69 protein-coding genes and 7 pseudogenes are annotated in these 83,492 nt (G+C 67.6%); 44 read left to right on the top strand and 32 right to left on the bottom strand.

From position 1 onward, the window contains the following. Positions 1–192: pseudogene (locus IE198_RS30000) on the top strand (IS982 family transposase); the annotation flags it as partial. 220 nt (positions 193–412) lie between these two features. Here the strand turns inward: IE198_RS30000 and IE198_RS29995 are convergent. Next, on the bottom strand, positions 413–979 hold the full coding sequence (locus IE198_RS29995; protein WP_189892269.1) for a histidine phosphatase family protein: 567 nt from the start codon (positions 977–979) through the stop codon (positions 413–415). Between the two features lie 295 nt (positions 980–1,274). Between IE198_RS29995 and IE198_RS29990 the strand changes: the two genes are divergently transcribed. Beyond that, a complete protein-coding gene (locus tag IE198_RS29990; protein WP_189892267.1) occupies positions 1,275–1,502 on the top strand; it encodes a CbtB domain-containing protein in 228 nt (75 codons plus the stop codon). 12 nt (positions 1,503–1,514) lie between these two features. Next, complete coding sequence (locus IE198_RS29985; RefSeq protein WP_189892265.1) at positions 1,515–2,306, top strand: CbtA family protein; 792 nt, start codon at positions 1,515–1,517, stop codon at positions 2,304–2,306. Between the two features lie 202 nt (positions 2,307–2,508). Here IE198_RS29985 and IE198_RS36430 read toward each other — a convergent pair whose 3' ends face one another. Beyond that, positions 2,509–2,640, bottom strand: a complete 132-nt coding sequence (locus IE198_RS36430) for a hypothetical protein (RefSeq protein WP_308426874.1) — start codon at positions 2,638–2,640, stop codon at positions 2,509–2,511. A 393-nt stretch (positions 2,641–3,033) separates the two neighbouring features. Here IE198_RS36430 and IE198_RS29975 point away from each other — a divergent pair, with 393 nt between their 5' ends. Continuing rightward, positions 3,034–3,393 (top strand): hypothetical protein, encoded by a 360-nt coding sequence (locus IE198_RS29975; protein WP_189892263.1) that lies wholly within the window; start codon positions 3,034–3,036, stop codon positions 3,391–3,393. Positions 3,394–3,628: 235 nt separating this feature from the next. Here IE198_RS29975 and kilB read toward each other — a convergent pair whose 3' ends face one another. Both kilB and IE198_RS29965 read right to left on the bottom strand, forming a co-directional pair. Continuing rightward, entirely contained in the window at positions 3,629–4,096 is a 468-nt protein-coding gene (kilB, locus tag IE198_RS29970) for a plasmid transfer protein KilB (RefSeq protein WP_189892261.1), read from the bottom strand. Positions 4,097–4,156: 60 nt separating this feature from the next. After that, positions 4,157–4,897 carry a class I SAM-dependent methyltransferase gene (locus tag IE198_RS29965; protein ID WP_189892259.1) on the bottom strand — a complete coding sequence of 247 codons (741 nt, stop codon included), beginning with the start codon at positions 4,895–4,897 and terminating at the stop codon, positions 4,157–4,159. Positions 4,898–5,644: 747 nt separating this feature from the next. On the opposite strand from IE198_RS29965, the gene IE198_RS29960 reads away from it, so the two are divergent. Beyond that, positions 5,645–8,077: an FG-GAP-like repeat-containing protein gene (locus IE198_RS29960; protein WP_189892257.1), complete on the top strand. Its 2,433-nt coding sequence runs from the start codon at positions 5,645–5,647 to the stop codon at positions 8,075–8,077. Positions 8,078–8,152: 75 nt separating this feature from the next. Here IE198_RS29960 and IE198_RS36760 read toward each other — a convergent pair. After that, positions 8,153–8,282: pseudogene (locus tag IE198_RS36760) on the bottom strand (winged helix-turn-helix transcriptional regulator); the annotation flags it as partial. A gap of 137 nt (positions 8,283–8,419) precedes the next feature. On the opposite strand from IE198_RS36760, the gene IE198_RS29955 reads away from it, so the two are divergent. The 12 genes from IE198_RS29955 to IE198_RS29905 all read left to right on the top strand — a co-directional run bounded on the left by IE198_RS29955 (position 8,420) and on the right by IE198_RS29905 (position 29,452). After that, entirely contained in the window at positions 8,420–9,286 is an 867-nt protein-coding gene (locus tag IE198_RS29955) for an alpha/beta fold hydrolase (RefSeq protein WP_229834477.1), read from the top strand. A gap of 324 nt (positions 9,287–9,610) precedes the next feature. Beyond that, on the top strand, positions 9,611–12,421 hold the full coding sequence (locus IE198_RS29950) for a helix-turn-helix transcriptional regulator (protein WP_229834476.1): 2,811 nt from the start codon (positions 9,611–9,613) through the stop codon (positions 12,419–12,421). A gap of 917 nt (positions 12,422–13,338) precedes the next feature. Further along, positions 13,339–17,931 (top strand): ATP-binding protein, encoded by a 4,593-nt coding sequence (locus tag IE198_RS29945; protein ID WP_189892250.1) that lies wholly within the window; start codon positions 13,339–13,341, stop codon positions 17,929–17,931. Positions 17,932–18,146: 215 nt separating this feature from the next. Further along, positions 18,147–19,391 (top strand): alpha/beta fold hydrolase, encoded by a 1,245-nt coding sequence (locus tag IE198_RS29940; protein ID WP_189892248.1) that lies wholly within the window; start codon positions 18,147–18,149, stop codon positions 19,389–19,391. A gap of 1,053 nt (positions 19,392–20,444) precedes the next feature. Further along, positions 20,445–21,314 carry a HalD/BesD family halogenase gene (locus IE198_RS29935; RefSeq protein ID WP_189892246.1) on the top strand — a complete coding sequence of 290 codons (870 nt, stop codon included), beginning with the start codon at positions 20,445–20,447 and terminating at the stop codon, positions 21,312–21,314. Positions 21,315–21,367: 53 nt separating this feature from the next. Continuing rightward, entirely contained in the window at positions 21,368–22,219 is an 852-nt protein-coding gene (locus IE198_RS29930) for a class I SAM-dependent methyltransferase (protein WP_189892243.1), read from the top strand. Positions 22,220–22,242: 23 nt separating this feature from the next. Beyond that, a complete protein-coding gene (locus IE198_RS29925) occupies positions 22,243–24,030 on the top strand; it encodes a choline/carnitine O-acyltransferase (protein WP_189892241.1) in 1,788 nt (595 codons plus the stop codon). A 301-nt stretch (positions 24,031–24,331) separates the two neighbouring features. Further along, complete coding sequence (locus tag IE198_RS36755) at positions 24,332–24,688, top strand: DUF6368 family protein (protein ID WP_506417283.1); 357 nt, start codon at positions 24,332–24,334, stop codon at positions 24,686–24,688. Beyond that, positions 24,607–24,873, top strand: a complete 267-nt coding sequence (locus tag IE198_RS37025; protein WP_506417285.1) for a DUF6368 family protein — start codon at positions 24,607–24,609, stop codon at positions 24,871–24,873. Before IE198_RS36755 ends, IE198_RS37025 begins: the two co-directional genes overlap by 82 nt. Before the next feature lie 327 nt (positions 24,874–25,200). Beyond that, entirely contained in the window at positions 25,201–25,848 is a 648-nt protein-coding gene (locus tag IE198_RS29915) for a DUF6518 family protein (RefSeq protein WP_189892237.1), read from the top strand. Positions 25,849–26,436: 588 nt separating this feature from the next. Further along, a complete protein-coding gene (locus IE198_RS29910) occupies positions 26,437–27,039 on the top strand; it encodes a gamma carbonic anhydrase family protein (protein ID WP_189892234.1) in 603 nt (200 codons plus the stop codon). Positions 27,040–27,727: 688 nt separating this feature from the next. Next, complete coding sequence (locus IE198_RS29905) at positions 27,728–29,452, top strand: serine/threonine-protein kinase (RefSeq protein WP_229834472.1); 1,725 nt, start codon at positions 27,728–27,730, stop codon at positions 29,450–29,452. A 113-nt stretch (positions 29,453–29,565) separates the two neighbouring features. Here IE198_RS29905 and IE198_RS29900 read toward each other — a convergent pair whose 3' ends face one another. Further along, positions 29,566–30,666, bottom strand: a complete 1,101-nt coding sequence (locus IE198_RS29900) for a beta propeller repeat protein (RefSeq protein WP_189892232.1) — start codon at positions 30,664–30,666, stop codon at positions 29,566–29,568. 2 nt (positions 30,667–30,668) lie between these two features. Further along, positions 30,669–31,718 carry a hypothetical protein gene (locus IE198_RS29895; RefSeq protein ID WP_189892230.1) on the bottom strand — a complete coding sequence of 350 codons (1,050 nt, stop codon included), beginning with the start codon at positions 31,716–31,718 and terminating at the stop codon, positions 30,669–30,671. 619 nt (positions 31,719–32,337) lie between these two features. Here IE198_RS29895 and IE198_RS36200 point away from each other — a divergent pair. Beyond that, positions 32,338–32,691 carry a transposase gene (locus IE198_RS36200; RefSeq protein WP_268246512.1) on the top strand — a complete coding sequence of 118 codons (354 nt, stop codon included), beginning with the start codon at positions 32,338–32,340 and terminating at the stop codon, positions 32,689–32,691. Here the strand turns inward: IE198_RS36200 and IE198_RS29885 are convergent. Then, positions 32,594–33,310 carry an NAD(P)-dependent oxidoreductase gene (locus IE198_RS29885; protein ID WP_189892226.1) on the bottom strand — a complete coding sequence of 239 codons (717 nt, stop codon included), beginning with the start codon at positions 33,308–33,310 and terminating at the stop codon, positions 32,594–32,596. The genes IE198_RS36200 and IE198_RS29885 overlap by 98 nt on opposite strands. A 91-nt stretch (positions 33,311–33,401) precedes the next feature. Between IE198_RS29885 and IE198_RS29880 the strand changes: the two genes are divergently transcribed. Then, the gene (locus IE198_RS29880; RefSeq protein ID WP_189892224.1) at positions 33,402–34,085 is read left to right on the top strand and encodes a TetR/AcrR family transcriptional regulator; all 684 of its coding nucleotides are present in this window, start codon (positions 33,402–33,404) and stop codon (positions 34,083–34,085) included. Positions 34,086–34,456: 371 nt separating this feature from the next. Here IE198_RS29880 and IE198_RS29875 read toward each other — a convergent pair whose 3' ends face one another. Then, positions 34,457–35,110: a TetR/AcrR family transcriptional regulator gene (locus IE198_RS29875; protein ID WP_189892222.1), complete on the bottom strand. Its 654-nt coding sequence runs from the start codon at positions 35,108–35,110 to the stop codon at positions 34,457–34,459. A 127-nt stretch (positions 35,111–35,237) separates the two neighbouring features. Between IE198_RS29875 and IE198_RS29870 the strand changes: the two genes are divergently transcribed. The 3 genes from IE198_RS29870 to IE198_RS36195 all read left to right on the top strand — a co-directional run bounded on the left by IE198_RS29870 (position 35,238) and on the right by IE198_RS36195 (position 37,256). After that, positions 35,238–36,185: an oxidoreductase gene (locus IE198_RS29870; RefSeq protein ID WP_189892220.1), complete on the top strand. Its 948-nt coding sequence runs from the start codon at positions 35,238–35,240 to the stop codon at positions 36,183–36,185. A gap of 94 nt (positions 36,186–36,279) precedes the next feature. Next, positions 36,280–36,801, top strand: coding sequence for a hypothetical protein (locus IE198_RS29865; RefSeq protein WP_189892218.1), 522 nt, complete (start codon positions 36,280–36,282; stop codon positions 36,799–36,801). Between the two features lie 323 nt (positions 36,802–37,124). Next, entirely contained in the window at positions 37,125–37,256 is a 132-nt protein-coding gene (locus IE198_RS36195; protein ID WP_268246511.1) for a hypothetical protein, read from the top strand. A gap of 183 nt (positions 37,257–37,439) precedes the next feature. Here IE198_RS36195 and IE198_RS29860 read toward each other — a convergent pair whose 3' ends face one another. Both IE198_RS29860 and IE198_RS29855 read right to left on the bottom strand, forming a co-directional pair. Beyond that, on the bottom strand, positions 37,440–38,657 hold the full coding sequence (locus tag IE198_RS29860) for a PQQ-binding-like beta-propeller repeat protein (RefSeq protein ID WP_189892216.1): 1,218 nt from the start codon (positions 38,655–38,657) through the stop codon (positions 37,440–37,442). A gap of 799 nt (positions 38,658–39,456) precedes the next feature. Beyond that, positions 39,457–39,750 carry an Atu4866 domain-containing protein gene (locus tag IE198_RS29855; RefSeq protein ID WP_189892213.1) on the bottom strand — a complete coding sequence of 98 codons (294 nt, stop codon included), beginning with the start codon at positions 39,748–39,750 and terminating at the stop codon, positions 39,457–39,459. A gap of 126 nt (positions 39,751–39,876) precedes the next feature. On the opposite strand from IE198_RS29855, the gene IE198_RS29850 reads away from it, so the two are divergent. Continuing rightward, positions 39,877–40,719, top strand: a complete 843-nt coding sequence (locus tag IE198_RS29850; RefSeq protein ID WP_189892211.1) for a helix-turn-helix transcriptional regulator — start codon at positions 39,877–39,879, stop codon at positions 40,717–40,719. 271 nt (positions 40,720–40,990) lie between these two features. On the opposite strand, the gene IE198_RS29845 is transcribed toward IE198_RS29850, so the two are convergent. Both IE198_RS29845 and IE198_RS29840 read right to left on the bottom strand, forming a co-directional pair. Beyond that, the gene (locus tag IE198_RS29845) at positions 40,991–42,385 is read right to left on the bottom strand and encodes an amidohydrolase family protein (protein WP_189892209.1); all 1,395 of its coding nucleotides are present in this window, start codon (positions 42,383–42,385) and stop codon (positions 40,991–40,993) included. A 310-nt stretch (positions 42,386–42,695) separates the two neighbouring features. Next, positions 42,696–45,158 carry an FG-GAP-like repeat-containing protein gene (locus tag IE198_RS29840; protein WP_189892206.1) on the bottom strand — a complete coding sequence of 821 codons (2,463 nt, stop codon included), beginning with the start codon at positions 45,156–45,158 and terminating at the stop codon, positions 42,696–42,698. 406 nt (positions 45,159–45,564) lie between these two features. Between IE198_RS29840 and IE198_RS29835 the strand changes: the two genes are divergently transcribed. Both IE198_RS29835 and IE198_RS36750 read left to right on the top strand, forming a co-directional pair. Beyond that, on the top strand, positions 45,565–46,557 hold the full coding sequence (locus IE198_RS29835; protein ID WP_189892204.1) for an AraC-like ligand-binding domain-containing protein: 993 nt from the start codon (positions 45,565–45,567) through the stop codon (positions 46,555–46,557). A 116-nt stretch (positions 46,558–46,673) separates the two neighbouring features. Continuing rightward, positions 46,674–47,037 (top strand): annotated as a pseudogene (locus tag IE198_RS36750) (transposase); the annotation flags it as partial. Positions 47,038–47,444: 407 nt separating this feature from the next. Here the strand turns inward: IE198_RS36750 and IE198_RS29820 are convergent. Beyond that, the gene (locus IE198_RS29820; protein ID WP_189892281.1) at positions 47,445–47,969 is read right to left on the bottom strand and encodes an AAA family ATPase; all 525 of its coding nucleotides are present in this window, start codon (positions 47,967–47,969) and stop codon (positions 47,445–47,447) included. Between the two features lie 548 nt (positions 47,970–48,517). Beyond that, complete coding sequence (locus IE198_RS29815) at positions 48,518–48,703, bottom strand: hypothetical protein (protein ID WP_189892202.1); 186 nt, start codon at positions 48,701–48,703, stop codon at positions 48,518–48,520. Positions 48,704–49,025: 322 nt separating this feature from the next. On the opposite strand from IE198_RS29815, the gene IE198_RS29810 reads away from it, so the two are divergent. Together IE198_RS29810 and IE198_RS29805 are read left to right on the top strand one after the other, a co-directional pair. Next, positions 49,026–49,325 (top strand): hypothetical protein, encoded by a 300-nt coding sequence (locus IE198_RS29810; RefSeq protein WP_189892200.1) that lies wholly within the window; start codon positions 49,026–49,028, stop codon positions 49,323–49,325. Next, a complete protein-coding gene (locus tag IE198_RS29805) occupies positions 49,322–49,498 on the top strand; it encodes a YrhB domain-containing protein (protein WP_189892276.1) in 177 nt (58 codons plus the stop codon). Before IE198_RS29810 ends, IE198_RS29805 begins: the two co-directional genes overlap by 4 nt. Before the next feature lie 323 nt (positions 49,499–49,821). Here IE198_RS29805 and IE198_RS29800 read toward each other — a convergent pair whose 3' ends face one another. The 3 genes from IE198_RS29800 to IE198_RS29790 form a co-directional block, all read right to left on the bottom strand. Further along, positions 49,822–51,441 carry a sodium/solute symporter gene (locus IE198_RS29800; protein WP_189892198.1) on the bottom strand — a complete coding sequence of 540 codons (1,620 nt, stop codon included), beginning with the start codon at positions 51,439–51,441 and terminating at the stop codon, positions 49,822–49,824. Continuing rightward, positions 51,441–51,722: a hypothetical protein gene (locus IE198_RS29795; protein WP_189892196.1), complete on the bottom strand. Its 282-nt coding sequence runs from the start codon at positions 51,720–51,722 to the stop codon at positions 51,441–51,443. The genes IE198_RS29800 and IE198_RS29795 overlap by 1 nt, the downstream gene beginning before the upstream one ends. A 333-nt stretch (positions 51,723–52,055) precedes the next feature. Further along, a complete protein-coding gene (locus IE198_RS29790; protein WP_189892193.1) occupies positions 52,056–53,348 on the bottom strand; it encodes a PucR family transcriptional regulator in 1,293 nt (430 codons plus the stop codon). A gap of 174 nt (positions 53,349–53,522) precedes the next feature. On the opposite strand from IE198_RS29790, the pseudogene IE198_RS29785 reads away from it, so the two are divergent. Next, positions 53,523–54,377: pseudogene (locus IE198_RS29785) on the top strand (IS5 family transposase). Between the two features lie 345 nt (positions 54,378–54,722). Here the strand turns inward: IE198_RS29785 and IE198_RS29780 are convergent. Together IE198_RS29780 and IE198_RS29775 are read right to left on the bottom strand one after the other, a co-directional pair. Further along, positions 54,723–56,081, bottom strand: coding sequence for an alkaline phosphatase PhoX (locus IE198_RS29780; protein ID WP_189892191.1), 1,359 nt, complete (start codon positions 56,079–56,081; stop codon positions 54,723–54,725). A 256-nt stretch (positions 56,082–56,337) separates the two neighbouring features. Then, positions 56,338–57,633 carry a phytase gene (locus IE198_RS29775; protein ID WP_373300018.1) on the bottom strand — a complete coding sequence of 432 codons (1,296 nt, stop codon included), beginning with the start codon at positions 57,631–57,633 and terminating at the stop codon, positions 56,338–56,340. 463 nt (positions 57,634–58,096) lie between these two features. Between IE198_RS29775 and IE198_RS29770 the strand changes: the two genes are divergently transcribed. Next, positions 58,097–58,255, top strand: coding sequence for a hypothetical protein (locus IE198_RS29770; RefSeq protein ID WP_189892186.1), 159 nt, complete (start codon positions 58,097–58,099; stop codon positions 58,253–58,255). Here IE198_RS29770 and IE198_RS36955 read toward each other — a convergent pair. Then, positions 58,195–58,403, bottom strand: a pseudogene (locus IE198_RS36955) (IS256 family transposase); the annotation flags it as partial. The gene IE198_RS29770 and the pseudogene IE198_RS36955 sit on opposite strands and share 61 nt — an antisense overlap. Here IE198_RS36955 and IE198_RS37020 point away from each other — a divergent pair. Then, on the top strand, positions 58,364–58,753 hold the full coding sequence (locus IE198_RS37020) for a hypothetical protein (RefSeq protein WP_506417284.1): 390 nt from the start codon (positions 58,364–58,366) through the stop codon (positions 58,751–58,753). The pseudogene IE198_RS36955 and the gene IE198_RS37020 sit on opposite strands and share 40 nt — an antisense overlap. Here IE198_RS37020 and IE198_RS36745 read toward each other — a convergent pair. The 3 genes and pseudogenes from IE198_RS36745 to IE198_RS35695 form a co-directional block, all read right to left on the bottom strand. Beyond that, positions 58,746–59,066 (bottom strand): hypothetical protein, encoded by a 321-nt coding sequence (locus tag IE198_RS36745; RefSeq protein ID WP_189892184.1) that lies wholly within the window; start codon positions 59,064–59,066, stop codon positions 58,746–58,748. The genes IE198_RS37020 and IE198_RS36745 overlap by 8 nt on opposite strands. A gap of 43 nt (positions 59,067–59,109) precedes the next feature. After that, positions 59,110–59,712 (bottom strand): hypothetical protein, encoded by a 603-nt coding sequence (locus IE198_RS29760; RefSeq protein ID WP_189892182.1) that lies wholly within the window; start codon positions 59,710–59,712, stop codon positions 59,110–59,112. Positions 59,713–60,036: 324 nt separating this feature from the next. Beyond that, positions 60,037–60,326: pseudogene (locus IE198_RS35695) on the bottom strand (IS1380 family transposase); the annotation flags it as partial. A gap of 183 nt (positions 60,327–60,509) precedes the next feature. Here IE198_RS35695 and IE198_RS29755 point away from each other — a divergent pair. Next, positions 60,510–60,947 carry a PaaI family thioesterase gene (locus IE198_RS29755; RefSeq protein WP_229834469.1) on the top strand — a complete coding sequence of 146 codons (438 nt, stop codon included), beginning with the start codon at positions 60,510–60,512 and terminating at the stop codon, positions 60,945–60,947. A gap of 27 nt (positions 60,948–60,974) precedes the next feature. On the opposite strand, the pseudogene IE198_RS29750 reads toward IE198_RS29755, so the two are convergent. From IE198_RS29750 to IE198_RS29725, 6 genes and pseudogenes are all read right to left on the bottom strand, one after another. Continuing rightward, positions 60,975–61,782: pseudogene (locus IE198_RS29750) on the bottom strand (IS701 family transposase); the annotation flags it as partial. Continuing rightward, positions 61,713–62,708: an aminoglycoside phosphotransferase family protein gene (locus IE198_RS29745; protein ID WP_229834468.1), complete on the bottom strand. Its 996-nt coding sequence runs from the start codon at positions 62,706–62,708 to the stop codon at positions 61,713–61,715. The gene IE198_RS29745 and the pseudogene IE198_RS29750, both read right to left, overlap by 70 nt. Positions 62,709–62,882: 174 nt before the next feature. Beyond that, entirely contained in the window at positions 62,883–63,314 is a 432-nt protein-coding gene (locus IE198_RS29740) for a tellurite resistance TerB family protein (RefSeq protein ID WP_189892180.1), read from the bottom strand. A gap of 27 nt (positions 63,315–63,341) precedes the next feature. Beyond that, positions 63,342–65,123 carry a hybrid sensor histidine kinase/response regulator gene (locus tag IE198_RS29735; RefSeq protein ID WP_189892178.1) on the bottom strand — a complete coding sequence of 594 codons (1,782 nt, stop codon included), beginning with the start codon at positions 65,121–65,123 and terminating at the stop codon, positions 63,342–63,344. A gap of 23 nt (positions 65,124–65,146) precedes the next feature. Continuing rightward, complete coding sequence (locus IE198_RS29730) at positions 65,147–65,716, bottom strand: response regulator (RefSeq protein ID WP_189892176.1); 570 nt, start codon at positions 65,714–65,716, stop codon at positions 65,147–65,149. A gap of 25 nt (positions 65,717–65,741) precedes the next feature. After that, complete coding sequence (locus IE198_RS29725; RefSeq protein ID WP_189892174.1) at positions 65,742–66,647, bottom strand: class I SAM-dependent methyltransferase; 906 nt, start codon at positions 66,645–66,647, stop codon at positions 65,742–65,744. Positions 66,648–67,492: 845 nt separating this feature from the next. On the opposite strand from IE198_RS29725, the gene IE198_RS29720 reads away from it, so the two are divergent. From IE198_RS29720 to IE198_RS29705, 4 genes are all read left to right on the top strand, one after another. After that, positions 67,493–67,828 (top strand): hypothetical protein, encoded by a 336-nt coding sequence (locus IE198_RS29720; RefSeq protein WP_189892172.1) that lies wholly within the window; start codon positions 67,493–67,495, stop codon positions 67,826–67,828. A gap of 686 nt (positions 67,829–68,514) precedes the next feature. Beyond that, positions 68,515–69,195, top strand: a complete 681-nt coding sequence (locus tag IE198_RS29715; RefSeq protein WP_229834466.1) for a hypothetical protein — start codon at positions 68,515–68,517, stop codon at positions 69,193–69,195. Positions 69,196–69,570: 375 nt separating this feature from the next. Further along, entirely contained in the window at positions 69,571–70,875 is a 1,305-nt protein-coding gene (locus IE198_RS29710) for a glycosyltransferase family 4 protein (RefSeq protein WP_189892168.1), read from the top strand. A 58-nt stretch (positions 70,876–70,933) separates the two neighbouring features. Beyond that, positions 70,934–72,199 (top strand): glycosyltransferase family 4 protein, encoded by a 1,266-nt coding sequence (locus IE198_RS29705; protein ID WP_189892166.1) that lies wholly within the window; start codon positions 70,934–70,936, stop codon positions 72,197–72,199. A gap of 328 nt (positions 72,200–72,527) precedes the next feature. Here the strand turns inward: IE198_RS29705 and IE198_RS29700 are convergent, their stop codons facing one another. Then, entirely contained in the window at positions 72,528–73,010 is a 483-nt protein-coding gene (locus IE198_RS29700) for a MarR family winged helix-turn-helix transcriptional regulator (protein ID WP_189892164.1), read from the bottom strand. Positions 73,011–73,060: 50 nt separating this feature from the next. On the opposite strand from IE198_RS29700, the gene IE198_RS29695 reads away from it, so the two are divergent. Continuing rightward, a complete protein-coding gene (locus tag IE198_RS29695; RefSeq protein ID WP_229834464.1) occupies positions 73,061–73,477 on the top strand; it encodes a nuclear transport factor 2 family protein in 417 nt (138 codons plus the stop codon). A gap of 475 nt (positions 73,478–73,952) precedes the next feature. On the opposite strand, the gene IE198_RS29690 is transcribed toward IE198_RS29695, so the two are convergent. Further along, positions 73,953–74,459: a hypothetical protein gene (locus IE198_RS29690; protein ID WP_189892160.1), complete on the bottom strand. Its 507-nt coding sequence runs from the start codon at positions 74,457–74,459 to the stop codon at positions 73,953–73,955. 84 nt (positions 74,460–74,543) lie between these two features. Here IE198_RS29690 and IE198_RS29685 point away from each other — a divergent pair, with 84 nt between their 5' ends. The 8 genes from IE198_RS29685 (at position 74,544) to IE198_RS29645 (ending at position 83,336) form a co-directional block, all read left to right on the top strand. Continuing rightward, a complete protein-coding gene (locus IE198_RS29685; protein ID WP_189892158.1) occupies positions 74,544–75,239 on the top strand; it encodes a hypothetical protein in 696 nt (231 codons plus the stop codon). Positions 75,240–75,298: 59 nt separating this feature from the next. After that, positions 75,299–75,748: a hypothetical protein gene (locus IE198_RS29680; RefSeq protein WP_189892156.1), complete on the top strand. Its 450-nt coding sequence runs from the start codon at positions 75,299–75,301 to the stop codon at positions 75,746–75,748. Between the two features lie 52 nt (positions 75,749–75,800). Next, complete coding sequence (locus IE198_RS29675) at positions 75,801–76,571, top strand: hypothetical protein (protein WP_189892154.1); 771 nt, start codon at positions 75,801–75,803, stop codon at positions 76,569–76,571. Between the two features lie 339 nt (positions 76,572–76,910). Then, entirely contained in the window at positions 76,911–77,414 is a 504-nt protein-coding gene (locus IE198_RS29670) for a GNAT family N-acetyltransferase (protein WP_189892151.1), read from the top strand. 268 nt (positions 77,415–77,682) lie between these two features. Further along, on the top strand, positions 77,683–79,173 hold the full coding sequence (locus IE198_RS29660) for an alpha/beta hydrolase family protein (protein WP_189892149.1): 1,491 nt from the start codon (positions 77,683–77,685) through the stop codon (positions 79,171–79,173). A 119-nt stretch (positions 79,174–79,292) separates the two neighbouring features. Continuing rightward, positions 79,293–81,971 carry a LuxR C-terminal-related transcriptional regulator gene (locus IE198_RS29655; protein WP_308426870.1) on the top strand — a complete coding sequence of 893 codons (2,679 nt, stop codon included), beginning with the start codon at positions 79,293–79,295 and terminating at the stop codon, positions 81,969–81,971. A gap of 334 nt (positions 81,972–82,305) precedes the next feature. Further along, entirely contained in the window at positions 82,306–82,896 is a 591-nt protein-coding gene (locus IE198_RS29650) for a CGNR zinc finger domain-containing protein (protein WP_189892147.1), read from the top strand. After that, positions 82,893–83,336 carry a phosphatase domain-containing protein gene (locus tag IE198_RS29645; protein WP_189892145.1) on the top strand — a complete coding sequence of 148 codons (444 nt, stop codon included), beginning with the start codon at positions 82,893–82,895 and terminating at the stop codon, positions 83,334–83,336. The genes IE198_RS29650 and IE198_RS29645 overlap by 4 nt, the downstream gene beginning before the upstream one ends. Positions 83,337–83,492 lie beyond the last annotated feature (156 nt).

Below are 83,492 nucleotides of genomic sequence, written 5' to 3'. Positions count from 1 at the left end.
GTCCGCCAGTGGATCGAAGCCGTCATCGACACCCTCAAGGGCCAGCTCAGCCTGGAACAGCACGGCGTCAGAACCCCAGCCGGAGTTTTCGCCCGCACCGCTCAACGCCTCCTCGCCCTCGCCACCGGCATCTGGCACAACTGGACCACCGGCGCCACAGTCAAACGATCACTGATCGCCTACGACCACTGAAGACATCGGACTCATTCATCTAGGACGGGGGCAAAATCGTCAACGCCCCGAGACCCTGATCGAACGTGGCCGGGCCAGACCTTGAAGGTCGACCTGAGGACCCTGCGGCCAGCGGTGGTGAGGGGGTCGACGACGCAAGGATTGTCGTGCTGCCGGCCGCCGGGCACATGGCATGGGTGCCGGTGCCATCGAGCGGTCGCGGAGATCGTTCCCTTACGGCTCAAAGGGTGTGGCCGCTTCGGAGGTTCCATCGCCGGTCGCGCCCGCTGAGTTCGGTGGCGGTGAGCGGGCGGACGTCCAGGCGCCAGAATGCCTGGTCGGGTGCTGACAGAGTGTGGATCAGGGCTGCGCGGATCACGTCCGGTTCTGCGACGGCGATGATGTGTCCGGTCCGGCTGTCCAGGGTGTCGAGCCAGGCTGCGACGCGGTTGCGCACGTCCTGCAGTGATTCTCCGTCATGGGGTGCGGCGGTCGGATCACTCAGCCAGAGAGCGACGGCTTCCTTTTCGGTCCCGGCCACGGCCTCGAGTGTTTGCCCCCGCCAGCGACCCATGTTGCAGGCGGCGAGGGCGGCCAGTGGTTCGGCGGCGGTCAGCCCGAGGGCCTGGGCGGTCCGGCGGCAGCGCAGGGACGGTGAGGTGTAGGTGGCGGCGGCCGGGGCGAGTGTGCCCGCAGCGGCCTCGGCGCGTGCGGTCCCCGCCGGGTCGAGAGGGCTGTCGTCGTCGAACCGGAACTCCCGCAGAGCTTCACTCGTGGCGGGGGATACCAGCGTCAGCCGTACGGTCATCGATTCCTCCGGGGGGCCTTCGCACGGCCGTTGTCGCGCGGCACCCTACCTGTGGGGGGCGTGCGGGAGTGATACGGGACTCACCCCCTTGGCGGAGTGACCTGTACGCGGTACGGTCACGGCGACATTTCAATACGCGACGACGGCGAGACGGAAGTCCGGTGCAAGTCCGGCACGGTCGCGCCACTGTGAGCCGCAGCGGAATCCGTCGAGGATGATGCCGCGGCGAGTCAGACCCGTGGACCGTCGTCCTGCACCACCGTATGGGACGCGTGTTCCCCGAGGAGGTTCCACCATGGCCGAGGCCGTTGTCTCCGCTTCCGTTTCCACCCCTTCCGTTCCTGTGCCGGCTGCTCTGCCCGTCCGCACGGTCCTGCCCTGGGCGGTGTTCGTCGGCCTCCTGGCGCTGATCGCGCTGTACTTCGTCGGCGCCGAACAGGGCGCCACGTCCGTGTTCGCCGGCACCGACGTGCACGAGTGGGTCCACGACGGACGTCATCTGCTCGGCTTCCCCTGCCACTGAGAGGCACTGCACGTGTACGCCTCAACTGTCAGAGGTCTGCTGGTCCGTGGCATGCTCGCGGGCCTGATCGCCGGACTCCTCGCCTTCGCCGTGGCCTACGTGGTGGGTGAGCCGCCCGTCGACGGCTCGATCGCGGTGGAGGAGGCCCAGGCCGCCCATGCTGGGCACGGCGCCGTGTCCGAGGAAGCCGCCGAGGAAGAAGCGGTCAGCCGCCCGGTGCAGTCGACCGCTGGTCTGGCCACCGGCGTTCTGGTGTACGGGGTCGCGCTGGGCGGCATCGCGTCCCTGGCGTTCTCCTTCGCCCTGGGCCGTCTCGGCCGGTTCAGCCCACGCGCAACCGCGGCACTCACGGCGGCCGCCGCCTTCACCACCGTCTATCTCGTGCCATTCCTGAAATATCCGGCCACCCCACCGGCGGTCGGCAACCCGGACACCATCGGCAAGCGCACCACGCTCTTCTTCCTGATGATCCTGCTCAGCGTGCTGCTCGGCATCGCCGCAGTCATCGCCGGGCGGCGGCTGGCACCGCGCCTGGGCAACTGGAACGCGACGCTCACCGCCGGGGCGGGTTTCGTCGCAGTGGTGGCCGTCGCATGCCTGTTCCTGCCCACGAACGACGACTCGGTCAAGGCCGGTTTCCCCGCAGCCCTGTTGTGGGAGTTCAGGATCGCTTCACTGGCGATCCAGGCCGTGCTGTGGGCGGTCTTCGGCATCGTCTTCGGCGTCCTGGCCCAGCGGCTCCTCGCACCACGGGCGGCCAACACCCGACCCGCGGTGGAGCAGACGGCACCAGCGACCGGCTGACCCGCGGGCCACGCCAGGCAAGTACCCTCCAGGCCCCGCCACCCCTCGGGGGTTCGGCGGGGCCTGTCGCATCCCCGCACGGCCGCCACGTCGGCGGGCCGCCCTGAAACGCCTGTCGTGCCCGTCCGCGCGGCAGAAGACCCTCCTGCGGCCGGACGGAGGCCACGCCCCGCAGAGGGCCGTGTTCTGCCCGGCGCCGGGGTCAGTCGTGGGCTGCCTGACCGGACACCCGGTCGTCAGCATGGCGGGGTACGACTTCGCGGACGGCGGTGACGTCACGGCCGCGGCGCAGGCTGCGGCAGACATGGTGCTCCTCGCGCCACGTCTCCGCCACGCCCGCGAAGCGTAGTTCGCCAGGTGCGGGCCGACCGCGGCGCGGGAGGCGATGCAGCGTTCGGCAAAGGAGCCGACGTCGGACTCCTTGTGGGCGAGCAGCCACAGCAGGTGCAGCCGGGTCGTGTCGGCCGGCACCGCGAACACGTCCCGGACCTCAGCGAGGCGGGGGCTTTCCGGGCCCCGCAGATGCGCATCAGGTCTCCACCCCGGCCCTGTCGCTGTCGCGCCTTGCCTACGATCCGGAGAGCCTGCTCAGCCCGGCACCGGCCGCCGTGCTTCTGTCAGTGATCACGTACTCGAGAACGCCTGGGAGCCGGAGCCGGCAGTGGGGCTACTTCCAGGGGGTCGTGAGGAGGATGCTCCCCGGCTTCTACAAGGAGGAGGGCGACCAGTGAACGACGCGCAGCAGCACCCGGAGAACGCGGTCAACAGGACTGACCAGGCCAACACGAACGCCGCCATCGCCCCCGGCTGTATTCACCTCCAGCTCGCACACCGCGCTATTCACCTCCGCTGGGCGCCCGGCCGCGACATCGCGATGCGCGCCCGGCGGGCGTCCATCAACCATGCTTGGATCGGCGGCGGCGGCGGGGAGACCGATGCGCGGGCGCCCGTCGACCTGGGTGAGACCGAGAAGGAACACCAGGCGCTCATCGCACGGCTGCTCCGCGACGGTGACGCCCTGCGCAGGGAGTTGGGCCTGCCCGGCTTTCCCGCTCCCGAAGACCCGGCCGCCGACATCGCCGCGTAAGACACGCCCAGAAGCGAAGACGGACACGGCGCGCAGCGCCGACGACAGGACGAAGAGCGCGACTGCGGACGAGAAGCCATGCGCGCGGGTGCCGTCCGCCAGAGCCGGATGATGACGCTGGGGCGCGTGCCTCTCTGAACTGTGCGGGGCTGCCCCTTTGTGCCGTCTCAGGCCAGACCCGTAAGGGCGGTCCTGGGATGCCCATGCCCGGTCAATCGATCAACTCAGGTGGTGGTCAGTGAACGTGCGGTGAGGCGCTGGAAAGAAACTCATCAAGCACGAGACGGGCCTTCTCTCCCCGCCTCGCGCGGTCCTGCTCGTCCTGCGCCACATGAATTTCGGTCGTGGCGTCGAGAGCGTCCTGGGCCAGCTGACTCAGGACGGAATGGCCGCAGATGAGGCGGACTCGGCATAGCGCTGCTGTGGCCTCCGCTCGCCGCTGATAGGACTCTTCACGAGCGCTGATGAATTGAGGGCTGTTCGGTTCGGCCTGCTCCAAGTGCCAACGGTCATTCTGACTCCGGCGGAAGTCGGTGAGAGCAGCAGCGAAGGCACTGTAGGCGGCAACCCGTTCGTGCCAGAGCTGTTGGTTTCGGGTGAATCGTTCGGCCTGCCGGGCGATGTGCCGTTGGAAGACGAAGGTGAGGGTGGACCCGGCCAGCGTCGCGAAGACGGCGACGAGGCTTGTGAGCGCGGCATTCATGTCCTCAGGATTCCCGGGCCCACGCATGCCTGAGCGTGGAGTCGCGTCGCTCGCCTGTTCCTACAGTTCAGCAATGACAAGCCGGTAGCCGATGTCGAGTGTTTCGCGGTTGAGCAGGCCGGCATGGCGTTCGTGCCACATGCCGGAAGACAGGTCGTCGGACAGCCGGGCCAAGCCCGGACGGAGTACCTCCTCGCCAGTCTGGGCGAGCATGGATATGCCAGCACGCACTTCCGGATCAAGGTAGGCCTCGGGTCGGCGCCAGAAGGCGGCGCCGAATCCGTCGGTGCAGTCATGCGGGATCGGGACCGTCTCGATGCGGGCGCCTCCCAGCAGTGCAATCAGCCGGTCGATCGCGACGGCCCGTGTGTCGTCGAACGCGGCTACCTCCGGCAGGTACTCGTCCACCAGCCAGAACCTGCGGAGGATGATCTGGTCCCAGGTGAAGATGACGACGCGCCGCCGGGCGATCCGAAGCAGCTCCCCGATACCGGCTTCCATGTCGGTCCAGTGGTGCACGGTCAGGAGGGCCATCACTGCGTCGGCGGAGTCATCGGCGAGAGGGATCGACTCCGCGGATGCCTGCAGGGCCCGCACGGATCCGGCCGGACGCTGGGCGATCATCACTGAACTGGGTTCCACCGCCAGCACCGTTTGCGGCGGTTCGTAGGAGCCGGTGCCAGCACCTACGTTGATCACCGTCGCAGCATCGCCGAGCGCCGTGTGGATCTTGGCAGCGATACGGGGATCCGGTCGTCGGGTGTGACTATAGGTCGCACCAATGCAGTCATAAGTCGTCACGACGGACAGTATGCCGCTTCCACCCATGACCACCTGCCGCGGCTGGTGGACCCGCCGGGAGGTATTGACGATTCCTCCGCATTGACTGCTAGGGCTTGTCTGATGGGTCAAGTGACCCCGCCCGCGTTCGATCGCTCTGCTTGGCGCGGGAAGGGCCGATCGGTGTGACCGAGAGTGCTCCTGGTGAGAGGGCGCTTGCCGAGGCCCGGCCCGGCCGGACTGCCGCCCGAACGCGGCGCGTCGAGTTCTGTCTCGTCGATAGGTCGGTTGACCGATGCCACCCCAGCGGGCGCTCGCGATCATTGATGCCGCAGCCACCCGGCTCTGCCCGGCCCGGGAGTTCTGCGCGGGGTGAGGGGGTGGCGATGCTCCTCGGCATCAAGGAGTCGGCGATGTCGGGCCTGCCCCCGCTCCACCCGACCAGGGGAGAGGCAGAACGCCATGGCCCGCCCCGTTGCACCGTGGTGATCGACGGTGCACAGCGGTGCGCGGGCGGGGGCGTTCGACCGCCCGGTGCGCCAACCGGCTTGAGCCGGCGCGGACCCGCATCGTCGTGGGCCGCGCGGCACAGGCGGCGCTGCTTTGCACGGCAAGGGCAGGGCAGCCGGGCACCGCTGCGGTGCCCCTGGTGCAGGGCCTGGCAGGCACAAGGGCCTGCCGGTGGACCAAAGACAAGGAAACGATATGTCGTTAGCATCACGACAGCGTCTGCGACAGCCGGCACGGCCCATACGGGCGCGCAGAGCTGTGGGGCGGCTGCTCGCCCCTCTGCTCGCCCTGGTCACCGCGGCGACGAGCCTGGTGGCCGTCACGGGGACGCCAACGCCTGCCCATGCCGCACCCTTGCAGGGCACGACGCTCATCACGTGGAACATGCAAGGAGAGAACGCGGGCCACATCTCCGGCGGCAAGTGGCAGAACACCGTGCGCCCCTACATGCGACAGGTGCCCATCATGCTCTTGCAGGAAGTGGGCGCCGGCCCGCCCAGCAGCATGGAGAATCCCGACACCCGTCAACCGGTGCCTTCTATCGCGCGCACGACGGCCGATGGACACACCTATCGCAACGCCGTCTGGAATCCGGAAGGTCGTTTCCGTCCGCGTCCGTATGAGGTCAACTTCTTGCAGACGGATTCCAATGGCGGAAGCGACACGGGCGGCCGCGTCAACATCGCTGTCATCACCGCACAGGTGCCGGACGAGGTCCGCGTCGTCGACAACCCGATCGCGGCTGGCCGCCGGGCGCTGGGCGTGCGTTTCGACAACGACTGGTACTTCACCTTTCACGGCCTCTCCGGTGGCGGCGGTGACTCCGCCAGGATGCTCGACGCCATCGACGACGCCGTGACAGCATGGGGCTCAGCCGACGGGCGATTCTACGGTTGGACCGTCGGCGGCGACTTCAACACGGACCCCGACACCCTCGGCGGGCGCACAGACTTTCCGCCGAACGCCGCCGTGTACAACACCGGCCAGGCGACCCACCAAGGCGGCGGGGAACTGGACTATGCGGTCTCCGACCACATCATCAACGGCTTGAACGCGCGTCGGCTGAACGGCGCCGGATCGGACCATTACCCCGTTCAGGTCGGCGGTCTGCGGGGGGCTGCGGAGTCGGTGGAGTTGAAGGTGATGCCGACGGGCGACTCCATCACCGGCGGAGTCAACCACTCGACCGGTGACGGCTACCGCGGCGTGCTGTACGCGGACCTGTTGTTGACGTCCCTCGTCGCCAAACGCTCCCTGGACTTCGTTGGCAGCCGGCGATCTGGGGACACGACCGATCGGGACCACGAGGGGCACCCCGGCAAGCGGATCGATGAGATCGCCCGTTTCACCGCCTGCTCGGTCGAGGCGCTGCGGCCCAACGTGGTCTTGCTGCACGCCGGAACGAACGACATGAATCAGAACTATCAGCTGGACACCGCGCCGATGCGGCTTCGTGGGCTGATCAACCAGGTCCTCGCGGACGCCCCCGAGACCACGGTGCTGGTCGCCACGATCATCCCCTCCACCAAGCCGGGCATGCAAGCCAGGATCGATCGCTACAACGCTGCGATTCCCGGGGTGGTGCAGCAACTGCGGGCCGAGGGCAAGCGGGTCCGGCTGGTCGACGCGGCCTCCGCGCTCACCCACGCTGACGTCGACGGATCGCACCCCCACGACGGGGGGTACCGCAAGCTGTCCGACGTCTGGCTGGAGGCCCTGTACGCGGCGGCCGACGAGGGCCTGCTCCAAAAGCCCGTCAAGGGATCCGGACGGGACTGCTCAGACCCGGCGGACCCGGGCGCGGGCAACGGGATCGGCCCCGGCTGGCGGGCGCTGGGCACGATCGCCCCGGGGATGGGCGGCCCGGACGGCAGGATCGACCTCGTCGAGCTCAACGGCGACCAACGCGCCGACTACATAAAGATCTTCCCGAACGGCTCGGTGCGCGCCGCGCTCAACACGAAAGGGAACAACGGTCGGCCGCACTGGGTGGACCAGGGCATCATCGCCCCCGGTGTCGGCCAGCCCGGACATACGGTGCGCTTCGCCGACGTGAACGCCGACGGCCGAGACGACTACCTGGTCGTGGGCGCCCAGGGCTCGGTGTGGTCCTTCTTGAACAACCGCGGCAGCGACGGAAAGTTCCACTGGGAGAAGGAAGGCCGGATCTTCCCCTCCTACGACGGCACCAAGCCGGTCGGCGACGAAAGCGGTATCGAGTCGGGGTGGCAGCGTGAGGACGTGCGCTTCGCCGACGTGGACGGCGACGGCAAGGCCGACTACCTGGTCGTGGGCCCGGCCGGCTCCATGGACGCCTATATACGAGCGGCCCCCGGTCAGGCCAACAACTGGTTCAAGGTCGATACGTTCGCCACCGGAACGAAGGCGGGTCCCCGGGCCCGGATGCGGCTCGGTGACGTCAACGGTGACGGCAAAGCGGACTATCTCATCGTGGGCAGCACCGGCGCGGTACACGCGTACATCAACCACATGGACGGCCTGTCCACCGGCAACTGGATCGAGCACCAGTACTTCGCCGACGAGTCGTTCCACCCCGACACCGCAGTGGCCTTCCGCGACGTAACCGGCGACGGCAAGGCCGACTACCTCGTTGTCGAGGGAGAACGCATCCAGGCCTGGGAAAACCGCGGGGGCAACACCACCCCCTCCTCCGGAGCCTCCGGCTCCTGACCCCTTTCCGGTACCTCGGCTCCACGCGCCGGCCCCGGGCCTCCGCTCCACCCGAAGCCCGGAGCCGGTACGTGCTCGCCTCGACAGTTCGGCGAAGCGGACCTCATCCCGGGGCCCCCTCGGCCAGCACGTTGACCGCCATCGAGGTCCATGTCGTGCCGATGCCGTCCAGCAACTTCCGCCTCGGACACCGCGGACCGAACAGGTCCGCGTGCTGGGCCGTGGTCGCCTGGTGACCTGAAGCTCACCACCTGAGTCAAGGGTGCCATCTCAGAGCGCTCAGAGCAGTTCCGAAATATGCCCATACCGCTATTTGTTACCGCCTATCGCCTGGAGCCACCCATGCCCGAGTTGCGCCGCGTCCCCGTCAACGGCATCGAACTGAACGTGGCCTTGGCCGGATCGGGTCCTGCCGTCCTGCTGCTGCACGGCTTCCCTCACACCTGGCAGCTGTGGACCGACGTCATGGCGGAACTGTCCGGCCGGTTCCGGGTCATCGCGCCGGACCTGCGCGGGTTCGGCGCGAGCAGCCGGGCTGTGGCCGGATATGACGCGGGGTCCCTGGCCGCGGACGCCGCGGCCCTGCTCACAGCGCTTGACGTCCCCTCGGCCGCCGTAGTGGGCATCGACGCCGGCACCCCGCCGGCCTTCCTCCTCGCCTTGCGCCACCCCGAGCGGGTGCGGCGTCTCGTCGTCATGGAGTCGCTGCTGGGCGAGCTGCCCGGCGCCGAGGGCTTCCTCGCCGACGGCCCTCCGTGGTGGTTCGGCTTCCACGCCGTCCCGGGCCTGGCGGAGACGGTCCTGGAAGGTCAGGAAGCCCCCTACATCGACTGGTTCCTGCGCGCCGGCACCCTCGGCGACGGGGTGCGCCCGCCGCTGCGGGACGCCTTCGTCGCCGCCTACACCGGCCGGGAGGCGCTGCGCTGCGCGTTCTCGTACTACCGGGCCCTGCCCGAGAGCACGGCGCAGATCGCGAAGGGGGCGGCCGCCTCGCGGCTGACGGTGCCAACGATGGCGGTGGGCGCGCATCCCGTCGGCGCAGCGCTGGAGCGCCAACTCCGCCCGATCACCGATGACCTGACCGGACACATCATCGAGGCCTGCGGCCACATCATCCCGGTGCACCGGCCGCAAGCGCTGCTCGCCCTGCTGCACCCCTTCCTGGCCGCCGGTCACCCAAGGACGCCGACGCCCCTTGCCCGCGGCTGACTTCAACGTCCACGATTCAATCTCTGGCATGCCCAGGCCAGGGGCACATCGATGGGGTGGCGCGCGTCCCACGTCTCCGCCCCCTGTGGCTCGATGACGCTGGCGAAACATTCGCTCAGATCAGGCAGAGTACGGCTGTATAGGTGCTCTACTGGCCAGCTGAAGCGCTCAGTCTGACGATCGACTCATACATCCTCGGACCGGCCCATGGGCCCCCGCCGACCTGCAAGGCGTCATACCGTGGCGAGTTCACCCTGAGTCTTGTGCCGAATGTGCACGCGGGTTGACGTTCCGACGGGAAGAGGTTCTTGGGGAATGCATCACGTGGGACAAGAACCTTTCGTGTCGCGCCCGGTCCGGCTCCGTGCTCGGGCACGCGAGGCAAAGGCGGTCGAACGGCTCGTGCAGGCGGCACGCTCGGGACAAGGCCGCGCACTCGTCGTGCTCGGCGAGGCCGGTATCGGCAAGACCACGCTGCTCGGCCACGCCCTGGATGTGGCCACGGGCTTCGAGTCGTTGCGCGCGGTCGGCGTCGAGTTCGAGATGGACCTGCCGTTCGCGGCCTTGCATCAGCTCTGCGGGCCGCTCCTGCCCAGGATCGATCGGATTCCCGGCGCTCAGCGAGAGGCGTTGGAGGCGGCGTTCGGCTTGCGCAGCGATGTGGCGGCCGACCCCTTCCGCGTCGGACTCGCCGTCCTCGGTCTGCTGACCGAGTCCTCCCGCGACAGCCCGGTCCTGTGTGTGGTGGATGACTCCCAGTGGCTCGACAGCGCGTCGGCGCGTGTCCTCACGTTTATCGCTCGACGGGTGGAATCCATGGGCGTTGCCTTCGCATTCGGGCTGCGTGACGTGCCGGGCACCGATGAGCTGCGAGGGCTGCCCACACTCACCGTGCCGGGCCTCCCTGAGGGCGAGGCCCGGGCGCTGTTGGCTGCGGAAGTCATGGCGCCACTCGACGGAGCGGTCCGCGAAAGGATCATCGCTGAGGCGCGGGGCAATCCGCTCGCGTTGATGGAACTGGCGCGCAGCGCGGGGCCGGCAGCCATTGCGGGCGGTTTCGCCCTCCCCGACACGGTCGCGGGGAGGATCGAGCGAAGCTTCCACGATCGCGTCGCGGCGTTACCTGACGACACGCGACGGCTGCTTGTGGTCGCCGCGGCGGAGCCGGTCGGTGATCCGGCGCTGCTCCAGCGTGCCTGCGCCTGCCTCGGCACGGACATCGAGGCGGCGGCCCCGGCGGAGGCAGCCGGGCTGCTGGAGCTCGGCGCGCGGGTACGGTTCAGCCACCCGCTCGTACGCTCCGCCGTCTACGGGGCCGCGCCGCTGGCCGAGCGCCGCGCCGCTCACTCGGTACTGGCCAAGGCAACCGACCGGCAGACGGATCCTGATCGACGCGCCTGGCACCGGGCTCAGGCGACGCGAGGCGTGGACGAGGATGTCGCGGCGGAGCTGGAGCAATCGGCGCAGCGCGCACAGACCCGCGGCGGTCTGGCCGCCGCGGCGGCCTTCCTGGAGAAAGCCGCTGCACTGACGCCGGACCGCACCCGCCGCAACGAACGCCTGCTGTCGGCGGCCCAGGCCAAGCACGACGCCGGCGCTCCGGACGAGGCGCTGAACCTGCTCGCCGCGCTGGACGCCGATGGACTCGACGACCTTCAGCAGGCCCGATCGCTGCGTCTGCGCGGCCGGGTCTCGTTCGCGGTGCAGCGGGGAAACGAGGCTCCGCCGCTGCTGCTCGAAGCAGCACGCCTGCTCACCCCCTTCGACGCAGGGCTCGCCCGCGAAACGCTCCTGGAAGTGCTGTGGGCAGCGGCGTGGGCAGGCCGCTTCGGCCATGCCGAGGCGATCGTCCGGGCGGCCGAGGCCGTGCTCACCAGCATCCCTCTGACGCAGCCCCCAGGAGCGGCCGACCTGCTGCTGGACGGCATTCTGAAGCTGTTCACCAGGGGGATGGCGGCAGCCGTGCCGGACATCCAGGCCGCGATCCGCGCCTACCGGCGCTCCGGTGAACTACGAGCCCTCCCGCTCGCCTGCCGTGCGGCCTGGGGCGTATGGGACGACGACGCCCTGGAAGCGCTCAGCACGCGGCTGACCGCGACCGCTCGCGACTCGGGAGCGCTTGCCGTGCTGCCGGTCGGTCTCAATTTCCAGGCATGGCTGAACCTGCACAAGGGGCGCTTCGACAAATCCGCCGCATGCATCCAGGAAGCCGATGCCGTGGCAGAGGCGACCGGTGCGCCGAAGACCAAGTACGGGGCGGCATTCCTGGCCGGATGGCGCGGCGATCCGGACCAGGGTCTGCGGCTGCTGGATGCCAGCGCACGTGAAGCCGCCTCGCGCGGAGAGGCGACCGCAGTCACGATCACCGAGTTGGCCACCTCGGTACTGCACAACGGCGGCGGCCGCTATGACGCCGCGCTCAACGCCGCGCGGAAGGCCGCGGCACAGATTCAGATCTCGGCGTTCGGGGCGTGGGCCCTGCCCGAGGTCGTCGAGGCCGCCACTCGCCTGGGACAGACGGACGTGGCGATCGACGCGGCCGAGGAGCTGTCCGGGAGGACCTTGCCGTGCGGCACCGACTGGGCCCTCGGCGTCGAGGCCGCGACACGCGCCCTGATCGCGGACGACACCGCGGCGGAGGACCTCTACCGCGAGGCGATCGAGCGACTGGGACGGACCCGGATACGCGCAAACCTGGCCCGGGCGCACCTCCTCTACGGCGAATGGCTGCGTCGCCAAAGACGCCGTGTCGACGCTCGCGCGCAGCTGCTCACGGCGCACGAGATGTTCTCCGCCATGGGTGCCGAGGCGTTCACGGCGCGAGCGGAAGGCGAGCTGAGAGCAACGGGCGGGTTCCGTCGCCCGGTTGACGCTCCCGAACGGTCCCCCGTCCGCGGACCCGGAGTCGCACGCCCCGTCGAGCCGCCGTCGGACCTGCCCGCGGGATTGACCGAGCGGGAGGTGCAGGTGCTTCGCTTGGCGGCCCAAGGCCTGCGCAACCGGGAGATCGGCATGCAGCTGTCGATCTCAAGCCGGACGGTCGGGCACCATCTGGCCCACATCTACGACAAGACTGGCCAGCGGACCCGGGCCGGCGTGACGAAGTTCGCCATGGAGCACGGACTGCTTCCCTGACAGCCGCTGGACTCACCCGGTAGCCGTCCAGTGGGCCACTCGCCGCCCGCCCTCATCAGAGAGTTGTAGCCCGGTCGGTCTGAAGAGACGACTGACGCCGCAGAGACCCCGGCACGTTCACTGGATCGGCGGCGGGAATACGACGACGCGCAACTTCTGAAAACTCCGCCAGCGGCCCGCGTTATCCGCGTCTCCGCTGTCGGTCGCCACGTCCGACCACGATGCGCTTGCTACACGTCGTGCAACCGAAGATCCAGGAGACAGGCCTTGCCAACCGACTCAGCGCCCAACTGGCGACGGAGGCGGACACCGACGCGACCGTTTCGGGGTGAGGGCGGTGGGCGACCTCGTTCGAGACTGGGCCCCAGTCCTTCGGTGGTCGGGGCTGTGTTTCTCCGGTCGATTGCGTCGCGAGTGACAGATTGTCGCGATTCGGTAACACGGAGGTGGGTCAGTCGGAGTAGGCAATAGCGTCTTTTACGACTCCCCAACTCTCATTATCCACCCATGTGTTCGAATTTGATGTCGATGTCGGGTCGCCTCCAGGCCGCACCCGAAGCCTTATGACGAACGGAAGACTATATGGCCTGTGCCTTTCTGCTCTTGGTACTGCTTGGCTTGCCCGGGGCATGGGCCTCAGGAGCGCGGGGGTTCCTCGGCACGGCCGGCATCCGCCTCGGTGAGCGAACAAGTAGTGTTCCGGCGGCCAACGGGCTGTCAAACCACCGAGAAAGCGCCTGGCCGCACCGGACAGGACCTTTCCGCTTCGGCCGTCTTTTCGGGACCAAGCGCGGTCTTCGCGGCAGGCGATGGTCAGCAGCTCGCAGCTGCATCGTTTGATCAATCAGGTACCACAAGTACGTCAGCGCTCACACGAGCGCTGCTGCAGATCGCAAGAGTGAACGGGGTTCTTCGTCATGCTTCTGAACAACCTGTCGAAACGAGCCCTGGCCGCCCTCTCGGCTCGTACAGTGGGGGACGACGGACGATTGGGCGGGGGCCTGATGGATCCACTTGTTCTGGCCGCGACGTCAGCGTCGATCGTAGGGGCCCTTGCAACCGACGCCTGGCAGCAGGTCCGGGACCGGACGGTGGAGATCTTCCGTCACGCACGGCCTGATGAAGCTGACAACGTGTCATTGGAGCTTGAGGAAGCTCGTGAACTTATCCTTGCGGCAATCGACGATGATGACGCCCGCGTCGAGCATGAGTTGACCGTTACGCTTCAGCGTCGCCTGCAAGATCTCGTGAAGGACAACTCTTCGGTTGATCAGGACCTGCACCGCCTTCTCAACGAGCTGCTGGTTTCTTCACGAAGCACTGTCTTGTCGCAGCCCACAGCGCTTTCGATCCTGACGGCCTGGGCGACCCAGGGTCTTTCCGGCGTGCCAGTGGTACCGCTGACGGGCCTCGGGAATCCGGCTGCGCCCTTGGCTCTGGCAGCTGGCGACCCGTCGGGTGTCTCGGCCGCGTGCCTGCCGCCTGCGCCTACGGTGTTCGACCGGTTGGGCCCCGCACGGATGCTGCCTCGTGCTGTGCCGACCTTCACCGGCCGCGAGCCGGAGATGGAGCAGTTACTTCGGGCGGCGGATTCCATCGACGAGCCGTCGGTGTGCCTGCTGCACGGTATGCCGGGTGTGGGTAAGACAGCCTTGGCAGTCCACACCGCCCATCGTGTAGCTGATCGCTTCCCTGACGGACAGCTGTTCATCAACCTTCGAGGCCACGACCCGGGGGACGATCCAGCGTCGGCGTTTCAGCTTCTGGGCTCCTTGCTGACAGCGGCGGGCTTCCCCACCGGCGTGCAACCGGAGAGCGTTCATGGACGCGCTGGTATGTGGCGCAGCTGGCTGTCGTCGAAGCGCATGGTGATCATTCTGGATGACGCTGCTGATTTCAGTCAGGTGGAGCCTTTGCTGCCGGGTTACCCCGGCTGCCTGACCGTAGTGACGAGCCGGCTCCGGCTGGAAGCTGCTGAAGTGACCAGGTCCGTTCCCGTGGAAGAGCTGGCACCGGAGCTCTCCGCGCGGCTCTTCGACCGCTTGCTGCGGCATCGCGGCTTCGAAGAGGGCGGGCACGACGCCTACGAGGTCGCCCGCCTGTGCGGGAACCTGCCGCTGGCACTGGTGTTCGCCGCCAGTGTTCTGCTCGCGCACCCCACCTGGCGGGTGCCGCACCTGGTCAATGACCTGTCCAGTACCCAACGGCGTCTTACACGCCTGGCCGGCGGCCGTGCGTCCATTTCTCAGGTTCTCAGTACCTCTGTCCGCACACTCGACGACACCGAGCGGCGATTCCTCCGGCGGCTCGGCATGCACCCGGGGCCGGAGCTGGAGAAGCGCGCAGCGGCCGTGTTGGCCAATACCACGGTGGAGTACGCCGATCAGTGCCTGGACTCCCTGTACCGGCACAGCCTTCTGACCGAGGTCTCTCCGGGTCGCTTCCGCATGCATGTCCTACTTTCGTCGTACCTCAACACGGCTCCTCCTGAGCAGTTCGCCGACACAGCGACGCCGGAGGACATGGGAGACGAGGAGGAAGTCCGACGGCGGCTCGTCGACTACTACCGCCGTACCGCTACAGCCGCTTACCTGCTGGAGACTCAGCAGGAGTCGGCAGACGCTCTGCGCGGCTCCCTGCCGGACCGTGCACCGTCTCTCAGCGGGCCTTCCCAGGCGGCCGCCTGGCTTGCAGCGGAGCTGGAAAATCTCGCGGCCTGCACTCAGAACACCGCGGACCATCCCGAGGTGGTGGCCGACCTTGCCACCGTAGTAATCGCCTATCTGCTGCAACGCGGCGACGAGGGAATCCGCACAGCGCGCGAACTCATTGAGGCGGGCCATCAGCGGATGGTGGCTCGTGGGGATGTGCGTGCACAGGCGCTATTCGCGCACCTCTCGGGCCTGTTGGCCATCGCCGAAGGCGACGTTGCAAGGACCGTGACGGATCTGGACCGAGCGGTCCGGACCAGCCTCGACGCCAGTTGGACTCTCGGGGCAGCGCGGGCCCTCTACGGCTTGTATCTGGCGTTGCGCCTCAGTGGGCGGGACGACGAGGCTCTCTCAGCCCTGGATGAGGCAGCAGAGCTGTTTTCGGAAGCCGGTGATCGTCGCGGCTTGCGCAAGGCCCAAAAGCAGGGTGCTTTACGGGAGATCGACTCACGCGGGTCATCTGAGCAGTATCGACAGGGGCACCGGCTCCTGGCGGCCGGCATCTCGAGCGTCCCCGCCCCGGAGGACTTTCTTACACAGCTGGAAAACCTCAGCTTGGACGTGCACGCGCGACGCGTGGATCAGTCACGTCGGGCAGAGGCCGATGAAGATGATCCGCAGGTGCCTCCCGCAGACGAGGCCCCCTTGGATGAGGATGGGGCGAGCAGCGGTGGAGGCAGTGGCGGGGAGCCCCCCGAGGCTGAAGGATCGGCGGGATTCCCGGACGACGACGACTGGGAAGGCGACTCCACCGCACAACAGCCGGCAGAAGCGACGACGACAGATGTCCTTCCGGTTCATGAGCTGGACGCTGTTGACGCTCAGCACATCAACTTCTGGTTCGCCGACATCGCCTCGGACGACACCCCTTTACGGGTCGCTGAGAGCCACACCGGTTGCTTCCAGGTAGGCCCGGACCATCCGGACAACCTGGTGGCCGGTGATCGTGTCATCCCGACCGACGAGATCCCGGATCCGGGACTGCACACGCGGTGGATCGTGTCGTCCTCCACCTGTGAACTGGCCCTCCCCGACGACGCGGATCCGCAGTTTCGGGCTACCGTCACCGTCGGAGGAGACCGGCCCCAATGGAACATCGACTTCGACTTGCTGATCCCGCCACACGGGCAGTCCGAGGAACGCTTCATTGTCGTCACACCCCAACAGGCAGGCACGGCACGCATCGATGCCATGGTGCTGGTCGACGGTGACCCCTACCGTGAACTGACCATCGAGTTCCCGGTCGACGAACCGCTCGCCGCTGAGCCGCAGGGTGGGCTGAATGCGGACTCGCCGGGCCGGCCACCCGGTACTCGGCCCCCGCGCACCGAGGCTGCCGGCCTGCCTGGCCAGCGCCCGCCCACAACCGTGGTCGCCAGCGACGACAGCAGGCCAGCGGCTGTACAGGTCCCGCGCGCGTTATGCCCTCCGCGGTCCCATCAGCGCCGCCGCGGCCCTGTGCAGGTGCGGGCACGGCAGCGTGTTCCCGCCAGGGAAACCGCCCTCCATGTTCCCCAGGGCTGGCAACGGGCGACCCGCGAACTGTCTCTCTACGTCAACCCGCCAACTGCCTGGTGGGATTTGCGAGTCGCAGGCTCGCGCGACTCGAACATGACCACGTGGGTGCCCACGGCGGCGGCCGGGCAGCGAGTCCGCGACGCGCAAGTAGCCCTGGACACCTATTGGCAGTCCCGCGCTCAGCGGTACAACCTCATCTCCGCCTCCGACATCGCCCAGCGTCTGCGGGACTTCCGCCCTCGTGCCGACTGGTCCCTGCAGGCTGGGCCGGCCGTCAAGGAGGAGGACGAAGAGGCTTGGAGTGCCGACGCGCACAGCGAGGAGATGAGGGCCCTCGCCCTTGCCGGTCGACAGCTGTTCCGGGCCATGTTTCCCGAGAACACCGACCTCAACACGATGATCGAGGCACTTGAGCCCGGAGACCGGCTGACCATCCACTGGAAAGACTGCACGCCCCAGCATGTGCCCTGGCCCCTGCTGTTCCGCGGCACCCTGCCACGCCCGGGCCAACCAATCCAGGCACACGACTTTCTTGGGCTGCGACTTCGGATTTCCCACGTCGTACACCCCGGCGAGTTCACGCGCTCGCTCGACAACGACGCCGTCCGCGCCCATCTGATGTACTGGGGCGGCAACCCGGACGACGAAACCCTGCTGGCAGCGCAGGAGCACGCTGAGGAGCTGTCCACCTGGCAGCCCACAGTTCTGCCATCAGCAAGGGAGAACCCCAAGGCACAGCTGTCACAGTTCCTTTGGGACCCCTCCCCCGTCTCGCTGATCTACGTGTTCTGTGAGGCATCCACCGGAGCCGGCAATAAGCCGAGCCTGCGCTTCGGGAGCACCAGCGACCCGTGTGACGTCCTCCAGCTCACCGACATGGGCGTTGACCCTCTGACTGACAAGCCCCTGATCTTCATGAACGCCTGCGAGACGTCTGCCGCCGAGCACACCTACAGCAACGAACTGCAAAACTCGTTCCTGGAACGCGGCAGCCGGGCCTACATCGGCAGCGAGTGCAAAGTACCCACCAACTTCGCCGCGCGCTTCGCCAGCGTCTTCTTCCACTTCCTCTACACACGCGATGTCAACGGAGCTCCCACCGCCGCCGGCGAAGCTCTCGCACAGACAAGAAAGTTCTTCTGGGACGAATACCGCAGCATCGGCGGCCTGTTCTACAGCTACGTCAACGACGACCAGGTATTCATCGCCAAACCTCACGAAGTCGCAGCCATGCACCGGCCCAGCCCACGGACGTCGCAGACCCGAGCGAGGCAAGCGTGACCTCACCGCACCACCCGCCGGACATCGCCGGCCGGTTCCTCACTGCAGACACACCCGGACGCATGGCCCTCGTACGAGACCCGGCCGCCGCTGACGCTCTGCGGGACCTTCTCGGCACAGCTGCCTACAACGAACTGAGCGAACTGGCAGGCCCTCCACCAGCACAGCACCTCGCCGACGCCAGCCCCACAAACCTCATCTTCGTGCCCGGCGTCATGGGCAGCATCCTCGCCAGCACGGGACTGGGTGGCATCTGGTGGCTCGACATCCGATCCCGCGATCGCATCGACAGCCTGGCACTGGCCTCCGACGGCCAGAGCGATGCCCACCCGTCGTTCAAGATTCAGCCCGTCGCCGTCGACGCCTCTTACGAAGGCTTCCTCTTCGCCGCAGAACGACGAAACGACGTACAGCCCCTCGCCTTCCCCTACGACTGGCGCAAACCGCTTCACACCAGCGCCGACCGCCTACATGAAACCGTGCTGGCTCAACACGCCGAAACGCACCCACGACACCCCATCAACCTTGTCGCTCACAGCATGGGCGGCCTTGTCGTACGCACTGCGCTCATGCGCCACCCCAACCTGTGGAACCACATCGGGAAGATCGTGTTCCTCGGCACACCCCACTACGGAGCACCCGCCATCGGCGGCTACCTGAAGAACCACCTGTGGGGCCGCGACCGCCTCGCCCTGCTCGGCAAGTACCTCTCACGCGACACCTTCCGCTCCCTGGCAGGCGTGCTGAATTTGCTCCCGGCGCCCGTCGGCGTCTATCCCGAAAGCAGTGCCAAGGACGACCCCGATTACGACCACCCCTGCACCAACTTCGACCCGTACGACGTCGCAGCCTGGCACCTCAAGCTGAACCCCGCCCAGCAACTATGCCTGCAGTCCCTCCTCGACGCCGCCGCCCAGCACCACCGTGACCTCCATGCATGGCACCATTCCCTCGACCAGCGCCAGCGCGACCGTATGGCGGTCATCGCCGGGACAGGCTTCAACACCCTCTTCCGCCTCGCCTACAACAAGCGCATGGGCTTTCTGTGGCAGCACATGGACCGCATCACCACTCGCATTCCCCACCACCCTGACAGAGACGGCGACGGACGAGTCCCCCTCGCCTCCGCTCAGCTCCCCTGGGTCGGAGAAACTCGCTACATCAACGGCGAACACGGCAGCCTGCCCAATCTTCCCGCCGTCCAAAATGACGTCTGGCGCTTTCTGGTGGGCAAGCCCATGCAGCTGAGTACCAGCTCGGCGGCAGCGATGGGCAAGCACCTCGCAGGCGACTCACCTTCAACCTCCGCCCTCGCACTCCCCCATCCTTCAGGCCAAAGATCGTCCGAAGATCCCGGCTATCTGAACATCACGGGACCCACGGCAGCCGAGCTCGCCGCGCTCGAGCAGCAGCTTGAATCCGGCCGGCTGCCGGACTTCATACGCACGCGACTGCTGTAGCCGAGTGGTCGGCGTAGGGCGTGTCGGACGGCCGGATCGCTGAGCGCCCTGGTACCGGGAATCTCGGCGCCGGCGCGGGTGCACCAAGTGGGAATCATGGACGCTCTGCATGTCTGTCGTCCGAGAACGACGACCCTCCTGGCTTCCACACGTTGCCGCGGACAGGGGGCCGACCTGGCCCGCTGTCATCATCACTGCCATGTCAGTGTGCGCACGGTCCATCAAGGAGCACCCACCCCGCCTGTAGGGCGGCTATGAATGGCCGCCCTACGGGGGAGCCGCCGCCCAGCAACCGCAAGGCGGCCGCCGCTGAGCCCGTCGCCCACGCCCGCGGCCACTTCGCTGCACACCGGCCGCGGATGAAGCCGCGTTGCCGTCCCGCCCCTGACCCGACGTAGGCCATGAGCCTGTCTGGGCGGGACCGGGCAGCCTGGCGACGATCGTTGCTCGTCCATCCGCGCAGCGGGCCGGGCTCCAGCAGCGGCTGCCGTGCAGGCCCCCTTCCAGACACCTGCGAGCACAGCCGCACGCCCGCCTGATACCAGACCTTCCGGGGGCCGGCCTCAACGAGGCAACTGCGCCGTGACCAGCCTGACTCGCAGGACGACGTTCCAGACCGTCCTGTCCGGGGCGGGCGGGTTGCCGGCACGGGCCGGCGGACCCGACGGCCGCACAACCCGAAGTTCCGCTCCTACGCTGCGATATGACGTGCCCTCAGGCACTCAGGCACATCGTGGCCTCCTCGGTCCGATTCGCCTCACGGCACCGCTCGGAGGCCACGCCCTTCACCCTCCGCGCGGAAGCTTTCTTGGCGTTCTTGGCGTGCGTGACGTTCCGTTGACGCCCTGTAAGTCCTCACTGGTCATCCCAGTGGCCTACCATGTGCGGCCCGAGTATGCCGCCCGGCATCGTGTGACGTGTCACAGACAACGGGGCGGCTCTGTGACAGCTTCGGCGCAAGCTTCAACGCTCTCATTTCTCATCGGAGTTGATGAAGAGCCGCTCCGGGAGCATTCCGCTCGGGACGGTCTGCCCGCACGTGGAGAGGATCGAATGAGCACCTTGGAAGCCGTAACGCTCGACCAGGTGGTCGACACGGCTCGCTATCCCCTGTCGGAACCCGAGAGCGCCGAGGGACAGGCCGTGGTCTCCCGCGCCCGGCGTGAGTTGCTGACTCTCGGCTGCACCGTGCTGCCGGACTTCATCCGTCCGTCGCTCCGCGAAGTCCTGCAGCAGGAGTGCTCGGCCATCGCCCCCCGGGCCCACTACGACGTCGAAACCGTCAACGTCTACAATATTGCGGTGGACTCGGCGCTGCCCGAGGACCACCCCGGCCGGCGCACCTTCCAGCGGGGCAACGCCTTCGTCGCGCGGGACCGCGTCCCCCAGAGCTCCCTCATCAGCAGGCTCTACTCCCATCAGGTGTTCCAGGACTTCATCGCCCGCTGTTTCGGGCTGCCGCAGCTCCACGAGCTGGCGGACCCGCTCTCCGGGCTGGTTCTCAATGTCGTCGCGCCTGGCATGGAGCACCCCTGGCACTTCGACACCAATGAGTTCACCGTCAGCATGCTCACTCAGCAGGCACAGGCCGGCGGCGTCTTCGAGTACTGCCCGAACATCAGGTCCGCGCACGACGAGCACTTCGACGACGTCCGGGACGTACTGGACGGCCGTGGCGAGCGGCTGATCCGGAGCCTGCCCCTGCAACCCGGTGACCTGCAACTGTTCAAGGGCCGCTACTCGCTGCACCGGGTGAGCCCCGTGCGCGGCGAGGTCGCCCGCCACTCAGCGATATTCGCCTACAGCGAGCGCCCCGGCGTCATCGGGAGCGTGGCACGGACCCGGCAGCTCTTCGGCCGCGTCCTGCCCGAGCATCTGGCGGTCGAGGGTCGGGCCGTGCGGGGCGACCTGCTGCTGGACTAGCGGTATCCCCGCTCTGCGATCCCCCACAAGCGATCAATGGAGGAGTAAGCCCTGTGCGTTTCGACGCGACCGGGAAAGTCTCGCTCGACCACATCTACACCCAGCCCGACCCGCGCAGCTATTTCAGCGTGCTGAGCCCGCTCGGCTACTGCATTCCCCAGCAGGCCAAGCCCTACTTCGCCAAACTCATCAAGGAGTACCGCGACTCGCAGCACGTCGCGGTCCCCAAGGTGCTGGACATCGGCTGTTCATACGGAATCAACGCCGCCCTGCTGAAGTACGACACGACCATGGACGAGCTGTACGCGCGCTACGTCGGCCAGGAGCGCGCGGGAGAGAGCCGCGAGGCCCTGCTGGCCCACGACCGGGAGCTGTCCCGGTCGCGCCGCCCCGCGCAGCCCGTCCGCTTCGTCGGCCTCGACACCTCCGGCAGCGCGCTGTCCTACGCGCTCGACGCCGGGTTCCTGGACGACGTGGTCCACGCCGACCTGGAGGAGCGCGAGCCCACACCGCGGCAGCGCGCCCAGTTCGCCGGGACGGACCTGGTGATCTCGACGGGCTGCCTCGGCTACGTCACGGAGCGCACGCTCACCCGAGTCGTCGAGGCACAGGGCACCCGCCGGCCCTGGATGGCGCACTTCGTCCTGCGGATGTTCCCGTTCGACCCCGTCGAGCGCGCGCTGGCCGGGCTGGGATACCGGACCGTCCGTGTCGAAGGGTTCTTCAGACAGCGCAGGTTCGCCTCTTCGCAGGAGCAGGAGCTCGTGCTGGACAGGATGTCGGCCGCAGGGGTGGATGTGCGGGGCCTGGAGGCGGAAGGCTGGCTGTACGCACAGCTCTACCTCTCCCGGCCCGCTGACGGGGAAGCCACAGGTCCCCACGAACTGAATCGAGAGCAGAATTGAAAATCAGTCAGGAAACGGCTGCCATGACGACCTTCTCCCAGGAGGCCGGCCTGCCGCGCGTGCCGCTGCCCACACTCGAGGCGAGCTGCGAGAGGTTCCTCGCCTGGTGCGAGCCGCTGCTGACCGCCGACGAGCTGGCGGCGACGGAGGCCGAGGTGGCCGCCTTCCTCCGGCCGGACGGCCCGGGCCGGGTGCTGCACGCGGCGCTGGAGGAGTACGACGCGGCGGAGGGCGTACACAGCTGGCTCGACACCTTCTGGCCGTACCGCTACCTGGGGCGCCGGGACCGGATCGCGCTCAACGCCAACTTCTTCTTCCTGTTCAAGGACACCGGCCGGCCACAGGTGGAGCGCGCTGCCGGGCTCATCGCCGGGGCCGTCGACTACAAGCGGCAGCTCGACCAGGAGCTCATTCCGCCGGTGGTGCAGCGCGGGCAGCCCCAGTCGATGGAGCAGAACAAGTACCTGTTCTCCGCGACCCGTATCCCCGGCGCGGAACAGGACACCGTGCGCAGCCCCTACACCGACCAGTGGCCGGGCCCGTCCCGGGCCCGGCACATCGTGGTGTTCTTCCGGGGAGGCATGTTCCGCCTGGACGTGCTCGGCGCGGACGGCGTCCCGCACAGCCTCGAAGACCTCGAGGCAGGCCTGCACGCGGTGATGAAGGCCGGCGCCGAACCGGCCGCCGCGGACACCTCGGTGGGGCACCTCACCACCATGGCTCGCGCTCAGTGGGCGGCAGCCCGCGAGTCCCTGCTCGCCTGCCAACCCCGCAACGCGGACGCGCTCGACGTCATCGAGACCGCCCTGTTCTGCGTCTGCCTGGAGGACTTCGCACCCGCGGACACCCAGGAGGCCTGCGACCAGCTGCTGTACGGCGACCGCGGCAACCGCTGGTTCGACAAGGCGGTGTCCTTCATCGTCTTCGCCGACGGCCGTGCGGGCATCAACGTGGAGCACTGCGAGCTGGACGGCACCACCATCCTCAGCTTCACCGACGCCCTGCTGAACACTCCGGCCGAGGAGCACTCCCGCCGGTCCGGCGCCCGCTCCCAGGGGCTGCCGGCGCTGGAGCCGGTCGTCTTCGAACTTGACGACACCCTGCGGGCCCAAGTGCGCTCGGCCGCTGACGCGTTCGCGGCGTACGGAGACAACACCGCCACCCGCATCGTGTCCTTCGACGACTTCGGCAGCAATACCGCCAAGGCTCTGGGCGTCTCGCCGGACGCGTTCGTCCAGGTCGCCTACCAGCTCGCCCACCAGCGCGCCAAGGGACACCTGGGCGCTACGTACGAGTCGATCGCCACCCGCCAGTACCGGCGCGGGCGGACGGAGGCGATGCGCGTCGTCACCCCCGAGATGCACGAGTTCGTCGCGGCTATGACCGATCCGGCGGCCGACGCCGCCACCCGGCTCGCCGCGTTCCGGGCCGCCGTCCAAAAACATGTGACGCGCGCGAAGGAATGCCAGCGCGGAGAGGCACCCGAGCAGCACCTGTGGGAACTGGAACTGATCCAGCGACGGCGCGGGGCCGAGCTCGGAGTGGCCGAGCAGCCCGCGCTCTACCGCACTCCGGGCTGGCTGACGATGCGGGACGACTACCTGAGCACCAGCTCCGCACCCTCCGCCAACATCCAGTACTTCGGCTTCGGGGCGACGAGTGACCGGTGCATCGGCGTCGCGTATGTGCTGCTGCCGGAGCGGTTCAACCTCTACCTGAGCACACCGCTGGGGGTGGCCGACCAGATGCGGGTGTTCGGGGACCGCCTCCGGGAGGCGGTCGGCGAACTGCGGGAGCTGCTGGCGGACTGACCGGCAGGCGGAAGGGCTGCCACCCTCCGTCACCCTTTTCGCGGCTCCGCAATGGGCCTCCGGCCTTCGGGTCCGGCATGACCTCCCCCCTTTGTCGTTCATGATCCGGGGGTGGTGTCACCGGGCCCGGAGGCATCGACTGACCGCTGATGAAGGGCTTGAGCACCAGCTTCACCCGAGCCGGAAGAGCTCTCCGTAGCGTGGATGTGGCAGCTCCGGTGCCCGGCTCACCTTTTGCGGTGGGTGCACGCTGAGTAATGGGGTGGGCGGATGAGAGTCCCGGCCGGCTAGGCTCCGAGCCATGAGTGGACCGGTGTTGGTGATCGAGTTGGCGGAGGCTGTCCCCCGCGCGGCGATCCAGCGGCTCCGCGAGCTTCTGGTTCGCTCCTCGGCACGGTTCGAGGAGAAGCGGGTCGGCGAGTATGACGTGAACATTCACGCGGAGAGCCTCGGCATCTCGGCCACCGGTGGCGTCGACGGACGTCGGCCCGTCCTGTTCTCTCTCATGGGGCCGGCATCGGCGATGAGGCCGTCTTCAAGGCCGAGCACGCCGACGAAGTCGACCAGGAGCCTCTCATCGGCTTCACGCGGACCTACGCCGTCGACGTCATCGCGTTCTGCAACAGTCCAGTCGACCACGTCGTTCCGGCCCTGGTGACCGCCGCCGTTATGGACGTGATCGGTGGAGTCGCCCACGCCGAACTACGGCAAGATCAGGTGCCGATCGTGGCCGGCCTTCCGGGAATCGTCGCAACGATGGCCGATCCGTGGCCTGCCGCGTACGGTTCGGCGGAGTTTCTCGGAGCGTGGGCGCAGCAGCCCGGCTTCCGGCTGCTCACATAGCCGGAGCTCGGCCAGCCGGCTCAGGCGAGTAGTACCCGCTTGCGTAACGGCCCAAAGCCCGCGCGGCCGAACATCCGACGCTTGAACATCTATCCGGTTGACAGTGCGCGGCGTAGCGCTGGAGCAGACCCCCACCCCTTGCTCAGGCGCGGGCCGTACCTGCTCGCCTCATTTCCCCACATTCCGGGAGCCCTGGGCCCTTACCACCTCGGCGGAGCCAGGGCGGAGCAGGTCAAGGGAACGCACCGCTGGCTCCGTGCATCCTTACAACTGCACGAAGGGGTGTGAGCCTCGCAGCCCTTGAAAGAAGCAGAGAGCATCACCACCATGAACGCGTCCCCTGTCACCGCCTCGGTGCCCGACACGAGCGGAAGAGTCCGGGCCTACGCAACGGCGTCGGCATTCGCCGGAGGACTCCTCCTCGGCGTCTTGACCAACCTGGCCCAGGGCCGGCTTCCGGGGGCCTGGAATCAGATCCCCAACTCCGGTGCGGTCTGGTCCGTCGCCGCGTTCGCGGCCGGCGCGCTGGTGGCCCGGCAGGTCAGCCTGCCTGCGGCCGCCGTCGCGGGTCTGTGCGCCGAGTCCGGTCTCGTCATCGGTTACTACGGCTATGCGGAGGTCGCGCGCGACGGCATGGGCGCTTTGCTCGCTCCCCTCGTCTGGCTGGGTATGGCGTTCATCGCAGGCCCCCTGTTCGCGGTGGCGGGCTCCTGGTGGCGGGGCTTCAGCCCGCGCCACCGCGTCATCGGCCTCGCCGCCCTCGCGGGCGTTTTCGGCATGGAGGCCGTCCACTACGCCTGGGTCCTGCACTATGCCCCCCAGGCATGGGCCTGCCTCGCCGTTCTGGTCCTCGTGGCGCTGCTCATGGGCCGCACCCACAAGGAACGCGCACTGACCCTCCTGACCGCCATACCCTTCTCGCTACTGGCCTACCTCATCTTCGAGACACTGATCCTGGGGACGGTCCTCGGCTGATACGTCCTTCGGACCTCCTCTGCCACGGAGGATTCCCGCCCCCTTGGCTGGACGAGCAGCGAAGCGGGGATCAAGAGCGGCACTGGGTATTTTCAAAGATCCCCATCACCGAGGGAGTCCCGGCCAGCGCGCCCTGCATTTGCTCAGCGACGCCGCGTTCGTGCTTTCGTCGCCGCACTACATGACGGCTCAAGCGAGATGGCGGTGTCTTCTCTTCGCGGCGCGATGGAGGGGCTTTTGTTAGTCCAGGGTGACACTTCTCAGCACCCGCACAAGGTCCTGGTCCAGTCCGTGAGGAAGGCGGCCGCCCGGCTGGTTGTCCCGCCGCCCGAGCTGACCGAGCGAACCGTCCCCCGCCACGGGCGAGAACCCGAGGGCACCCTGACCATCGGTTGGTTGGACGCGGCGCGGGGTGCATCAACGCCGCGCTCGACGCGGTCATCACCCTGCACGACGACTGGCGGGTACCAGCTCAACGGTCCGATCGTGCGCATCTGGGACGACCTCAAAACGCAGCGAGGCCCGGCACGGGTCTTGCCTGGTGGAATGGTGCGCGCCGGCGCCCCAGGGCGCGGCATGATCGCGGCCATGCTGATCGCTCACGAGGGTTGTTCGCCGAGGGTTCACCCCACGGCCTATGTTGCTCCGACCGCCACGCTGTGCGGGAACGTGCGCGTGGGGGCCGGGTGCCGGGTGCTGTTCGGTGCGGTGCTCACCGCCGAGGGAGGGCCAGTGGAACTGGGCGAGGGCAGCATCGTGATGGAGAACGCGGTCCTGCGTGGTACCCGGCGGGATCCGCTGATTCTGGGACGGCAGGTCCTGGTGGGCCCCACCTCCTACCTGACCGGCTGCCGGGTCGAGGACGAGGTCTTCCTGGCCACCGGCAGCCGCGTGTTCAACGGAGCACGGATCGGGACTCGCTCCGAGGTGCGGATCAACGGCATCGTGCATCTGCGCACCGTGCTGCCGGCCGACTCGATGGTGCCGATCGGCTGGGTCGCCGTCGGCGACCCGGTGCGCGTCCTTCCGCCGGAGGACCACGACGGGATCTGGGCGGTGCAGAAGAACCTGGACTTCCCCGGCTACGTCTTCGGCCTGGACCGCCCAGCCGATGGCGAGAGCCTGATGCCGGCCATCTCCGAACGCTTCGGGCGCGGCCTCGGCCGCCACAGCAACGACCAGCAGATCTGAGCCCCGCCGGAGGAGCTCGGTCCTGCCATCCACCGCTCGGCTCCTCCAGGCAAGCCGCGATGAGCGCCTACGGTCAGCCTCGGGCCAAGCCACCGACACCGAGCCTCGATCGGGTGATCGCAGCCGGCCGCGGGCCCCGGGCGAGAGCCGAGGCAGGACGTCGGTGTAACCGGTGAGTAGGGCCAGTTGCTGGTGGGTCAGGTGTTCCCACAGGGCGTGCCGTTCGTTCGTCGCCGATAGTTGCCGACGTCTTGCCGTCCGGGCTGACGACGGCAGGCCAGACGATGCCGATGTGGCCACTGAGGGTGCCGAAGCGGCGGCGGGTGCGTACGTCCCACAGTCTCCCTATGGCGTCCCGGCCGCTGCCGGCGACGGTTTTCCCGTCCGGGGTGAAGGCCACCGACTGCGCAGAGCCGGCGTGACCCGGGACCGTCGCCGTGAGGCCGCGAGTACGTCGTGTCGCCGACCGAGCGGGTCCGGGGCGTAGTCGGCGGCAATCTCGTGCACCGGGCAGGGAAGCACGTCCCAGCTCATGGTGGCCTTCCGGGCCTCGGGCCTTCTTGGCGAACGCCTCTGCCGTTTGACAAGTTACTGCGTATCGGGAGTCCTGCGCTCGCGGACGCGTCATGATCCCGGGGTGCCGGTTCGCCGGCGGCAGGCGTAGGTGATCGAAACGGGGAGGCGGACAGTGCGAGACCAGCTTCTGGGAGGCCGTTACCGGTTGGTGCGGCAGCTCGGTGAGGGCGGCATGGGGCAAGTATGGGAGGCACAGGACGAGTCGCTGGGCCGGCCCGTCGCGATCAAGGTGATCTCACTGCTCGCCGGAGGCGGGAGCCATGGCACCGAGGCACGGGCCAGGTTCCTGCGCGAGGCACGGATCACTGCCCGGCTGCAGCACCCCAACATCGTGACCATCCACGACCTCGGTGAGACCGGCACCGGGGACAACCGAACCCCGTTCCTGGTAATGGAGTTGGTCCGAGGCGAGGGCCTGGACGCGATGCTGCGCCGAGGCGCCATCACCTTGCCCGACACTGCCCGATGGGGCGCACAGATCTGCGACGCGCTGGCAGACGCGCACGACGCCGGAATCATGCACCGGGACATCAAGCCGTCCAACATCCTCATCACGCCCTCCGGGGCCGTGAAGGTCCTCGATTTCGGCGTTGCGCGGGCGGCCGACCCCTACGCGACCGCGGACCGCCTCACCCAGACCGGCTTCATCGTGGGCACGCCCCCGTACATGGCACCCGAACAAGCACGTGGCTTCCCGGAGCCGCGCAGCGACCTGTACGCGCTCGGCTGCCTGCTCTTCGAGCTGATTACAGGCCGGCTGCCGTTCCAGGCCCCCGACACCGTGGGCTACCTCTCTGCACACCTCACCCAGGACCCACCCACCCCCAGCTCGGTCTCCACGGGCATCCCAGCCGCCTGGGACGACCTCGTACTCACCCTGCTGCACAAAGACCCCGGCAAGCGGTACCCGAACGCGGCCGGCCTTTCCCAGGCACTGAGACAACTCGACCGCACCCACATCCCCACAACCGCCGGGCCGAGCAGGGTCCCCTCACATCTGGAGTCCCGCGCTGCTCTCCTCGCCCAGCTCGCCACTGCCATGCGGGCCGCGCACGACGTCGCCGCGACCCGTATCCCTCATGCTCCGAGACTTCAGCACCGCGAGGCGTCGGACCGGCGGACCACGGCGGTGCAGCCGCCTCCACCGCGTACGCTCCCACTGGACGGAGCCCAGCCGACCCGCTCCAACGCCCCGTTCACCATTTCATGGACGGGGAAAGAGCCCCCGTCCGCCTACATGACTGGCAAGGGGCGTGGCGTGGTCGTTGGGTTCCTGATCACGTCGGCGGTGGCGCTGGCCGGGTTCCTTGTCTCGCTCGCACTGGCGCCGGACGAACCGTTTGAGTTCGAACCCGGACATGCGCCCGCATGGACAGTCATAGCGATAGTTTTCGGCGCTATCGGAACATTTTGCCTGATTATGTTGCTCCTGGCTGCCATCGTGAACGCCCTCGCGCCGAACGGCAGGTCCGCGTGGTCTCTGGAGATCGGGCCGCAGGGCATCAGAACCGCCACCCGACTCGACAGACATCAATATCGATGGAGTCAGGTGCGGACGTTCGCCGTCGGGGAAGTCATCGGATACCGCGAGGAGTTGCCCAATCGGGTTCTGCACGCCGCCAGAGCCGGACTCCACGTCAAGTTCGCGCAGGGTGAGAAGCCCTCGACTCCGTACCGCCCGCCCGGGTGGCCTTACGAGAGCAAAACCCGCGGCCGCAACGGGATGGCCCCCATCTGCATCCTCGGCCCGATGACGGACGATCAGCGGACCGCCCTGCAGGACGCTCTCTCCCAATACGGGCACGGTAAGAGCGATGATGAAGCGTGGGGCGAATGAACGTCAGATCGGCTACGGCCCGGCCTCGCGAGGACTCTGAGCGAAGGGCATCACGCTTCGTGCCGACGTGAAACGGGGCTCTGTCCACTTCGGACGGGGCCCTGTTCGTCTTCTCAGCCGAATCGCAGGATGCGGGGGGCGAAGGTGCCCTCGGGGCCGTCGGCGCGGCCGACCGACCACACCGTCGCCGTGCCCGGCACCGGCGCCAGCCGCAGCACCCAGGAGTCACCCTCCCCGGCCACCGCCGGTTCGCCGTACTCGGTGAACGACTGTCCGTTCCAGGCAAGGAAGTCCGGCCCCGGGACAAACGGCGGACGGCTGCCCGGCGGGCCCCACTTCTGAGAACGGGCCACCGATACCCAGGCCAGCGCGCCGGACGTGGAGGGCGCCAGTGAGCTGATCGAGCCGAAGTCGGTGGGCACGGTCACCCGGCTCCACGCATGACCGTCCCAGCGGACCAGCAGTGGCGGAACCGGTCGGCCCGGCGGGCCGCCGACGAACCCCGCCGTGCCACCCGCCCACACCTCAGTCGGCGAGACCACCAGCACACTCCTCACGGTCGACCGCGGGAACCCGTCAACGATCGTCTGCTGCCACACCTGCCCGTTCCAGTGCGACACCGCCGCACCCGAGTCGGTGGCGCCCGCCGCCCAGACGTCGTTGGCCGCCAAGATGTGCAGGCCGTACACGGATCCGGGCGGCACCGGCACGTCCCGCCAGCCGCGCCCGTCCCTGCGAAGCAATACCTGCGCGCCGTCCCGCGAACCAATCAGCCAGGTCTCACCGCCGCCGGCGACGACTTTGGTCAACACGACACCGCGCGGCGGCCGGCTCTCGTACCAGGCCATGCCGTCGAAGCGGAGCAGTCGGGCGCCGCCCGCAGAGTCGCGGCCGACCGCCCAGACCGCGGTCGGTGAGGTCGCGGCGACGGACAGCAGCTCTCCCTGCCAGCCGATCCCGGGCAGACTCTGACGCTGCCACGCGGTTCCGTCCCAGCGCAGCACCAGCGGGAAACCGGGCGCCTCGCGTCCGACGGCGTCGGCACCCACCGCCCACGCACGGTCCGGCCCGAACGCCACGGCCTCGTTCAGCCCGGCCTGTGGGCGTACCTGTGCCGGGACCCGAACAGGTTGCCAGGACGGGGTTTCCGCCGCGGCCGAGGGCATGAGGGTCATGGCGACAGCGAGGGCCGCGACGAGAAGTCGGCGTGCCATGGTCAGCCTCCCAGCCACTCGCTCATCAGATTTGGCTTCGAGCCGTAGATCTCGACGGTCCCGAAGGACATCAGTGAGAACCCGGCCTTCGCCAGTGCACGCGGTTTGACATCGATCGCGTTCGTGCGCTTTGGGCCGTAGGAGAAGGTGGTGCGCAAGCCGTCCACCCGTGCGTACTTCGACTGGTACGCGCGGTCGCTGCGCACCGGCAGCCACAGCGCGCCGTCCGGGCCGCGCACCATGGCCTCGGTGTAGGTCTCGCCCAGCGGTGGGTAGCTGGTGCGCCAGGCGTGCCCGTTCCGGGTCATCAGGTAGGTGCGGGCCACGCCGTCGGTGTACTGGCTGCCGCCGATCGTGACCCGGCCGGACGGTTCGAGCGTGATCGTGTGCACGTTGCTGTTCGGCGGCAGCGACACCTTCGCGTCCCGCCACACCGTGCCGTCCCAGCGCAGGACGGTGGTCCCGGTGCTGGTGTCCGCCCAAGCCCAGGCGTCGGTGGCAGTACGCGCGGTGATCCCCATCAGGAACAGCACATCGTCCGGGGTGGACTGTGTGGTCCAGCCGGAACCGTCGTAGTGCAACACCTTCAGCCCGGTGTCGTCCTCACCCACCACCCAGGCGGCACCCGGTACCGCGGTGAAGTCCTGGTAGGTCCACAGGGTTTGCGGCAGCGGGACGGCACTCCACCCTCCCGCCGACCGCCGCAGGATCTCCCCCACCCCCACGCGGTTGTGGAAGATCCACACCTCCTCGCCGACGAACTGCACCTTGCCGAGCAAGCCCGGCCCACCGGCGCCGGGGAAGGTGGTGTCCCGGCTCCACGCGGTGCCGTCCCACCGGTGCAACATCGGCCGCAGTCCATCGGCGGCGTGCTCGTACCCAGTCGCCCACGCCTCGCCCGGCCCGCGGGCGGCTAGATCGGACACGGTCACCGGCGGGTCTGCCGCCGGCACCGGCAGCGCCGACCAGCTCGGCGTCACAGCAGCGGCCGGTGACGCCACCGCGACACACGCGATCACAAGGCAGACGATGACCGCACGGAGACCGTTCACGAGACCCCCCAGAACGCGAAGGTCGCACAGGCTATTGGCGTTCACGCACCCGTGAACAGACGGCATTCGGCCGATCGCGGTTCCTTCTGGAGTCCTACCGTTCCATGGGACTCCTGGAGCCACGAGCGCAGTTCGTGGCTCCAGGTCGGAGCTCCGGCCGCAGTCGGTCCAGCGCCTCGGACACCGACTCGGGTTCTGTCTGACGAATAATCACCAACGACGGGTGGCCCCGTGACTCGGATCAATGGCCTTGCTGCGGTGGCGTCAGGCCAGCGATGCTTGGCTGGTGCCAGGACAGCGGAAGAGGAAACGTCAGCGGCAGGACGCGGGACAACAGGCTGCCCTTCGTACGGGTCCGGGCGCGGGTCGCTGGCAGGTGATCTTCGAGACCCATGACGAGTCCAAGTGGCATGCTCACCTGCGCCGTCTGCGTGCTGGGACGGAGCAAACCGACTGGGCGATGACTCGGATCGACACCCTTTGTGGACGTTTGACCCACCCGACCACCTACCGGTTGAGCCTCTTCATACCGGACCTCTCGCGCGATCCCGGCCGCGACAACTCTGATCATTGATCTTGTGGTGGGTCGCGGTGAGTTGACGGAGAGGGGTGGGATCGGATGGCGCCGCTGTTGCCAGGCACGGATGGGCGGGGTCGCCATGAACTGTCCGACGCCGAATGGAACGTCGTGCGGCCGTTGCTGCCCCGGACGTCGATGGGGCGGCCACGGCTGGATGACCGGACGATGCTCAACGGGATCGTGTGGAGGTTCCGAGCCGGGACGGCCTGGCGGGATGTGCCGGAGCGGTACGGCTCCTGGGCGAGCCCGCACACCGGGTTCCGCCGACGGCACGTTCGACCGGAGGGGGCAGTCCTCAGGCGTGGTCGTGGGGGCCGCCGGTGTGGGCGAGGGCGCTGGGAGTGCGGCAGCCGACGATCGCCGGGGCCTCCTGGACGAGCGCGTCGTCGGTGAGGGCTTCCACCATGAACAGCGCGAAGTCCACCCGGCGCGTCAGGTTGCTGGCCAGTAGCGGGTCGCCCACGTGCCGGCTCCATACGGGCAGGCCCTGGCTCTCGCCCTCCTCCAGGGTGCTGCCGCGCACCACGGTCCACCGGGTGTCGCTGGCGAACACGCGGCGGCACGCCTCCACCTGGTCGTCGATCTCGACGGCGCGCACCAGCTTGGCCAGCACGGCGGCGACCCGGACGGCCGCCAGGAACGTCCGTGAGTACATGTCCTTGCCGTCGCGTGTGATGTGCCAGCCGCAGGAGAAGACCAGGCGTGCGCCCGGCCGGGCGTGGTCTAGCACCGCTTGCGCCGTGCCCGACGCGTACTGCTTGACGCCCCAGGGCGCCAGCACCGTCAGCACCCCGTCGCACCCGGCGACCGCTCGCCGGATCACCTCCGGGTCGTTCGTGTGTCCGGGGACGACCGTCATCCGGCCTTCGAACGCGGCCAGCTTCGGCACGCTGCGCTCCCGGCACACGCCGACCACCTCGTAGCCGCGTTCCAGCGCGTGCCGGACCATGTACTGCCCGAGCTTCCCCGAAGCCCCGACGATGCAGACCTTCCTCACACACTCCGTGCCCATGGCGCGGCCCCTTCGCCGAAGTTTCCACCTTATGCTGTAAGGCAAGCTAGCCTTATCTTGTAAGGTGGTCAAGGAGTGAGAAGGAGGGCAGATGCCCGAGGGAAGCAGAGGTCGGCGCAGGTCTTCGGCGCGTACGCCGCTCAGTCGCGAGCGCGTGATTCGCGCGGCGGTGACGCTGGCGGACGAGAAGGGGTCGGCTGCGCTCACCATGCGGGCCATCGCCGAACCGCTGGGTGTCGAGGCGATGTCCCTCTACCACCATGTCGCGGGCAGGGAGGACATCCTCGACGGCATGGTGGACGCGGTATTCGGTGAGATCGACCTGCCGCCGCACGACACGGACTGGAAGAGCGCCATGCGCCGGCGTGCGGTCTCCGCCCGTGCCGTGCTCAGGCGCCATCCCTGGGCCGTCGCACTGATGGACTCCCGCACCCGGCCCGGCCCGGCGACCCTGGGCCACCACGACGCCGTGATCGGCGCGTTGCGCGCCGGAGGTTTCTCCGTCCCGATGGCCGCGCACGCCTTCTCGCTGATCGACAGTTACCTGTACGGCTTCGTGATCCAGGAGCTGAGCCTGCCGTTCAGCAACTCGGCGGAGCTGGACGAGGTCGCGGGCGCCATCCTGCGCGAGATGCCCGCCGACGCCTACCCCCACCTCACCGAGCTCGCCACCGAGCACGCCCTCAAGCCCGGCTACGACTACGCCGACGAGTTCACGTTCGGCCTCACCCTCATCCTCGACGCCCTCCACCCGGACGAGACCGCGAGCGCCTAGCCAGTTCGCAGAAGCCTGCATCCGCTGCCCGTCGGCCCGGGTTTGGAGTTCGGTGAAGATGCGCTGCCAGGTGCCGTTGCGCTGACAGCGGCGGAACAGGTCGTACGCCCGACCCACGGCCCGTACTCATCCGGCATGTCCCGCCGTGGGATGCCGGTACGGCCCCGGGAACGTATGCCGCTCATCAGCTGCCGCCGGGTCCACATCCGTGGCCGTCCGGCTTCTTGGCCTTCGGCAACAGCAGCTCCGGCACGGCCCATTGTCCGGCTTGCGCTGACCGCGACCCGGCGAAGTGTGCGCGCGTGGGCATGTGCGTGACTACCGGTCCGGACATCCTTCCGGCGGCACTGCAGGGGCAAGCACGCCACGCTTCATGGCTGGTCGGCATCCGCTCCGGCCGCCTTGACGGCTACGGCGGAGCCCTGTACCAGGGCGCCGGCGCGGGCGGCGGCGAGCGTGATCCGCACGGCCTGGTCGGCGGTGGCCTCCTCGATCGGATCGGCGCTGACCAACAACCGGAAGTAGATCGGTGCGGCCAGCGTTTTGAGCAGCTCGACCGGATCAGTCTCCGCCGGGAGTTCGCCTCGCTCGATGGCGCGGGTGATCACGGGCTCGGCCCGCCGGAACCGGTCGGCGAAGACCCGCCGTCGCGCCTCGGCGATCTCCGGCAGCCGACCTGCGTCGGAGTACATCGCGGTCTGCACCGCCCTGCCCACCGGGCCTGTCATGCTTTGCGCCAGCGCCCGCGCGAGCGCCCGCAGGTCGGTCTCGATGGCTCCGGTGTCCGGAGTTGGGATGTCGGCGGCGAAGTGCTCGGCAAGCGCGTCCACGACCAGGCTCGCGCGATCCTTCCAGCGCCGGTAGACCGTCGTTTTGTGCACCCCGGCCCGCTGGGCCACACCCTCGACGGTCAGCTCGGCATATCCCCGGTCCAGCAACTCGGCGAGGGTGGCGGCGCGCACCGCCGCCTGTGCCTTGCGGCCGCGCCCGACCGGGCGGGTGGGTCCGGAGGAACCCGACTCCATTGCAACTCCTAGTTGCGTTAGTGGGCATTCACGTGTCAGGCTCCAGCCTATCGCAACTAGAAGTTGCATTGAGAGGGTTCCCGTCCAGCTGCGCGCCGGACGCCCTCAACCTAGGAGAAGGAAGGCCATGCCCAGCGCTTCCCGTACTTGGACCCTCAACTCCATCCCCGACCAATCCGGCCGCCTGGCAGTGGTGACCGGAGCCAACAGCGGCATCGGACAGGTGACAGCAGAGGCACTCGCTCGCCGGGGCGCCCATGTCGTGCTGGCCTGCCGCAGTCGCCAACGGGGGCAGGCCGCCCTGGATCGGCTGTTCGCCCAGGAACCCGGCGCCCGTGCCGAGGTGCGCCTCCTCGACCTGGCCGATCTTGCCTCCATACGCGCCTTCGCCGACGGCTGGGACCATGACCGGCTCGATCTGCTGGTCAACAACGCCGGCGTGGCGATGGTGCCGTTTGCCCGGACCGCCGATGGCTTCGAGTCGCAGTTCGGGATCAACCACCTGGGCACCTTCGCCCTGACCGGGCTGATGCTGCCCCATCTGCTCGCCTCGCCCGATCCGCGGGTGGTCACCGTCAGCAGCGAAGGCCAACGGTTCGCCCGCTTCGACCTGGACAACCTCAACGCCGAAGGCCGCTATCGCGCCATGTTCGCCTACTTGCAGTCCAAGCGCGCCAACCTCTACTTCGCCACCGAACTGCAACGCCGAGCCGACGCCGCCGGCCTGAGGCTGCGCAGCATGGGCGTCGCCCCCGGCCTCACCCGCACCAACGTTCTCACCGGCGGCGCCAACGGCAACCGAGGTCGACTCTATGGAGCGTTGACCCGGATGCTGGTCCGCGTCGCCTTCCGCCCGACCCCCGAAGGCGCCAAGACCTCCCTGTACGCCGCGACCGTCCCTGACCTGCCCGGCGGAGCGTACGTCGTGCCCGACGGGCCACTCCAGCTACACGGCGAGCCCGTCCTGCGCAACCAGGAGCGCGCCATCCGTGACACCACCACCGCCCGCCGGCTGTGGGAGCTGTCCGAGAAGCTCACCGGCGTTCCCATCCGGCTATCCGACGGTGCCGCATGACGCGTCTGCCCAAGAGTCCTGGATGAGTGGCCGATGCCCTGCAGCGGCTCACCGATTACACTCCGCTGAGAATCAAGATCGAAGGAACACCACAGTGCCCGGCAACGAAGTACGGAGCCTGCTCGCCGCTGCCCGCGACCTTCTCCCCCAGGAGATGGAGTGGGAGATGATGAACCAGGTCCCCCAGGGTCTCGGCGGCAAGATCCCGGCCCCCTCCATTCCCGCCCCCTACCAGGACTTCCTCAGGGACGCCGACGGGGCCAACTTCGGGCTCATCGCCCTGTTCAGCGGAAAGGCGGCCCCGAAGTCGCAGTTCTACGCCGACACCCTTCCGGACGCGCCGGTCCCGCTCGGGGAGCAGGACTGGTTCTGCATCGGCAAGGTCAGCGACGACCCGCTGTTCATGCGTCGCGAGGACGGCACGATCTGGGGCTTCCCGGATCGCGGTGTCATGTGGTCGCACAGCACCGACTTCGAGCAGTGGGGCGACGACATGGACTCGTTCCTGCTGGAGTGCGTCTTCGGCCCCGGCTACACCCGCGTCACCGGAGCGGACAGCACCGACCCTTGGTGGCAGGTCCTGCGCGCGCTCGGCCGCGTCAGCGACCAGCCGTAGCGTCGCCGCGCCCCGCGGCGGGTTGCACCTCAGACGAACGCCTCACGAACAGACAGGTCCGGAGCTGTCATGGTGGCATCGCAGATGCTGACCGCCCCTCTGGAATCTTGCTGCGGCTGGTCGGATCGAGCTCATGCAGTCCCTGTCCGCCGCCGGGGGTGAGTTGGTCAGCGTTCGAGCGCTTGGTGGCGAGCCGGCGGCCGAGAGCGAAGCCAAGGGTTTGAGGGCCTTGTCGTCCAGCGCATACACCTCGGACAGGTGCCGGCCCGATGCTTGCGCTGTGTGCTGTCGAAGTCTGTCCGACCGTGGCGAGTGGGATCGGAATGAACGATGACCCCAAGACGCTCAGGTGCTGGACGCTGCGGGCCCGTCTAGGCGGCCGGCAGCGGCAGATGGGCACCCGCCGGTCCGTCCTGCCGGGGACGGTCCTGAACATGCTCGCCCGCATCCGCTAGGAGATCGCCGAGTCGAACGCGGCGTTCGCCGGCACCAAGTTCACCCCCGCACGACCTCCGAAGGCTCTTCGCCCCCGAGATCGTGACCAACGGTCACCTGTACAACCGGCCTTCGTCCGGACCAAGACCGCCGACGAGACGCTCGACAAAGTCGCCGCCCACTGCCACCGAGGATTCGACGGATCAGCCGGTGGCTGGATAGGCGACCATGTCAAGATCCATTCCGGCGTACTCGTTGACCAGGAACAGATGCGGGCCGCTGAAGGTCTTGCGATCCTTCCCCGTCTTGGCATCAAGGACGACATAGTCGGGGCCGGCATGTGCGTAGACGGCACCGTGCCAAGCAGCCTGAATCGTCGGCATCTTACGAGAAGTGTCTTCCTCGGAGATGGTCCACAGCACCTTGCGGCTGCTGGTGTCCACCCCCCGCACTGTCCCGTCGCTGGCGCAAACAACCACCGACTGCTGGTCGTAGTCGCACGTCAGGTAGGCGCCGGCGACCCCAGCAATGGCCTTGCCCGTACGGATGTCGTACAGCGCGGATTCCGAGGTGAACAAGCCGCCTCCCACGCGTTCGACCTCCACGGACGAGTGGCCCTCGTCCTTCCAGCGCACCGTCCCATCGGCGACTGCACGGCCTGCGCGAGCGAGGTCACCCTCCTCGGCGCGCCAGGCACCGAGTTGCCCGAATGTCGCCCGGTCAGGCACCTGTGCACCGACAACGGTACCGCTGTCGACCGCGGCGGCCGCGAAGCCCTGTTGCTTCCACGTCACCTGACGAGTGCTCAGGTCAACGGCGTAGGTGACAGCACTGTCGCTGTCCGTTGAGTTGTCAGGGTAGGCAAAGGCCGCGACGACCGCTGTTCCGTTCTCCGCCCCGACGACGGTCGGCTCCATGTCGGTGATGGTCATGCCGGTCGGCTCCGGCAACCGTGTCGTCCAGGACACCTTGCCGCTGTCCGTGTCCACAGCGCGCAGATAGACATCGGTCCGGTCGACGTTTGTGCCGGAGCCCTTCGTGGAATCGGTGTACGCGAAGAGCGCTTCCGTACGTTCGCCCAGCTGCGCGAACACCGGGGGGATGTGACGGTTGTCTTCCGGGACTCCCGCGGTACCGGTGTAACGGTTCTTCCGGTCCAGGGCGGACGACCAGAGCTTGCGCCCGGATCCGGTGTCGTAGGCATCGAGGCCCTTGTCCGTCCGCACGTAGACCTTGGGGCCCAGCGGCGCGAATCCCCAGGTCTTCACGTCCTCGTCACGCGCCAGCTTCACGCCCTTGCCGAACTTCAGCGGAGGGTCGAAGGCCTTCGCACTGGTTTCGGACTTGCCCTTAGGGCCTGCATCCGGTGTCTTGCCGCCCGCCCCGGAATTGCCGTCGGAGCACCCGGCGAGGCCGCTCAAGACGAGTGCGACCGTCAGGCACATGACAGACCGGCAAGCGGCTCGCATAGATACCTCTCCCCCGTTCGTGGTCAACTCCTCGGCAGTTTAGCGCGGTTGCATTGAGCGCACGCGGAAGTGACGTTGTGGTGACCTTCGGTGCGAACGTCGTCGCCTTCCAGACGTCGCCGTCACCCTTCCGCCCGGCGAGCCAAGGCGCCGGCCGAACACCGGGCGGCTGCTGGAGTTGCTGCGGGGCGCGGCGCTCCCCCATCGCGGTTGGAAGGGTGCTCGCGGCGCAGAAGGCAGTCCTCACTTCTGCCGGCAGTCGGCCGATCGCCTCGACGACCTGGGCGACGCGCTCGGGATCAGGGCAGCCACGGGGTGGCCAGAAGAGGCTGATCTCGCATGACGCTGTCGCAGGCCTGCGCGGCGTGCTGCCCGACCTCCCCGCATGGAGCACTCTGCAGTGACCCTCATCCCACCGGCGCGCGCATCCGACAGCAACACCGAGCGCATCGTCACCGGTCACGCCGCCGTGATGGCCCGCCTCCGCGCAATCAAACGTGTCGCTCGGCGCCCGATGGAAACGGCGTGCACCGCATCACCGACGCCGGATGGCAGGCACGTCTGCCCCATTGGTTGGTGGCCCCGCAGTGGGGCGCCCTGCCTCCGGAGTCGGCATGACCCTTCCCCCTGCCGAACGCATGGCCTGGAGGGTGGTGTCGCCTGCTCCGGCGGCATCGACAGACCGCTGATCAGGGGCATGACCACCGGCTTCGCAGGTCGGAAGGCTCTTCGTACGTCTTGGCCGGGTGTGTCATGCCTGTTCCTCCTTGTAGAGGACGAGGTGCTCGTGGAAGAGCACGCCGTCGCGGATGTCGCCGGTGGCGGTGAAGCCGGTGTCGTCGACGTAGTCGATGTGATGGCCGGTGACGGCGTAACGGCCGGTGTAGGCGCTGCGGCGGTTGCCGCGCGCCTCGTCGTAGCGGCCGTCGGCTCGGAGTTCCTGCCGGATGTGCCCGTCCGCGGTCACCCACATCCCGACCACGTCCGCGTCAGCGTCCCTTCGCCCGGTGGCTTCCTCCGGCGGGCTCGACTGCTTCCTCACCATGCGCTCCTTCTTGTTCGCGGGTGCTGGTCACCAGCCTGGGCGGGCCGGGGGAAGTGAGCCAGGACAAGTCGTGCCTGGGTACGGCGCACCCAGGCACGCGGGTAGGGAGCGACATAGCCTGAAGGGGTGACCAGCAACGATCTCGGAGACTTCCTGCGCGCCCACCGCGCCCGTCTGCGGCCCGATGACGTCGGGCTCGCTTCCTACGGCGCCCGCCGGGTGGCAGGGCTGCGGCGGGAAGAGGTCGCCGTCCTGGCCGGCATGAACAGCGACTACTACGCCCGTCTCGAACAGGGCCGCGAGCGCAGTCCCTCCCCGCAGATCCTCGAGTCCATCAGCAGCGCGCTGCGGATGGATGACGAAGCGCGGGAACACATGTTCCGCTTGGCGGGCACCGCACCGGAGGGTGAGCGGCCACAGCCGCGGGAAACGGTCAGTCCTGCGCTGCGGCAGCTGCTGGACGGATACCCGAACGCCGCGGCGTTCGTCCTGAACCCGGCCAACGACTTCCTGGCCTCGAACGCTCTGGCCGACGCACTGTTCTCACCGTTCGAGAACGTGGACAACATGGCCCGCATGACCTTCCTCGACCCGGCCGCCCGGAGCTTCTTCACGCAATGGGGGCGGGCAGCCGAGGCAGTCGTCGCCGGATTGCGCCACGCCATGGGCCTGGACCCGCACTATCGGCGCCTGCACGACCTCGTCGGCTCCCTGGCCGAGGCGAGCGAGGAGTTCGCCGCCCTGTGGTCCTCGCACACCGTGCACGGGAAGACCCGTGACGGCAAGGAGCTTCTCCACCCCGAGGTCGGGCCTCTCGCGCTCACCTTCCAGACCTTCGACGTCCGCGGAGCGCCGGGCCAGCAGCTGGTGATCTACCACGCCGAACCGGGAAGCCTCAGCGCCCAGGCACTAGCCCTGCTCGGCAGCCTCCACGCCACACACCGCCAGGGGTCCGCCACGGATCAGTAGAACCCCGGGCATGTGCACGTGAGCCCATCGCACCACGGTGCGCTGCGCTCACGTGCACAACGGTGGGGTTACTCGGGATGCTGGTGGCGCCGGCAGCGCCAGGAGAAGCCCGGCGGCGGCGATGGTGGCCATGTCAGTACCTGCTTCGGTCCTCGGGAAAACCATGGAGAGAGACGGATGAAGGGCGGCGCACCTCCTCCTGCGGCCCGGCGAAATATGAGCCGGGCCCCAGGAGGAGGAGGCCGTCGAGGGCCGGAAGGGGCGGCGGGGGTCAGACGGCGGGAGTGTTGAGCACGTACTCGCGGGAGGCGTGGACCTGCTCGCGCAGGGCGGGCAGGTCGACGTCGAGGACCTGGCCGTTCCACTTGCGGGGCTCGCCGTTGATGAGGACGGCGCTGATGTTGCGGGCATCGGAGCCCAGCACGACGGTGCCGATCGGGTCGTTGAGCGGCATGTTGTTGAGGTCCTCGGCCCGAATGACCAGCAGGTCGGCCTTCTTGCCCGGGGTGAGCGAGCCGGTGACGCCGGCCAGGCCGTTGGTGCGGGCGCCCTGGAGGGTGGCGAAGTCCAGCACGTCGTGGGTGGTGATGCGTGCGGGCTGCTGGTCGGTGCCGTGGACGGCGTTGACCGCGCGCATCCGCTGGATGGCGTGCAGGGCCCGCATCTGCGTGAACATGTCGCTGGCCAGCGCCACCTCGACATCGATGCTCAAGCCGGGCCGGACTTCGACCGCCAGGGCTTCGTCGATCGCGGGAATCGCGGTCTCCAGACCGATCTGGGCGTCCGAGGTCGGGGCCAGGGCGATGGTCGTGCCGCTCTCCCCGATCGCCTTCCACGCCTCCTGGGTCAGGCCGGTGGCGTGGATGAGGGTGAGGTCCGCGCCGAGGATGCCGTCCTTGTCCCAACCCAGGATGGCCTGGGAGGAAGAGGTGCCGAAGACGGCGTCGACACTCACACCGATGCCCAGGTCCTTGGCCGTGCGGGCGAGTTCGGTGCCGTAGGCGAGGGCAGGCCCGGCGATCTCGTCTGTGGCCAGGGCAGCCAGGCGCAAGGTCAGCAGTTGGTCGTCGCTGGCGAAGTACTTCTCCTTGAGGCGGGTCAGGTCGCCGGGCCACTGCTTGTCCCAGGCACCGAAATGCGGGCCCATGGAGGCGTGCACGCCGCGGATACCCGTGTCGATGAGGCCCTGGACGGCGGCGTCGGAATGGTCGGGAGTGCGGGAGTTGTGGGAGAAGTCGAGCATGCACGTGATGCCGCTGTCGATCGCCGTGAGGGCGGCCAGCCTGGTCCCGACATACATGTCTTGGGGCCGGTAGACCGTGGCGTAGCCGGCAAGGGTGGACAGCACATAAGCGCCGAGGTCATCGACGTCCGGCATGATCCGGCGCAGCTGCGTCTCCCAGGCGTGCCGGTGCGTGTCGACGAAACCCGGCGTGAGGATCGTGCCGCAGGCGTCGACGACCACCGCGCCGTCCCGGCTCAGGTCAGAACCGATCGTGGTGATGGTCTCACCCTCGACGAGCAGATCGGCGCCGTGAAGGACACCGATGTCGGGGTCCATCGTGACGATGGTCGCGCCGGTGAACAGGAGGCGCCGCTTCGGGTCGGCGGACCGGCGCTGAATCTGTTCCAGTACGGCAGGGCTGGTGGTGTCGGAGGGAGTCAAGGGAGGTCCTGTTCGTCACGCCAGGGCGGTGGTCCTGTACGGGTGGATGATCACCCCAGCCTCGGCCCGTCCGACAGCGGCAACCAGGCCGCCGCTCGACCAGGTACAGCGCACCCGGGCTCACCGCTCGATCCGCAGCCCGTGGATGACATGGGAACAGTCAGAGCCTGGACCCCGGCAACGTTGCGGCGCCCGGATGGTGTCCGGGCGCCGCAGGTCGGATGGTCAGGTCAGGCGCGTCCTCGGTGTTTGCCGTCCGGGTCGTGCTGAGGATGCCGGGGTGGCGCTTTCCCGCGCAGGTGGTTGCCGGTCATGCCCCGGTGTTACCGCCGCGGTTGAGCCAGGCGCGGACGGAACCGCCGTCGTAGATGACGAGGTAGTCGGCCTTGCCGTCGCCGCTGATGTCGGCGAACGTGGACTTCGGGCCCGGATACCCGGTCTCGAAGACGAAGTTGAGCCGCTCGGTGAAGCCGCCGTTGCCCCCGCCGCCGTCGTTGATGTAGGCGTGGACGGCTCCGGTCGCGCCCACCATGAGGTAGTCGGCCTTGCGGTCGCCGTTGACGTCCGCGAGCCGCAGCTTGTCCCGCGAGCCGTACCAGACTCCGGGGGCCCAGTTCAGCCACTCCTTCCAGTGGATCTTGCCGTTGTCTCCGACGGTGTTGATGTACGCGTGGACTGCTGCGGCATCGCTGGTCCGCAGATAGTCGTCGCGGCCGTCACCGTTGACGTCGGCGAAGCGGATGGCGGCGCCCGTGGCGCCGCTGACCCCTGGGGCGATCACCCCCTGGTAGTCCCAATACGGGAAATCGGCCTTGTTGAGATAGGCCTCCACCTGCCCCTCGGGGCCGAGCAGCAGGTAGTCGTCGCGTCCGTCGCCGTTCACGTCGGCGAACCGTACCCCAGCACCGAGGCCGGGACTGTGGCCCGGGAGCTGGATGACCCCTGCGTCGACCCAGTCCGGTTTGCCGGGCTCCCCGGGGGTATTCAGAGCGACACGTGCCGTTCCGTCGTCGAAGATCTTCACGTAGTCGGCCCGCTCGTCACCATTCAGCTCGGCCATCACAACGCGGCCTACAGGCAACGCGCCCATGCCGGTGGCGATCACGCCCAGGGAGCGCCAGCCCGGCCCGGCCGCGCTTCCGTCATCGTCGGTGCCGCACAACTTGTCGCTGCCGGCCACCGGGTCCTTGATCCAGCCGGCGCTCTCCGACTCCAGGATTCCCCAGTAGAAGGCGTCGGCCATTTTCCGGTACCCGTTGTCATTGGGATGCGCAGGCTGGGCCAGGTCGGCGGTGGTCACCTCACCCATGTCGACCAGCCGCACATGCTTGCCCTGGTCTTGCCGCTGCTTGACGATTCCGGGGATCCTGGCGTTGTACGCGTCGATGAGTGGCTGCATGCCTTCTTTTGTGGCCGGAACGAGTGTGGCCACCAGCACGGTCGCCTCGGGGGCGTCCTTGAGTGTCTGATCGATGAGTGCGCCGAGCCGGTCCGGCGCGGTCGCCAGCTCGAATTCCTGATTCATGTCGTTGGTTCCGGCGTGCAGTGTCACGACGTTCGGCCGGTATTTTTGCACCGGGCAGTAAGCCAAGTCCGCGATCTCGTCGATTCGTCGGCCTGGATGACCTTCGTTGTCCGGGTCCGGGAGCGTACCCGCCTGCCGTGAACCGACGAAGTCCACCTCGCGCTCCCCGTCGACGAGGTACCCCCACAGCTTGGACCGGTAACCGGCGCCGGTGGAGCTGGCAGTGCCGTAAGTGATCGAGTCACCCAGCGGCATCACCCTCAATGCGGGCCTGGGGACATCCACGTCCCAATGGCGCCTGTCCATCCATTCGGCCAGCTTTGCGTCGACGGTATCGCGCAGTCTGCGGATGATGCCCGCGACGAATTCCACCGCCGTCACCGCCTTTTGCCCGCCCCAATTGCCGATCGACTTCCCGAAATCCGCTACGGCCCGAGCGATCTTCTCGAGCAGCGGGCCCATGGATTCCGACGCCCATTTGAACGCCACGGCCTCGCCCAGAGCGGCGTACATCGCCGCGGTGAGTCCCGCCCAGAGTGCATCGACCCAGGTGTGGGTGTCGATCGGTTCGCCATTGAGCGGCTTTTTGACCAGCTCGGTGACAAAGCCTCCCACGAAGGCCGCGACCGGAGGGCAGACGGGAGCCGCCGCCGGCATGGTGACGGCGGTGATCCCGAGACAGAGGGCTCCGACGGCGACAGCTACGAGCCCCCCGATCACTCCGGCGACGAACCCTGTCCACCAGGCCCATTGCGTATGAACGTCGCCCTCGGGGATCTCGTCCGCGGGGATGATGGCGTACAGCACATTGCCCGTGACCGCGAGTCTGCCGTCGAAGTCCACCTGGTCGCCCTGATGGCGATCCGGAAGATCCAGCGCGTGGGCTTCAAAATTCTCTTTGATGATGTCGCTCAGCCGCTTATTGGGGTCTGCTTGATCGTCGATCAGCCTTTGGGCGATTTCGGGGTCCAGCCCGTCGACGGCCATGCTGATCACGACATCTTCGGCAGCGGCGTTCAACGCTCTGACGTCGGCTGACGCGTCATCGCCGCACCGGATGCCCACCCTCGTCGCCACACCTGGAGCCTCCCGGCCGGCTATCGCGAGGGCTTTCGGTAAATCACAGGCGGACGCGTTGGCAGGCGCGGGTCTGGGCTGGGCGGCGGCATGGGACAGACCGGCGACGGCCATCAGAACGGCGGCCATGCCGATCACAAGTAGTTGCAGCGTCGAGCGCGGCAATCTCACGTAAACTCACATCCTTTGACTACGTGAAGAGGATCCACGCCGGCAGGCGACGAGCCGGCGTTCCGGCCTCCCGGGAACAACGGAACAACAGCAGAACCAGCAGGTTCCGCGAAGGAGTTCCGTGGGGCCGTCCGGAGCTGCGGTGAACTTCCGAGATCAGCCGCTGCGGCCGCCGCAGCACGCTGCGCCGACGCACCAATAACCGCCTGTTGGGGTGCAACTCTCCCATTCCGCCCCTTCTGACCCCGCGGGTCAGCCCTGCAGGATGAAGCTACGGACAACGCCAAGGGCCGAGTGGCCTGTCCGTGCCCGAGAACTTGCCCCGGAGCGACGCATCGGTTGAACTGATTCGCCTCCAGGCCCGTCATCCAGACGGGGACGGACCGCGAAAAAAAAGGGGGACCACATGAGCATCGTGCTGTCCACTGCATCGGTGCCCGCCAGGGAACGGCTGGCCTACTGGCATGAGGCGATCAGTCAGACGTACGACCAGCTGGCGTCTGTCCGGCTGGACGTCTCCACGCCCACCGACGCGCCGTACAGGGGCACGCTCAAGGCCGGCCAGCTCGGCTCCGTACGTGTGGCCACGACGGACGCCGGCCCGTTACAGGTCCGCCAGACCACACGGTGGGTCGCCGGGAGGGACGACGAGTACCTCAACGTGTGCGTACAGGACCGCGGTCACCTGGTGATCGACCAGAACGACAGCCAGACACTGCTGCGGCCCGGCGCCCTCACCCTCTTCGACGCCACCCGCCCCTACACGGTCACCTACCCTGCCGCCTTCCGCATGCACGTCATCCAGATACCGCGGTGGATGCTGGGCGTTCGCGAGTCCGACCTGCGGCGCATCACCGCGGTGCCCGTCCACGGCGATACCGAAACCGCATCGCTGATCATCCCGTTCCTCTCCGGGCTTGCCACCCAGGCGGGAAACCGTCCGCCGTACATCGGTGACCTACTCGCCCGCAACGCCGCGGACCTGCTGGCCACCCTCATCGCCGAGCGACTGGACCGCGACGTTGCCGAAATCAGCACCGGCACCGACGCCGCGCACACCGCGCTGTTGCTGCGCATCAAGGCCTTCGTCGACCGCCACCTCGCCGATTCCGACCTCTCCCCGCAGACCATCGCCGCCGCGCACTACATCTCCGTACGCCACGTGCACCGGCTATTCCAGGACGAGGGCACCACAGCCGGCCGCTGGATCCAGCACCGCCGACTGGAGGCCTGCCGCCGCGAGCTCGGCCGCCCGGGCCGAAACGCTCCAGCGGTGATGGCCATCGCACACCGCTTCGGCTTCACCAGCCCCTCCCACTTCAGCCGCACCTTCCGCGCCGCCTACGGCGTGTCACCCCGCGAATGGCGCGCCACCGCCCACCTCGGTTCGCCTGCGTGATCGACAAGCACCTGCGCGTGGACAACCGCCCAGGCGCACTATGCGTCACGCGCCCACGCCCTCCCCGGCCCCCAGCGGCGGTAGCGAAGGCCGGGGGCGATGGTGTTCTCCCGGAGCCAGCGAAGTCGACGGGGCGTGATGCGGCGAAAAAAGTACCGGGCCGCAAGCGCGGCCTGGCCGTTGACGTGTTGGGCCTGGTGATCGCGGTGGTGGTGCTCGCCGCGTCCGTGCAGACAACGCCGTCGGTGTCGCGCTGCTGGACAAGGTCGCCGCCGACACCGACACCGTGGAGAAGGCTCTGGTCGACCAGGGCTCCAAGAACGCCGTCGTCGCGCACGGTCAGACGGTGGGCATCGAGGTGGAGATCGTCGAGCGCAACCCGGCCCGACCGGGTGGGTGCCGATCCCCAAGCGGTGGATCGTGGAGCCCGCCTACGGGATCCCGTTGCTGCACCGCAGGCTGGTGCGCGACTACGAGCACCTGAGATCGCCGCACAGGCCGGGGCGGCGGTCTTCCGCTCAGCTGGAGGAGTTTCACCGCACCGCCGAAGAGATCCGCATCACCCGCAGGACACTGCTGGAGCTGCCCGAGCCGCCGGCCCCGAAGCTGCCGGACCATCCGGCCTACCAGCAGATCATGGCGGTGTTAGCCGCGACCGAGGCCCTGCTGCGGGCGCGGCAGGTGTGTGAGGCGATGGACCCGGAGATCGCGCCCAACCCCATCAACGACAGCCGCCTGAAGCTCAAGCGGCTCATCGAATGCGGGATCTGGTCGAGACCGAGCAGGGCTTGTCCACCCATCCGCGGCCGTCAACCCCCTGCGTCGCCGTAACCTGCCCGCTCACCCTCAACGAAGCGGCACAACAGGCGTCAACCCTCATACCGCCCTCACAGCTCGTGAACTGCGTCGATCACGCTGTCCACCACCTCGGTCACCGGCTTGGACGCATCGATGATCGTCGCGCCACGGTTTTCGTAGATGGCTCGCATCCGAGGATTCCACTTCAGGGCCGCTGCGAGCTCTTCGGGATGTTGCCCGAATGCGTTCGTAGTGCGGGTCGCGAGCCGGTGGCGGAGGGTGTCCTCGTCGACCACCAGGCACACGACGAGGTCGAAAAGATCGCGTACGTCTGCCTCGTTCTCCGCCGACCCGCACAAGAACGCGATTCGGAAACGAGACTCCTCGACGAGGGTCTCAACGCGCTCGCGGACGATCGCCCACCCGTATCGATCGAGCCAGCCCCCGGGAACCGGATACGGGGGATCCATCACGACCTCGCCCTCAGCTCGGTCGATCCAGCGACTGAAGCCGTCCTCGTCGGCGTCGAGCGCGACGTAGCCACGCGCTCGCAACACCCCGCAGACCGTGGACTTACCAGTCCCTGAATTGCCCGTCACCCACACCAATGTCACGCCGCCAGCGTAGCCATGACCACCCCGGGCCAGCGACGCTGTCGCCGCGATCAGGCAAGGTGCAGCTTCGGCCGAGTGACTGCTCTGGCACAGCCGGTGGGCGGCCAAAGCTCCAGCTCAGCTACCGTGCCACGTGCGTCAAGCACGCCCTCGCGACCGGTCGCTCCGCCCGAGCTGCGCCCCAAGCCGAGACGGACATCAACTCACGTACCGCCCTCTTGGACCATGTCCTGCATGGCTGCTGGTCGTTGAGGAGTGCTTGGGGGTTGGATCGCTCCGGACGGGTCGTGGGAGATCGCGAAGCCGGTTGTTGCCGCCGGCTCGTGTGCGGCGAACAGAAGAACTCGACAGGGAAGTGCGCTGAGGACTGGATTGCAGCCGACCCGACCGAGGCCCCGACTCAGACGATTCGGCTCCGAAATCCAGGCCAAGAGAGTCAGCGCGACGACAACCACTGAACCCCTCCACCTGGAGGCCCCGATGAGCAGGACACCACAGCACAGGCTCTGGTGAACGACTCCTTGCGCTGGGACACGGAATCCAGGCGCTCAGCCTGCGGCTTCGAGGTGGCTGCGTGCGGGGGTGATCTGCCTGCTGAGCTGCGAGTTCGGCTGCTCTCCGAGCATGGACCAGCGCGGCTCCAGCTGGATCCGACGGCAAGCAATACCGCGATCATGCGCGTTCTGCGTGCCGAACTCGGCATTGGTCTGGCCGACGTCAAGTCCGTGCTGCACGAGGTCGTGACCGGAAGCTACTCAGGCACGATGCCCGAGATGGAGTTCCTGGCTCGCAGGTTGCGAGCGTCTGGGATCGATGCTGTTGCTGCCCGGCCATAGGGTCTGCCCCGGCTTCTCGAGCTTGATGACTCTGATGTGGTGGGAGGGTGCGGACCCACCGCCGAACCCCCGAGACTCAGGACAGGCGCAAGGCCCGGTCGTGGCGCATGGGCCAGGCCCAAACTCCGAGGCTGTCCGTCGCGTCGTGTTGGATGGCTGCGTGGCGAGACGAAAGAAGAGGAAGCAGCCTCCCTTTGGCCTGCCGAAGGGAATCGTTGTGATGGCGACGCCGGAGGGCTGGCGCCACAGCATCCTCATGGTGGAAGGCGGCATGCTCTGTGGACGCCTCAGCGACGGGCTGCTCGAACCCGAAGCGGCGCTGGCTGCCGCCGCCACGACGCTGAAGAAACTCGCACGCGACTTCCACGACACCACTGTCGAAGTGACCTGGGACCGCCAAGAACCCTGGGCCTGGACCGGCCGAGTCGTCCCCGTCGCGGAGCCCGCCCCGACTGAGGGCAGGCGCTATACGGCAAGCTCTGGTCGAGAGAGCGGCCCGTACGGGATGCTGAACGCCTGATCGAGCGAGAAACCGCCGTTCGGGCCGTCGAAGAACAGTTGGAGCGCGACTGTCAGCAGCGGCGGGCTGTAAGTGTGGACGCGATGCGGATGACTGTGGCCCGTGTCGAGGAGTACGAGCTGGTGTGGATCGTCTCCTGGCAGTCCGAGGAGTTCCCACGCACTCTGACGTGATTTGGTGCACCTGCGGCGGCGGGCGGCCGGGTCGCGTTCGGCGACGCGCCGGGCGACAGCGTCGACGCCGAGGCGGGCGTACCGCTCCAGGGAGCGGACGGAGGCGTGGCAGGAGCGGGCTACCAGCATCAGGGGTGGAGGTGCCGCCCTTGACGTCGTGTGTCAGGGCGCTGTGGCGGAGCCTGTGCAGGATCCGACCGGTGGCTGCACGGGATGCGCGCCTGCGCCGGCGTATCGACGAGATCGCCGCAGGCTGAACCCGGCACGGGGGCGGCGGCCGGTGGAGCGTGTGAGGGCGCTCCACCGGCCGCCGTATTCGTGCCTCAGACCCTGACGGGCTGCTCCGGCAACGCGGCCGGACGCCGCTGTCCCGTGACGCTTCCCAGCCAGCCGAGCAGGAACGCGACGGGCAGCGACACCAGGGCGACCGTCTGCAGCGGGAACCAGGTGATGTCCCACTCCGGGAACAGTGCCATCGGGCTGCCGGAGAAGACGGGGCTCAGGACCTGGAGCCCGATCGCGCAGCCGAGACCTCCGTACAGCGTCCACAGCAGCCCCCTGCGCGTGAAGCCGCGCCAGAACAGCGAGTACACCAGCGCCGGGAGCAGACAGGAGCTCGCCACCGCCAGGGAGACCGTGGACAGGAAGCCCATGTTCCAGCCCTGCACCCATACCGCGAGGCAGATGCTCAGCACCCCGACCAAGGCGGACGCGACACGGGCTGCGGCCACCTCCCGGCCCTCGGTCGTGCGCCCGCGGCGGACGACGTTGGTGACGAGGTCGTGGGCGACCGAGCCTGCGGCCGCCAGCGTCACGCTCGCGACGACTGCCAGCGTGGTGAGGAACACCGCGCAGGAGACCAGCACGACGAGCCATGCCTCGCCCGTCTGCGCCGACGAGCCGCCCGCCAGATCGCCGGTGAGCATCAGCAGGCTGCTGGTGGCCCCGGGGTCGGCAGCGAGGATCTTCGGGGCGCCGATCAGCGCCGCGGCCCCGAATCCCAGCACGGTGGTGAGCAGGCAGATGGCACCGACGATGGCGATGGTGTGGCGGACCGTACGGCGTGCCGCGGCGGCGTCGGGCGCGGTGTTGAGCTGGGTGGCGACATGGGGCAGGCATGCGACGCCCAGCACCACGGTGATCATCAGACCGATGAAGTCGAGCGTTCCCTCGACCGGGCTGCTGGCGGCGAACCGCAGGCCCGGACGCATATAGCCCTCGGGACGGCCGCTGCCCCGCCCGGCGGCCTCGATGAGGGAGTCGGGGCTCCAGTTGAAGCGGTGAAGCAGCACCGCCGCCACGGCCACGGCCATGGCGAGCAGGAGCACCGTCTTGAGCACCTGGATCGCGATCATGCCGCGCATCCCGCCGAAGGCCGTGGCGCAGACGACGAGGGTGCCGATCATGACGATGGCGGTCTGCTCGGCGCCGGGACCGGACAGGCCGAGCAGCATGGCGGTGGTCCTGCCCGCGCCGGAGAGCTGGACGATCAGATACGGGACGCACGCGCTCAGCGTGACGACGGCGACCGCGATCCTGACCGCGGGCCCTGGGGCCCGCAGGGCGAACGTGTCGCCGAGGGTGTAGGTGCCGCGTTCCCGCAGCGGGCCGGACAGCAGGAGCAGGACGCCGAGCGACAGCACGGTGCACAGGGCGACGAACAGGCCGTCGAAGCCGAAGACCGCGACGGTTCCCGTCGTGCCGAGCACGGTCGCGGCGGAGAGGTAGACGCCGGTGAGGACGAGGGCGCCCTGGAAGGGCCGCATCCTGCGGCCCGCCGTGTAGAAATCGTTGACCCGGTCCCGCTCGGGCCCGTTGAGCACGCAGATGAGCAGGATCGGGACGATGAAGGCGAAGAAGCCGACGAGAACCCAGGAGCGGGTGTCCGTGTCCAGGTCGAGGGTGTCGGAATATCCTGCGGCGAGCAGGACCTGAGGAAGCATCAGTGCTCCTCCTCCGGCTCGTACGCGGCCTCCTCGTGGGCGGCGCGGTCGTAACGCGCCGCCGTCCACAACAGGAGCGAGCCCTGCGCGAGAATGGCGACGACGCCGAGGTTGATCTGTCCGGCGACACGGGTGGCCAGCAGGTCCTCTGCGGCGCAGGCAAGCAGGAGATGGACCGCGAAGGTCAGTCCGTTGACGAGCGCGAAGGATCTGCCCGGCCGGTGGGGCCGGGGTCTTTCATAGAACGGGGGGCTGTGCGGATGGGCGTGCTGATGGGCCATGGAGCTCTCCGGGCAGGCAGGGATGCACACGCATCGCCTCGCTCGGGCGATGCCTGACGGAGGCATTGCCCCTGACGGCATTGCCCCCTGATGAGGGCCCACCAGAACACGTACCGACCAGTCAGTCCATGCGCTTCGGGCACCCCGCTGTCCGCTCCCAACGCCGCAGGGGCGCGATTGTGCGGATGCCCATTCGGCCACCCGCGGTAAGGAATCCGGCCATGGTGATAGGCGTGCCCGGGAGCTGTCCACCGCCGTGAAGCCGTACGTGTGCCAGGTGGCCGTACTCCCGTGCGGGCTACGCGTGCCAGACGGGCGTACCGCCGTGCGGCTTCAGCTTTCCGGCTCGGAGTCCCAGGCTTCCCCGCAGCCGAGGACGGCCGCCGGCCCGAGCAGTTGGAGTGTGTCGAAGGCAAGCGTGAGCCGTACGAGATCGCGGGGGCGGGACAGTTCGAGACCCGTAATCTGCTCGAAGCGGCGCAGCCGGTTCAGCACCGTGTTGCGGTGGCACAGCATGTGCCGGGCCGCCTGGACCGCGGAGCCGCCCTTCTCGATCCACACTCCGAGCGTGTCGATCAGCGTTTCGCGGTCGGCGGGCTCCAGGTCGTACAGCGGCCGGAGGACCCGCAGGGCCAGCTCGGCGGACAGGTCCGGCCGTGAGACCAGCAGACCGTCGGGCAGACGGGCGTCGAGCCGGGCGACCTCCCCGTCCGCGCGGCAGGTGCGCAGGGCCAGTCCGGCCATCTCCCGCGCCCGGGGCAGGTTCTCCAGGCCGTGGACGACGGGGCTGATGCCGATGCGCATGCCGGGTCCGGCGTCGAGGGCGGAGGCGAGCGCGTCGAGTGGGCGGCCGCCGAGGTGGGCGACGAGCACATCGCGCTGTGCGCCGACGTGGCGCAGGACGCGCATGCCACGGATCTCCGGGACGGCGTCGGGTGCACGGCCGAAGGGCGACGTGGCCCGCAGCTCCGCCACCGCGAAGCGTCCGTCGGGCGGCAGATTGAGGATCGACGCGGCGTCCTGGATGAACGCCGGGTCGCTACGGCTCTCCAGGACGGCGGCGAGGATCAGGCGCACCCGCTCGTCGTGCCGGCTGGCCACGCCCTTGGCGACCTGGCGGTAGGCGTCGGCGACCAGGACGGCGTCGCGGTCGTTCATCTTCCACACCAGCTCCGCCACGTGCACGAGGTGACGCTGGTCGCCGAGCCCGTCCCGCTCCACGACGCTGATGATCCCGTTCCAGACCTCCGAGCCGGCGACCCGGAAGGCGTGCATCACCTCGTCGAGGGGGCGGCCCTCCTCGGCACGGCGTATGCCGAGCTCACGGGTGTAGCGCTCGATGTCCACCATGCGGCCCGGGTCGAGGGCGGCCTCCAGCCCGAAGCGGATGCCGGTGTCCGCGGACTGCTTGAGGTCGGGCGGCGAGAGTACCGGGTCGGCGTAGTGCGGCACCTCGGTGCGGATCTGGTGCACCACGCGGTCGGTGAAGGAGGTGCCCCGCCAAAGAAGACGCCGGCAGGCGTGGTCGAACAGTTGGAGCGGCGAGGAGTCGGCGGCGGCTTGGGGCAGCGGACCGACGGTGGTGACGCGGGGGCGAACCGCGCCACCGACGGAACTGGTGTGCATGGACCCTCCAGACGGACGGGGCGTGCAAGGACACCACGGCGGGTCGCCATGTCTTGTGCTGCGCGTCGCAGGTATGGGTGCTCGAGGGGCGATGGGCGTGTGGCGGCGCGCACCCTTCAAGAAGCCCACATGCTAATACACCGTTCCTTTGGTGCGATCTTCATTGAGCCGTACATGACGGGTCTGGCTGAGCGGTTTGTACCCGACGGGTTATGGGTGCTGTTCCGTCGGGTGGTGCCGCCGACGGAGGTGAAACGCCCCAGGGTGGGGACCGACGACGGGCCGGTGACCGCGAGACGCCGGCAGCGATCATCTTCGTGGCCACCTCGGGCTGGACTTGGCGGCAGTTGCCGCCGGTGTTCGTCCCGGCCTGGCCGACGGTCCACCGGCGCTTCACCCAGTGGAGCCGGGCCAGGCTCTCGGCCAGGGCACCGGGTCATCCTCGACGAACTCGGCGCTCGGCGAGCCGGACTGGTCGCGGTGCGCAATCGCCTCGGTCAGCGTGCGGGCCGGAAAAGAGGGCCACTGACCGGACCGAATCGGACCGACCGTGACAGGAGTGGATCGAAAGTCCACCTGATCACGCACCGGAACGGACTGCCCATGTCTCGGGTATCTCCGGTGCCAACATTCATGACCGTCTCGGCCTGAAGCCGCTCGTGCGCGGGATCCCGCCCATCCGCCCCGACGTCGCCCGCGTCGTCGGCGCCCGGCCAAGCTCCATGCCGACACGGGCTACGACTACGACCGCCTGCGCTGATGGCTTCGTCAGCGGCGCATCCGCCACCGCATCGCTCGCAAGGGCATCGAATCCTCGCATAGCGCCTTGGCCGACACCGCTGGGTTGTTGAGAGGACAGTGTCCTGGCTCGCTGGATGCCGAGCCCTGCACCGCAGCTACGAACGCAAGGCCCACCACTTCCTCGCCTTCGATGGCATAGCCGCAGCCCTCATCGGCCACCGCCGACTCACAGCACGAGCGCCTGGGAGTGCGGTCGAACCCGAGCCTCGGCATGCGCCAGCCACATAGCCGGCTGGGAACCTCGTTCGGAGCCAGGAATCTGGCATGTAGCGCCGGCCCGGTCACGATCCGGCGCGGAACAGGGCGATGCCCACCCCCACGACCAGGGCGAGTGACACCAGCCCAAGAACGACGTACACAAGCCGCGACCACTGCTCGGCACTCAACGAATCCCCCTCCGTGGGCGATCACCAACGAGGCGATGCTTGCGTCAATTCTGCAGGACCCCAAGGCTGTTTACGAATGGGATGCGGTGCTGCGGGCCTGGATGCACACGGCCTACGTCCTCGGCCTCGCAGCCGCCCGGCCGAGCCCTGCGCGCCAGATGAGCGGACGGCGCGCCTGGCTGACGTCTCAGAGGGCTCCCTGGGACCAGGGGCCGGTGATCGCGAACGTGATGCCGGGGGTCTGGATGTTCACGAACAGCCAGTTGCCGTTCTTCGGCTCGAAGACCGAACCGGCCCACTCGGAGCCCCGGTGGTCGGCCGCCGCGACGTTCTTGCCTGCGGTCCCGCCTCGCAGGTCCACGTTGTTGGCGGCGAGGCGGAAGATCTCGCCCTCCACGGTGAGTCCGTGGACGTACTCGGTGCCGCCGCCGTCCTCGCAGAGCACCAGGCCGCCGCGGGGACTGACGCACATGTTGTCCGGCGCGTTGAGGACGTCGGAGCCCGGGGAAGCGAAGAGCACCTGGAACTCGTCGGTTGCCGGGTCGAGTTCGAAGACCTGGCCTTGGCGGGCGGGACCACCGTCGGTCGTGATCACGTAGATGCGGTCGTTGCCGTACCAGGCGCCCTCAAGGCGGCTGAACACCGCAGCGCCGTTCGCCTGTGCCTGGAGCCGCACCGTGTCCGTCGCCGGGTCGACGTCGTCCACGGGCACCCAGGAGACGGTGCCGTAGGCCTTCTCCCTGTCGCCGCGGGTGTCGTACGTGGTGGTGCCGATACGCAGGGCCTCGAGTCGGCCACCCTTGGACAGCTCGCCCGGGACCGCCGGAACGAACCGGTAGAGCGAGGCGTCGCCGCGGTCCTCGGTCTCGTAGACATGGCCGGTCGCCGGGTCGATGGCGACGGCCTCGTGGTTGAACCGCCCCATGGCCCTGTAGGGCTCAGGGTTGCCCTTGCCCTCCGAGGCCACCTCGAAAATGTAGCCGTGCCGCTTGCCGGCGGTCGTGGAGAAGGTCTCCTCGCAGGTGAGCCAGGTGTTCCACGGGGTGGGACCGCCGGCGCAGTTGCGGATGGTGCCGCCGAGGCTGCCGTAGGACTCCAGCCACTGGCCGGCGTCCGGGTCGAAGACCAGGGTGGTGGTGCCGCCGCCGGCTTCGGGGTTGTAGGCGGGGGCGGTGAAGGCGGGTCCGGCGCCGCGCTCGTGGTTGCGGACGAGGTGGACCCGGTCCCCGTACCGGAAGGCGGCCATTCCGTCGTGCGCACTCGGGGTGGGCACCCCGTCGTCCATGAGGTCGTTGGTCCAGCCGTAGGAGATGTACTCGAACCCGCGCGGCAGCTGCAGCAGTTCCAGGCCGGTCGCCTGGTCCTTGACCGGGCGCAGCGGGCCGTACCCGGCATCGAACTCCAGCTTGACCGGCGCGGCTGCAGCTGTCCGCGCCGTGAGGGCCTGGAAGGGGACGGACGCGGCCGCAGCCACGGCAGCCCCGCGCAGGAGGGTGCGTCGTTCAAAACCGGAACCGGTCGCTCTTCCGGCGGACTTGTCTGTCATTGGAGTCCTCTCGATGCATCTGACCGGGGGCGGCGCGAGTCAGCCTAGGAGCAGTCGCTCGGTCCCTTTCCCAACGGAAAGTGAGCGTTGGGAGAACCTCTTTCAGCCACCGTTCGGAGACCGTCCGGGCCAGGGGCGGCCGTCCTCTCCAACGGGCGGAACTGCGGCGGTGCGACCAAGGCAGATCAACGGCAACACGTGCGCCTCCGCCGTATGTGGCGGAGGCGTACGTGTTGATCACTGGAGTGACGCAGACTCAGTCGTCCCCGTCCAGCGCGTTCGTGACCTTGCCCAGGTCGACGAACTTGAAGTTGGTGTTGTTCCGGACCTGCCCGTCCGCGTCCTTCTCGTCCGGGGTGTTGTGCCCGTCCTGCACCACGAGCAGACCGTTCGGGTAGCGGGAGCCCAGGGGGGCGTTCAGCACGGCGGCGCCGTCGCACTCCTCGGAGCCGTCGACGGTGCCGGTGGCGATACGGAAGCCGCTCTCGTACTCGTTGTGGTCCGCCACTTCGCGGTCGTACGCGGCGAAGGTGTTGTCGCCCTGGCTGGAGGAAAGCAGGTAACCGTCACCATCGCCCTCGTCGAGGATGGTCAGACCCTCGACGTCGGCGGACAGGTGCGTACCTCCGTAGCCGGGGTCCACGCCCGCGACGCACTCCTCGGTCGCCTCGTCGTAGGTCCCGGGGACGCCGTACTCCCGCACCTTGTCGATCAGCTTCGGCTTGCCGCCGAGGTCGGCGGGCATCCGCCAGATGCCGATGTCCTCCTGGCCGGCGTAGAGCACCTTGTTCACCGGATCCACGACCATGCCCTCGACCTGCGGGAGGTCACCGGGGTCGGCGCACGGGGTCCAGGACCGGCCGTTGGGGAGGGTGAAGGAGGACGGCAGGTCGTAGGTGCGCACCTGCTGGTAAGTGACCGCTCCGGTGGCGGTCGTCCTCAGCTCCAGCAGGGCCAGCCGGGTGCGGCTGCGCTGACTGACCACTGCGTAGGAGCGCCCGGTGGACCTGTCCTTCCAGGTGGCCAGACCGTAGGGGGTGGTCTGGTCGTTGACCTCGTCCAGGGTCTTGGAGAAGACCAGCGGGGCGTCCGGGTCGGTGATGTCCGTCAGCGGCTGGGCGGCGCCCGGGGTGATGCGGTAGACGCGCAGGTGGTCGCGGCCGCGGTCGGTGACGACGGCGACATCGGCACGGCCGGTCGGCAGCGGGAATCCGGAGACCAGGTCCACGTTGTTGAAGCGGCCCGGCTTGTCGTCGGGGGTCGGGGCGGGCGGCGCCGGTATCGACTGCACCTCCTTGCCGGCCAGGTCGTACACGCGCAGGCCGCCTTCCTTGGCGGTGGCGATCACCAGGCTGGCGTCCGGGTCTGCGGCGTTGCGCCAGATCGCCGGGTCGTCGGCGTCGGCGTTGCCGCCGGCGTCGTCGCCGTACAGGGCCGGGGTCTCGGTGGTGGCGGTCAGGCTCGAAAGCCCGGAGTCGGCCTGGGCCGACGTGGGCAGGACCGCCACGCTGGTCAGGGCCGCGACGATCGCGGCCAACTGTGTCCCACGCAGGTTGCGCACAGTACCTCCACGAAGGGGGAAGAACGACGGACAAGACCCGGTGGGGCAACGCCGGGTAGTGATCCCGGTTGGGCCGCCGAGATCATCGGTGCCGAAGGTGAAGCGCTGGCCGCTGTCCGGTGACGAGGCCATGCCTTGGGAGTGAGCACTTGGGCGCCCCATCCCCCGCCTCAGCCCAGACGCTGATCAAGTCATGACCAACGTCTTCTTCGCAGGTCGGGAGGCAGGAAGTCACATGCCTCCGACTCGACGAACCGCGCCGGCGACTCGCCGGCCCACCAGGCGCGAGCACGAGCTACCTGCACGGGCGAGGGGCGGCGAGCAGGCCGACGACCTCCAGCAGCCAGCGGCGCACGGTGGAGGCGGGATGTCGTGGCCGCCCGCCACATCGGAAAGCCGCTGGTCGTGGCGGAGCACGGCCGACATGATGAGGGCGGTCCGGCCCGATGGGGGCTTGCGCCGGCGGGAGCCGCCGACTCCCAGCACCCTCGAGCCGAGCGAGACGGCCGGCACCGCCGCCCGCCGGCGCGAGGGCATGGCCGGGCTGCGCGACGACCGAGTGCCGTTGCGGCTGTTGCCGTTGTTCTTCCCGGCCGGATGGTGCTTCTCGTAGCCGACATGGTCGGTGCTCTCTCCGGACCCAGCACTCGCCTGGAAAGCTGCTGCAACAGCCCACCCTCCCCGGTCAGCTGCAGGCCCCCGCTGCGGGCCCGGGACCAGCATCGCGATACGAACTGTTCGTACGACGCGGCCGACGGCAGCGCACCAGCGGCCGGCTCCTCGACGGACTCGTGCTCGAGACCCGAACCATGCCGGCCGGCGGCAGGGCAACGAGTCGTCGAGGTGCAACGGGCTGGCCAGGCTTGAGGCAGACCACCAGCGGTTCATCGCCAATCAGCAGGCCAACCCCAACATCAACTCCCGTGCCAGGGTGGCCAATTCGATATCGGTGATCGGTCAGATCAGGCAGCAGCAGCAATCTGCGGGCTGCAACGGGTCGGGCCGCCACCAGGCGGGCCAAGTGGTCTGTGCCGGGTCGACGGTGACACTGTCCGGAGAGGGCGGTGCACCGGCGGCATCCAGCAACCAGTTCCCTGCGGGACTCAGCTGAGGGTGACAAACCTCGACAACAACAGGTCGACGACCGTCGAGGTGAAATCGCCCTCCTGCATGCTCTGCTCCTGTGCGTTCTTCGGGTGGGTGTGCGTGGTGTCGGCCTCGAGGCCTGAGATCCTCAGTAGGAGGCCTTGACCCGAGGAGTCGACGTCCGCCCTGTTATCCGGCGGGTCCACCTTCATCACCATGCCCCTTTTTTCCCAGATCTGTCTGTGGAATCGCAGGTGGTTTCCTTCACTAAGGTCATTTGCCCCGATCATCGATCCAGCGTGTGTGACCCCGTTGGTCCTCCCCTGCTGCTGGGCCACAACCCCACTGCTACGTCCGCCCGATCGACGACGTCGCCGCCCGTCATCCCATCGGGTCGAGTGACACGTCGTCGATGAGGATGGGCGTCTGGTTGTACATGTCCTCGGTGACCGTGAAGGAAATCGTCATCTCTCGCGGTGCCGACGAAACCCACTGGCTGGGAACGGGCACGGAAATGCGCTCGTACCCGGTGTTCCAGTCCTTGTTCGTGCGCGTGACGACGGTTTGGTGGACACCCCCCGACGAAAGCGTCACCTCGAGCTGACGGAAGGCGACATGCTCGACGGGTTGCCGCCGGATGTGCGTCCAGAACGACAGGGCGTACCCCTGGCCTGCGGCCAGGGTGACGCGCTGGGAGATGCGTTCCATGCCGTACCGGCCGCTTGCGCCGAGCACCGCCTTGCCGGTGCCCGCATGCGCGGCGGGGTAGGGGGAGTTGTTGACGGTCTGGTAGTTGAAGTCGGTGGTGACCGAAGACCACCCCCACGGGCCGCTCTCGAAGCCCGGGTTGACCAGGAGCGCTCCGTTCGCGCTCGCGGGCACGGCGCCCGTAAGCGCGCCGGCGGCCAGTACCGAGACGGCGGCCAGTACACCCAGCGCCTTCGGTGTCCTGGCCAGGGGGCTGAATCGGCGGGATCTCTTCATCGTCGTGCATTCCTCTTCTGGACGGCATGGCTGCGAGTGAGCGGCGGCGCTGCTTGAGCTGTCTGGCCCCCCGCGAGGGGATTCGAGGCAGCCGGCAGGGATCCAGCATCGGGGGCACGCGATGCTCGCGGCAGAGCAACCGCTACTCCTCCTGCCCGTCCGCGCGCGGGTGTGCCTGGCGTCCACGCACATCGGGCGGCCCGCCACCGGGTCCTTGGGTTCCAGGAGTCGTTGCAACACCCGGTCATGATCAGCGAACGCCCCGCCGAAGAGTTTGAGGTCCCGCTGAAAGGGCGGGAGACGGGACCAGGCCGTTCGGGGGAAGACCCAGGCGCCGTCGCGGGATCTCGCCGTCCGGCTCTACGGCTGGGGTCCACTCAGAAGCGGGTCCTTCAGCACGGTCCGGCGGATGGCGTAAGTGACCACCATGCCTACCGGATACGACAACCGTCCGCGGGCGGTCAGCCACTTCAGGAAGTCATGCTTGGCGCCGCCGAAATCGGTACGAATCAGGGTGCGGCGTCCGCACCGGTCCTTCTTCGGCAGCTGGGCCGGCGCCGGCCGACGGCGTTGTTGCTGCCCGCGTTGCCCGGCCGCAGCAGGCCGGCGACCGGGGCCTTCCGCAGCTCGGGCGGGATGTGAGCGGGTTACGGGACGAGCGCGTTGCGGGCCGGCGGAGCTTTCCAGTCATCGGGCAGACGATGAGCTCAACCCAATACTCCAGCTGTAGATCGCGATCTTCTTGGTCAGGGCCGACCGCGAGACAGGGACGGCTACCGCGTCGTAGGGTCGTCGCCATGACCATGGAGGCACATAGGCAGGGCCTGTTCTGGGATGTCCAGGACGGGCGGATCCCGCCACCGGCCGCGGCGGTGACCCTGGGCTGGGAATTGATCGCCGTCGATCCGGAGCGGGGAACCATCGAGGTTGCCTTTCAGGCAGGCGAACAGTTCCTGAACCCGGCAGGGGTGGTGCAAGGCGGCTTCCTGGCCGCCATGCTCGACGACACGTTGGGTCCGGCGCTGGTCGCGACCTTGCCCGCCGGCCAGTTCGCGCCAACCTTGGATCTCCATGTCCAGTTCCTCCGCCCTGCCCGCCCGGGACGTCTTGTCGGACGAGGGCGCGTCGTACAACGCGGCAACGAGGTGTGTTTTCTGGCTGGAGAACTCGTGGACCCCAACGGGAAGACCGTTGCCGTGGCGACCGCGACCGCACGGATCAAGAACATTTCCTGATGAGTGCCCCGCCGTAGATCGTGACCTTCATGTCTGGGATGCGGCTTGTCGCCGGTAATGGCTGGTGCGTGATCGCTGCTGATGTAGCCGTCGCCTGTGCGACCAGCCGAGCCGGTAGGCCATGTCGTGGCGAGTCTGCACGGTGAGGGTGATGAACAGGCACTGGATCTCGTTGCAGGACAGCGGGACCGGGCCGTCCGGGGCGGGGGTGCGGGTGTGTTCGTCGGCACGGACCACCGGGAGGAAGGCGTGGCCGAGCATCGCGAGGGTGACCCAGCGGGTCCAAGAGCGGTAGCGGCGGCCCTGGTGCTCGTCGAGTTTCCGCCAGCCCTTTCTCGGCCTGGAAGGTCTCTTCCACACGCCACCTCGAACCAGCGGTCTTGACCAGCACGGTCAGCGGGACTGGCTCGGTGGAGTGGCAGCGGTAATAGGCGAGTTCGCCGGTGGTGCGGTTGCGGCGGATCAGGAGCTGGTGGCTGCCCGGCATCGGGTCGACGAGGTCGAGGACTGCCCACTCGTAGAACCGTTGTCCCTTCGCACCGCGTCCGGCCGATACTTTCTGCCAGGCCCGCTTCGTCACCTTCTTCACCCGGACATCGGCGCGGAACGTGCCCGCACCAGTGGCCATTTCGGCCGAGCAGGCAACGGCAAGGACATAGCCGATGCCGCGCTCCTCCAGCGCCGCACGCAGTCTCGGGTTGCCGCCATGGACCTCGTCACCCCTGACCCGGCCAACGCGGTGTCCGGCGTCCCAGAACCGTTCGATCATCCTGAGGGCCCGGTCCGGCTTGGTCGCGAAGACGGTGTCCTCGCCGAGCCCCGCGGCCCGGCAGCGCGTTCGGTGAGCAACTCCGCCAGGCGGTCGGCGAACTCGGTGAGCCAGTCCAGACGTGGTCCACGGCGGGCGATACGAAAACCGTGACGACGACCCCAGAATGCAGCCTGGACGGCATGGAACTGGGCCCACCGCTGGACGCGTTCACGGTCGAGTTCCGCGGCCTCTGCGAAGACGTCCAAGACGCGGTGGACAGCCTTGCTCAGGTCATCCGCTTCAAGGAGCGTCAGCGCGCGGGACTTCAACAGTGTGCCGCCGTCGTAGGCGGGATCTCCCACGTACCCCTTGGGGTCGACAGCCAGCCACGGCTCTCGGCCGGCACGCAGGATGTTCCGTGCATGCAGGTCGCCATGGATGAGCGTGTCCGGCTGGGCCCGACCGAGCTCCCGAACGGTCCCCACGGCGACATCCAGCACCTGACGCGGCAATGCATGCGCCAGCTCCTCGGCGTCCTTGCGCAACTGCTCCTCCCACGCATCGGCCTGCTCACGCAGCCGGGGCAGGCCGGGCGGTGCGGGGATGGCCAGGCGGCGATTGAGCCGCCCGGCGACCGTCACCACCTCGTCACCGTCCTCGACCTCCGCCAGGGTCGACGGCTGAACCCGCTCCAGCAGCATCGCGAACAGTTCGTCGTCGCGCTCATGCAGCAGGACGGCGCCGCGCCCGTCCCACGCAACGAACGCATCCGGCTCATGGACGTTGCCGGGATGCGGAAACGACACCTTCAGCACGGCGCTCTCCTCAGCCCGCCGCCGTACCGGAACGATGACGCCAACACCCCCGTGCATGACCGCCCCATCCGGCACGCACCCCCAGCGCCCCAGCAACTCCTCCACGAGCCCGGGCAGCTCGGCGAGCCATGCCTCCCCGACCTCCCCCTCGCGGTCGACAGTGCTCTGTGCGAACTCCTCTGGCATCGCGATCATCCCGGCACCCTACGCGCCAGCCCGCCGCAGTCACCAAGCCCAAGCCGGCGCTGCCGCCACCCGGCCCGCACTACGAATCGCGATCCGCAGCTGGAGTACTAACGCGTCGTGAGGTGGATCAGGGCGCCGATCGCCGGGCCCTGGCGACGTCGATGATGAGATCGCCCACGCCTCTCACAAGATTGTGTGATCGAACTTCGCCGCGATGACCTCCTGCATCGTGTGGGCGAGTTCGCTCTCGATTTCGAGAGTGTCCCGGATGGCGGCCAACAGGCTCTCCTGCGCGCCACTCGGCACTCCGGCTGCGTGTGCCAGCTCAAGGCAACAGTGGAAGGTCTTGTGCCGCAGCTCCTTGGATTCGACGGCGCTGACGAAGGCGATGGCCCGGTCCAGACTGCCACGGGCTTCGGTGGCCTTGACCTTGGCAGCCTGGTAGTACTGCTGGAAGTCCCGCCCGTGGAACTCCGGCAGGCCTTTTGCATACGACTCGATCAACGCAATCTGCTGCGATGCCATAGGTCCGTCGATGAAGCAGACGAGCATCATGGCATGAACCATGGTCACCTTCTGGTGGATCGATTCGGCAGAGTCTGTGGATATAGGCATGAAGGTCAGTTTTCCCTTTGAGGTGAATCAGGCCAGGGAGAAGGCCTCGGGCATGGCGCCGCTGGGCTTCTCCTCGCACACGAGCGGAAGGTCGATGACGAATCTGGTGCCCTTGCCCGGAGCGGTATCGCAAACGATGGAGCCGCCCAGGATATTGGCCATGATGTTGCGGATGATCGCCAGGCCCAGACCCGTGCCGCCGATCTCCCGGCCTGACGTCACGAAGGGCTCGAACATGCGCGGCTTGATCTCTTCGCTTACTCCGCGCCCCTGGTCGGCGAAAACGACTCGGAAACCGCCGTTACTCGGGCGGCGGCTGATGTCGATGGTCACCGTTCCGCCCTCGCCCGGCTCATATGCATAACGGATGGCGTTTTGCAGGAGGTTGACGAGGACCTGGCTGAGGTGCCCGGGATAGCCGTTCCACCGAAGGTCCTCAGCAGGCGCGGCCGTGACCGTCACGCTGAGGTGGCCCTTCTTCAGCTCTGGCCCGATGGTCTCCACACAGTCGTCGATGATTGCCTTGATGTCGGTCTCGATCCGTTGGTCAGACATCTGGGACGTCGACAACGAGCGGAAGCTCTGGATGAGCCGGTGGGCGCGGTCCAGGTTCTTGTTCATCAGCCGGATCGACTCGCTCAGGTCCGACACCAGTTCCTCTTCATGTATGGCAGAAGAACCGTCAGAAACGGCTGAACTCACAAACTCTGTGGTCAGGTCTCCGATGACAGATCCGGCCGTACGGGCTACGCCCAGCGGGGTATTCAACTCGTGTGCGACGCCCGTCACCATGGCCGCGATGCTCTCCAGACGGTCGTGGTACATCCGGTCGCGCAGCATCTGCTCCTGGGCCAGTCGCTCGCGAAGGCGCAACGTGGAGTAGGCGATACACCAGTTCTCGATAAAGATCCGGGCGTCAGCAACCAGGTCACGTCGGGCGTTGTCCGAGATCGTCTCGGCATTGGTGACGAACACGAGGCCGCCCAGGGCAGGGGGCACAGCGATGTTGCCCGTGGCCGCCGCGGCCGGTCGGGGGATTTGAGCGGCTCCTCCATCCCCTTCCCGCGCCTCGAAGAGGATCACGTAGTGGCCATCCTCCAGGCCCAATAGTGGGCCCGGGTGTTCACTCATCAATTTCAGACGTTGCTCGTGGCCGGCACGCAATGCGGCATGGAAGCGGGGACGCTGAACATCCAGGTAGAGCGACTTACCTGTGCCGATGACAGCGTCCGACTCGGCATACAGGTCGTAGTTGAAAACGGCAGTGCAGTTGTGCTTCAACTCCAGGAACTGCAGGGCTTCGCCCATGAAAACCTTGAGGTCGTCCGCAGTGCTGACGCGCTGAAGTGCTTTCGTGAAGCTCTGGAGCTGTTTGCCGTAGGCCAGGAGGGTCGAGATGTCTTGCGAGCTGCGGAGACAGGCGCGTACGACGGAGAAGAGCTTGGCCGGATCCATGTCCAGCTTGTGCAAATAGTAATCGATGTCGTACTCGTTGAGAACCGTCTCCTCCGGGACGGAGCCCGCTTGACCGGTACGCAGGATGATGCGCGTAGAACGCGGGCACGTCGATCGGATGGTGCTGCACAGTTCCAGTCCGGATTCCTGTTTCTCCATGACAACGTCGACAACTGCAACGTGATAGGAGACTCCACTGGCCAGCAGGCTCTCGGCCTCGGCCTGGCTGTGAACGCTGGTCAGCTCGAAACCTTGGTTTCGCCAGAGCTTGTTCTTCAGCACCAGCCGGGTGACGGCATGAACGTCGGGATCATCGTCGACGACCAGGACCCGCCATGCGTTCTCTCGTGCCATCTGCGTCCTGTGCTCCTCGCCGCTCAACGCTTGGTCTCGCTCTCGAATGTGCCGGCATCCTCCAAGCGGAAGTCTGCCCAGGTGGAATCGGTGTTCAGCTCGCGCACACTCTCGTGAACCGTCTCCAGGCTGTGGCGCCGCGACTCCAGGTCGACCAGCTCGTCGTACGCCTTGAGCGCGGTACGAACCATGGTGACCAATCGTGTGGAGGTCAGTTCCGCCTTGGGCAGGTAGCCGTCAACCTCGTACTCCTGGACCACTGTCCCTTCGGGGGCACGGCCGGGCTGTCCGGTGCGCAGGAGAATGCGAACGAAGGTGTTGCCGAGCTGCTCACGAATGAACCTGCTCACGTCCAGGCCTGCGTGATCCGATTCCATGACGACATCCAGGAGGACGACGGCAATATCCGGGTGTTCTCGCATGCATTGCCGCGCTTCGGCAGCGGAGCGGGCCGACACCAGCTTGACGCGGCTTCCTCGGTGGGACAGCGACCGCAGGGAGATTCTGGTGATCTGATGGACGTCCTCCTCGTCGTCGACAATCAGAACTTTAGAGGGAACCTGCGGAGTCACGGTCTCGAGGCTGGTATGCAAGGAACTACCCTTCGGATTTCGTCGGTCAGCACTTGGTGGCGCACAGGAGAATCTGTGGGTATGTCGCGACGAACCTCGTGCCGTGGCGGTCCTGGTCCAACCGGAACTCGTCCCGGATGCTGCGAAGTTCCTCGGCGTTCAGCAGATCGGGGCTGGTGAGGTGCAGCACGCGAGCGGCCTGGGTGAACAGCTCGAGGAAGTCGTTGCCCATCTCCACGTTGTTGCGTAGAACGAGGTCGAAATCGGTTACTTCGAAGCCCGCCTCGGCAACGAGTGCGGGGAGCTTGCGCCCCATGGCGCCGTCGCTGCCTCCGGCTGCGTAGACCCGAGACCATGCATCGGTGGCCAGGGCGTAGGGCAGCCAGTAGGGCTCGGTAGTGAAGAAAGAGTGGTCTTCTTCGATGATGTAGAGCCTGCCTCCCTGTGGCAGCGCGTCGTGGACTGCTTTGAGCAGTGGGCGCGGATCAGATACATGTTGGAGGACGAAGCGCAGGAAACATTGATCGAAACCAGGCGCAAGTCCTGCAGGTAGCGGATCGTTGCCCACTTTGCAGATGTCGATGCCGTAGTTCTCGGGACATCGAGCGGTGTCGAAACGACGAACCAGGCTGTCGTTGGCCTCAAGACCGTGAATGCGAGCGTCAGGGAAGTTCCGCGCGAGGAAGGAGCCGTAGTGGCCGTCACCACTGCCCGGTTCGATGATGCCGGCACAGTCACGACCGAAGCCCTTGGCGCGTAGCCACTCCACCTCTCTCGGGCCAAGTAGTCGGGTCTGAAGGTCCAGCATCCTCCCCCATTCGTGCAGGAGCGCAGGGTCCTCGATCCGGTCCATGATGCCAAGTGTCAGCCAGGGGTTGTCCCCGTCCTCAAGGATGGCGCCGAGGTGATTGCCCGACAGATCCAGTTCGGGTAGGTCTGGCATTTTTCGCATGGGCCTGCGCCTTCTTCTGCCTCTAGTGACTTTCGGACAGGATCGTCGGGCAGAATCGAGCCATCCAGAGTAATCGTTACCCACATGCCCGGAGGGCCGACGCGGTCGTGCATGGTGGGGTTGGCGTTTCGGCCGCCTGATCGTTGATCACGGCCTTGTGATGGAGAGCCAGGCATGTGCAGCGATGATCCGGAGCCATCAGGTCATGGGGCCGACGCCCGATGTGATCCGTGAGCTCGTCGCGGGCCTGGGCCCGTTGTGTCGTGAACGGCAGCAGGCGGCATCACATCGCGCCCACGTCGCCGGGCGGTGGGCGTCGGCGCCAAAGCACAAGTTGGTCTTCGTGGACCGGCTGCCGGCGGCCCTCGTCCACCTTCGCCCGGTGCCACATACGAGGCCGGCCAGCTGCTTCGGTGTCGTCCGTTCCACCACCCGCATGCAATCGGCTGGGTTCGGTCGAGGTTGGCGAGGCGCGGCTGCACCATCGCGCCCCGGCATCCGGCTGCGGACACCGGCCGAGGTCATCGACCATCTCGGATCAAGGTGGACAGACCGGGATCACCGACGGACCGAGATCCGGGTGTGCAGACCAGCCGCCGGACGCGGGTGCGCTTCAACCCCACAACGTCGTACGCCTGCTGGGAACGCTGGGAGGCCCAGCTCGCCATGTCCTCGGGCGCGATGCGGGGAATGTCCGTCGACCCCCATGAGCCGGATGCGAGCTGGAAGACCAGAACGAGTACGACGACGTCCGCCCGACTCAGAGTGATCATTGGAGCAGTCATTACTCAAGCGCCTGATCGGCTCGCGTGTTCAAATGAATTCACTGGCTGACGATCTTCGACGTGGTTTCCTCTCTGCGTCTTTCTCAGTCGTGCATGTGCTCGCACTTTCACGTGATCTTGGACTGGTTGACTTTGATTTACCTCGCCGCTGCGCTCATGCTGGCCCACGCAGCTTTTCTGATCGCCTGGGCCGTTGGTCGGCGTCCTCGTGATCCAGCGGTCTATCCCGGCAGCGAGGAGCACCGCGCAGCATTGGCATCGGTGGATGACGGCCCGGCATTCAATCTCAAGTACTGGCGCACGATGAGCACCGCAGAACAAGCCGAGTTCGACGAACAGCAGTTGGCCTCTTCTGCCAGCACCCTCCTGGATCAACAGTCGCCAACTTCACCCTGAGCCGAGTCATCGAGCCGCCTGGAGCCCGCTCTACTCGGTGAGTTCCGGTGGCTGGACCGACGGAACCGTCATCAAGTGGACGAGTTCCTGCGCCTTCGGCGTGGAGTCGGTCCGCATCGTGGAGTACTGAGCCGCAAGCACGGAAATCGCAGAATCGCCACCTGCCCCGCACACCGCCGGTGTGCGGGGCACCCTGTGCTCACCGGTCGCGGGCGATCGGACCGGACCGAACGTAGCCAAGTCCGCACGCGTCGGAGCAGGGGACATGTATCGGGTGCCGGACTGAACTTCGGCGATCTTGAGTATTACATGCTCATGCCTGGACCGCTGCCGGCTGCCTAGCGTGTCAGGGGCAAGACTCCTAGGAAGGCAGTGGAAAAGGTATGCAGCGGAGAAGCTTTCTCACCGGCCTCGGCGCGGTCGCCGCGGGTACGGCACTTCCCGCGTACGGCGCGACGGGTTCCGCAACGGCAGCGGACGCCGCTGGGACGGCGGCATCCCTTCGCCTGACGCCCAGGCCCTCTCTGGATCCCCGTATCCGGGAGTGGCAGCACGCCAAGAACACGGGTTTCGAGCGGTCCTGGTGTACGCAGTTCCAAGGGATGTGCACGGACGGTACGTTCTGGTACGTAGTCTCCAATGCACCTGGGAACCAGCGCCTGTACAAGCTGTCACTCGATTTCTCCGTGCAGTACGGGACCCTCGCCGCGCCGCCCGGCAGCGGCCACATTGGGGCGCCGACCTTCGACACACAGCGCGGGGTGGTGTACGTGCCCATCGAGCAGAGTGAACCTCCTCGTATATGGAAGGTCTCCCGCGACTTGAGGACGGTGGGAATCGTGTCGATGTGGGGCAGGAGCATCGGCTCGCCTGCACCCCAGCGTTCGAAGAACCCATGGCTCGCGTTCAATCCCTTTGACACGCTGGTGTACAGCTCAGTCTTCGGCTCTTCGGACAGCGCGTTTCAGCGGGTGGACCATCTGTGGGGCTACGACCGCGACAGCGGACGACTGGTGAAGGAAATCCCGCTGCCCAGCGGATTGCACCATGTGCAGGGCGCCACGTTCGGCGGAAACGACGGCAGGAACCTCTACATCGCCTCTGACTACGAAGAAGCCTCGAACGGCAGAAAGCACGTCTACGCCTACGACTTCTCCCAGCCACGGGACGGTGTATCCCCGCCTTACTGGGGGAAGATCGCCATCCCGGACGCGGGAAACGAGGTGGAATGCGTGGTCTGGGCTCACCTGACCTGGAGCGACGCCCGGGACACCCATATCACTGTGGGCATCCTGGACGATTTCGAAATCGACGGCGAGAACGTGTACTTCCGGCACTTCTGGGTGCCCTCGCCCGAGCGCCTGTGACCGGCGCCTCCCTCCCGAGGCTGTCGGCTCCTCACCGGCCCGGACCGTGTACTGGGTCTGGGCGGCTTCCACGGCGGCCGACTCGCGCCTGGCGCTGTCGCCCACTCCCCGGCGACGTGGGCGCGATGTGAGTGTCGCCTCGAGCCGCTTCGCGCCTACGCGGCGGCTTGCTGCCGGAGTCCGGTCGGCTGGAGGTGGCCCGGGGGAAGCGGTGCCCATGGCCCCTGAACCTCGGCGCCCCTGGCTTTCCCTGAGTACCGGCTACTCACTCGGAAGGGCGCGTTCTCTCGGACACTCGTATCGCCGGTACTCAGTGATCTGCGGCAGAACTTCTCGTGATCCCTTCCATTGCCTACTACAGAAGCCAGCCAGCGCATGCATATTTCCTTCCTGCTCCACAACGCCTACGGGATCGGCGGCACGATCCGGACCACGTTCAACCTCGCCGCGGCGCTGACAGAGCAGCACAGTGTCGAGATCGTTTCGGTGTTCCGGCACCGAGAAGCGCCGATGATGGGCGCACCGTCGGGGGTCCGGATGCGTCATCTCGTGGACCTTCGCCAGGACAGTCCTGGCTTCGACGGTGACCACCCGGACTACCGCCGCCGGGCGCGAATCTTCGCCATCGGCGACGGCCGCCACCGGCAGTACAGCCGTCTCACCGACGACAGGATCGGCCAGCATCTGAACTCCCTCGATGCGGATGTCGTGGTCGGCACCCGGCCCGGACTCAACGTGCACATCGCCCGGCAGACACGGCGAGGCCCGGTGCGGGTCGGCCAGGAGCATCTGACCCTGGACAGCCACGGCTACCGGTTGCGACGGGAGCTTGGCAGCCGCTACGCACTGCTGGATGCCATCACCACGGTCACCGAAGCCGACGCCCACGCCTACCGGACCCGGCTGCGGCTTCCCGGCGTCCGCATCGACGCCGTACCCAACAGCGTCCCCACGCCCGCGGTCGCTCCGGCCGACGGGAGCGCGAAGACGATCGTCGCAGCCGGCCGCCTCACCCCGGTCAAGCGCTACGACCTACTGATACGGGCCTTCGCCGAGGTTGCGGCCGCACACCCCGAGTGGCGCCTGCGGATCTACGGAAGCGGCGACGCCACCGGCAACACCCTGAGTGCCCTGAACATGCTGATCAATGAACTCGGCCTCCACGATCATGTGCGCCTGATGGGCGCGGTCAGCCCGCTGGAGCCCGAGCTCGCCCAGGCCTCGATCGCCATCTCCACCTCCCGGCTCGAGTCCTTCGGCATGACCATCGTCGAGGCGATGCGCTGCGGACTGCCCGTCGTCTCCACCGACTGCCCGCACGGGCCCCGCGAGATCATCAGCGACGGCATCGACGGCCGACTCGTACCCACCGGAAACGTGGACGCCATCGCCGACGCCCTGCTCGAGCTGGTCGAGAACGACGACCTGCGCAGGCGCATGGGCCGGGCCGCGCTGACCGCCTCGGCCCGCTTCGACCCAGCCCGCATTGCCGAACGGCATGAGGCGATCTTCGCCGAACTCCTCACCGCCAAGCGCAGCCACTCCTGGAGTGCCGCCCGCGACTCCGTCCTGCGCATTCGAGGCGCCGCGCTCGGCGGGGCACACGCCCTGCGCGATCTGGCCGCCGATCGGATGCGTAAGAACCGAAGGACAGCCAGGCTGGACACCCCCCAGCCGTAACCGCCCGGCGCGCAAGTCACAAGTCGGCCTTTCTTCCCTTCTATTTCCCGGAAGACGAATGAAGATCTCTTTCCTTCTGCATCATGCCTACGGAGTGGGCGGCACTATTCGTACGGTATTCAACCTGGCCGACGCACTGGCTGACCGCCACGACGTGGAGATCGCTTCTGTTTTCCGCTACCGCGAGCGGACCAGGTTCGACCTTCGGTCTCAGATCCGCCTCACGCCCCTCACGGATATGCGCCCTGGTGGCGATACCGAACACCCGCTGCACAGCGAGCCTGCCCGCTCCTATCCGGCCAGCGATGGCCGGTACCTGCAGCACAGCAGGCTGACCGAGGGGCGAATCAAGGAATGGCTGGCCAATACGGATGCCGACATCGTGATCGGCACACGGCCCGGACTCAACGCGCTCCTGGCCCGCTTCACTCCCCCACACATCGTGCGGATCGGGCAAGAACACCTCACTCACAACAGCCATCGGTTCGCCCTGCGCACCCAATTGCGCAACTGCTACCCACAACTCGATGCGCTGGTCACCGTTACCGAGGCAGATGCGGAGATCTACCGCCAAAGCATGCCCCGTCTACGGGTCACTGCCATCCCCAACAGCGTGCCGGCACCGAAAGTTGCACGCTCAAGCGGAACAGAGCCGGTAGTCATAGCCGCAGGACGACTCGTCCCCGGAAAGAGATTCCACCAGCTCGTTGACGCGTTCGCCGACGTGGTCAGCGAACGCCCGGACTGGAGTCTGCGGATATACGGGGATGGCCCGGAACGCAACACCATACAAGAACGCATCACCCATCATGCCTTGCACGATCACGTGATGCTGATGGGAGCCCACACCCCGATGGACGCCCAGTGGGCCAGAGGCTCTCTCGCCGCTGTCAGTTCCAGCGGCGAATCCTTCGGCATGACCATCGTCGAGGCCATGCGCTGCGGACTGCCCGTAATCAGCACCAACTGCCCGCTGGGGCCGGCGGAGATCATTCGCCATGGAAGCGACGGACTTCTGATCCCAGTCAATGACCCAGCAGCAATGACTCACGCTCTCCTGAGCCTGATCAATGACGAACGGAAACGGCGGGTGATGGCCCACGCTGCGAGCAATAACGCACAACGTTTCGATCCGCAACACATATCGGCCCGATACGAAGAGCTCTTCACCGAACTGCGGCGCACTCGAAACTCGGCCCGCCGACATCGCCACAGCAGGCAACTGGTCACCCTCCATACTCACGTGACCTACACCATGACGGAAGGCCTCTTCCGCGCCGCGCGATGTGTCGGAAGGACGATCCGGCGCCGAACAAAGAACTGAGTAGGCAGCCGTGTCCGCTGACGCGGCGTGGAAGCGGACAGGGCCTCCGTTGCGGGCTCTGATACAGAAACCGGCGAACGTGGTGCGTCCGCGCCCCGAGCGCCCGTCCCATCAAGCTGAACGACTGCCCCTCGCGCCGGCGTCTGCGGATCTCGTCCTGCTGAGTCGGCGAAAACTTGTAGTCACGCACCTGTGCCTCCACGACCACGTGATCACCACTGGGTGGTGCGTTGACCGCCTGAGCCCGCCAGGGTTTCTTGAAGGTTGGCTGCGAATGAGCCTCGCCGGTGGGCCGTGTGGGCGGACAGCCGATGCGTGTTCTGTCTGGTTACCGGGGCGGTCGTACAGCCCGGCGTTTCACCGCTGCGGTTCCGCCGAGTTCGTCCAAGAGCCGGACCAGCAGGTCTCGATGCTCCGCCAGGTGCTGCTCGCCGAGGTGGTCGGCCAGTCGCTGATCCAGAGCACTGCGGGCGCGTCGTGCCGCGGCCACGGCCTCCTGGCCGCGAGCGGTCAGCCGGACGCGGCGGATGCGGGCGTCGGCAGCATCGGGCGCGCGCTCGCAGTAGCCGAGGCGTTCGAGCTCTGCTACCGCTTTGGAGGCTCCCTGCTGGGTCATGGCCAAGTGCGCAGCCAGCTCGCCAACCGTGGGCTCATCGTCGATCAGGTGCTGGAAGACATAGCCGTGCGAGAAACGCAGGTCGGCAAAACCCTCCTTGGCCAACTGCTCCTGAACCAGGTTGGCGGCGGCGTGGCCGACAAAGAGGGCGAGCGTTCCGGTGTCCAGTTGCTGTGGGTCGAGCGAGGGTGGCATGGGGCCATACTACACTTGACAACCACGGTTGCACAACTATGGTTGTTCATATGCCACTGCAACAACATCCCAACATCGACACCGCTGTCCGCTACCACCAAGCCGTCTCCGGCTTCGCTACCGGCGAGGAACTCCGCGCGTTCTTCCATCCCGACGCCACCCACCATGAGCTGCCCAACGCGCTCTTTCCCGACGGCAACCTCCGGGACCTGGCAGGCTTGTGCGCTGCTGCCGAAGCGGGCCGCGCCGGACTGGGCATGCAGAGCTTCGAGGTGCTCAATGCCCTTGCCGTGGGCGACCAGGTCGCTCTGGAAGTGCTCTGGGTCGGGACGACTGCCGTTCCTCTGGGCGACCTGCCCGCGGGGCATACCCTGCGCGCCCACATCGCGGTCTTCCTGGAATTTCGCGATGGGAAGATCATCGCTCAGAGGAACTACGACTGCTATGAGCGACTCACCCGCGCCTGACACACTCTTCAATCCCTCACGCAGGCGGCGCTTGCAGTGCGCCGAAAGCGTCCATCTTGGGGCAATGCAGCCGCTTCTGAACCGGTGTCACTCTTGTGGGTAGTCATTACTCTCCTCGCGGAGCCGGACGGGTGTTCCAATTGCATGGAATCCTCGGCACCCGCTGTTGCGGAACCTGGCCGACGCAGCGCGCCTCAATGGGGCAGCCATGAAGCAAAACCCAAACCTCACCGGTCGGTAGATCGGCAACCGAGTCCGAGTTATTCACAAACTCACAGGGAGAGATTTCAATGAAGCGCCTGAAGCGACTCGCGGGAATCTTGTCGGCAACTGCAACAGCGAGTGCAGCGATTGTCGGATTCTCCGCGGCGGAAGCCAGTGCGGCTCAGGTTCAAAGCTGCAGCGCGTGGCAGGCAGTCCCCCACCTGTCGGGGTTCTGGCAGAAGGCATGCCTCGTCAAAGATGGTAGCCACAGCTACGCGTACGGGATCGTGACCAACACGGGAGGCGTCACCAACACCGCCGGCCTTGAGGTGAGGAACAGCGCGGACTTCGGCACCACCGGGCGTACATGCCCTTCCCGCACCGTCGCACCGGGACAGAGCTTCTCCTGCAGCACCCCGTGGACGCTCGACCAGACCCCCGCCTGGGCCGACACTGCGACAAGCACGTATGGGATGTTCTTCACGACGGTGTCGCCGGCGTTCTGAGCGCTGCCGCGACATGCGGCCGTGCTGTGAAGCAATTGGGACTTCTCAGCGAAGCCGCGCCCGGTGTTGTAAGTGCCGAAGACGGATTTGAGCGGTGGCGCCGATACGGCCTGCGCGAGTCCGGCCGGCGCGATCTTGTAGCCGGCGCCGCCGCCTTCGTTTGGCGATCGAACCTCTGGCGGAGCCCTGCGCCCGGCGGTCACCGATATGACGGCTACACCGCCGACGAGATCCAGCGCCCGTGACAAGAGGCCCGGTACAAGACGCTCCACAGCGCTTCCGCAACTCGAATCAAGGTGCAGGAATGCCCGGATCGATGAATAGGGCTGACGAGTAGTTTCTAGAATGGGGATCTCATGAAGAAGCTTATGTCATCTGCTGCTGCTCTCGTGGCTGTGACTGCGGGATTGTTGGTTCCAGGAACCTCGGCTCAGGCGGCCGCCCTCCCGGACTACTACATCGTGGAGGTCACATTTGACGCATTCTCTTCGACGTTCGACGATTGCGAATTCTTCGAGGGCTGCAGTCGGGCCGAGGTCTACGGAACCCTGTCGGCCGGATCTCAGGCCCCCGGCGCCACCAGCGTAAGGCTCAATCGCGCCCTTAACCTCGCGGCGTGGCGCGAAGAAGATCGGGATTGCTCGTACAACGGCACTGATTGGTCCATGGCGCCATGGAACAGCAACAACCAGGACCTGGCCAGTTGCCCCAGGGGGGTTTACTCGGGCACTCAGTACAAGTTCTCGGATACATTCCTCTGCGCAAGCGGCACTTACAAGAGTTGCGATTCAAGCCACCCTCGGATCAAGAACAACAACAAGGTCCAGGTGGCCGTATATGCAGGCGATCAGCTGAAGATCTCCTACAAGTTCATGGACAAGGATAGTTCGTCGAGGGATGACGTGCTGTGTGAGGGTAATCTCTTCATTGGGAATCTCACTCACTCCACACTGCCTGGCCTTTCACTGTCCGACCAATCCTCCTCCAGCGGGGAATCCAACTCCTCATGCACCGTGCATTACCGCCTTGAGACTGTCGGCGCAGTGATTTGACCGTCCCGCGTGAGGAGCACCGACAGCCGACGTTCCTACGAGAAAGAAGTGAAGTCCCCATGCGGAAAGCAGTTTCAGGTGCAGTCATTCTGACCGCTGCGGCGGAACTCATGCTACTGGCCACTCCGGCAAGAGCGGTCGACGGCACCTCCTGTGCCGGTTGGCGCGCATTCGACACCTCTCTCCCGGGGGTGACGGTCAACATGTGCGTCTCCGAACGGACGGAGGCGGCAACCCAGAAGAAGGGCGGGCATGTTCACATCTACAACGGCGGGGCACGCAACGTATTCCTGGGGAGTCAGACAGTCCTGCTGAACCCCTTCGGCGGTGATGCGAACTGTGCGGACGTGACCCTCATCCCCGGGGCCACTCGGACGTGTGCTTCGTTCGAAATGAACGACACGAACGCCGATCTCAACTCCGAGCGCGCGGTCGCCTCCATTCAGTACTGGAATCCGTCCTTTGGGTCGTGGCAATGGAAGGCAGTGGTATCGCCATGGACGTTCTGACACGTAGTGCATTCGGAACGACTGGCACGCCACGGAAATGAAAGGTGCTCGCATGAAAACATTGGCAGCTGCTGCGGTGGCTCTCGGCGTGAGCCATGCAGCCGATCCAAGAACGCAAGCCGAGCGTTCGAGGGGCGTGAGACGGAAGAAGTTGTCGGCCCTGTTCGTCGCAGCGGCTGCGGTGGTGGTGCCCACCGTGCACGCCGACAGCGCCGTAGCGGCGGCAAGTTCATATCGTGTCGAAGTGACTCTGGTGAAGGTGGGATTCTTCCAGCTTGACGATCACTCGTGCTGGACGGGCAGCGGCTATTCCGAATGTGCCGACTTCTACGGTTCGGTATCCGTGCACACCAGTGCCGCAGGAGGGGGGAACGACGGTCAAGGGGTACGCAACATAGGCCGCTGGGGCGGCACCGGGGACTTCGGTAACGCGTGGTCCTCCTCGGGGACAGCGGCCGCCTCCCCGGCGGAGGTGGCCAACCAGGCATGGGCCCCGACTGGTTGGAGCGGTTACCAGTTCGCGGATCGCGGCCTTTGTGTGTCGGCCACCTACGCTCGCTGCGACAGCGCGTACGCCAAGGGCAACAACAAGGTGCTGCTGACGGTCCGGCCGGGAGAATCGGTCGACGTCAACCTTGATGGGCGGGACTACGACTCGGGCTCCGGCGATGACGTCATCTGCCAGATACATCGGTCAACCGGCCCACTGACCTCGTCGCAGTTGGACGGTCTCAACCGCACCATCGACACGGAATCGACAGCGGGGCCCGACGGCGGCTGCTCCTTCATGTACACCGTCAGAAAGCTGTACGACGTCCCATGACCCGAGGCGCGGGAGAACAGGAAGAAGACACCTTCCATGCATCGAACCGGACGTCAGTGTCTCAGCATTGTCCTGCCCGTCGTCACCAGTGGTCTGCCGACACTGGTGCCGTCCAGCCCTGCGCAGGCCGCAACAAGTTGTGGCACTTGGGTCAACGGCAGTTGGGGAGCACCGGCCCAGTTCGCCACCTGCATCGTGGCACGTGCATTCGCGATGCGCTAGCGATCTTGTGAGCGTTGCTTCACGATGAGTGACCCGCAGGCTGATTTCACGGCTGATCGATGGCGTCACATCGTATTTGGTTGCGCTGTGTAAAGCCTTGGCCCGACTATCGGTGCCATGACGTCATGGACCATCGCCCCCGAACCCTTCGACTCCAAAGCGGCGAGGGCTCTTTGGCGGGCGTATTACACGGAGATCAGCGACCGCTGGTACCAACGCGAGTTCGGGCTTCTGAAAGACTACTCGGACGAGTTGGAGCAAGAAATCGTCGCGGCGACCGGTGCGGAATTCGGGCCGCCTTCGGGCACCTTGCTCGTCGCACGGTACGGCGGCGAGGCCGTGGGCTGCGCCGGGGTGCATCTGCTGGAGCCGGGCACGGCCGAAGTGAAGCGGGTCTTTCTGACCAAGGAGGTGCGGGGGAAAGGTGGTGCGGACCTGCTCCTGGAAGCCGTCGAGAAGGCGGCTCTCGACCTGGGAGCGCGGCGACTGGTCCTGGACACTCGGATTGACCTGGTGGAGGCGCGGGCGCTCTATGCGCGCCACGGTTATGTGGAGATCCCTGCGCACAACGACTGCACATTCTCTGACTTGTGGTTCGAAAAGCGGCTGGCGCCTGCATGACGCGCGGTTCAGCACAGTGTGGAGGCGGTAGGCGGTGTTCATCGCCAGTGTGCCACCCGCCGACATGCCGCCGAGCGAGATCCGTGAACTGTCCATGCCGTACTCGTCAGCGTTCTTCTGCACGCCAGTTGGACCCGCTGGCCGCTACGGCGCCCCTACGGCTTCGACACGGCTGTCCCCGAAGGCCGAGCCTTGGATGCGACTCCGGTTGTACAGGCGCCATGCGTCGGATGCGACTCCGGTTGCACACGATTGCGACCCGGGATCGATGCGGCAGCGCGTACCTCGCGCCGAGGATGGCCGGGTGACCGAGATCATCACGGGACTGCACATGTCCTCCCTGGAAATCCTTGCCCTGCTGGGTGCCGTCGCGCTGGTGCCGGCGCGCTGGCTTCCCCCCGCCGCCCGCCCACCCGTCACGATCGCGGCGGGGGCGGTTTTCGTGCTGTCCGCGATCGTGCTGAGCGTGGTGGGGATCCGCTGGCAGATGCTGCCGGTACTGGCAGGCGCTGCCTTCGCGTTGCCGTTCGCCGTATTTCCTCTTCTACGACGAGGTACGGGCCGGCCGACGAGGCGGGCCCGGTGGTGGCCGGCGTTGCCGGGATCGGTGGCCTGCGTCGGCCTGATCGCCGCGGGCCCGGCGGCCGCCTGGGCCTTTCCCGTACCCGTGTTCCCCGAGCCGTCAGGCCACTTCGCGGTGGGCACGCGCGTGATGCAGTGGACCGACCCGCACCGCCCCGAGAACGCCACTCCCGAACGCGGAGACCGGCGCACGGTCGTGGTCCAGCTCTGGTACCCCGCTCAGAAGAGTCCCGCAGGCGCGCAACGTGCCCAGTACCTCGGGCGCACGGAGCACGAGGCGCGCACCGTCTCCGACGCCCTCGCGCGCTACGTCGGCCTGCCCGGCTTCCTGGTCGACGGCGTCCCGCGTGCGCACACCCATTCGGTCTTCAACGCCCCGGTGGCCGGCAGTGGCGGACGGTTCCCGGTCGTGCTCTTCTCTCCCGGGCTGGGGGGAGTGCGCACACAGAACACCGCCTGGGCCGAGGAACTGGCCAGCCACGGCTATGTGGTCGCCGCCCTCGACCACCCCTACGACTCCTCCGCCGTCGTCCTCGCCGACGGCCGAACGCTCAACACCAAGATCGCCTCCACCGGCGACCCGGACGAAGACCAGAAACGGTCCGCCGAAACGTCAGGGATCCGGGCCGCCGACCTCAGCTTCGTCCTCACTCAGCTGGGCCGTCTCGACCGAGGTGAGATCTCGGGCCCGCTGACCGGACGCCTGGACACCGGCCGGGCCGCGGTGACCGGCCACTCCATGGGTGGCGGTGCCGCCCTGCAGGCCGCCCGCCAGGACCGCCGGTTCGATGCCGTCATGGACCTGGACGGCTATCCCCACGACCCCACCCCGCGCTCCTTCCACCAGCCGGCGCTCGCCCTCACCCAAGCCATCACCCAGGAAACCGACCCGGGTTACATACCTCGCCTCAACAAAGTCCTCGAGCTCAACACCGCGACGAGCTACCGGCTCACCATCCCCGGCGCCGCACACCTCACATTCATGGACGCCCCTCTTTACCTGCCGCCGGTGCCCTCGATGGTCGGGTCTCTGGGCCGTACCGAGAGCCCGCGTCTCGTCGCCGCTGTCTCTCTCGCCTTCCTGGACTCCACGCTGCGTCACAGACCGGGCGGCCTGACCGGCGTTCTGTCCACCTACGGCGACCTCAGCGTCCATCGCCCGGGCAGCGGCCGCTGATCGGCTGCGCCGCCACACCGGCCTGGCGCACAGCTCCTGCGGCCCGTGTGCCGGCCTGGACGGGGACGGCACCGAAGATTTCGTATATTCGCCGGGTGGGACGACGTCAGGAGGCTGCCATGGACGTGCAGCAAATGCCATTGCGGTGGCCGCTGGTAGGCAGGGAAAATGAATTGGAGGAATTCACGGGAGCCTGGGCGAAACGGAGCTGCCAGGGGCTTGTGATCTCCGGCCCGGCCGGTGTGGGCAAGTCCCGGCTGGCCGAGGAGTGCCTGGCCCGGGCGGTCCAGGCAGGTTTCGAGGGTGGGCGGGCCACAGCGTCCGCAGTAGCGGCCACAGTGCCCCTGGGGGCGATCGCGCACCTCATTCCAGCCGGTGTGGATCTTTCCGATCCCGTCAAGGGTTTCGCCGAGGTCGCTCGTGCGCTGGCCGGGCCGTCGCGGGCTCGCCGGTGGGCGGTTCTCGTGGATGACTTGCATCTCTTGGACTCGGCCTCGGCGGTGCTGCTGCGGCAGCTGCTGGACGAGGGCGTCGTGCGGCTGATCAGCACGGTGCGCACGGGGGGACCGGTCGGCGAGGCCGTCGAGACACTGTGTCACGGGGACGCGGTGCACCGGATCGACCTTTCGCCGTTCGGCCCAAAGCAGCTGGAGGCGGTGATGCAGGCCGCTCTCGGGGCGGTGGTTGGGCGGCGCACCCTGCACGAGCTGCATACCGCATCCGGCGGCATTGCGCTGTACCTGCGGGAGTTGGTGCTGGGCGCCCTGGCCGCGGGGACGCTGGTCAGTGATGGGGAGATCTGGGAACTGGACAAGGGATGGCTGGTCAGTACGCCTCGGCTGGCCACACTGATCGGGGCCCGGTTGGCCGCGGCGGACACTCGAGCCCGTCAGGTACTGGACCTGCTGGCTCTGTGCGAGCCGGTGTCGCTGACCGACGCCCAGCGGCTCGCCTCGGCGGACGTGCTGGCCGGCCTTGAAGAAACGGGACTGGTCCAGGTCATGGCCGACCGGCGCCGCACCACCATGCAACTCGCGCACCCCCTGTACGGGGAGGTGCTGCGGGCAGGCATCCCGACCGTTCGCCGACGCGACCTGTTGCTGCAACAGGTCGAGCAGCTCCAGTCCCATGGTGGCAGGCGCCGGGACGACGCGCTGCATATCGCCACCTGGCAACTGGCCGCCACCGGCACCGCCGACCCGGACATGCTGGTCCAGGCTGCCACCCTGGCGCGCTACGCCCGCGACTACCCGCACGTTGTCACACTGCTGCAGGCGCTGCCGAACGAGCACCACACCACCGAGAGCCGTGTCCTGCTCGGGGAGTCCCATTTTGAGCTGGGGGACTTCGCCAAGGCCGAGGACGCATTCGCTCAAGCCGAGGCTCTCGCGGCAGACGAGGGCCAACGCCTGGCAGTAGTGATGGAGCGGACCCAGAGCTTGTTCTGGTCAGCGGCTCGCACCGAAGAGGCCCTCGCGGTCAACACCGCAGCGCTGGCGGAGGCCAGGGATCCGATGGTACGGAAGATCTTGGCGGTCAATGAGAGTTGCATGCGGATTTGGAACGACTCCCCCACTCGCGGACTGGAGGTGTTGCGTGACATCGAGGACATGCCGGACCCACGCGTGCGGCTGTTCGGGCTGGCGTTGAAGTCGGCAGCCCTGCTGGCAGTGGGGCGGGCAACGGAGGCTGCGGAGCTGTCCGAGCAGGCGTATGTGCAGCACCGGACGGCAGCCGACAAAGTCGTCATCCAGACAGCAGCCTTCCAACTGGTGTACGCCGCCTATGCCTGGTGCGGTGCCGGACGCCTGGACCGTGCGCAGCAGGCTGCCGACCGGGCCTACACAGCCGCTGTGCACGAGCACGCACCGTTGCCTCAGGCGTGGGCGGCTTTTGCGCTGGCACAGAGCACCTGGCTGGCCGGTCGCTCTGCTGATGCCCGCCGCTGGTTCGCCGAAGCCCTTGCCCGGGGCCGCAACCACCGGTTGCCACTGGGCCTGCGACTCGCTGCCTCCGGCCTGGCCGCCGCCTGCGCTGTTTCGGGTGACATCGACGCCGCCGAGGCAACCCTGGCGGAGATCGACAACTACCCGCCTCATACGGGCTATTGGGAGGGGCACGAGCGTCTCGGGGAGGCCTGGCTGCTTGCCGCGCGGGGCCAGTTGACGCAGGCCAGGACGGTTCTCAGCGAGGCAGCCCGCTCGGCCCGGGCACGGGGCCATGTGAGTGCCGAGGGGACGCTGTTGACCGATGTCGCTCGGCTGGGAGGCGCCAGGGACGTGGCCGACCGGCTCGCGGAGCTGGCCGAGGTCTGCGACGGGGGCTTCGCTCCGGCTCGTGCTCATCTGGCTGCTGCTCTGGCCGCAGACGATCCCGACCGGCTCCTGGCCGCAGCCGGCGAGCTGGAGCAGATCGGCGCGGTCCTTCTGGCCGCGGAGGCAGCCACCGTGGCCGCCGCTGCCTGGCGGCGGACAGGTCAGGCTCGCCGGGCGGCCGCCGCTGCCCAGCAGGCCCAGGCATATGCAGCGCGCTGCCAGGGCTCCCGTACCCCGCTGCTGACCACCACTGAGGCCACCGCCGCACTCACTGCCCGAGAACGCGAGGTCGTACTCCTCGCCGCCGTCGGCACCTCGAGCAGAGACATCGCCACCGCCCTCCACCTGTCAGTACGCACCATTGACAACCACCTCCAGCACGCCTACGTCAAGCTCGGCGTTACCACTCGCCGTGAACTCGCCGACGCACTCGGCACGAATTCCAACCCACCACCGTCGCGCGCGACCGAGCTGGACCACTGACCTGTAGCGCTCGTGGGGGCGGGTACTTCGGGCTGATGCCACGCTTTAGATGGCAACCCCTGTCCGGTGGATTACAGGCCGCCGCGCGCAAGCGTGGGACGCCGAACCTCCGCCAACCAGTGTGAACCAGGAGAAGTTCGAGGGACGGGTGCATGTCGTCACGTATCTAATGACGGACCCACAGGCGTTGGGACTGGTGGAGCCCGGCGAAAGTCCGCTCGATTCCGGATGCCCCCTGACATCGGCCGGGCAGGCGGGGAAGGACAGTGACGCCCGCGGTCAGCAAGTAACCGGTATAGTTCCCCTATAGGGGTTACTACGCAGAGAGGGCAACATGGAGTTCTCCCTCATCGACTACGCAAGGGGCGCGGCGGTCGCGACCGAGCTGGTCTGCACATCGCCCACCGTGCAGACGACCACCGGAGAGGCGCTGCCGGACACCGACGCGCTGACAGTCTTTCTGAGCAGACACGGCCTTCGGCCTGACGCTGTGACGGACGGACAGCCGCCGACCGGCGAAGACCTCTCCCAGGTGCACCTGCTGCGCCGGGAGCTGCGCGCGATCATGGAGACCGTCACGGCCGAGGAGGCCGTCGCCGGCGCGGCCGTGCTGGTCGGACGCGCCGGCCGGGGGCCGGTACTGCGACGCGATGACGAAGGCCAGTGGCAGTGGTACCTGGCGACCGCGGCGGGCGCACCGCTCGCCGATGAGCTGGCGGCGTTCTTGGCCGTCGGCCTCCTCGGCGTTGTCCGCACGCTCGGTCACGAGCGTTTCCGAAACTGCGCCGCCCCCGGCTGCCGCGGCGTGTTCGCCGACACCACCCGGGCTGGACGCCGCCGCTACTGCATGCCCGACCGGTGCGGCAACCGATTGAAAGTCGCCCGCCACCGCAGCCGGCAGCGGGCCGGGAATGGGGCCCGATGAGCAACGCACCACTGCCGGGCGCCCTCCAGCTCCCGGACGGCTCCTGGGTCCGCGGCCGCGGCCTGCGCCACCCACGACCGGCCGGACCCGTGCCCGACTTCGCCCTCTACCTGGGATCCAGCCGACTGCGCCGCCGCCACGAGATGGGGCTGGAGTGGGAGTGCGCCTGGATCGAGTGGCCAGACTTTCTGCTGCCGCGCGACCGCGACCTGGCCGTACGGCATATCCACGCCCTGCACGAGCGGGCACGGGCGGGCGCGGCCGTCGAAGTCGCCTGCGGGGGCGGCGTCGGCCGCACCGGAACCGTCATAGCCTGCCTGGCCATCCTGGCGGGGGTGTCGTCGGCGGACGCTGTTGCGTGGACGCGCAGGCACCATCACCACCGGGCCGTCGAAACACTGTGGCAACGCCGTTGGGTGGCCCGGTTCCCGGCCGACTGACGTCACAGCACGCGGGGGGTGCCTCTATGTCCTTCGTCAAGGCGCCCCTGTCGGGTTTGGGGTGGTTGGGGTTATGCGGCGAGTTCGATGTCGTCGGGTGTGCGGGGTTCGTAGAAGGTGCCGTCGCGGAGCATGGCGAACAGGACGCTGATGCGG

It is taken from the genome of Streptomyces xantholiticus (assembly GCF_014651015.1).
GTDB classification, from domain to species: domain Bacteria; phylum Actinomycetota; class Actinomycetes; order Streptomycetales; family Streptomycetaceae; genus Streptomyces; species Streptomyces xantholiticus.
This window is presented reverse-complemented; position numbering and strand designations above follow the sequence as displayed.

Bases quoted from the DNA above. Each gene is read 5' to 3' on its own strand.
- IE198_RS29710 (WP_189892168.1), top strand. From the start codon at position 69,571: ATGCATATTTCCTTCCTGCTCCACAACGCCTACGGGATCGGCGGCACG.
- IE198_RS29995 (WP_189892269.1), bottom strand. From the start codon at position 979: ATGACCGTACGGCTGACGCTGGTATCCCCCGCCACGAGTGAAGCTCTG.
- IE198_RS29645 (WP_189892145.1), top strand. From the start codon at position 82,893: ATGAGCAACGCACCACTGCCGGGCGCCCTCCAGCTCCCGGACGGCTCC.
- IE198_RS29880 (WP_189892224.1), top strand. From the start codon at position 33,402: ATGCCCGAGGGAAGCAGAGGTCGGCGCAGGTCTTCGGCGCGTACGCCG.
- IE198_RS29945 (WP_189892250.1), top strand. From the start codon at position 13,339: ATGCTTCTGAACAACCTGTCGAAACGAGCCCTGGCCGCCCTCTCGGCT.
- IE198_RS29685 (WP_189892158.1), top strand. From the start codon at position 74,544: ATGAAGAAGCTTATGTCATCTGCTGCTGCTCTCGTGGCTGTGACTGCG.
- IE198_RS29760 (WP_189892182.1), bottom strand. From the start codon at position 59,712: ATGAAGAGATCCCGCCGATTCAGCCCCCTGGCCAGGACACCGAAGGCG.
- IE198_RS29870 (WP_189892220.1), top strand. From the start codon at position 35,238: ATGCCCAGCGCTTCCCGTACTTGGACCCTCAACTCCATCCCCGACCAA.
- IE198_RS29670 (WP_189892151.1), top strand. From the start codon at position 76,911: ATGACGTCATGGACCATCGCCCCCGAACCCTTCGACTCCAAAGCGGCG.
- IE198_RS29735 (WP_189892178.1), bottom strand. From the start codon at position 65,123: ATGGCACGAGAGAACGCATGGCGGGTCCTGGTCGTCGACGATGATCCC.
- IE198_RS29900 (WP_189892232.1), bottom strand. From the start codon at position 30,666: ATGGCACGCCGACTTCTCGTCGCGGCCCTCGCTGTCGCCATGACCCTC.
- IE198_RS29790 (WP_189892193.1), bottom strand. From the start codon at position 53,348: ATGCACACCAGTTCCGTCGGTGGCGCGGTTCGCCCCCGCGTCACCACC.
- IE198_RS29660 (WP_189892149.1), top strand. From the start codon at position 77,683: ATGCGGCAGCGCGTACCTCGCGCCGAGGATGGCCGGGTGACCGAGATC.
- IE198_RS29745 (WP_229834468.1), bottom strand. From the start codon at position 62,708: ATGATCGCGATGCCAGAGGAGTTCGCACAGAGCACTGTCGACCGCGAG.
- IE198_RS29940 (WP_189892248.1), top strand. From the start codon at position 18,147: ATGGGCAGCATCCTCGCCAGCACGGGACTGGGTGGCATCTGGTGGCTC.
- IE198_RS29675 (WP_189892154.1), top strand. From the start codon at position 75,801: ATGAAAACATTGGCAGCTGCTGCGGTGGCTCTCGGCGTGAGCCATGCA.
- IE198_RS36200 (WP_268246512.1), top strand. From the start codon at position 32,338: ATGGCGCCGCTGTTGCCAGGCACGGATGGGCGGGGTCGCCATGAACTG.
- IE198_RS29695 (WP_229834464.1), top strand. From the start codon at position 73,061: ATGCCACTGCAACAACATCCCAACATCGACACCGCTGTCCGCTACCAC.
- IE198_RS29835 (WP_189892204.1), top strand. From the start codon at position 45,565: ATGAGCATCGTGCTGTCCACTGCATCGGTGCCCGCCAGGGAACGGCTG.
- IE198_RS29910 (WP_189892234.1), top strand. From the start codon at position 26,437: ATGCTGATCGCTCACGAGGGTTGTTCGCCGAGGGTTCACCCCACGGCC.
- IE198_RS29990 (WP_189892267.1), top strand. From the start codon at position 1,275: ATGGCCGAGGCCGTTGTCTCCGCTTCCGTTTCCACCCCTTCCGTTCCT.
- IE198_RS29810 (WP_189892200.1), top strand. From the start codon at position 49,026: ATGGCGACGCCGGAGGGCTGGCGCCACAGCATCCTCATGGTGGAAGGC.
- IE198_RS29875 (WP_189892222.1), bottom strand. From the start codon at position 35,110: ATGGAGTCGGGTTCCTCCGGACCCACCCGCCCGGTCGGGCGCGGCCGC.
- IE198_RS29780 (WP_189892191.1), bottom strand. From the start codon at position 56,081: ATGACAGACAAGTCCGCCGGAAGAGCGACCGGTTCCGGTTTTGAACGA.
- IE198_RS29680 (WP_189892156.1), top strand. From the start codon at position 75,299: ATGCGGAAAGCAGTTTCAGGTGCAGTCATTCTGACCGCTGCGGCGGAA.
- IE198_RS29705 (WP_189892166.1), top strand. From the start codon at position 70,934: ATGAAGATCTCTTTCCTTCTGCATCATGCCTACGGAGTGGGCGGCACT.
- kilB (WP_189892261.1), bottom strand. From the start codon at position 4,096: ATGAATGCCGCGCTCACAAGCCTCGTCGCCGTCTTCGCGACGCTGGCC.
- IE198_RS29885 (WP_189892226.1), bottom strand. From the start codon at position 33,310: ATGGGCACGGAGTGTGTGAGGAAGGTCTGCATCGTCGGGGCTTCGGGG.
- IE198_RS29740 (WP_189892180.1), bottom strand. From the start codon at position 63,314: ATGCCTATATCCACAGACTCTGCCGAATCGATCCACCAGAAGGTGACC.
- IE198_RS29915 (WP_189892237.1), top strand. From the start codon at position 25,201: ATGAACGCGTCCCCTGTCACCGCCTCGGTGCCCGACACGAGCGGAAGA.
- IE198_RS36755 (WP_506417283.1), top strand. From the start codon at position 24,332: ATGAGTGGACCGGTGTTGGTGATCGAGTTGGCGGAGGCTGTCCCCCGC.
- IE198_RS29655 (WP_308426870.1), top strand. From the start codon at position 79,293: ATGGACGTGCAGCAAATGCCATTGCGGTGGCCGCTGGTAGGCAGGGAA.
- IE198_RS29650 (WP_189892147.1), top strand. From the start codon at position 82,306: ATGGAGTTCTCCCTCATCGACTACGCAAGGGGCGCGGCGGTCGCGACC.
- IE198_RS29955 (WP_229834477.1), top strand. From the start codon at position 8,420: ATGCCCGAGTTGCGCCGCGTCCCCGTCAACGGCATCGAACTGAACGTG.
- IE198_RS29725 (WP_189892174.1), bottom strand. From the start codon at position 66,647: ATGCGAAAAATGCCAGACCTACCCGAACTGGATCTGTCGGGCAATCAC.
- IE198_RS29855 (WP_189892213.1), bottom strand. From the start codon at position 39,750: ATGGTGAGGAAGCAGTCGAGCCCGCCGGAGGAAGCCACCGGGCGAAGG.
- IE198_RS36195 (WP_268246511.1), top strand. From the start codon at position 37,125: ATGAACGATGACCCCAAGACGCTCAGGTGCTGGACGCTGCGGGCCCGT.
- IE198_RS29935 (WP_189892246.1), top strand. From the start codon at position 20,445: ATGAGCACCTTGGAAGCCGTAACGCTCGACCAGGTGGTCGACACGGCT.
- IE198_RS29755 (WP_229834469.1), top strand. From the start codon at position 60,510: ATGACCATGGAGGCACATAGGCAGGGCCTGTTCTGGGATGTCCAGGAC.
- IE198_RS29700 (WP_189892164.1), bottom strand. From the start codon at position 73,010: ATGCCACCCTCGCTCGACCCACAGCAACTGGACACCGGAACGCTCGCC.
- IE198_RS29795 (WP_189892196.1), bottom strand. From the start codon at position 51,722: ATGGCCCATCAGCACGCCCATCCGCACAGCCCCCCGTTCTATGAAAGA.
- IE198_RS29800 (WP_189892198.1), bottom strand. From the start codon at position 51,441: ATGCTTCCTCAGGTCCTGCTCGCCGCAGGATATTCCGACACCCTCGAC.
- IE198_RS29925 (WP_189892241.1), top strand. From the start codon at position 22,243: ATGACGACCTTCTCCCAGGAGGCCGGCCTGCCGCGCGTGCCGCTGCCC.